At 42.2% G+C, this 115,343-nt stretch carries 89 protein-coding genes and 1 tRNA gene (2 of these 90 only partly in view); 50 read left to right on the top strand and 40 right to left on the bottom strand.

What is annotated here, in order from left to right; all coding sequences use genetic code 11:
* The 6 genes from treZ to ACNURT_RS17465 form a co-directional block, all read right to left on the bottom strand.
* Window positions 1-1,606, bottom strand: partial view of a malto-oligosyltrehalose trehalohydrolase gene (gene treZ, locus ACNURT_RS17440; RefSeq protein ID WP_419698797.1) — the 5' portion only. It extends 242 nt beyond the left edge of the window; 1,606 of the gene's 1,848 nt are visible here — the first part of the coding sequence; its start codon is at window positions 1,604-1,606; its stop codon lies off the left edge, out of view.
* Window positions 1,584-3,713, bottom strand: coding sequence for a glycogen debranching protein GlgX (gene glgX / locus ACNURT_RS17445; RefSeq protein WP_419698798.1), 2,130 nt, complete (start codon window positions 3,711-3,713; stop codon window positions 1,584-1,586). Before glgX ends, treZ begins: the two co-directional genes overlap by 23 nt.
* Window positions 3,714-4,202: 489 nt before the next feature.
* Window positions 4,203-5,276 (bottom strand): ATP-binding protein, encoded by a 1,074-nt coding sequence (locus ACNURT_RS17450; RefSeq protein ID WP_419698799.1) that lies wholly within the window; start codon window positions 5,274-5,276, stop codon window positions 4,203-4,205.
* Window positions 5,277-5,459: 183 nt separating this feature from the next.
* On the bottom strand, window positions 5,460-7,661 hold the full coding sequence (locus ACNURT_RS17455; protein WP_419698800.1) for a hypothetical protein: 2,202 nt from the start codon (window positions 7,659-7,661) through the stop codon (window positions 5,460-5,462).
* Between the two features lie 264 nt (window positions 7,662-7,925).
* A complete protein-coding gene (locus ACNURT_RS17460; protein ID WP_419698801.1) occupies window positions 7,926-8,123 on the bottom strand; it encodes a hypothetical protein in 198 nt (65 codons plus the stop codon).
* Window positions 8,124-8,214: 91 nt separating this feature from the next.
* Entirely contained in the window at window positions 8,215-8,808 is a 594-nt protein-coding gene (locus ACNURT_RS17465) for an RNA polymerase sigma factor (protein ID WP_419698802.1), read from the bottom strand.
* A gap of 154 nt (window positions 8,809-8,962) precedes the next feature.
* Here ACNURT_RS17465 and ACNURT_RS17470 point away from each other — a divergent pair, with 154 nt between their 5' ends.
* The 4 genes from ACNURT_RS17470 to ACNURT_RS17485 all read left to right on the top strand — a co-directional run bounded on the left by ACNURT_RS17470 (window position 8,963) and on the right by ACNURT_RS17485 (window position 18,141).
* Window positions 8,963-10,108 carry a FecR family protein gene (locus ACNURT_RS17470; protein WP_419698803.1) on the top strand — a complete coding sequence of 382 codons (1,146 nt, stop codon included), beginning with the start codon at window positions 8,963-8,965 and terminating at the stop codon, window positions 10,106-10,108.
* A gap of 213 nt (window positions 10,109-10,321) precedes the next feature.
* A complete protein-coding gene (locus tag ACNURT_RS17475; protein WP_419698804.1) occupies window positions 10,322-13,627 on the top strand; it encodes a TonB-dependent receptor in 3,306 nt (1,101 codons plus the stop codon).
* 27 nt (window positions 13,628-13,654) lie between these two features.
* Entirely contained in the window at window positions 13,655-15,172 is a 1,518-nt protein-coding gene (locus ACNURT_RS17480) for a RagB/SusD family nutrient uptake outer membrane protein (RefSeq protein WP_419698805.1), read from the top strand.
* Window positions 15,173-15,282: 110 nt separating this feature from the next.
* Window positions 15,283-18,141 (top strand): sugar-binding domain-containing protein, encoded by a 2,859-nt coding sequence (locus ACNURT_RS17485; protein ID WP_419698806.1) that lies wholly within the window; start codon window positions 15,283-15,285, stop codon window positions 18,139-18,141.
* Window positions 18,142-18,435: 294 nt separating this feature from the next.
* Here ACNURT_RS17485 and ACNURT_RS17490 read toward each other — a convergent pair whose 3' ends face one another.
* The 3 genes from ACNURT_RS17490 to ACNURT_RS17500 all read right to left on the bottom strand — a co-directional run bounded on the left by ACNURT_RS17490 (window position 18,436) and on the right by ACNURT_RS17500 (window position 20,030).
* A complete protein-coding gene (locus ACNURT_RS17490) occupies window positions 18,436-19,047 on the bottom strand; it encodes a hypothetical protein (RefSeq protein WP_419698807.1) in 612 nt (203 codons plus the stop codon).
* A gap of 243 nt (window positions 19,048-19,290) precedes the next feature.
* Window positions 19,291-19,364 (bottom strand) — tRNA-Pro (locus tag ACNURT_RS17495).
* Window positions 19,365-19,622: 258 nt separating this feature from the next.
* Window positions 19,623-20,030 carry a DUF4199 domain-containing protein gene (locus tag ACNURT_RS17500; RefSeq protein ID WP_419698808.1) on the bottom strand — a complete coding sequence of 136 codons (408 nt, stop codon included), beginning with the start codon at window positions 20,028-20,030 and terminating at the stop codon, window positions 19,623-19,625.
* 253 nt (window positions 20,031-20,283) lie between these two features.
* On the opposite strand from ACNURT_RS17500, the gene ACNURT_RS17505 reads away from it, so the two are divergent.
* The 8 genes from ACNURT_RS17505 to ACNURT_RS17540 all read left to right on the top strand — a co-directional run bounded on the left by ACNURT_RS17505 (window position 20,284) and on the right by ACNURT_RS17540 (window position 33,120).
* Window positions 20,284-21,261, top strand: a complete 978-nt coding sequence (locus ACNURT_RS17505) for a YeiH family protein (protein WP_419698809.1) — start codon at window positions 20,284-20,286, stop codon at window positions 21,259-21,261.
* Between the two features lie 94 nt (window positions 21,262-21,355).
* On the top strand, window positions 21,356-22,501 hold the full coding sequence (locus tag ACNURT_RS17510; protein ID WP_419698810.1) for a methionine aminotransferase: 1,146 nt from the start codon (window positions 21,356-21,358) through the stop codon (window positions 22,499-22,501).
* A gap of 100 nt (window positions 22,502-22,601) precedes the next feature.
* A complete protein-coding gene (locus tag ACNURT_RS17515) occupies window positions 22,602-23,387 on the top strand; it encodes an amidohydrolase (RefSeq protein WP_419698811.1) in 786 nt (261 codons plus the stop codon).
* 195 nt (window positions 23,388-23,582) lie between these two features.
* Window positions 23,583-24,857 (top strand): TolC family protein, encoded by a 1,275-nt coding sequence (locus ACNURT_RS17520; protein WP_419698812.1) that lies wholly within the window; start codon window positions 23,583-23,585, stop codon window positions 24,855-24,857.
* Window positions 24,858-24,879: 22 nt separating this feature from the next.
* Window positions 24,880-25,983, top strand: a complete 1,104-nt coding sequence (locus tag ACNURT_RS17525) for an efflux RND transporter periplasmic adaptor subunit (RefSeq protein ID WP_419698813.1) — start codon at window positions 24,880-24,882, stop codon at window positions 25,981-25,983.
* Window positions 25,984-26,081: 98 nt separating this feature from the next.
* Window positions 26,082-29,222 (top strand): efflux RND transporter permease subunit, encoded by a 3,141-nt coding sequence (locus ACNURT_RS17530; RefSeq protein ID WP_370995081.1) that lies wholly within the window; start codon window positions 26,082-26,084, stop codon window positions 29,220-29,222.
* Between the two features lie 630 nt (window positions 29,223-29,852).
* Window positions 29,853-32,456, top strand: coding sequence for a GH92 family glycosyl hydrolase (locus ACNURT_RS17535; protein ID WP_419698814.1), 2,604 nt, complete (start codon window positions 29,853-29,855; stop codon window positions 32,454-32,456).
* A 298-nt stretch (window positions 32,457-32,754) separates the two neighbouring features.
* Window positions 32,755-33,120, top strand: a complete 366-nt coding sequence (locus tag ACNURT_RS17540; RefSeq protein WP_370995079.1) for a hypothetical protein — start codon at window positions 32,755-32,757, stop codon at window positions 33,118-33,120.
* 275 nt (window positions 33,121-33,395) lie between these two features.
* Here the strand turns inward: ACNURT_RS17540 and ACNURT_RS17545 are convergent, their stop codons facing one another.
* Entirely contained in the window at window positions 33,396-34,274 is an 879-nt protein-coding gene (locus tag ACNURT_RS17545; protein ID WP_419698815.1) for a polyphosphate kinase 2 family protein, read from the bottom strand.
* A 280-nt stretch (window positions 34,275-34,554) separates the two neighbouring features.
* Between ACNURT_RS17545 and ACNURT_RS17550 the strand changes: the two genes are divergently transcribed.
* From ACNURT_RS17550 to msrB, 4 genes are all read left to right on the top strand, one after another.
* Entirely contained in the window at window positions 34,555-36,891 is a 2,337-nt protein-coding gene (locus ACNURT_RS17550; protein ID WP_419698816.1) for a penicillin-binding protein 1A, read from the top strand.
* A 152-nt stretch (window positions 36,892-37,043) separates the two neighbouring features.
* Window positions 37,044-40,259 (top strand): tolB protein precursor, encoded by a 3,216-nt coding sequence (locus ACNURT_RS17555; protein ID WP_419698817.1) that lies wholly within the window; start codon window positions 37,044-37,046, stop codon window positions 40,257-40,259.
* A gap of 118 nt (window positions 40,260-40,377) precedes the next feature.
* A complete protein-coding gene (locus ACNURT_RS17560; protein WP_419698818.1) occupies window positions 40,378-40,980 on the top strand; it encodes a fasciclin domain-containing protein in 603 nt (200 codons plus the stop codon).
* Between the two features lie 151 nt (window positions 40,981-41,131).
* Window positions 41,132-41,608 (top strand): peptide-methionine (R)-S-oxide reductase MsrB, encoded by a 477-nt coding sequence (msrB, locus tag ACNURT_RS17565; protein WP_419698819.1) that lies wholly within the window; start codon window positions 41,132-41,134, stop codon window positions 41,606-41,608.
* On the opposite strand, the gene ACNURT_RS17570 is transcribed toward msrB, so the two are convergent.
* Window positions 41,598-41,954: a nuclease gene (locus ACNURT_RS17570; protein WP_090471830.1), complete on the bottom strand. Its 357-nt coding sequence runs from the start codon at window positions 41,952-41,954 to the stop codon at window positions 41,598-41,600. The two genes, msrB and ACNURT_RS17570, sit on opposite strands and share 11 nt — an antisense overlap.
* Window positions 41,955-42,040: 86 nt before the next feature.
* Here ACNURT_RS17570 and ACNURT_RS17575 point away from each other — a divergent pair, with 86 nt between their 5' ends.
* From ACNURT_RS17575 to ACNURT_RS17600, 6 genes are all read left to right on the top strand, one after another.
* Entirely contained in the window at window positions 42,041-42,817 is a 777-nt protein-coding gene (locus tag ACNURT_RS17575; protein ID WP_419698820.1) for an XRE family transcriptional regulator, read from the top strand.
* 74 nt (window positions 42,818-42,891) lie between these two features.
* Entirely contained in the window at window positions 42,892-43,266 is a 375-nt protein-coding gene (locus ACNURT_RS17580) for a hypothetical protein (protein ID WP_419698821.1), read from the top strand.
* 57 nt (window positions 43,267-43,323) lie between these two features.
* A complete protein-coding gene (locus tag ACNURT_RS17585; protein ID WP_419698822.1) occupies window positions 43,324-44,454 on the top strand; it encodes an aminotransferase class I/II-fold pyridoxal phosphate-dependent enzyme in 1,131 nt (376 codons plus the stop codon).
* A complete protein-coding gene (gene bioD, locus ACNURT_RS17590) occupies window positions 44,444-45,061 on the top strand; it encodes a dethiobiotin synthase (RefSeq protein ID WP_419698823.1) in 618 nt (205 codons plus the stop codon). The genes ACNURT_RS17585 and bioD overlap by 11 nt, the downstream gene beginning before the upstream one ends.
* 69 nt (window positions 45,062-45,130) lie before the next feature.
* Window positions 45,131-46,036, top strand: coding sequence for a 3-hydroxyacyl-CoA dehydrogenase family protein (locus tag ACNURT_RS17595; RefSeq protein ID WP_419698824.1), 906 nt, complete (start codon window positions 45,131-45,133; stop codon window positions 46,034-46,036).
* Window positions 46,037-46,089: 53 nt separating this feature from the next.
* Window positions 46,090-46,380, top strand: a complete 291-nt coding sequence (locus ACNURT_RS17600; protein ID WP_370995067.1) for a hypothetical protein — start codon at window positions 46,090-46,092, stop codon at window positions 46,378-46,380.
* Between the two features lie 146 nt (window positions 46,381-46,526).
* Here ACNURT_RS17600 and argS read toward each other — a convergent pair whose 3' ends face one another.
* Window positions 46,527-48,293 carry an arginine--tRNA ligase gene (gene argS / locus ACNURT_RS17605; RefSeq protein WP_419698825.1) on the bottom strand — a complete coding sequence of 589 codons (1,767 nt, stop codon included), beginning with the start codon at window positions 48,291-48,293 and terminating at the stop codon, window positions 46,527-46,529.
* 86 nt (window positions 48,294-48,379) lie between these two features.
* Here argS and ACNURT_RS17610 point away from each other — a divergent pair, with 86 nt between their 5' ends.
* The 3 genes from ACNURT_RS17610 (at window position 48,380) to ACNURT_RS17620 (ending at window position 52,960) form a co-directional block, all read left to right on the top strand.
* Window positions 48,380-49,822: an arginine deiminase family protein gene (locus ACNURT_RS17610; protein ID WP_419698826.1), complete on the top strand. Its 1,443-nt coding sequence runs from the start codon at window positions 48,380-48,382 to the stop codon at window positions 49,820-49,822.
* A gap of 102 nt (window positions 49,823-49,924) precedes the next feature.
* Window positions 49,925-50,857, top strand: coding sequence for a citrulline utilization hydrolase CtlX (ctlX, locus tag ACNURT_RS17615; protein ID WP_419698827.1), 933 nt, complete (start codon window positions 49,925-49,927; stop codon window positions 50,855-50,857).
* A gap of 708 nt (window positions 50,858-51,565) precedes the next feature.
* Window positions 51,566-52,960 carry an arginine decarboxylase gene (locus ACNURT_RS17620; RefSeq protein WP_370995063.1) on the top strand — a complete coding sequence of 465 codons (1,395 nt, stop codon included), beginning with the start codon at window positions 51,566-51,568 and terminating at the stop codon, window positions 52,958-52,960.
* A gap of 305 nt (window positions 52,961-53,265) precedes the next feature.
* Here ACNURT_RS17620 and ACNURT_RS17625 read toward each other — a convergent pair whose 3' ends face one another.
* Window positions 53,266-53,799, bottom strand: a complete 534-nt coding sequence (locus ACNURT_RS17625) for a hypothetical protein (RefSeq protein ID WP_419698828.1) — start codon at window positions 53,797-53,799, stop codon at window positions 53,266-53,268.
* A gap of 299 nt (window positions 53,800-54,098) precedes the next feature.
* On the opposite strand from ACNURT_RS17625, the gene ACNURT_RS17630 reads away from it, so the two are divergent.
* The gene (locus tag ACNURT_RS17630; RefSeq protein WP_419698829.1) at window positions 54,099-55,598 is read left to right on the top strand and encodes a malate:quinone oxidoreductase; all 1,500 of its coding nucleotides are present in this window, start codon (window positions 54,099-54,101) and stop codon (window positions 55,596-55,598) included.
* Window positions 55,599-55,754: 156 nt separating this feature from the next.
* Here ACNURT_RS17630 and ACNURT_RS17635 read toward each other — a convergent pair whose 3' ends face one another.
* Window positions 55,755-58,358, bottom strand: coding sequence for a M1 family metallopeptidase (locus ACNURT_RS17635; protein WP_419698830.1), 2,604 nt, complete (start codon window positions 58,356-58,358; stop codon window positions 55,755-55,757).
* 235 nt (window positions 58,359-58,593) lie between these two features.
* Here ACNURT_RS17635 and ACNURT_RS17640 point away from each other — a divergent pair, with 235 nt between their 5' ends.
* The 7 genes from ACNURT_RS17640 to ACNURT_RS17670 all read left to right on the top strand — a co-directional run bounded on the left by ACNURT_RS17640 (window position 58,594) and on the right by ACNURT_RS17670 (window position 66,185).
* The gene (locus ACNURT_RS17640) at window positions 58,594-59,544 is read left to right on the top strand and encodes a glycosyltransferase family 2 protein (RefSeq protein ID WP_370995057.1); all 951 of its coding nucleotides are present in this window, start codon (window positions 58,594-58,596) and stop codon (window positions 59,542-59,544) included.
* Between the two features lie 90 nt (window positions 59,545-59,634).
* A complete protein-coding gene (locus tag ACNURT_RS17645) occupies window positions 59,635-60,603 on the top strand; it encodes a glycosyltransferase (RefSeq protein WP_419698831.1) in 969 nt (322 codons plus the stop codon).
* Window positions 60,604-60,609: 6 nt separating this feature from the next.
* On the top strand, window positions 60,610-61,386 hold the full coding sequence (locus ACNURT_RS17650; RefSeq protein WP_419698832.1) for a glycerophosphoryl diester phosphodiesterase membrane domain-containing protein: 777 nt from the start codon (window positions 60,610-60,612) through the stop codon (window positions 61,384-61,386).
* 3 nt (window positions 61,387-61,389) lie between these two features.
* The gene (locus ACNURT_RS17655) at window positions 61,390-62,889 is read left to right on the top strand and encodes a GH3 auxin-responsive promoter family protein (protein WP_419698833.1); all 1,500 of its coding nucleotides are present in this window, start codon (window positions 61,390-61,392) and stop codon (window positions 62,887-62,889) included.
* A 79-nt stretch (window positions 62,890-62,968) separates the two neighbouring features.
* Window positions 62,969-64,156 carry a 1-deoxy-D-xylulose-5-phosphate reductoisomerase gene (locus tag ACNURT_RS17660; protein ID WP_419698834.1) on the top strand — a complete coding sequence of 396 codons (1,188 nt, stop codon included), beginning with the start codon at window positions 62,969-62,971 and terminating at the stop codon, window positions 64,154-64,156.
* Window positions 64,157-64,174: 18 nt separating this feature from the next.
* The gene (gene rseP / locus ACNURT_RS17665; protein ID WP_419698835.1) at window positions 64,175-65,509 is read left to right on the top strand and encodes an RIP metalloprotease RseP; all 1,335 of its coding nucleotides are present in this window, start codon (window positions 64,175-64,177) and stop codon (window positions 65,507-65,509) included.
* 226 nt (window positions 65,510-65,735) lie between these two features.
* A complete protein-coding gene (locus ACNURT_RS17670; RefSeq protein ID WP_419698836.1) occupies window positions 65,736-66,185 on the top strand; it encodes a KTSC domain-containing protein in 450 nt (149 codons plus the stop codon).
* 311 nt (window positions 66,186-66,496) lie between these two features.
* Here the strand turns inward: ACNURT_RS17670 and ACNURT_RS17675 are convergent, their stop codons facing one another.
* On the bottom strand, window positions 66,497-67,054 hold the full coding sequence (locus tag ACNURT_RS17675; protein WP_419698837.1) for a DUF4199 domain-containing protein: 558 nt from the start codon (window positions 67,052-67,054) through the stop codon (window positions 66,497-66,499).
* Window positions 67,055-67,269: 215 nt separating this feature from the next.
* Entirely contained in the window at window positions 67,270-67,944 is a 675-nt protein-coding gene (locus ACNURT_RS17680) for an NAD(P)H-dependent oxidoreductase (protein WP_419698838.1), read from the bottom strand.
* Between the two features lie 105 nt (window positions 67,945-68,049).
* Here ACNURT_RS17680 and ACNURT_RS17685 point away from each other — a divergent pair, with 105 nt between their 5' ends.
* From ACNURT_RS17685 to ACNURT_RS17700, 4 genes are all read left to right on the top strand, one after another.
* Complete coding sequence (locus tag ACNURT_RS17685; protein ID WP_419698839.1) at window positions 68,050-68,424, top strand: winged helix-turn-helix transcriptional regulator; 375 nt, start codon at window positions 68,050-68,052, stop codon at window positions 68,422-68,424.
* 425 nt (window positions 68,425-68,849) lie between these two features.
* The gene (locus ACNURT_RS17690; protein ID WP_419698840.1) at window positions 68,850-69,314 is read left to right on the top strand and encodes a hypothetical protein; all 465 of its coding nucleotides are present in this window, start codon (window positions 68,850-68,852) and stop codon (window positions 69,312-69,314) included.
* Window positions 69,315-69,452: 138 nt separating this feature from the next.
* Window positions 69,453-70,424 (top strand): aldo/keto reductase, encoded by a 972-nt coding sequence (locus ACNURT_RS17695; RefSeq protein WP_419698841.1) that lies wholly within the window; start codon window positions 69,453-69,455, stop codon window positions 70,422-70,424.
* 47 nt (window positions 70,425-70,471) lie between these two features.
* A complete protein-coding gene (locus ACNURT_RS17700) occupies window positions 70,472-71,302 on the top strand; it encodes a helix-turn-helix domain-containing protein (protein ID WP_419698842.1) in 831 nt (276 codons plus the stop codon).
* A 268-nt stretch (window positions 71,303-71,570) separates the two neighbouring features.
* Here ACNURT_RS17700 and ACNURT_RS17705 read toward each other — a convergent pair whose 3' ends face one another.
* From ACNURT_RS17705 to ACNURT_RS17720, 4 genes are all read right to left on the bottom strand, one after another.
* On the bottom strand, window positions 71,571-72,152 hold the full coding sequence (locus ACNURT_RS17705; protein ID WP_419698843.1) for a DUF4199 domain-containing protein: 582 nt from the start codon (window positions 72,150-72,152) through the stop codon (window positions 71,571-71,573).
* A 5-nt stretch (window positions 72,153-72,157) separates the two neighbouring features.
* Window positions 72,158-72,826: a hypothetical protein gene (locus tag ACNURT_RS17710; protein WP_419698844.1), complete on the bottom strand. Its 669-nt coding sequence runs from the start codon at window positions 72,824-72,826 to the stop codon at window positions 72,158-72,160.
* 8 nt (window positions 72,827-72,834) lie between these two features.
* Window positions 72,835-74,085 carry a dihydroorotase gene (locus ACNURT_RS17715; protein ID WP_419698845.1) on the bottom strand — a complete coding sequence of 417 codons (1,251 nt, stop codon included), beginning with the start codon at window positions 74,083-74,085 and terminating at the stop codon, window positions 72,835-72,837.
* 171 nt (window positions 74,086-74,256) lie between these two features.
* Window positions 74,257-76,305, bottom strand: a complete 2,049-nt coding sequence (locus ACNURT_RS17720; RefSeq protein WP_419698846.1) for a BatA domain-containing protein — start codon at window positions 76,303-76,305, stop codon at window positions 74,257-74,259.
* A gap of 173 nt (window positions 76,306-76,478) precedes the next feature.
* On the opposite strand from ACNURT_RS17720, the gene ACNURT_RS17725 reads away from it, so the two are divergent.
* Both ACNURT_RS17725 and ACNURT_RS17730 read left to right on the top strand, forming a co-directional pair.
* Window positions 76,479-77,240, top strand: coding sequence for a DUF72 domain-containing protein (locus ACNURT_RS17725; RefSeq protein WP_419698847.1), 762 nt, complete (start codon window positions 76,479-76,481; stop codon window positions 77,238-77,240).
* A 60-nt stretch (window positions 77,241-77,300) separates the two neighbouring features.
* The gene (locus ACNURT_RS17730) at window positions 77,301-78,296 is read left to right on the top strand and encodes an aldo/keto reductase (protein WP_419698848.1); all 996 of its coding nucleotides are present in this window, start codon (window positions 77,301-77,303) and stop codon (window positions 78,294-78,296) included.
* Between the two features lie 139 nt (window positions 78,297-78,435).
* Here ACNURT_RS17730 and ACNURT_RS17735 read toward each other — a convergent pair whose 3' ends face one another.
* From ACNURT_RS17735 to ACNURT_RS17760, 6 genes are all read right to left on the bottom strand, one after another.
* On the bottom strand, window positions 78,436-79,206 hold the full coding sequence (locus ACNURT_RS17735; RefSeq protein WP_419698849.1) for a hypothetical protein: 771 nt from the start codon (window positions 79,204-79,206) through the stop codon (window positions 78,436-78,438).
* A 20-nt stretch (window positions 79,207-79,226) separates the two neighbouring features.
* Window positions 79,227-81,542 carry a family 20 glycosylhydrolase gene (locus ACNURT_RS17740; protein ID WP_419698850.1) on the bottom strand — a complete coding sequence of 772 codons (2,316 nt, stop codon included), beginning with the start codon at window positions 81,540-81,542 and terminating at the stop codon, window positions 79,227-79,229.
* 548 nt (window positions 81,543-82,090) lie between these two features.
* On the bottom strand, window positions 82,091-83,047 hold the full coding sequence (gene trxB / locus ACNURT_RS17745; protein WP_370999391.1) for a thioredoxin-disulfide reductase: 957 nt from the start codon (window positions 83,045-83,047) through the stop codon (window positions 82,091-82,093).
* 74 nt (window positions 83,048-83,121) lie between these two features.
* Window positions 83,122-84,294 carry a dipeptidase gene (locus tag ACNURT_RS17750; RefSeq protein ID WP_419698851.1) on the bottom strand — a complete coding sequence of 391 codons (1,173 nt, stop codon included), beginning with the start codon at window positions 84,292-84,294 and terminating at the stop codon, window positions 83,122-83,124.
* Between the two features lie 58 nt (window positions 84,295-84,352).
* Window positions 84,353-84,778, bottom strand: coding sequence for a DUF3592 domain-containing protein (locus ACNURT_RS17755; protein WP_419698852.1), 426 nt, complete (start codon window positions 84,776-84,778; stop codon window positions 84,353-84,355).
* Window positions 84,779-85,103: 325 nt separating this feature from the next.
* Window positions 85,104-86,732, bottom strand: a complete 1,629-nt coding sequence (locus ACNURT_RS17760; RefSeq protein WP_419698853.1) for an acyl-CoA carboxylase subunit beta — start codon at window positions 86,730-86,732, stop codon at window positions 85,104-85,106.
* A gap of 228 nt (window positions 86,733-86,960) precedes the next feature.
* Here ACNURT_RS17760 and ACNURT_RS17765 point away from each other — a divergent pair, with 228 nt between their 5' ends.
* The gene (locus ACNURT_RS17765) at window positions 86,961-87,731 is read left to right on the top strand and encodes a C1 family peptidase (protein WP_419698854.1); all 771 of its coding nucleotides are present in this window, start codon (window positions 86,961-86,963) and stop codon (window positions 87,729-87,731) included.
* Between the two features lie 266 nt (window positions 87,732-87,997).
* Here ACNURT_RS17765 and ACNURT_RS17770 read toward each other — a convergent pair whose 3' ends face one another.
* On the bottom strand, window positions 87,998-88,582 hold the full coding sequence (locus ACNURT_RS17770) for a TIGR00730 family Rossman fold protein (protein ID WP_419698855.1): 585 nt from the start codon (window positions 88,580-88,582) through the stop codon (window positions 87,998-88,000).
* A 116-nt stretch (window positions 88,583-88,698) separates the two neighbouring features.
* Here ACNURT_RS17770 and ACNURT_RS17775 point away from each other — a divergent pair, with 116 nt between their 5' ends.
* Window positions 88,699-89,478, top strand: coding sequence for a hypothetical protein (locus tag ACNURT_RS17775; protein WP_419698856.1), 780 nt, complete (start codon window positions 88,699-88,701; stop codon window positions 89,476-89,478).
* Window positions 89,479-89,537: 59 nt separating this feature from the next.
* Here the strand turns inward: ACNURT_RS17775 and guaB are convergent, their stop codons facing one another.
* The 3 genes from guaB to ACNURT_RS17790 all read right to left on the bottom strand — a co-directional run bounded on the left by guaB (window position 89,538) and on the right by ACNURT_RS17790 (window position 93,983).
* Complete coding sequence (gene guaB, locus ACNURT_RS17780) at window positions 89,538-91,010, bottom strand: IMP dehydrogenase (RefSeq protein WP_090465607.1); 1,473 nt, start codon at window positions 91,008-91,010, stop codon at window positions 89,538-89,540.
* A 318-nt stretch (window positions 91,011-91,328) separates the two neighbouring features.
* Window positions 91,329-92,606 (bottom strand): M16 family metallopeptidase, encoded by a 1,278-nt coding sequence (locus tag ACNURT_RS17785; RefSeq protein ID WP_419698857.1) that lies wholly within the window; start codon window positions 92,604-92,606, stop codon window positions 91,329-91,331.
* A 120-nt stretch (window positions 92,607-92,726) separates the two neighbouring features.
* Window positions 92,727-93,983: a M16 family metallopeptidase gene (locus ACNURT_RS17790; RefSeq protein WP_419698858.1), complete on the bottom strand. Its 1,257-nt coding sequence runs from the start codon at window positions 93,981-93,983 to the stop codon at window positions 92,727-92,729.
* 298 nt (window positions 93,984-94,281) lie between these two features.
* On the opposite strand from ACNURT_RS17790, the gene ACNURT_RS17795 reads away from it, so the two are divergent.
* Window positions 94,282-94,839 (top strand): hypothetical protein, encoded by a 558-nt coding sequence (locus ACNURT_RS17795; protein WP_419698859.1) that lies wholly within the window; start codon window positions 94,282-94,284, stop codon window positions 94,837-94,839.
* 85 nt (window positions 94,840-94,924) lie between these two features.
* On the opposite strand, the gene ACNURT_RS17800 is transcribed toward ACNURT_RS17795, so the two are convergent.
* Together ACNURT_RS17800 and ACNURT_RS17805 are read right to left on the bottom strand one after the other, a co-directional pair.
* Window positions 94,925-95,269, bottom strand: coding sequence for a phosphoribosylpyrophosphate synthetase (locus tag ACNURT_RS17800; protein ID WP_370999381.1), 345 nt, complete (start codon window positions 95,267-95,269; stop codon window positions 94,925-94,927).
* A gap of 180 nt (window positions 95,270-95,449) precedes the next feature.
* A complete protein-coding gene (locus tag ACNURT_RS17805) occupies window positions 95,450-97,060 on the bottom strand; it encodes a hypothetical protein (protein WP_419698860.1) in 1,611 nt (536 codons plus the stop codon).
* A gap of 188 nt (window positions 97,061-97,248) precedes the next feature.
* Between ACNURT_RS17805 and ACNURT_RS17810 the strand changes: the two genes are divergently transcribed.
* Together ACNURT_RS17810 and ACNURT_RS17815 are read left to right on the top strand one after the other, a co-directional pair.
* Window positions 97,249-97,638 (top strand): hypothetical protein, encoded by a 390-nt coding sequence (locus tag ACNURT_RS17810; protein WP_419698861.1) that lies wholly within the window; start codon window positions 97,249-97,251, stop codon window positions 97,636-97,638.
* 89 nt (window positions 97,639-97,727) lie between these two features.
* Window positions 97,728-97,916: a hypothetical protein gene (locus ACNURT_RS17815; protein ID WP_419698862.1), complete on the top strand. Its 189-nt coding sequence runs from the start codon at window positions 97,728-97,730 to the stop codon at window positions 97,914-97,916.
* Window positions 97,917-97,971: 55 nt separating this feature from the next.
* Here ACNURT_RS17815 and clpB read toward each other — a convergent pair whose 3' ends face one another.
* Complete coding sequence (gene clpB, locus ACNURT_RS17820; RefSeq protein ID WP_419698863.1) at window positions 97,972-100,593, bottom strand: ATP-dependent chaperone ClpB; 2,622 nt, start codon at window positions 100,591-100,593, stop codon at window positions 97,972-97,974.
* A gap of 154 nt (window positions 100,594-100,747) precedes the next feature.
* On the opposite strand from clpB, the gene ACNURT_RS17825 reads away from it, so the two are divergent.
* A complete protein-coding gene (locus ACNURT_RS17825; protein WP_419698864.1) occupies window positions 100,748-102,091 on the top strand; it encodes a sensor histidine kinase in 1,344 nt (447 codons plus the stop codon).
* A gap of 40 nt (window positions 102,092-102,131) precedes the next feature.
* On the opposite strand, the gene ACNURT_RS17830 is transcribed toward ACNURT_RS17825, so the two are convergent.
* From ACNURT_RS17830 to ACNURT_RS17840, 3 genes are read right to left on the bottom strand one after another with little or no spacing between them, the layout of a single operon-like run.
* Window positions 102,132-102,314, bottom strand: coding sequence for a hypothetical protein (locus tag ACNURT_RS17830; protein ID WP_370995303.1), 183 nt, complete (start codon window positions 102,312-102,314; stop codon window positions 102,132-102,134).
* A 60-nt stretch (window positions 102,315-102,374) separates the two neighbouring features.
* Window positions 102,375-103,646, bottom strand: coding sequence for a DUF1501 domain-containing protein (locus ACNURT_RS17835; protein WP_419698865.1), 1,272 nt, complete (start codon window positions 103,644-103,646; stop codon window positions 102,375-102,377).
* Window positions 103,647-103,665: 19 nt separating this feature from the next.
* Window positions 103,666-105,645, bottom strand: a complete 1,980-nt coding sequence (locus ACNURT_RS17840) for a DUF1800 domain-containing protein (RefSeq protein ID WP_419698866.1) — start codon at window positions 105,643-105,645, stop codon at window positions 103,666-103,668.
* Between the two features lie 178 nt (window positions 105,646-105,823).
* Between ACNURT_RS17840 and ACNURT_RS17845 the strand changes: the two genes are divergently transcribed.
* Window positions 105,824-106,216 carry a hypothetical protein gene (locus ACNURT_RS17845; RefSeq protein WP_419698867.1) on the top strand — a complete coding sequence of 131 codons (393 nt, stop codon included), beginning with the start codon at window positions 105,824-105,826 and terminating at the stop codon, window positions 106,214-106,216.
* Between the two features lie 572 nt (window positions 106,217-106,788).
* Window positions 106,789-107,112 carry a hypothetical protein gene (locus ACNURT_RS17850; protein WP_370995307.1) on the top strand — a complete coding sequence of 108 codons (324 nt, stop codon included), beginning with the start codon at window positions 106,789-106,791 and terminating at the stop codon, window positions 107,110-107,112.
* Here ACNURT_RS17850 and ACNURT_RS17855 read toward each other — a convergent pair.
* Window positions 107,109-108,008 carry an SMP-30/gluconolactonase/LRE family protein gene (locus ACNURT_RS17855; RefSeq protein WP_419698868.1) on the bottom strand — a complete coding sequence of 300 codons (900 nt, stop codon included), beginning with the start codon at window positions 108,006-108,008 and terminating at the stop codon, window positions 107,109-107,111. The genes ACNURT_RS17850 and ACNURT_RS17855 overlap by 4 nt on opposite strands.
* A gap of 671 nt (window positions 108,009-108,679) precedes the next feature.
* On the opposite strand from ACNURT_RS17855, the gene lysS reads away from it, so the two are divergent.
* From lysS to ACNURT_RS17870, 3 genes are all read left to right on the top strand, one after another.
* Window positions 108,680-110,401: a lysine--tRNA ligase gene (gene lysS / locus ACNURT_RS17860; protein ID WP_419698869.1), complete on the top strand. Its 1,722-nt coding sequence runs from the start codon at window positions 108,680-108,682 to the stop codon at window positions 110,399-110,401.
* Window positions 110,402-110,640: 239 nt separating this feature from the next.
* Window positions 110,641-112,149, top strand: a complete 1,509-nt coding sequence (locus tag ACNURT_RS17865) for an MAC/perforin domain-containing protein (protein ID WP_419698870.1) — start codon at window positions 110,641-110,643, stop codon at window positions 112,147-112,149.
* Window positions 112,150-112,938: 789 nt separating this feature from the next.
* Complete coding sequence (locus ACNURT_RS17870; protein WP_419698871.1) at window positions 112,939-114,033, top strand: MBL fold metallo-hydrolase; 1,095 nt, start codon at window positions 112,939-112,941, stop codon at window positions 114,031-114,033.
* Window positions 114,034-114,135: 102 nt separating this feature from the next.
* Here ACNURT_RS17870 and ACNURT_RS17875 read toward each other — a convergent pair whose 3' ends face one another.
* The 3 genes in view from ACNURT_RS17875 to ACNURT_RS17885 are tightly spaced (at most 54 nt apart) and all read right to left on the bottom strand, a layout consistent with a single transcriptional unit that may run on beyond the window.
* Complete coding sequence (locus ACNURT_RS17875; protein WP_419698872.1) at window positions 114,136-114,639, bottom strand: SRPBCC family protein; 504 nt, start codon at window positions 114,637-114,639, stop codon at window positions 114,136-114,138.
* Entirely contained in the window at window positions 114,639-114,956 is a 318-nt protein-coding gene (locus tag ACNURT_RS17880) for an ArsR/SmtB family transcription factor (RefSeq protein WP_370995320.1), read from the bottom strand. Before ACNURT_RS17880 ends, ACNURT_RS17875 begins: the two co-directional genes overlap by 1 nt.
* Before the next feature lie 54 nt (window positions 114,957-115,010).
* Window positions 115,011-115,343, bottom strand: partial view of a DoxX family membrane protein gene (locus tag ACNURT_RS17885; protein WP_419698873.1) — the 3' portion only. It continues 48 nt past the right edge of the window; 333 of the gene's 381 nt are visible here — the last part of the coding sequence; its start codon lies beyond the right edge, outside the window — the gene reads right to left on this strand; it ends in the stop codon at window positions 115,011-115,013.

Raw genomic sequence — 115,343 nt, forward strand, 5'->3', positions numbered from 1 at the left:
CGGCCTCAACCCGGCATCCATCGCGGTTAGTGGTACGCAATGCGGGATGGCTTTTTCGCAAAGTGATCAACGCCTTATAGTAGTTCAGCATACATTGATGCAGCGGCTGTGAAAGCACGTGCCAGCTTAATTTCGAGTCCCTAAAAGTTTTCTCGGCCTGCGGATCCGGCGCTTCACCTTTCGTTTGGAAAGCCGCAAATTCCTGCTTTCGTCCCTGTCTTACAAGTTCAATCAGTTCGGGATCAGTATGGCTAACAAAATAAAGAAATGGATTGGGCTCACTATACTCTTCGCCCATAAAAAGCATAGGTAAAAACGGGCTGACGAAAACTGTTGCCGCCATTAGTTTTTGCATTTCAAAACTAAACAGCTGGCTTGAACGCTCACCCAGCATCCGATTGCCTACCTGATCATGGTTTTGAGAAAACACTACAAATTGCTCCCCCGGGTTGTAAGTAGGGTCAGCACCAAATGATTTATCCCGCTGTGCAGAATATTGACCATGATAAACATACGCATGATTGAAAACCTCGGCCAGATCGCTAATCCCATTAAAATCGCTGTAATAGCCTTCTTTTTCACCTCCGGCAGTTACTCTCAGGGCATGGTGGAACTCATCGGTCCACTGAGCATTCATGCCATAGCCTCCTTTATCTGGCGGGTTAACAAAACGCGGATCATTGAGATCACACTCCACAATCAGGTAATATTTCTTGCCGCTATTCTGGCTTAATTGGTCAACGTATTCTTTTAACTCCGCCAGGATATGTTTCGTGCTGAAATCTTTAATTGCATGAACTGCATCCATGCGCAGTGCATCAATATGGAAATCGCGAAGCCACATTAAAGCATTTTCAATAAAGAACCGGCGGACACCATCACAACCGGCATCATCAAAATTCACAGCATTGCCCCAGGGTGTTTTGTATTTTTCGGTAAAAAAAGGGCCGTATTCAGCAAGATAATTCCCCTCCGGTCCAAGATGATTGTAGACTACATCTAATATCACGGCCAATCCTTTTTCATGGCAAGAGTTGACAAGCCGTTGTAAATCAAAAGGGCCACCATAACTTTCCTGAACGGCAAAGGGGAAAACGCCGTCATAACCCCAGTTCCGCTCCCCCGGAAATTGAGCCACCGGCATTAATTCAATAGCGGTTATGCCCAGTGATTGTAAATAATCCAGCTTTTCGGCAATGCCATCAAAGGTACCTTCCACACTAAAGGTTCCGGTGTGCAATTCATAAATGATGTACTCTTCCAATGGTATATTTTGCCAATACTGATCCTTCCATACAAACTCATTCAAATCAAAAGCTTTTGAAGCTCCATGAACCTCTGGCTGCCATAATGCCGTGATATCGGGCAATACATTTTCATCCAACACCATCTGATAGTTCATTCCCGGCTTTAAACAGTCCGTAATCAATTGCCAGTAACCATGATCTTGTTTTTCCAGTGTTAAATTTTCGTTTTCCCATATACGAATCAGCACATTTTTGGCCTTGGGCGCCCAAACCAATATTTGGGCTTTTCCATTTAGGTTAAAATTCACACCAATGCCTCGTCTATCTATCATCAGTTCATCCATGACGTTTGTTTTCATTTTGAATAAGCATAACAGACCTGCCTTCAACGTGAATCGTATCCCCCGGCTTGAATTCCTTTAACCCGGGATCTTCCGTTTTACTGGTATCCATCACAACTTTCCAGAGCAAACCGTATTTCTTATTAGGAATCTTATAATCCAAACCTTCGTGATGCGCATTAAAGATGAGGTAAAAATCATCGTCTATAACCGGGTTACCTTCCGAATCTACACTACGGATGCCCTCACCGCTGAGATATATGGCAACAGACTTTGCAGATCCGTCATGCCAATGGTGTTCTTCCATTTGAGTACCGTCTGGCAGGAACCAGGCGATATCTTCAATTTTTGTATCCTTTGCGGGTACGCCTTTAAACCAGTTTTTGCGGGAGAATACAGAATGGTCATTCCTCAAATGAATGAGCTTGCGGGTGAATTCCAGCAAATCGTGGTCAGCATTTTCCCAATTGAGCCACGAAATCTCATTGTCCTGGCAATATGCGTTATTATTACCTCCTTGTGTTCGGCCGATCTCATCTCCAGAAACCAGCATCGGTACGCCCTGTGACAAAAATAAAGTTGCCAAAAAATTCCTTTTTTGCCTTGATCGTAATGCATTGATAGCCTCATCATCGGTTGGGCCTTCAATTCCGCAGTTCCATGAGCGGTTATGGCTTTCTCCATCATTGTTATCTTCGCCGTTGGCTTCGTTATGCTTTTCATTGTACGAAACAAGATCATGAAGCGTAAAGCCATCGTGGGCGGTAACAAAGTTAATACTGGCGGTGGGGCGGCGATAGTCCTGATAAAGATCCGCACTCCCGGTAACGCGGTCGGCAAATTCTGAGATGATATTTTCAGATCCGTTCCAGTAATCACGGATACAATCCCTGTATTTTCCATTCCATTCTGCCCAACCCGGCGGAAACTTACCCACCTGGTAACCGCCTTCCCCCACATCCCAGGGTTCGGCGATCAGCTTCACCTGAGAAATAATCGGGTCCTGATGAATGACGTCAAAGAAAGCGCTAAGCCGGTTTACTTCATGCAATTCGCGGGCAAGCGTAGAGGCCAGATCAAAACGAAAACCGTCAACATGCATTTCGGTGATCCAATACCGCAAACTATCCATCATAAGCCGAAGTACATTGGGTAAATTGGCATTAAGCGTATTACCCGTACCTGTATAATCATTGTAATACCGTTTGTCATCGGTTAGCCGGTAATAAGAAGCATTGTCGATCCCTTTGAATGAAAGCGTTGGCCCCAGATGGTTACCTTCGGCGGTATGATTGTATACAACGTCAAGAATCACCTGGATTCCTGCCTTGTGCAATTGCTTAACCATTTCCTTGAACTCATTCACCTGTTGCCCACGGACTCCCCTGGATGAATACCGGGCGTCTGGTGCAAAAAAGCAGAGTGTGTTGTAACCCCAATAATTGCTTAAACCTTTTTCTTTAAGCGACCGATCTGAAACGAAATGATGAACCGGCATCAGTTCTATAGCTGATATACCGAGGTCTTTCAAATACTTAATCGTATTTGGATGGGCAATACCAGCATAAGTTCCGCGGATATTTTCAGGAATTTCCGGATTCAAATAAGTAAATCCTTTAACATGGGTTTCATAAATCACCGTGTTGTAATATTGCAGAGAAGGCGATTCGTCACCTTCCCAATCAAAATGCTGATCAATGACAACGGATTTAGGAACGAAAGGCGCACTGTCTTTTTCACTGAAACTTAAATCTTCATCTTCGCTGCCCACTTCATAACCAAACAAAGCATCATCCCATTGAATTGAACCTGCGATCGCCTTTGCATAGGGGTCTGACAGAAGCTTATTATAGTTAAAGCGATGGCCATTTCCAGGCTCATAAGGGCCGCTAACTCTATAGCCGTATAGTTGTCCCGGCTTAAGGTCTTTGACATAGATATGCCAGATAAAATCGGTCCTTTCGGTCAGACGGATCTTCGTTGATTCTATTTCTTCTTTCTCGGTATCAAAAAGGCAAAGATCTACAGCTGTAGCGTTTTCGGAATATAGGGCAAAGTTTACACCTTTCCCGTCAAATGTTGCGCCTAAGGGATATGGCTTTCCCGGTAACAATTTTGAATTCATGGAAATTAATTAATACTATTTAATGGCCTGGCAGGATACTTACCGGCTTTATATTAATTAAAATATTTCCAAAAGGTTTTTAATAAACTTAAATTTTATATTTATAATTAAAAATATTACTATATGATTAACCATTAAAAACTTTTGCTGTGGATTAGGTTGTTTACATGACAAGCACTGCTAACTGATGTTATCGTAGGGTCAGCTAAAAACAAAATTTATGTGGTTCAAAACGGCAAACAAAGAGTAATCATTACAAACATATCGCCGCAGTTAGAAAACGGCGCTTACCCTGCAAAAAGGTGCAGTAGGCATCGCTACTTCTTTGTCGTGATCTTTCTGGTTATTTAATCCGGAAAATTCCAGAAAGGAGCCGTTTGGCTATGATGGTTCCCGGTATAAACCGCTTGACCTCGAAACCGATTGAAATTCCAACCTTAAGCCATTTGACCCTGTTTTTGAACCCCAACATTATTTGTACCAGAGCTATTAATTGAGCGGAAGTTCCATGTAAAAGATTGATCCCTTACCCTCCTCACTTTCGAACCATATCTTTCCATTATGAAGTTCTACCAGGGCTTTTATAGTCGCCATCCCAAGGCCGGTAGTTTCTTCACCACGCAGGCCGTTTCTACGGGCTCTTGTAAATTTATCAAACAGGTACGGATGAAGATCATTGGGAATACCTATTCCGTCGTCCCTCACAGCGATCAACACTGAAGAATGCTGAGATTTGACAGTAATTTCTATCGTTCCATTATCCTTAGTAAATTTGATAGCATTTGATATCAGGTTATTAATAGCTTGCATGAGCTTTAGCCCGTCCACCTGCAGATACAGGTTTTTGTGCGGACTCTTCAGAATAAACTTTCTCGATAATACGTCTGCCGACTTCTTGTAAAGCTCAATAATATCATTAATGGCCCAGATAAGATCAATTCGTTCCTTTCTTAGTTTAACTTCTGGTGACTCAAGAAACTCCTGGTTTAGAAGGCTGTTAATAAGGTTTGTGTTTCGTACGCATAGGTCCTGGATTGTCTGCAGAGTTTGGGCAGTTTTATCATCAACATTTTTTTTAAGAGACGATGCCAGCATATTTATAATTCCCGTTGGGCCTTTAAGATCATGAGCCAGGATCACTAACGTAGAATTCTTTCTGGCATTTATCTTTTCGGCATAGTCAATGTTATTCTTCAAAGTACTTTCATCCTGTGCGATTCCGGCTATAAGGAACTTCTTGCTTTTTTGATGAAGTGTATATGTGGTTAAATAGATAGATCTCTCTTGTTTATCGTGGCGCAATATTCTAAACTCGAATTTTCGCTGACCGTTTGATTTAAAGAGGCTTTCATATAGACTGATTACATAAGCCCTGTCGTCCGGATGAATGGTTTCAACAAGTAAGGATGGGTCTGCAATTACCTGCTCAGACGGTAAACCCCATATTGTTGAAAATGCCACGCTGATATACAGAAATCGTTGATGACCTCCGTCATAAATAAAATACACATCATCGGATATTTGGCCGATTTGCCGAAAAATGTCAGTGTCTATGTTTGGCATGATAAAAACATCTCTCCCTATAACATTCTCAGAATGAAATTGATTTAATATGTTTTTACTATCGATTATCTTAACTAACGCTGGATCAGCAAAATCATTAATCCGGAATGCATTCGAAATTAATAAAGCGTGTTTTTTTCGATTTACAAATTCATATAAACCATTTTTAATTAATCGCGCCGCTTACTCCCAACTGATGGACACCTGCTGATTCCCATACAACTTATATTCAATACCTTCTTTCAACTGCTTGATATCATTAAGGTGTTTCTGATCGGCGGTATTACCAGCTTTAATTTTGATAGTCGGCAATCGTTTCTTTCCTTGTTTTATGATCCGCAGGCTACAGGTAAGGCGCTCATCTCCTTTGATGTCAAAGTGCAGGCTTTTACCACTAAGTTTCTGGTTTAATACCGGATAATCTACAAAGACCATAAAATCGTGACCGGGTATTCGGATATATTGGCGCGGCACAATACCGAAAGCCAGGCCGGCACCATATACTTCTTGGCCTACACCGCCGGATTGTTCCCAGCCGTCATGAATATCTTCCAGGGCAACCCACAGTTTCGGATCCAATTCGCCCGTTTTAGCTTCTTTTGCGAGCATTTCCTGTGGCAGCATAGGCGGGTAATAATAAATCATTCGGTGTACAGCATACCGTGCAAATTCGGCGATCAACAAATTTACTGCAGGCAACAGCTCAACGCCCTGGGCGTAGTTCAGAAATTCATGCACGCCGGCATAGGCTTCCTGTTCTTCGTACACGGCGGTATATGGGGCATCATTCAGTGGGAAAAGTTCAAAAAACGTTGGGAAATTTTTCCCAAATCCATAAGTACATTCCCATAAAGCCACGTTTTTAAATATGTTAGCCAGGAACAGATAGCTGAGGTCACGGTACAGCTCTTTTTTGGTTTCCTTATATAACAAGATCATTGCCTTGGCAGAAAACATAGTGTTGTTGGCCTGATAAAACACATTAAAACCATGCTGCGGCAAGCTTTGCGCTGCTTTTTCAGCCTCCTTAAAATACTTCTGTTCTTTGGTGATCTCCCAAACCTGGAGCATAACATGCGCATATAGACCAGCCACATCTTTTTCACCCCCCTCGCCCGGCTTGGTTTCAGCTTTTAAAACTTCCAGGGTATCCATTTGATAGAATACCGGCCAGCAGTAGTTAAAATGCTGTGCAACCTTGATGGCATAATCTACAGATTTAAGCAAAAGCTGCTTAGCCAGGTCATCGCCGGCTTGAGCCATCCTGGCCAAATTAAGCAAAGGGTGATGCAGGTACCATGCATCCATCACTTTAGGCGTCTTTTGTTCTTCGGACTTATCCAGCCGATGTTCTTCAGCTGGCAGCCAGCGCATTACGGTGCCTAATTGCTCATCATAAAAAGCCGAAAGACCGTCCGAGATTTCCTGCGCTATGGTACAAGTTTCGCCGCTCCAGCGCATATAATCCTGTAGAGGCAACAGCACAGCCAGTTGTACCATTATTTCCGGCGGAGTTTGGTAATCACACAGATAAGCATTTAGATAGGGATGGCCACTGCGATGTGACCAGCAGCCTTTATTGGTTTGCAGGTCATACAGCGCCTTAGGCAGGACACCCAGATAATCCTGGTAAGCCGTTTCAGGGCGGGGTAACAGCAGATACAGATTGGTCAACGCTTCAAGGAACCCTTTGGCTATTTCAAACTGATCAGTGGGGCTCTGCTTGCTAAAAGCGACAAAGACATCGGAGACTACATAGGTTTTTCCTTTTTGCAAAGGTTTATCTTTTGTTGGCGGTAAACTCAATCCCATTTCCGGCCATTGGCCCCCGACAATGCCGCCCGCTGATGTTTCCGTATCCATATTGTAAGCACTCAGCGCGGTCAGGTTTTGCAGGTAAAGGAAACACCCGGCTGCCGGTTCTTTAAAAGAACTATAAAGCAGCCCTGAACGCGTGCCGGTTTGCGCGATGTGAATTTCACCGGCAGGCTCATTTTTTCCGTAAGCGATAATATCTCTTGGCCAAAAAGGAATAAAGGAGTTGCAGGCTAAATTTAAAGAAGTAGTAAAGTGCAGAATTGGTTGCTCTTGTTGCGGCCAGTTAATGCTGACCTTGTAATCGCCAATTGCCGACACCAGGTTAATAGAGATAGCGTTAGTTTCATTATTATCAACCTCAATTTTGTTGAAACCATCCGGCGAGTAAGCAGCCCTAAATGCCATATAGTTGCGGCCATCAAAACTACCGGTAACCCAAAGGGAATCGCCCAATACTTTTACCTCGAAGGGTAAGCCGCCGGCCGAATGCCGGTGCAACGGTTCATCGGCGGAATCCGATAATTGTTTGATGGCACTTGTTGCCCATAAAGATGTTCCGGTAGTCATAGTTCAGTAGTTTTTAATGTTTCCATAATTCATTGTAAATACCCGATGGGAATAAAGCTGTTGTTATTTGGAAGCGAGGATAGCTGTTTTTAGCGCTTCATAAGCGTGCTCAATCGTAATCGTCAGCTGGTGATCCTTATCTTCTATTTGGATTTCATATTTTTTCATAAGCTGTTTACCACACAACACCAATTTTGTGCCGGAGATTGCCGGATCTTCAGAATGCGTATAATGCGCGCGGTCTTCGTGGTTTCCCCCTTTAAATTACGTAGTTATCCCAAAACACGGCGCTGTCCCTCCTACTGATGGCAGTGTTCCATTTTTACCCGAATGGCAAGCGATATTTGTGCCAGGCCAGGTAGCGCTGTTTCGTACCGGTGACCGGTTTTTGATATCGGCTGATGCTTTTGTCACAACCCGGCAGGAATTGGCGATCGCTACGGTGAGTGCCTTGCCAGTCATCAGCGGTCCGCTAAAACACTTTACCTGCGACTGGTGATTTCAGTGAAGCTGATCTAATACTGACAGTGGTGGTTCAAGCAAGAGTGTACAGCTAAAAAAACAGGAATTTGGTAATTAAAGGCATTATCATGGCTGTATGCTTTAAGAATGATCTAAGAAATTTCAATGCCTGTGTTATTTGATTTTCTACCGTGCGTTTTGATATCCCGAGTTGTTGGGCTATCTCATCATTAGTCAGGTTATCCATCCGGCTCAATATGAAAATTTCCCGGCAACGTTTAGGTAAATTATACAGTGATGTTTCAACAGAGTGTTCCAGCTCCAGGTAGGTAATATTTTCATCACCGTGATTAATACCCTGATGCGGGGTTGTAACATGATCATAATCTTCTATATATAAAATAGCCGATGATCTTTTTGCTTTTAATTGCTTATAAACATGATACCTTGCCGCACTGGTGAGATAGTTTTTAAAACTTGAGATTTCAAATTCATTTCTTTTCTGCCAGATATTTAAAAATATATCCTGAACAATTTCTGAACAAGCTTCCTTATCTTTTAAATATGAGAAAGCCGTGCCGTATATAACAGCCCAATAACGTTCAAAAAGCATTTGAAATGCCTTTGAATCGCCAAGAGTTATTGCCTCCCACAATTCAGAATCGGAGTATTTGTTTAAAAGCATATAATTGGTTAAATAAAATTAGGGAATTTTATTTATAATAAAATGTTAATCTAACAATTAATCCATCACTTACACATAAATAAAAAAATATTTTTATTTATGTGTGTGCACCGTTAAAAAAGTCTCTACTCCTAAACAACCATTATATTTTCCTATGACCCCGCAAGATTTTATCAACCTGTATGAGAAATTCACCTCGGGTAAGTGTACGCCGGAAGAAATTGAGTTGCTGGAAACCCATCGGGATAGTTTTCAACTAAAGGATTTACCATGGAGTACCGAAATGGGAAATAAACAACAAATTGAGGATGAAATATTAAATAAACTAAATAACCGGATTTCGTCTGCCGAAAAAAAAACTTTGAGTAAAATTCGTTGGTTTGCCGCAGCGGCTGCAATTGTTGTTTTCACATTTAGCTTAATAATCTACCATCAGGTTCAACCATCACCAGACAAAATCACTAAAAACCCATCATTAACCAATAAGAGCCCGGTAGTTCCTGGTTTTAACAAGGCAACATTAACACTTTCTGACGGCTCAAATATCGATCTTAACGACTCTAAAAAAGGGCTTCTCTCCAAACAGGGAGGTGCATCAGTTGGTAAACTATCCGATGGGAAGTTAGTTTACAATGCAAAAGATGCTGATGCAAAAAAAGCGGTAACACTATATAATACTATAACAACACCTCGTGGCGGACAGTACCAGGTGGTTTTATCTGACGGGACAAAAGTGTGGCTCAATGCAGCATCTTCCTTAAAATTTCCTGCTATTTTCACGGGCAGCGAAAGAAAAGTAGAACTAACAGGCGAAGCTTATTTTGAAGTTGCAAAAAATAAAAATAAGCCTTTTAAAATTGCCGTAAATAACATGGGTATCGAAGTTTTAGGTACCCATTTTAATGTAAACGCCTATAAGGATGAAGAAGCTATAAATACCACGCTTTTAGAAGGATCGGTAAAACTGGTTACCGCCAATCACGAAGCATACTTAAAACCCGGACAACAGGCCTCACTGGGACAGCAACAAACATTTGACGTGCACCGTGTTAATACGGAGGAAGCCGTTGCCTGGAAAAATGGATATTTTATGTTTAACAACGAAAACATACAGGGTATTATGCGGAAGATTTCGCGCTGGTATAATGTGGAGGTTGTTTATGAGGGAAAGATAGACGAAAAGGATTTTGGAGGTACCGTTTCGCGCTTTGACAGCGCAGCAGATGTATTAAAATCATTAGAATTAACAGGCACAGTTCATTTTAAAATGGAAGGAAGGAGGATCACCGTAATGCCATAAGCTTACTTATATTACCATATAATAAGTTACCGTAAAAACCAGGAGCGATTGCAGCGCCCCCGGTTAATATTTCTGCTTATTCAGCAGCTAAAAAGGTAACTACCAATTGCTAATACAACCAATTTTAATTAAACCTTTTTCCAAATGTATAAAGATAATATTGCATATCCATGCAGGAGGATCTCCTGTATGCCATTTAAAATTTTTAGGGTGATGAAACTTGTGTTAATTTTATTAATTACCACCATCATGCAGGTGAACGCCACCTCTAATGCCCAAACTGTGAGCTTAAATTTCAAGAACGCTTCGTTAAAAGAGGTTATTGAAGAATTAAGACAGCAAACGGGTTACCACTTTCTGTATAAAACAGAGGTGCTTAGTGAAACCAGGCAAGTTAATCTATCGGTAAACAACGAGCCTTTTTTACAGGTTCTTGAAAAATGTTTTGCCAATCAGCCTGTAACCTACACTATAAATCAACATACGGTTGTTTTGCGAAAAAAGGATGTAACAGACAATATCCCTAAGCAAGCCGTAAAAATAAGCGGTGTGGTAACTGACGAAAAAGGACAGCCCCTGCCTGGTGTAAGCGTAAAAATAAAAGGTACCAGTAATGGTGTAATTACCGATGGCAGCGGTAAGTATGCTTTAACCGTTGATAACGCCAACGGTGTACTGGAATTTACCTTTTTAGGCTTTACGAAGCAGGAAATTGCCATCAATGGCCGCACCGAAATAAATGTAAAGCTACAGGAGGCTCAAACCGCTTTAAATGAAGTAGTAGTAATTGGATACGGAACGGTTAGACGGTCGGATTTAACAGGCGCTACCGCATCGGTTAAAGGCTCTGATATAAAGGCTCAGGGTGTAAGTGACGTTACCAGGTCATTACAAGGCAAAATGCCCGGTGTTACCATAGAAGCAGCTGGTGGTGATCCGGGTGCCGGAACACGTATTATGATCAGGGGTGTTGGTACATTAGGAAACGGGGCTCCATTATATATTGTTGATGGTGTGCCAACGGCCAGTATTAACTACTTAAACCAGGTTGATATTGAATCAATTGATGTATTAAAAGACGCTTCAGCCGCGGCTATATACGGCTCGAGGGCTGCTAATGGTGTGGTACTGGTTACCACTAAAGCTGGTAAAAATGGCGCTCCTGTAGTACAGTTTACTGCAAACTATGGTCAGCAAAAAATAGCGCATGAAATTGATGTTTTGAATGCACAGGAATGGGCTACAGTAAGTAATACTGCCCATGATAATGCCAGCTTACCAAGACTTGATATTGCCAAAAACCCAGATCAGCTGGGTACCGGTACCGATTGGCAGGATGCCATATACAGAACAGCCCCTGTTCAACAATATAATATGCTTGTAAGCGGTGGCAGCGAATCAACCAAATACAGTGTGTCAGGCGGATATAACGATCAGCAAGGTATTGTAGATGTAACCGGATATAAACGTTATAACTTACGCGTTAAAACAGAAACCACCAAAGGTCGCCTGAAATTTGGAGAAACAGTATTATTGTCAAGAGAAAAATTTATCACTATGCCCGGTGGCTGGGGTGGCCAGGGTGGTAACCCGGTAGGATCTGCCGCAAAAATGATCCCTGTTTTTCAAATTTATGACCCAACAGCTTTAGGTGGTTTCGCCGGAGCTTATGGCCCTGTGGTTAACGTGGCTAATCCGGTAGCACAGTTAAACCTGGAAAACATTAACCGCGAGTTTACCAATATCATAACAAATGCTTACGCACAGGTAAATCTTTTACCTGGTTTAAACTACAAACTAAACCTGGGTTATACCAATGGCTTTACCAGCAATTACGATTATTATAAAAGATTTGTTGTAGGTTCCCTATTCTCACACCCTACCAATGACATCAACTTGAGCAAAGATCAAACGGTATTGGTTTTGTTAGAAAATACCCTGAACTATGATAAACATATTGGCAAACACAGTATACAGGCATTGGCTGGTTATGCTTACCAAAGCACTAAATATAATTATACCGCAGCAGGCAGAACAGATTTGCCGGATGGCATTGACCAGATAGATGCCGGCGCCGGGATATCTACCAGTGGTGGTAACAGGACTGAAAGCAATCTGGTATCAATATTTGGCCGGGCCATTTATTCGTATGATAATCGTTACCTTTTAACTGCCAGTTTCAGGCACGATGGCTCTTCAAGGTTTGGAAGTACTCACCGTTACGGCGATTATCCTTCTATTGCATTGGGATGGAATATTTCAAATGAAAGCTTTTTCGGGTCTTTAAAAAATACATTTTCAACTTTAAAATTAAGGACGAGTTATGGTGTACTGGGTAACCAGGAGATTCCGGATTATCAGTACAGTGCAGCCATCTCATCAAATATAAACTATGTTACAGGTGCCGATCAGCAAAAATGGTTCGGGGCTATTCAAACAGCCTTTGCTTCTCCCAACATTAAATGGGAAACTACCAAAACTTCAAACATAGGTTTGGATATAGGTTTTTTACAAGATAAACTGAATATAACCGCCGACTATTTCATAAAAAAGACCTCCGATCTTTTATTAAACGTCCCTATACCCGGTTCAGCAGGATCAATTTCAAATCCGGTAGTAAATGCGGGAGATCTGCGTAATAAAGGCATTGAGGTTGGTGTTAATTTTAATGATCATATAGGTAAATTAAACTATGGCTTTTTTGGTACAATAAGCGCGGTAAAAAATAAAGTCATATCGCTTGGTACAGGCACGCAGCAAATTTTTGGCGGGCAGCCTACCCACCACGGCGCTTCCAGTACGCTAACCGAAGCCGGCGGCTCAATAGGCTCTTTTTACCTGATAAAGGATATTGGTGTATTTAATTCACAGGCCGAAATTGATAGTTATACCAAAAATGGCAAGCCGATTCAACCCAACGCTGCTCCCGGCGATGTAAAATTCCAGGATACCAATGGCGATGGACAGATAAACGATAACGATAAAGTTAATGCGGGCAGCCCTTTTCCTAATTTTGAGTATGGTTTTGGCATCAATGCATCCATGTATGGTTTTGATATCAATATGTTTTTTCAGGGCACTCAGGGCAATAAGATATACAATGGCTTAAGGCAGGATCTGGAAAGCACCAACCTTGATTTTAATTACGCTAAATCAATGCTTAATGCCTGGACACCTACTAACCATTCTGACATTCCAAGAGCAGTTACCAGCGATCCAAACTTTAATAACCGGACATCAACCCGTTTTCTGGAAAGTGGCTCTTATTTAAGAATGAAAACCCTGCAAATTGGATACACTTTAAATAGTGCACTGGTAAAAAAAATGCGGATAACTTCTTTACGTGTTTATGCAAGCGCTGATAACCTTTTTACAATAACAAACTATACTGGTTTTAACCCTGATTTAGGCAGAGCAACGAGTGCACAACTGAGTATCCTTGACCGGGGTGTAGATTTTGGGCATGTGGCTTATCCGCTGGCCAGAACCATATCTCTGGGTATTCAATTATCATTGTAATTCATAAGCACTATTAAAATTTAAATTATGAAAAATTCAATAATCATATTTTGTATAGCTGCTATAGTTTGCAGCTGTAAGAAAAGCACATTAGAACTTCAAAATCCCAATAAAATAACTACCGAAACTTTCTGGAAGACCGAAACCGATGTGCAAAGCGCATTTGCAGCCACTTATGGGTTGCTAAGGGACGTAAATGGCGGTTTTTGGGGCGTAAGGGGCATTGAACTTGCTAATGGCCGCGGCGATGACTTTTTTATCAGAAATGATGTGGCCGACCTTTATAAGTTATCAACATTTACCAATACGCCAGACAATGGTCCTGCCAATGATTTGTGGAACATATCGTATAGGGCTATTTTCAGGGCTAACCAGATATTAGCAAACATTGATAAAGTACCGTTGGATGCTAATGTTAAAAAGGCATATGTTGCCGAGGCAAAGTTTCTGCGGGGATTAAATTATTTTATCCTGGCCATAAACTTTGGTGATGCCCCTTTGATCCTGACTGTTCCGGCAAATAAAGATGCTTATTTCACAGCTAAATCACCGGAAGCCGAAATTTGGAAGCAGGCTATTGCAGATTTTACCGCTGCGAGCGCCGATCTGCCTGTGTCATACTCATCACAATGGATAGGCAGGGCAACCAAGGGTGCTGCTTTGGCTTATCTGGGTAAGGCTTATGTGTATACTAAAGCCTGGGCTAATGCCGAAACTACGCTAAAACAGGTAACCAGCATGTCATATCAATTGATGCCTGATTATGGGGATAACTTTATTGCCACCAAAAAGAACAACCAGGAATCTGTATTTGAGATCCAACTGGCCGATGTTGGCGGTACCAACCCCTGGGCCGGCGAAAATGCACAACAAGCATTAGGCGTTACTACTGCACAGGAGTTTGCACCATCAGAGGTAAGCGGATGGTTTGAGGTGAGCCCTACTGATAAGCTTTTTAATGAGTTTCAAAAGGAAAAAACCACGGCCAATGATTTTGATCCCCGCATGTATGCTACGCTGATATGGGATTATCCGGGGGCCACTTTTTACCAAAAACCATTCAGCAGTTACAAGCTTGTATTTGGATATCATTCCATGTTTAAAAAGTATCAGAACTATAATCAGGTTAATGAGCTTGCCGGATCAAGCGGCGCTTCTGATTACACATCAAGTAATAATGAGCGGGCCTTGCGCTATGCTGATGTGCTGCTTTTACTGGCTGAATCATTGACTATGCAAGGAAAGGTACAGGATGCATACCCTTATATAAAACAAATAAGAGATAGGGCAAAACTTGCTAACTTACCAGCCGGTTATAGCCAGGATCAAATGATGACCGAAATTATGCACCAGCGTATGATTGAATTTGCCCGGGAGAATCAACGCTTTTACGATCTGAAACGCTGGGGTAAACTGGCTCAGGAGATCAGCAACAGTGATAAAGTTGGAAAGCAGTTTTTTGTTGCCGGTAAATATGATTACTTCCCGATTCCACAAAACGAGATCAACAGTAATCCACTGATAAAACAAAACCCCAACTGGTAGTAATCAATTGATTATTACTTAAGTCACCTTTTCACTTTTATGATCTGGTTGTTTTCATGTATGAAAGCAACCAGATCATTCTGTTAAATTTAAATACCAATTATAAACAGATGAGAAAACTAAGCTTGCTTTTGTTAATTGTTTTTTTGCAGTTAGCGCTTATAACCATTGTTAAAGGCCAGTCAAAAAATGGCTCATTAACAACAGATTACAGAATAGATCTTTCCGGTAGCTGGGCGTTTCAAATTGATTCGCTGGATGCAGGCATAACGCAACAATGGTATAAAAACACACTGAATGACAAAGTCACCCTTCCCGGTTCAATGACCACTAATGGGAAAGGGAACGATATTACAACCCATACCCCCTGGACAGGAAGTATCGAAGATTCCACCTGGTTCCATAGTCCGGATTATGCACAATACCGTGAGCCTGGCCATGTCAAGGTGCCATTCTGGCTGCAGCCGGTTAAATATTATAAGGGGGCAGCCTGGTATCAAAAAAAGGTAAGTATTTCTTCGTCATGGTATAAAAAGCATATTGAGCTATATATTGAAAGAAGTCATTGGGAAACCACCGTTTGGGTGGATAATAAACAGATCGGGATGCAAAACAGCCTTTCAACCGCCCAGATTTTTGATCTTTCCAATGCCTTATCGCCCGGTCAGCATCGAATAACCATCAGGGTTGATAACCGGGTAAAGGATTTTAACGTGGGGCAAAATTCGCACAGCATTTCTGATCATACCCAAACCAACTGGAATGGCATGATAGGGCAGCTGTTTTTGCAGGCCAAACCACTTGTGTATATAGATGATGTGCAACTGTATCCCGATATTAAGAACAAACAGGTTAAAGCCCGCATTCAGATCAAGAATACCACTGGTAAGGCCGCCAATGTTAATGTAAATCTGTTGGCTACGCCAAAACAGCCGCAAGCGTTAAAAGCACTTACCAAAAGGTTGACCATAGCAAAAAATACAGTTATTGAAATAACTTACCCGATGGGCGAACAACCCTTATTATGGAGCGAATTTACCCCTGATACCTATAAAATGACCATCAGCCTAACTACTGATAAAAGCGGAAAGGATGAACGGTCAGTTACATTTGGGATGCGTGAGTTTTCGGCCTGGGGCACACAATTTACCATTAATAACAGGCTTACATTTTTGAGAGGGACGCTGGAATGTGCTGCTTATCCTAAAACAGGCTTTCCGCCAACTGATGTTGCATCATGGGTGCGGATCTTAAATATTTGCAAATCATACGGATTAAATCATTTGCGTTTTCATTCCTGGTGCCCTCCTGAAGCTGCTTTTGAAGCCGGTGACCAGGTGGGCTTTTATTTTCAAATTGAATGCGCCTCATGGGCCAATCAGGGCGCCACTATTGGTGATGGGAAACCATTGGATCAGTATATTTATGATGAAAGCAACAGAATAGTGAAAGCATATGGTAACCATCCGTCTTTCTGCATGATGACCTATGGCAATGAGCCTGCCGGTAAAAACCTGGTTAAATATCTGACAGATTTTGTGGATTATTGGAAAAAGAAGGATCCCCGCAGGTTATACTCAACCGGCTCAGGCTGGCCAATTATTACCGGCAGCGATTATAATAGTACACCAGATCCACGTATCCAGGGATGGGGACAGGGTTTAAAAAGTATCATCAACAGCCAGACGCCTAAAACCGACTACGACTGGACCGATATTATTAAAAAGTGGCAACATCCAACGGTAAGCCATGAAATAGGTCAATGGTGTGTTTACCCTGATTTTAAAGAAATAGCTCAATATGACGGCGTGTTAAAAGCAAAGAATTTTGAAATTTTTGATGATGTGCTTAAAAAACATGGCATGGGCAATTTGGCTGCCGATTTTTTGTTTGCCTCGGGAAAATTGCAGGCTTTATGTTATAAGGCAGATATAGAGGCTGCTTTACGTACACCTGGCTTTGGTGGCTTTCAATTATTGGGTTTAAATGATTTTCCAGGACAAGGCACAGCTTTAGTAGGTGTACTTAATCCGTTTTGGGGCGATAAGGGATACATCACCGGGAAAGAATACAGCAAATTCTGCAATGCGGTTGTTCCCCTGGCCCGCTTTCCAAAAATGGTTTATCTTAATAACGAAGTGTTAACGGTTCCCATAGAAATAGCGCAATTTGGCCCGCAGGAATTAACAAACGTAATACCCAACTGGAATATCAAGAATAATGCAGGCGATGTTTTATTTAAGGGGGTATTAGAGCGTACTACGATACCTTTTGGCAACGGAATAAAACTGGGTGTAATTAATCAATCCTTTAACTCGATAACAAAGCCTGCTAAACTTACCTTAACCGTAGTTGTTGCCGGGTATGAAAATTCATGGGATTTTTTTGTTTACCCGGCTGCTTTGCCCCAAATTGGCCAGAATGTTATGGTTACCAACACCATTGATAACAAGGCAATTGAGTTGCTAAACAAAGGCGGAAAGGTGTTGCTAACGCTTGAAAAAGGTCAGCTTAAAAAAGATAAAGGCGGCGATATTGCCATCGGTTTTTCAAGCATATTCTGGAATACAGCCTGGACCAAAAGCCAACCTCCTGTTACGTTAGGTATTTTATGCGATCCCCGGCATCCTGCTTTAAAGGAATTTCCTACTCAAAGTTATAGTAACTGGCAGTGGTGGGATACCATGTCACACTCCAACGCTATTAAACTTGATTCGGTGGCCAATGGTTTACAGCCGATTGTACGGGTAGTAGATGACTGGGTTACAGCAAGACCACTCGGCTTAATTTTTGAATGCAAAGCGGGAAATGGCAAGCTGATTGTTTCAGGTATTGACCTCCAATCTGATCTGGATAAACGACCGGAAGCCCGGCAGTTATTATATAGCCTTAAAAGCTATATGACCGGCGATCAATTTTTGCCCGAACAAAAAATTGATATTCAAAAAATTGAATCATTATATAAATAATGTAATGAGGGCTGCCTCGGAAAAGTGAGGCAGCCCTTTCTTTTATAGGTAAGTTTTATTGAACATTTACTAATAGCTGTTACAGGCTAATCCATCTTCCAGATTCCTGTACCCATATAGTATTATGCCCGGCAGAGCCTAATCTTTGCCCGGCAATGCTCTTCGCTTTTCCCAGACGTCCATTACTTCCTTAACATTATTATAGCCACGACCAATATTTTCGCCTATATACATATCTGCAACAATCAGATTTAAAGCAGTCGGGGGGGGTGAAAAGCTCTTTAAGGAAAATTGCTAGTGCAGTATTTCATTTTTTACCCATCCCAATTGGTACAAATTTAATACACCAGGTTCAATTTTTAAATCGGATCTAAAGTATAATATGCCTGTTACGAAATGGGCGGTAAGCTGGTTACTGTTGGTGATAACAACGTCCGAATCAAAAACAGGGCATTTTCTCAGGGGCCTATCGGATTTAGAATCCAAAACATAAAAGTTTAGTATGAAAGGACCATCCTCTCCGAGCTCGCTCAAAAACACATCGTATTTTTCATTCTGCGGACGGATTTTCAAATCATCGTAATTTAATGTTTTAATCAGTTCTATGTCGTTGTAATAATTAATGCCATTTTTATCTACCGTTATTTTGGTAACATTACTTTTCGTTTTTTTTCGCATCGTTACTATCAGCCATCCGAAAAACCACACCAGCAGTAAGGACAGTACAAGCATTCCTATTTTTAAACTGATTGAAATATGTCTTGAATTAAAAACGAGTATCGTCATTCCTATCAAAGCAATGGGTACAAATACATACATCAGCCACCCAAATCCTTTGATGAACGAAGTGAGAGCGTGGGAATGCCTGGATGTTATTTCTGGGAAATTGTTTTTAGTAAATGTCATTTTTAAATGATGTACCTGTGCAATGTATAGTATTTGATTTTATATAAATTTAAAAAGATACAACTGATAACAGTCAGTTACATCACTTTTAAAAACCCACAAATTTAAAATTAAAAAAGTGGTAGTCGGATTGGTTAAAGACAGCTTGAGATATATTGGTATAATTTGGTATGGGGCTAAAACAAAAAAAACCTGTAAATCAAATGATTTACAGGTTTTTCATACTTATTGGTATCGCTTTAGTCGGGATGGCAGGATTCGAACCTGCGGCCTCCACATCCCAAATGTGGCGCGATACCGGGCTACGCTACATCCCGTTCCCGATTGGGTTTGCAAAAGTAGGATTTTAAATCAAGTTGCAAAACTTTTTTTAAAAGATTTTTAAAGTTAAATGCTAACCCATTCATTAGCACAGATTTGAACTTAAAAAAAGATTTACATTAATATTTTACATAGTAGAATTACCGCAATTTAAGATAACAGAGCCTGTTAAATAGCAGCGAAAAATTATACACGACATGATATTGGTAAGAAAAACGCCAACGCTGACACTTTCAGATTCAACAGATAATAACTTAATCCAGCTTGCCCGACCGGTTCATCAGCGCAAGTGAAACAGTTATGCAAATCAATACCCCTATCAGCGCCCCGCCCAGTAAACGACCGGAAAAACCAAGGAAGTTATTGCCCTGGTCAACATAATTAAGGTATACGAGCCCGGCCAAACAAGCAACGATACCACCAATGACTAATATTCTGAAACTTTGGAAAAGGGCCTCGAAAAAACTAAGCTTATTGTCCTTTTCGTTTTCCTTATAACTTTTTACCCCCATGTACACTCCTATCAATGGTATTAAAATAGATAAGTACTCAATAGGGTAAACATGATTACCTGAATTGCTGTAACCAAACGTGTGCATTACGAACAGCCAGGTTCCGCTAAAAATACCTACAACTAAACCACTAACAAATGCATTTTTCATGAGTCGTCAAAATTTGGCAGGACAGTTAAATTTACATATTAATAAAAGAAAAAGCAAGACTAATTGTTCAAACATATAAGTATTTTACCAGAACAATATTCCTTTACGCCCATAACATTTCAGACGGTTAATAACTCTTAGTAAAGCGTCATTTAAGATCAAAGCATAACTAAAAGTTATTACAGATGCCACTTTGTGATAAAAACCGTATACATTAATGCCTCACCTTTGTGATGTATTAAAGAAACATCACATGCACACTCAAAATCAATTCGCTAATAATACCCATAACTTAATATTCAATGTAAGCACAAATGCACGCATAGTTATATTCATCATCTGTACGGCACTTTGTTTAACATCATTGATAAGCCCGGCAGTAGCGCTGTTAATAGGGCTTATTATAGCTCAGTTCACCGGTCACCCCTATCTTCATTTAAATCATAAGGCTACCCATTTGTTGCTGCAAATATCAGTAGTAGGTTTAGGCTTTGGCATGAATGTTCATAGCGCGCTACAGGCCGGTAAAGAAGGTATTCTGTTTACCATCGCATCCATTACCTGTACCCTGATATTCGGGTATTTGACAGGCAAATGGTTTAAGATTGAAAAGAAAACCTCTTACCTCATCTCGTCAGGTACAGCCATATGCGGCGGAAGTGCCATAGCAGCAATCTCTCCGGTTATCAAAGCCGAAGAAAAACAAATATCAGTTGCACTAGGGTGTGTTTTCATACTCAATTCTATAGCGCTATTTATATTTCCGGTGATTGGGCATCATTTAAACCTATCGCAAAACCAGTTTGGTTTATGGTGTGCAATATCTATTCATGACACCAGTTCGGTGGTAGGTGCGGCCGGTAAATATGGAACACAAGCTTTGGAAGTTGCTACTACGGTTAAACTCGCCAGGGCTTTATGGATAATACCCATAGCTTTTGTGTCCTCATTTCTGTTTAAAAACGATTCGCGAAAAATTAAGATACCCTATTTTATAGGCCTGTTTATTTTGGCCATGATTATTAACACTTACCTACCTGCCGTATCCATTGTTAGTCCCTATATTATAAAAATTGCCAAAGCGGGGTTAACGCTTACCTTATTCTTTATCGGAGCAGGTTTGTCCCGTACGGTTTTATTATCAGTAGGTTTCAGGCCCCTGTTTCAGAGTATATTATTATGGATAGCTATATCTGCAAGTGCCTTATATGCAGTAACACATTGGACGTAATTAATTTTCATATAAGAATAAATAATTTCAACAAACAAAAAAAACGTGTTTTTCCGTATGGGTGGTTACCGTTTTTTGTTTATTTTTAGCCCCAATGATACCTGTTGTTTCAAAACTCCCCCAAACTGGCACAACCATATTCACCATCATGTCGGCCCTGGCCAACGAGGTTGGTGCAATAAATCTTTCGCAGGGTTTTCCTGATTACGATTGCTCTCCTGAACTTATTGAACTGGTAAATAAGGCGATGAAAAATGGCCATAATCAATACGCCCCAATGGCCGGAGTAATGAGCCTTCGCGAAAAAATTGCCGAGAAAACAGAAAAATTATACTGCGCGATTTATAATCCGGATACCGAGATCACTATAACCGCCGGTGGTACACAAGCTATTTTTACAGCCATCAGCGCGGTTATACATCCCAATGATGAAGTGATTATTTTTGAGCCTGCTTTTGATTGTTACGGCCCCGCAATTAAGCTAATGGGAGGCGTTGTAAAATCACTTGCGCTTGAACCACCAAACTATCGCATTGCCTGGGATATGGTAAAAAGACTGATCAATCATAAAACTAAAATGATCATCCTTAACTCGCCTCAAAACCCAACTTCAACTATTCTGCATAAGCAGGATATCGATGAACTTAGTGCGATCGTTAAAAATCAGGATATACTGATCCTGAGTGATGAGGTATATGAGCACCTGATATATGATGGCGAAACTCATCATAGTATGGCACGATATCCCGAGTTGCAGCAACGTAGTTTTATAGTTGCATCATTTGGCAAACCTTTTCATGCTACCGGTTGGAAAGTGGGATACTGTATGGCGCCAGAATACCTGATGAGTGAGTTCAGAAAGATCCACCAGTTTTTGGTGTTTGCGGTAAATACTCCCATCCAATACGCTATTGCCGAATACTTAAAAAATGAAGACACCTATTTGGGTTTAGGCGACTTTTTTCAGCAAAAAAGAGACTACTTCAGAAAAGGGCTTGAACAAACCCGTTTTGAATTATTGCCCTGTCATGGATCGTATTTTCAATCAGTGCGTTACAGCAAAATAACGGATGAAAAAGATGCGGACTTTGCTATACGTATGGCTAAGGAAAATGGTGTGGCATCTATACCTGTTTCGGCCTTCTATACCAAAGGAATTGACCATCATGTATTACGATTTTGTTTTGCCAAAAGGCAAGAAACCTTAGATAAAGCCGTTGATAGATTATTGAAGGTTTAATTTATGGTTAACATATTTGTTATAAACCATGGCTTTGGTTAATAACAGCAGATGGACAACAACCCATCGTTTATAACCATGAACTACTAAAATGCTGCTTATGGATAATCTTAAAATTACTGTTTTTCAAGGCTACCTTTTCTGGGAAAATACCGATAAAAATTTACAGAATATATCGCTAAGATTATCAAGTGGTATACGTGAAAAAACCGACCTTATTATATTACCCGAGATGTTCAGCACCGGTTTTACCATGGACGCAGAGAAATTAGCGGAGCCGATGGACGGTAAAACCATGAAGTGGATGTTAAAAACCGCTCAGCAATATGATTGCGTAATAACCGGCAGCATTATTATAAAGGAAGGCGATCAATTTTACAACCGCCTTATCTGGATGCGACCAGATGGCAGTTATGAGCATTATGATAAACGGCACCTTTTTGCATTAGGTAAAGAGCATAACACCTACACCGCAGGTACCGAAAAGCTTTTTGTAGAACTTAAAGGATGGGTAATTTGTCCGGTTATCTGTTACGATCTTCGTTTTCCGGTATGGTTACGTAATATTAACGAAAGCGCTTATGACCTGCTCATTGTAGTAGCCAATTGGCCCGAGCGCAGAGCATTACACTGGCGCACTTTGCTGCCCGCACGCGCCGTGGAGAATCAAAGCTATGTAATTGGCGTAAACCGCGTAGGCCATGACGGCAATGAGGTTTATCACTCCGGCGATTCAACTTGTATCGACCCGAATGGTAATGTAGTGTATTATAAACGCGACGAAGACGATGTATACACCTTCTCAATCATAGCCGATGAAGTTAAGAAAGCCCGCCGTGCTTTGCCTTTTTTAAAGGATGCGGATGGGTTTGAAATAGAAATTTAAGCATTGCTATTTCAACTAAATTATACTTGTCTCCATTTATTTTTAGCTACAATTAACCTTCGCGGCACCTCCTGATACATTATATTATATCGTTGATATTGTATTTTAAGTCCTTTTAATTTCTATCATTAACTCATCTTCATATAAAATTCATACCTATTGTGAATTTTTGTAGTGTTGAATAGACAAAGGACTATGTATAAAATAAAACCCCTGCTTTTTTTATCAGTCGTACTTTTTACTTTTAGTACTACCCGGGCCCAGTCCCAAACTGACACCGTTAAACTTACGTTTCAGGATGCTGAGAAACAATTTCTTGAAAACAACTTAAGCCTTTTAGCCCAAAAGTATAATGTAGAAGCGTCGAAGGCGCTCATACAACAGGCAAAACTTTGGGACAATCCCGTGCTTAGTACCGATCAAAATATTCATACCGGCGGCAGCAATAAATTCTTCGACCATAGTAAAGGTCAGGGACAGGTGTTTGTGCAATTGAACCAGGTATTTACCACCGCTGGCAAACGCGGCAAGCAGGTACAAATGGCCAAAGATGACGCCATGGTACAGGATGCTGCCTTCAATGACCTGATGCGTAACCTGCGGTATAATCTTCGGCTTGATTTTAGTCAGCTCGCTACACTTAATGCTCAGGAGAAAGTTTATCAGAACGAGATCACTTCGGCCACTAACCTGGTTAAGGCCATCCAAAAATCATACGATGCTGGTAATACCTCTATGAAAGACCTGATCAGACTTAAGGCTTTGCTTTTTGGCTTGCAGAATGACATGGTGGAAAACAGCCGCCAGATCAACGATCTGCAAACCGAACTAAAAACCCTGCTGCAAACTAAAGAGACTGCTTTTGTTGATCCTATCATTAATGATAAACCAACCGAGAATGTAGCGCTTGATATCCCTTCATTAATTGAGCAAGCCAAAACGAGCAGACCGGATTATCTGTCGAACCAGTACCAGTTAAACTCAGCCACACACAACCTGGCTTATCAGAGGGCGTTGGCTGTTCCAGACATTACCATTGGTGCTTCGTATGATAAAAACAGCAACTATGCTCCTAACTATTACGGCCTGGAAATTGGCTTACCCCTGCCCTTCTTTAACCGTAACCAGGGTAATATTAAATCGGCCAAGTATAACATCCAAAGCCAGGAAAGCACTTTAAAACAGAGTGAGCTACAACTTAAAAATGATGTGGTTGCCGCTGTAAATCAATATAAATTAAACCAACAGCTGTTTACTACGCAGCAAGTTGAATTTAATGAGCAATACGATAAATTATTTAACAGCATGCTCAAAAGCTTTCAGCAACGACAGATCAGCTTGATTGAGTTTGTTGACTTTTTTGATACATATAAAGATACAAAGCTTAAGATATTGCAGCAGCAGTATAATCTTCAAAAATCTATTGCCGATCTTAATTTTGCTGTTGGCATTCCTGTAATTAAATCCTGATAATTTTTATAAATATAAAATAATGATGAAAAGAGAAACGCTGTTATCCGGCATCTCCGCTTTACTATTACTTGCTGCCTGCAAAGGTAAACCACAACCCGTAGCAGAAAACCTGCCTGTTATCGTTAGCGACTCGATGGCGCGGATGATCACCATTGATACGGCTAAAACCACTGCCATGAAAGAAGAACTCAGTCTTTCAGGTGAGGTATCTTATGATGATAACAACGTGATCAAGGTATTCCCTTTCGCTGGTGGCCAAATACAAGAGGTTAAGGTTTCCCTGGGTGATAAGGTTACTAAAGGCCAAACACTGGCTGTAATGCGCAGTGCGGACATTGCTGGTAATTATACCGATCTGACAGCAACCCGGTCAGACCTGGCCATTGCTAAACGCCAGCTGGAGCAGGCAGAATATCTGTACAAAAACGGTATATCAAGCGAGCGCGACTATACAGAAGCCAAAGAAAACTACAATAAAGCGGCAGCAGCCAGCACCAAGGTGCAGCAGCAAATTGCCATTAATGGTGGTGGCAATACTTCTGCAAGTGGTTCTTTGATCATTAAAGCTCCCGAGAGCGGCTATATCGTCGAAAAAAATATTACAGCCGGAAGTTTTATACGTCCGGATAATAGCGGCAATATGTTCACCATCTCCAACATGAAAGATGTATGGATATGGGCCAACGTATTTGAATCTGATATCAGTAAGGTTAAACCTGGCTATATGGCAAAAGTAACCACCGTAGCTTATCCAGGTAAAGTATTTACGGGTAAGGTTGATGCCATCAGCTCCGTTCTTGACCCCGACAATAAAGTCATGAAAATAAAGATCGTTTTGCCTAACACGGATATGCTGCTGAAGCCTGAAATGTTTACCAACGTAGTAATCTCCAATAACGATAAGGCCCAATCTGTAGCGGTACCGGCCAAGGGGGTTATTTTTGATAACAGCAAATACTATGTGGTGGTATACAATAGCAAGAGCGATTTAAAAGTACGCGAAGTAAGCGTAATTAAAACGGTTGACGACGTTAGCTATATCTCATCTGGCTTAAATGCCGGTGATAAGATCATATCTAAAAACCAGCTGTTGTTTTATGACGCGCTAATGGGTGATAAATAGTATGGCGAGTGGTAAGTAGCCAGTGGTGAGTATTTACCCCTGCTCCCTACCCCTCCTAAACTAAAAACTGACCACTCAAAACTCAAGACTAAAAAGAAATGAATAAATTCATTAAAAATATAATCTACTTTTCATTAAGGCACCGCTACTTCGTGTTTTTCATGACGCTGGTACTGGTAGTGCTTGGTATATGGAGTTACCTTAATACCCCTATTGAAACGTTTCCAGATGTTACCAATACGCAGATCATCATTATAGCGCAATGGCCGGGCCGCAGCGCCGAGGAGGTTGAAAAAATGATCACCATACCCATGGAGACCGTTTTAAACTCTGTACAAAAAAAGGCTAACCTGCGTACTACTTCCTCATTTGGCTTATCTTACGTACGTATCATTTTTGACGATGATGTGGACGATGCTTTTGCCCGGCAACAGGTCTTGAGCCGCCTGGGCAATGCCGATCTGCCCGATGGTGTAAAACCCGAAGTAGAGCCGCCTTACGGCCCTACCGGCGAGATATACCGTTATACACTTAAAAGCCGTACCAAAACCATTCATGAACTTACCGCTATTCAGGATTGGATCCTGGATCGTCAGTTTAAATCGGTACCGGGTGTTGCCGACGTAAACAGCTTTGGCGGTGAAGAAAAAACCTACGAAGTAAGCGTTAACCCTGCCCTATTGCAGAAATACAGCCTTACCTCGCTTGATGTATACAACGCCATCAACCGCAGCAACATCAACGTAGGTGGCGATATCATTGAAAAGAATGACCAGGCCTACATTGTAAGGGGCATCGGTTTGATCAATAATATTGATGAGATTCAGAACATCATCATCAAAAACGTAAACAACGTACCTATACTGGCCAAAGATGTTGCCGAAATTAAGGAAAGCGGCCTACCCCGTTTAGGACAAGTTGGGCGCGACAAGCACAACGACGTTATTGAAGGCATCGTAGTAATGCGTAAAGGCGAAAATCCGGCCGAAGTTTTAAAACGGATCCGCGATAAAGTAGCTGATCTGAACAATAACGTACTGCCAAAAGATGTTAAGATCGATACTTTTTACGATCGTACCAACCTGATGGATTTTTGTACCGAAACGGTTATCCATAACTTGTGCGAGGGCATTATCCTGGTTACCGTTATCGTATTCCTGTTCATGGCTGATTGGCGTACTACGCTTATTGTGGCCATCATTATACCGCTTGCGCTATTATTTGCCTTTGTCTGTTTACGCTTAAAAGGCATGAGCGCCAATCTCCTCTCGATGGGTGCCGTCGATTTCGGTATCATCATAGATGGTGCCGTAGTGATGGTGGAAGGGATATTTGTGGCCCTCGACCACCGCGCCAAAGAAGTAGGCATGCAAAAATTTAACGGACTTGCAAAGCTGGGATTGTTTAAAAATGTGGGCTCCGAAATGGGTAAAGCCATATTCTTTTCCAAGCTCATCATTTTAACTTGCCTTGTACCCATTTTCGCTTTCCAAAAGGTTGAAGGCAAAATGTTCTCACCATTGGCCTACACCTTAGGTTTTGCTTTACTTGGGGCATTGATATTCACCCTTACTCTGGTACCTGCCCTGTCAAGCATATTGCTGAGCAAAAATGTTAAGGAAAAACATAACCCTATCGTTATATTCTTTGAGAATGGCATCCGCCGGATGTTTAATTATACTTACCGTAATCAAAAGTTAAGTTTAATTGTAGCGGTATCTTTCATGGCGGTAACCTTCTTTTCGGCTAAGTTTTTGGGTAGCGAGTTTTTACCGCAGCTTAACGAGGGTGCTTTGTGGGTAACCGCACAATTACCAATGAGCACATCGCTGGAAAGCTCCGTAAATGTGACCAACAAAATGCGCGATGTACTGGCAACCTTCCCCGAGGTAAAACAGACCCTATCGCAGGTTGGCCGTACCAATGACGGTACCGACCCTAAAGGTTTCTTTAACGTACAGATACAGGTCGACCTAAAACCTAAAGACCAATGGGAAAGCGGTCTGACACAGGAACAATTGATCGCCAATATTGATAAAAAGCTGAGTCAATTCCCTGGTATCATTTTCAACTATTCGCAGCCTATCATTGATAATGTGGCCGAAGCTGTTGCCGGTGTACCTGCCTCCATGGCCGTAAAAATATTCGGGCCCGATTTTGATGTACTTGACCATAAAGCCGACTCCGTAATGGATGTCCTGAAACATGTTCAAGGCGTTGAAGATCTTGGTATACTCCGCAACCTGGGCCAACCGGAGTTCAGGATTGAGCTGGATCAACGTAAAATGGCTCTTTATGGTGTATCGACTGCCGATGCCAATGCCGTGATCGAAATGGCCATAGGCGGTAAAGCGGCAACTACCCTTTACGAAGGCGAGCGCAAATTTGATATCCGGATCCGCTATCAAAAACCATTTAGGGATACACAGGATAAGATCGAAAACCTAATGGTACCTACTATGAACGGGGCAAAGATCGCCATTAAGGAAATATCTAACATCACTACTCAAACCGGGCCGGCCTTCATTTACCGCGACAACAACATGCGTTATATAGCGGTTAAATTCTCGGTGCGTGGTCGTGATTTGGGCAGCACCATTGCCGAAGCACAGCAAAAAGTAAACGCTGCTGTTAAGCTCGATCAAGGCTATTCCTTTACCTGGAACGGTGAGTTTGAAAACCAGATCCGTGCTTCCAATACATTGGCCCATGTAGTACCCATATGTTTACTGGTTATATTTCTGATCTTGTTTATCACCTTTGGCAATGCTAAAGATGCTGTACTGGTTATCATGAATGTACCGTTCGCGCTTATTGGCGGTATATTGGCCTTGCATATTACCAACACTAACTTTAGTATATCTGCGGGTATCGGCTTTATAGCCCTGTTTGGCGTTTGTATCCAGAACGGGGTGATATTGGTATCCGTTTTCCGGAAGAACCTTGAAGAGCGGATGCACCTTAACGAGGCCATACTGGAAGGCGTAATTTCAAGGGTACGGCCGGTAGTGATGACCGCCCTGATGGCAGCTATTGGTTTATTACCTGCGGCCGTATCAACCGGTATTGGTTCCGAGACCCAAAAGCCATTAGCCATTGTGGTGATTGGCGGTCTGGTGACCTCAACCATTTTGACGCTGTTGATATTGCCGATCATTTACGCCATTGTTTACCGCTTAATTCACCGCCGCGAAAACCGCAAGCTTTTGAAAAAAATGGGAGTAGTGCGTAATGCTTAAAACTTTTTAAACATTAAATTTTAACAATTTTTAGTATAAAACAGGGCAAAAGGCATTGCTTTTTACCCTGTTTTTGAAAGTTTCAACGCCATTTTAACACTTTTTAACAAATTTTCGAGAAGTTTTAAAAGGTTTAAAAAGTATTGATAAACTGACAATCAATAACTATATAAAATGGTCTACTTTTTGTCTCTTGCGGACCATAACTCAAGAGCCCCGGTTTCCATGAATAATGGAAACCGGGGCTCTTGATACATACAAAATACACGAAAAATAGGTGGAGTATTCCTTGCCAGTTTAGACGACTCACCCCGCCTGCGCTTCGCTGGGCGACCCTATCTTTGCCTGCGGCGAAAAGAGGGCAGGAAAAAATAGATTTGTCATGCTGAACGTAGTGAAGCATCTATTATACGATAGGCATATCGAAGAAGATCCTTCATTCCTCACGATGACAAACTTTTCAGAATTCCCTCTTTCCAGCGAAGCTGAAGAAAGGGGGGCCGAGCGTAGCGACGGTCGGGTGAGTCGTCTGCGACAATTTTGTTACGCTCTACCGGGACCAACTGATTTTTTACTAATTGTAACATTTAAGTTTTAATTTGCGCGATATAATAAACAGCATTTACCTGTATGCCCGCTATAAAATTTGTGTTCCGTAATGTTTTAGTATTTTCTTTGTTACTGACTACAGCGTCTATGGCCCTTGCCCAAAAGGCCGAAAAGAAAAAAGAGAAGGATTACGCCCAGTTGGTTGATCCTTTTATCGGCACCGGCGGACATGGACATACTTATCCCGGCGCTGTGTTGCCTTTTGGCATGGTACAGCTTAGTCCGGATACGCGTTTAACCGGTTGGGATGGCTGCTCAGGTTACCATTTTACAGATACGGTAGTTTATGGCTTTTCACATACGCATTTGAGCGGTACCGGCATTGCCGATTATTGCGACGTATTATTTATGCCTACCACCGGCGATCCACAGTTTAAAAACACCGATTACCGCTCGGGCTTTAAAAAGAAGAACGAGCTGGCCTCTCCCGGATATTATAAAACCCTGCTTGATAAATACAACATTGGTGTGGAGCTTACCGCCACTACCCGGGTCGGTGTACATCGTTATGATTACCCCAGCACCCCAAAAGCCAACATCATCATAGATCTGCAGCACCGCGACATCGTGATCAATTCCTGGATAGAGGTAGTGAATGATCATGAAGTGCGTGGTTATCGCGAATCCAGTTCCTGGGCAAAAGGTCAGCGGATTTATTTTTACGCCAAGTTCTCCAAACCCTTTAAAACTTATGGCATAGCCAGTAACGATCAATTACAGGAGGGCCAGAAAAAAGTAGAAGGCAAAAACATCAAAATGTACCTGCAGTTTGATAACCCCGGTGAGGTAATTTCCAAAGTAGGTATATCTGCGGTAAGCGCCGAAGGAGCCTTAAAAAATCTGGATGCCGAAGTGCCTGATTTCGACTTTAAAAAGATACAAAAAACGGCAAGAGCCACATGGAATACCGAACTGAACAAGATCCAGGTGGAGGGCGGCGCCCCTACCGTTGCCCAGGCCACACAAGCCGCCCAAACAGAACTTCGCGCAAATGGCGGCGGCAATGGTCGCGTACCTAAAGAAAAACGACCTGTTGTGCCCGATTATTCCCGCATCAAACAAACCATTTTCTATACCGCCTTATACCACGCCATGCTGGCGCCAAACATTTATAATGATGTAGACGGGCAATATCTCGGACTCGATCAAAAGATACATACCGCACAGGGCTTTAACTACTATACCGTATTTTCATTATGGGATACTTTCCGTGCCGAAAACCCTTTGCTAACGCTTATCGACAGAAAACGTACCCGTGATTTTATCAAAACCTTCCTGGCGATGTATGAGCAGGGTGGTTTATTACCCATATGGCCGCTGGCCAGTTCCGAAACCTATTGTATGATCGGCAATCATTCCATCCCGGTTATTGTGGACGCATACGCCAAAGGCATCCGCGATTTTGATGTGGCCGAAGCTTTTACGGCCATGAAAGCTGCCGTAAACCGCGACCAGTTTGGTTTGGATAACTACCGTAAAAATGGTGCTGTACAGGCCGATGCGCAAAAGGAATCTGTTTCGAAAACGCTGGAGTATGCTTATGACGACTGGTGCATTGCCCAGATGGCCAAAATGCTGGATAAACCACAGGATTATACCGAATACATACAACGTGCTCAATACTGGAAAAACGTATATAATAACCAAAACGGTTTTATGCAGGCCCGTGTTAACGGCGGCTGGTTTGCTCCTTTTAATCCTACCGAGATCAACCATAATTATACAGAAGGTAACTCCTGGCAATACTCATTTTTGGTGCCTCAGGATGTTGATGGATTGATAACGCGCATGGGTGGAAAACAGGCTTTTGAAGCCAAACTGGATGAGTTGTTTACCACTGATTCAAAACTGAGTGGTAATGCACCACCCGATGTGGCCGGTTTGATCGGTCAGTATGCGCATGGCAACGAGCCAAGCCATCACATGGCCTACTTATATAATTTTACCGATTCGCCCGATAAAACCCAGTTTTATATCGACCGGATCCTGCGCGAGGAATACAGCGAAAAACCAGATGGACTGGCAGGTAATGAAGATTGCGGACAGATGTCGGCCTGGTATGTGATGAGCTCCCTGGGCATTTATAATATAGCCCCGGGGCAAAATCAGTTCCTGGTGGGGATCCCGCAATTTGATAAGGCTACGGTTTACCTCGAGAACGGCAAAAAGTTCGTTATTGCCAATCCGGGTGCGGGCATAAGCCGGGCCAATACCTATTTGCAGGGCATGAGCCTCGCCAAAAAATCGTATAATAAACTGTACTTAAATTACAGCAACATAGCCGATGGCGGCGAATTTGAGGTATTTACCGGCAGACTGTCCAACAAACTGTTTTTGCAGGACCTGGAGAAACCCGTATCCTCCATTACCGATAATCTCATCGTCACTAATCCGTATATCATAGCGCCATCCAAAACATTCAAACAACCCTTCAGCATCCAGATCAAAAGCGCGGATACCGATTCCAAAATATATTATACGCTTGATGGATCCGCGCCTACTGCCAGCTCAATCTTGTATAATGCACCTGTTACTATCTCTGCCAATACAACAGTTAAGGCTGTAGCTATTGTAAATGGTAAAAGCAGTTTTATTGATGAGGCCAGTTTTGTAAAAACAGAATAATCTTTTTTAAGGATGTCATTTCGATAGAGCATAGTGGGGATGAGCGCTGTGCGAAAGAGAAATCTTTTACGATTGACCTATTCTGCGAAAAAGATTTCTCCTCGTTCGAAATGACATTCGATTCTTTCCCCATCGCAATACTCTCGCCAGCAATCGCAAAGTTGTTTGTAAGGACACGAACAACGGGATGCGGGTTCCACGACATCCCTAATAGCATGATTTACAAAAAATTAAAACATTGATGGCAAAATATGGTTAGCTTTAATTAATAATCAATAAATCTAAATCATTAATCACCATGAACGACTCACCATCAACAGACAACGGCAAAACAGCCGGAATTGTAAGTTATTTTTTTATCATCGGCTGGCTTATCGCTTATTTCGCTATGTATAAGGATAATAAAACCGCGCAGGCAAGCTATCAGTTAAGGCAAACGCTATTATTTCATATCGTTTCCATAGTTATTTACTGGGCGGCTTCGGCTATTTTCGCGGCTATCTTTTTCTCCGGCGGATATACTATGGGCTATTCACTTTTTTGGATAATCCGCGTTGGGTTATTTATTTTATGGGTGATAGGCTTTATAGGCGCCATTAACGGCGAAAGTAAACCAATACCGCTTATCGGCGAAAGGGCACAAACGATGTTCTCGAATATATAATATTGTCCTCTCGTAGAGGGGACTCACCCGGTCTATGCTTCGCTGCACCACCCACTCTCCGGCTTCGCCAGAAAGTGGGAATGGAAAATAACTATGTCATTGCGAGGTACGACGAAGCAATCTCGTAGCTATTCTAATCAATGAAAACGCGAGGAGATTGCCACGCTACGCTCGCAATGACATGATTTATTATTATAATTTCCCCACCCTCTTTACAGCGAAGCTGAAGAGAGGGTCAACGAGCGTAGCGACGTTGGGATGAGTCTCTTATACCATTACTCCTTTTTCAGTATCTTTTTACACTCTTCTAACCTGTCCTTTTCTTCTTTTGGAAGTACCGGGTATTTTAATTTCAGGTCTTTTAGGGTTTGCAGGATCACATTGGAGATAGCTATACGGGTAAACCATTTTTTGTCGGCAGGTATTACATACCAGGGGCAATCCTTGGTGGCGGTTTCCTGGATAGCTTTTTGATAAGCATCCATGTAGTCATCCCAATACCCACGCTCTTCAACATCAGATGCCGAAAATTTCCAGTTCTTCTTCGGGTCGTCTATTCGTTCCAGAAAACGTTCCTTTTGCTCCTTTTTTGAAACGTGCAGAAAAAACTTAATGATCACCGTTCCATTACCGGTAAGGTGCTCTTCAAAGGCCCGGATACTTTGATAACGCTTATCCCAAAATTTGGAGTCAATGTCTTTTACATTATTTATACCGGGTAAATTTTCTTTTAATATGAGTTCCGGGTGCACTTTGGTAATGAGCACATTTTCATAATGCGAGCGGTTATGGATACCGATTCGACCACGCTCGGGCAGGGTTTTGTAATGGCGCCATAAAAAATCGTGCTGGTAATCTTCGGCACTGGGTTGTTTAAAACTATATACCTGGCAGCCCTGAGGGTTTAAGCCCGAAAAGGTATGCTCAATGGCGCTATCCTTACCGGCCGCATCCATCGCCTGAAAGATGATGAGCAGCGCATATTTATTAGCAGCGTAAAGCTCTGTTTGCAGGTCGGTTGTTTCTTCTATCAGTGCAGTGAGCACTTCTTTGGCATCATCTTTTTCAAAACCATCTGCATAAGCGGCATCATGATCTTTAAGCGAAAAACCCTTACCATTATCGATCTTAAACTTGTTAATTATGTTACTCATATCAAAAAAATTGCCTTACAGTTTTGTCAACTTAAAATTTAGATGTTAAAATTGCGTTGATAACGGTACTGTTTGTTTAAATTTATAATTATCCGCATCCACAGTGATCAATTCAAAATTGACCGAACCTAAATTAATACGGTTTTAAGGTACTGAAAATTTAATGCCTTATGCGTGCAAACAGGTTGGTGCAGGGTATACTATAACTTTTATGTAAACTGTATATATTAATATTTGTTTGGTGCTATGATTTAGTGTCATTATTTTACATCTTTACCCAATGTTCCGACGTATACGAAACCGATTTCTAAGATATTTCGCCATATTTATTTACTTCGTCATCATCTTTTTTTGTTGTATCGAACTCAATTTCCTCTCGCTTTCAGGTTACTCACCTGATATGCAGGATATTAAAAACCCTGTAATGTCTGTTGGTTCTGAAGTATACACAGCAGATGGTAAGCTGATAGGCCAATACTATAAAGAGAACCGCTCCCCTGTGGAGCTCAAAAACATCTCGCCCAATCTCATAAACGCTCTTATATCAACCGAGGACGTACGTTTTTACAAACATAACGGTGTTGATTTCTACTCGTTTTTTACCAGTATGCTATCTACGGCCAAAGGCGAACGCCGCGGGGGCAGTACCATTACGCAACAGCTGGCCAAAAACCTGTTTGAAACCCGTAAACGCAAATCGCAGGGTTTTATTAAGCATATCCCGGTGATCCGCACCATCGTTTACAAGTGTAAGGAATGGCTTACCGCCTTTAAAATTGAACATGTTTATAACAAGGAGCAAATACTTACGCTGTATTTAAATACGGTGCCTTTTGGCAATAACTCTTTCGGTATTAAAACCGCTTCATTAAAATATTTTAACAAAACACCGGATAAGGTTAGTCCGGCAGAAGCAGCGTTGCTTATCGGTATGCTTAAAGCTACCTCAAGCTACAACCCTATTAAAAACCCTGAGCGTGCGTTGGAGCGCCGTAACATCGTGTTAGGGCAGATGCAGAAATATGGCTATCTGACCAAAATTGGTTACGATACCAGTTTTAAAGCGCCAATAAAACTTGATCTGAGCTATGTGGAAGAAGATTCGCATGGCGACTCGTACCTGCGCCGCGCGGTAGAAAAATGGCTGGATAAATGGTGTAAAGAGAATGGCTATAACCTATATGAGGATGGCCTAAAAATATATACCACCATTGATTCGCGCCTGCAGCGATATGCCGAAGAAGCCGTTGCCGAAAAAATGAAGATGCTGCAAAAGCGTTTTAATAACCTATGGGGTAATAAAAACCCGTGGCGCGACTCCAAGGGCGTGGAGATTAAGGATTTTATCCTGAAAAACGAACAGCGCCTGCCTATATTCAGTTTGCTGGAAAAGAAATATAAAGGCGATACTGTTCAAATTCAGCAATATTTTAAACAGAAGAAACGGATGACCGTTTTTACCTGGAACGGTGAAAAAGATACTACCTTCTCGACCATCGACTCGATCAAATATTACGCGAAGATCCTGAATACCGGTATGATGACCCTGGAGCCGTCAACAGGTAAAATAAAAGTATGGATAGGCGGTATCGATCATCGCTTTTTTAATTACGACCACGTAAACCAGGCACGCCGCCAGGCAGGTTCAACCTTTAAGCCATTTGCTTATTTAACCGCGCTGGATAATGGTTTTACTCCCTGCGATAAATTTACGGACAAACCCGTAACTATTAAATATAAAGACAACGGTAAGGATGAAGTTTGGCAGCCCAACAATGCCGACTTTAATTTCTCATACCGCGAAATGTCATTACGCTGGGCCATGGGTAAATCGGTAAACTCCATCACTGCGCAGCTGACCGAAAAAGTGGGCTGGGATAAAATTGTAGAATACGCCCATAAATGCGGTATCGAAAGTCCGCTTAAATCGGTACCATCGGTATCATTAGGCTCGAATGATGTTTCGGTTTTTGAAATGGTAAGGGCATACAGCACCTTCCTGAACAAAGGCCAGAAATTAGACCCCATACTGGTAACCAGAATTGAGGATCAGGACGGCAGCGTATTGAAAGAATTTACCTTAAAACAAGAGCAGGTGATCAGTCCGGAAACAGCCTGGCTGATGCTGTATATGTTCCGCGGTGGAATGGAAGAACCGGGCGGTACCTCACAGGCTTTATGGGAGTACCCGGGGCTATGGAAAAAAGACAATAACCAAATTGGCGGTAAAACAGGCACTTCGTCTGATTATGTCGACGGCTGGTATATGGGCATCACCAAAGACCTGGTAACCGGTATATGGGTTGGCGCTGATGACCGCAGTGTTCACTTCACCACCTCCGAAACCGGTGAAGGCTCGCACACGGCCCTGCCTATTTTTGGCCGCTTTATGGAAAAAGTTTATGCCGATCCAAAATCGGGATATACTTACGGACCGTTCCCGAAACCATGGGTAAAAATCACCAAGGAGTACAATTGTCCGTCGCCAAGAATAGTGACCGATACCGCGACGGTTGACAGCACAAGCAACCCTATTGATACAACGCACGTATTACCTACACCGGCAGCACCAACCACTACACCTGAAAATCAGGAAGGCACGCCACCGGGACAATAGCGGACAGATGTGCAGATATGCAGATTTTAGATGTGCAGATGATGAATGGATGATACATTTCACTTATTTATCATATGCATATTTGCACATCCGTATATCTGCACATCCACACATATTTTTCATTAAATTAGCGATATCTATTTAGTTAAGTTATGAATAAACACTACTCCTTATCAAATAGGGCCCAAAAACTTACCCTTATACTCCTTTGTTTTATAGGTTCCTTGTTGATAAGCACCGGTGCCTATGCTCAATATTTTGGGCAAAATAAAGTGCGTTATAAAAATCTCAAGTTTAAAGTTTATAAAACCCCGCATTTTGAAATTTACTATTACCTAAAAAATGATAGTATGGTAAAGCGCTTTGCCCAGGAAAGCGAGCTGTGGTATACATTACATCAACAGGTTTTTAAAGACACGTTTAAGACAGCCAACCCTATTATTTTATATGCCAACCACCCCGATTTTCAGCAAACTACCGCTATCGACGGCGAAATTGGCGTGGGCACAGGTGGTGTTACCGAAGGCCTGAAAAACCGGGTAGTAATGCCGGTGATGGAAACCAACCAAACCACCCGCCACGTTATCGGGCACGAGCTGGTGCACGCTTTTCAGTATCGGGCGCTGCAGGCTGGCGAAGGCGATAGTTTCGAGGAGATCAATAATATCCCGCTGTGGATGATCGAGGGTATGGCCGAATACCTGTCATTAGGCAAAAAGGATTCGTACACGGCCATGTGGATGCGTGATGCCTACCTGAACCATGATATTCCCACTGTACGCGACCTTACGGAAAGCAATAAGTATTTCCCCTATCGTTATGGCCAGGCTTTCTGGTCGTTCCTAGGCTCAACCTATGGCGACACGGTAATTGTACCCTTCTTTAAGAACACGGCACGCTATGGCCTTAATTATGGCATCAGGCGTACCTTTGGGTACGATGACAAGACCTTGTCGCGCTTATGGAAAACCTCCATCGAGAACACTTATAAACCCTTTTTAAAAGATACCATTCAAAAACCGGTAGGTCTTAAATTGATAGACAGCAAAACAGGCGGCGACCTGGTAGTGGCACCGGCTGTAAGCCCGGATGGAAACTATGTAGCCTTTTTATCGGCTAAAAGTTTGTTCTCCATTGATCTTTATCTCGCCGACGCGCATACGGGGCGCATATTACGAAAGCTCACGAGCAAAGTATCCAATACGCATATTGATGAGTTTAACTTTATAGAATCGGCAGGCACGTGGTCACCGGATGGTAAACGCTTTGCTTTCAGTGTATTCAGCAAAGGCCGAAACAGAATGATCGTGGTGGATGTTGCAAGCGGCAATACACTGGATGATGTCTCTATGGAAAAAGCCGAACAGTTCAGTAACCTTTCATGGTCGCCCAATGGTAAAGACATTGTTTTCCAGGGGTTATCCGAAGGGCAAGGCGATCTGTACTCTTATAATTTTGATACCAAAAAAGTTACCCAGCTAACCAACGATAAATATTCCGATTATCAACCCAGCTATTCCAGGGATGGTAAAAAGATCATCTTCTCGAGCGACAGAAGCACTTATGACCAGTCGTTAGAACAGGATATCCCATTTAACCTGGCGGAGCTTGACCTGGCCACAGGCAAAATAACCGACATCAAAATATTCAACGGTTCAAATAACCTGAACCCGCAATACTCTGCCGATGGTTCGCAGGTATACTTTTTATCCAACCGCGATGGTTTCCGCAATATGTACCGTTACACCCTCAGCAGCGGTAAAATTGAGCAAATGACCGATCTGTTTACAGGTATCTGTGGTATTACCGAATATTCGCCGGCGTTAAGTATCTCCAATCACGATGATGTGGTTTACTCCTATTATCGTGCTCAAAAGTACTCCCTGTACAATGCTAAGGCATCCGATTTTAAACCGGTTACTTTGCAGGCTACAGATGTTAACTTTAGTGCAGGCATACTGCCACCGGCCCGCGCTGTTGGTGTCGATCTGATCAACTCCAACTTAAATAACTACCTGGCTTATAAAAAGATTCCTGCCGATTCGGTTGTCGACATCGCTTACAAACCCAAGTTTAAACTTGATTATTTGGCTGGCAGTGGTATTGGCATTGGCGTAAGTAGTTTTTACGGTACAAGTCTTTCAAGCGGCATACAAGGGGTATTTAGTGATATCCTGGGACGTAACCAGATATTCGCGGCAGCCTCGGTTAACGGACAGATCTATGATTCCGGTGCGGCAATAACCTATGTAAATCAAACCGGCAGATGGAACCTCGGCTTTGGCATATCGCACATTCCCTATCAATTTGGTATTCAAACAAGAACATTCCCAACAAAAAGTGTGAGCGGTAAAAACGAGACTGTCCTTTCAGATAATATTGACATCATACGCAATTTTGAAGATGCGGCCAGGGTCTTCACCTCCTATCCTATTTCCAAAACAACGCGTTTTGAAGTCGGCGCCGGTGCATCCTACAACACCTACAGGGTTGATCGGTACAGCGATTACTATGCTTTAGATACCACTATCAATGCCGATAAAAGCAAAACCATTACCACAAATTATTTAACATCAGATAAGAAAAAGATCTCCAATGACGATGAAGGTAAACTGATCGGCACCAGCCTAAAATCATACTCGCTTTTTCAGGTATCAACCGCTTTAGTGGGCGATAATTCCTTTTTTGGTGTAACTGCCCCACTCAACGGTTTCAGGTATCGCCTGGAAGCTGAGTACAATTTCGGCACCTACCATTTCTTCGCGCCAACTATCGATCTCCGGAAGTATGTACGGGTTGAACCGGTTACTTTTGCTGCAAGGTTTTATGGCTATGGTCGTTTTGGCGGTGATGCCACCGGGCTTTATCCTTTATACGTAGGCTATCCGTTTTATATACGTGGTTATGAAGGCCAAACTTTTTACAACAATGGCAAAGCAGGCACTAATGGCTTTACCATTGATCAGCTATCTGGCAGCCGCATAGCGGTATTCAACTTCGAAGTGCGTTTACCGTTTACCGGACCCGAGAAACTGGCCCAGATCAAATCAAAGTTCCTATTTACCGATCTTAACTTATTTTTCGATGCGGGCTTAGCCTGGAATGCCGGCGACCATATTTATTTTCAAAAAAATCCGCCGGTAATAGGCGAAAAACCGGTACTTAATGACGATGGCACGCCTACTATAGCAAATGGGCAACCCGTTACTGAACCGGTGTATGGCAGGGTTCCGGCGTTAAGCGCGGGTATATCATTAAGGATTAACGTATTTGGGGCTTTTGTGCTGGAGCCTTACCTGGCTGTTCCATTCAATCGTACCGATGTTAAAAAGCCACTATTTGGTTTAGGGTTTACACCCGGATGGTAGCCAAACATCACATAAAAGTAATAAAAGCAAAAGCGGCAATAAAGTCGCTTTTTTTATTTAAAACCTAAACGGCTTAAAATAGTTATGAAATAATATCTGTTTATATTTGCAGCCTGATATGAAAAAAATACTGTTATTGAGTCTGGCTCTGATGATGTGTAGCTTCGCCGTACTTGCCCAGGCAGCTGATACCGACCCGGTTAATAACATTCCGGCATTAGGCCCGATGCATACTATTGCCGGCGACAGTATGCAACCCGCTAATGATATTGTACAAAATATAGCCTCAGACAAGGATCTGTCCATCTTTTATAATTTTGTTAGTTCGGCCAACTTAACCGAGACTTATAAAAGTAAAGGACCTATTACCATATTCGTGCCCGCTAATGATGCATTTGAAAGTTTATCTCCCGGTAAGCTCGATACGCTTTCAAAACCCTCGCATGTTTGGGAGTTAACCCACATCCTTGCTTATCACGCTGTTGCCGGGAAATTTAGCGCCAAGGAATTACATAAGCTGATCAATAAGCATAAAGGGGCAACTACTTTAACTACGCTTAGCGGAGGCAAACTGATCGCTAAAATTGATGGCAATAATAATATTGTATTAGAGGATGAAACCGGTGGTCAAAGTATCATTACCCGGTTTGATATTGCACAAAGCAACGGCGTAGTACATATCATCAACAAAGTGCTGTTGCCCAAACCCAAAGCCGTATAATAATACAGGCGAATGACAATCTGCCTAAAACAGTATTACGTATTTAAGATATAATATTTGTAAGGTTTTGTTGCTATTGGCGACTAAACAAACAAAAGCCCAATGAGTGTAATAACTCATTATTCTATTTATATTGATTAAATACTTAAAAATGAAAAGATCAATTTTAGTAATAGCGATATTATTTGTTGTGACTGCATTTGGCTGTCAGAACAGCAGTGGCCAGATTGCCAAAAAGAAGCTGAGCAAACCAGCAGAAGAGTGGAAAAAAACATTAACCCCCCACCAATACCATATTATGGTTGAAAGCGGTACAGAGCCACCTTATAAAAACGACTACTGGAACAATCACCAAAAGGGTGTTTACGTAAGCGCGGCTACCGGCGAAGTATTATTTAGCTCCGATGATAAATTTGACAGCGGTACAGGCTGGCCAAGTTTTGTAAAACCCGTCGACTCCAAAAAAGTTGCCATTGTACATGACGACAGTTACGGCATGAGCCGCGACGAAGTTATTGAAAAAAGCACTGGTTTACACCTGGGTCATGTTTTTGACGACGGCCCTGCAGACCGTGGCGGCAAAAGATACTGCATGAACTCGGGTGCATTAAAATTCATTAAAAAGTAACCGCCCGGCGATTAGCATTTACAGATGGGCGCAATTGCGGCCTTACCCGTAAACCACTTTCAAACTTTAAACCAATGGTCAGATCTATCCAGTCCGGATTAACAGGTCTGATCATTTTTTCTTTTTGCGGGCGGGTGTAAGTGCTTACTACTTTAAAACGTTCCATAGCCTGTTCTTCAGTATTGATCTCTTCAAAATAAACCAAACGATTAAGCTGCTGTGCGCTGTCGAAAAATAAAGTGGGCATATCGCTGTAGAATTGCAGTGTCTTTACCAGATCTGAGCATAAACCAACGTGAAGATTTTTCCTGTTCCTGTCGGTGATGATATATACAAAACGTTTCATTTTATGATAAAAATTTTGGTGAACCAATATTTATTACTAACTTTATGAGCATAAAATTACTAATAATTTTAGCAAATGCAAATTTTATGTCAATAATTTCACAAAATATTAAGTTTCTCCGCAAAAAGAAGGGTTTAACCCAGCAGCAATTTGCCGATCAGTTAGGTATAAAACGCTCATTAGTAGGTGCTTATGAAGAAGAAAGAGCCGAACCCAAATACGAACTACTAAAAATTTTAGCAATATTTTTTGACATTACTATTGATGATTTTATTAACGAAACCATCGATGAAAAATGGGCGCCAAAACCTAAAGGCAATCCGGCTAACCTGCGCATACTGAGCATCTCTGTTGATAAAGAGGATAATGAGAATATTGAAATGGTACCGCTAAAAGCAAGCGCGGGCTACCTAAATGGCTATGCCGATCCTGAATATGTATCTCAATTACCTAAATTTTATCTGCCTATGTTTAAACAAGGCACCTATCGTGCTTTTGAAATAAAAGGCGATTCAATGCTGCCTATAATATCAGGCGATATTATTATAGGTGAATACCTGGAGAACTGGGCCGACATAAAAAGCGGCGAAACTTATATTGTGATATCTAAAAACGATGGGGTTGTATATAAACGTATCGGTAATAAATTTAAAGAAAACAAAAAGCTCAAATTAATATCGGATAATCCTGTTTATGAGCCCTATGAAATAAACGGCGAGGATGTGCTGGAAATATGGAAGGCAAAAGGCTATATCTCCACACAATTACCGCAACCCACACCTGAGCCTACCATGGAAAGCCTCACCAGTATGATGGCCCAGATGCAGCGCTCCATATCCAATTTACAACAAAGCAACAATTAAGTTACATCAGCTTATTTAAACCTTTACGGCATATCTTTATCCTAAGATTATAAAACGTAAATAAATTAAAAGCTATGAAAAAATTGTTGTTAATGTGCTGTTTCCTTATCGGGATTTCAGCGGTAAGCCGTGCACAAGGTGGCGGTATGAGAAAAAGTCCGGAAGAAAGGGCTAAAGCTCTGCAAACACAGCTAAAGCTTTCTGACGATCAAACCACTAAAGTGACCGCCATATATAAAGAACAGGCTACCAAAATGGATAGCGTTAGAACAGCAGCAAATGGCGATAGGGATGCGATGAGAAGCGCTATGATGCCAATGATGAAAGCAACTAATGATAAGATCAAAGCCCTTTTAACACCAGAACAAGCTACTGCTTATGATGCCGCCATGAAAGAACGCATGGACAGAATGAGACAAGGTGGCGGCGGAGGCGGCTCACAAAATTAATTCATAATAGAAGCGGCTTAGCGCCGCTTTTTATATTTTTGCACAAATCATTTTCATTTGACGGCTGCAGAAATATATTTAAAAACCAGGCTTAACGAAAGGCAATCATCAGGAACGTACAGGACATTAAAACCCGAAAACGATCTTATTGATTTTTGCTCTAACGATTATCTTGGCTTTGCACGATCTGCCACCCTAAAGAGCAGCATTGAGCAGGAAGTACAAAATCACCCGCATAGCTTTAATGGCTCAACCGGGTCCCGGCTGTTATCTGGTAATTTACAATATGCCGAAGACCTGGAAAAAACCATTGCTGTTTATCATCAATACCAGGCTGGTCTCCTTTTTAATTCCGGGTATGATGCCAACCTGGGTTTGTTATCATCGTTAGCACAGCGTGGCGATACTATTATCCTGGATGAACTGATCCACGCCTCGGCAATTGATGGCGCCCGACTAAGCTATGCCAATCGTTACAGCTTCAAACATAATGATACCGAAAGCCTGGAAGCTAAATTAAAACTGGCTAAAGGAAATTGCTACGTAGTGATCGAAAGCGTTTATTCTATGGATGGGGATACTCCCCCGCTATTGGATATACTGCATATTACAGAAAAATACGGCGCTAACTTAATTGTTGATGAAGCTCATTCAGTAGGCTTGTACCGTACAGGACTGGTTAGCGAACTTGGCTTACAAAAACGGGTTTTCGCATCAATCGTTACATTTGGTAAAGCACTGGGTGGTCACGGGGCCATTGTATTGGGCAGCGAGATATTAAGACAATATCTGATCAACTTTGCCCGTCCTTTTATTTATACAACAGCTGCCTCCTTTCATCAGCTGGCATCTGTAAAAATGGCTTACCAATTGCTAAATAGTGCGGAACAGGAGATCATAGATCTCAAAAACAATATCAACCTGTTTAAAGAACAGATCACCCCGAAAGGCACATATCCATTATTAAATAGCGACAGCCCTATTCAATGCATCGTGCTTGGCAGTAATAATAAGGCTCGTGATATAGCCAACACTTTGCAAAACAAGGGGCTTGATGTAAGGGCCATACTTAGTCCAACAATTGCCGCCGGCACCGAAAGGATCCGTATCTGCCTGCACTCATTTAACACAAGCGATGACATTATAAAACTTACTGACACTATTAATCAATTTATAAATGCCCGATAAACAACCCATATTTATTACCGGTATAGGCACCGGGGTTGGCAAAACAATTATTTCGGCCATCGTAACAGAAAAACTAAAGGCCGACTATTGGAAACCCATACAGTCCGGCGATCTCGATAATAGCGATACGCTCAAGGTGCGGGACCTGGTATCGAACAAGACCACCCGCTTTTATCCCGAAGCTTATCGTCTGACCCAGCCATTTTCGCCGCATAAATCGGCCGCTATTGATAACGTAGTGATTGATATTCAAACTATTATTCTACCCAAAACCGACAATCAGCTGATCATAGAAGGAGCCGGTGGACTCATGGTACCGCTTAATGATAACGCGTTGATCATTGACCTGATCAAACAATTAAACGCTCAGGTGATACTGGTATCCCAAAATTATTTGGGAAGTATCAACCACACCCTGTTGTCGCTTAGTATGCTTAAACAATATGAAATACCTGTGCGCGGCATTGTATTTAACGGGGATAAGGATATCTACTCAAAAACATTTATCCTCAATTACTCTGGTGTAAAAGAACTGGGTCATGTACCTGTTTTAGATACCATAAACTCCAAAAAAATACGCGGAGCAGGGAGCTATATTACCTTATAGTAGCGCAATCATTTTGCTAAGCAAATAATTTACCTCAATTTAGCTTTTACCATTTTAGAAGCACATACTATGAAAAACATTACCGTAATAGGTTCAGGAACAATGGGAAATGGCATAGCGCATACCTTTGCGCAGCATGGCTTTATAGTATCATTGATTGATATTAACGCCGAAGCTTTAAACAAGGCCGTACAAACCATTGCCAACAACCTTGACCGGCAGGTAAAAAAAGGATCTATCGACGAGCAACTAAAAACCGATACACTAAGCCGTATCAAAACATATACGGATCTGTCATCCGGAGCAGAAAATGCTGACCTGGTAATAGAGGCTGCAACTGAGAACAGGGAGATCAAACTAAAGCTATTTAAACAGCTAAGTGATATTTGCAGTAACGAGGTGATCCTCGCTTCTAACACATCATCCATATCCATCACCCAGATTGCTGCTGTTACTAAAAATCCAGGCAACGTGATAGGCATGCACTTTATGAACCCGGTACCTGTAATGAAACTGGTAGAAGTGATCAGAGGTTATGCTACTACCGATAAAGTTACGCAAACCGTGATGCAATTGTCCAGAACTTTGGGTAAAGATCCGGTTGAGGTAAACGACTACCCAGGCTTTGTGGCCAACCGGATCCTGATGCCGATGATCAACGAAGCCGTTTATACCTTATATGAAGGGGTTGCCGGTGTTGAAGAGATTGACACCGTGATGAAATTAGGCATGGCACATCCCATGGGCCCCTTGCAACTGGCCGATTTTATTGGGCTTGATGTTTGCCTGGCCATTTTAAAGGTATTATATGATGGTTTTGGCAACCAAAAATACGCGCCATGCCCTTTACTGGTAAACATGGTAACAGCCGGTCACCTGGGTGCAAAAACAGGAAGCGGCTTTTATAAGTATACGCCGGGCAGTAAAGACCTGGTTGTGGCGACCAAATTCACCAAAAATTCATTAAACCAATAAATATTCCAACTGTCTATAAATCTGTAACTGCTTTAAATTAAAACATATTACAGATGAAAAAGATAGCAAAAATAGGATTATTACTGGCCTTAACCGGCACCTTATTCAGTTCATGTGCTGCTGATTATTATGTTGCCGAACGCCCTGCAGAACCCGTGTATGTACGTCCGGTAGCTCCCTATCCCGGCGCTTACTGGGTACCTGGTGAATGGGCATGGCGCGGCGGAAGATATGTTTATATAAATGGTTATTATGCACATCCACGTCCCGGTCGTACTTACGTACGAGGCTACTGGCACCCGGTTCGTCGGGGATATGCATGGCACAGAGGCTATTGGAGATAGCCCCCCAGCCCCCTGAAGGGGGAGTTTTTTTTTAAAATCTAATTTCAAACACTAAGGCCTGGTTCTTTTTAGAACCAGGCCTTAGTGTTATATCTGCACATCTGTAATCTGCACATTAAAAGCTCCCCCTTCAGGGGGTTGGGGGGTTACATCCGCTCGGGCACATCAATGCCCAACAGGTTCATAGCCCTGTTGATCACTTTGGCCGATGATGCCGATAACTGCAACCGGAATTGTTTGGATATCTCATCCTCAGCTTGCAGGATTGATTTTTCGTGATAGAACTTGTTATATACTTTAGCCAGTTCATAGGCATAATTGGCTATAACAGCCGGACTGTAATCATTTGCTGCTGTACGGATGATATCAGGAAATTGAGTTAACAATACGATCAGGTCGCGCTCTACATCAGCAAGTTCGGTGACTCCAACTGTAGTATTAACCTGGTAATTCGCTTTGCTCAGTACCGACTTGATACGGGCATGTGTATATTGTATAAATGGCCCGGTGTGCCCCTGGAAATCAACCGATTCATTAGGATCAAACAATAAACGTTTTTTAGGATCAACCTTGAGCAGAAAATATTTAAGCGCTCCCATACCTATAGTATGATATAATTGCTGCTTATCCTCCTCGCTAAAACCATCAACCTTACCCATAGCTTCGGTTTGTTCTTTGGCTGTAGCTTCCATTTCGGCCATCAGATCGTCAGCATCAACTACGGTACCCTCGCGCGATTTCATCTTACCCGATGGTAAATCAACCATTCCGTACGACAAATGGAACAATCCATCAGCTCCGGCCTTACCCAGTTTACGTAATATCAGGAACAGCACTTTAAAGTGATAATCTTGTTCGTTGCCAACCACATAGATAGACTTATCCATGTGAAAGTCATTATATTTTAATTGGGCGGTACCCAAATCCTGGGTAATGTAAACAGAGGTACCGTCTGAACGTAATACCAGTTTCTCATCAAGGCCATCAGGTGTCAAATCTATCCAAACAGAGCCATCCGGCTTTCTGAAGAAAACACCTTTTTCCAGACCTTCTTCAATAATATCCTTACCTAAAAGATAGGTGTTTGATTCGTAGTAATATTTGTCGAAACCGACACCCAGTTGCTTATAAGTTTCAGCGAAACCTGCATATACCCAGCCATTCATGGTTTTCCACAAATCGATCACTTCGGCATCGCCTGCTTCCCACTTTTGCAGCATTTGCTGGGCTTGTTTGATAACAGGCGCATTCTTTTTGGCCTCATCTTCACTTTGACCTTCGGCTTTCAACTCTTCTATTTGGGTTTTATAAGCCTTATCAAACAGTACATAATATTTACCTACCAAATGATCGCCTTTCATGCCTGAGGATTCAGGTGTTTCACCATTGCCAAACATTTGCCAGGCCAGCATGGATTTGCAGATGTGGATACCGCGATCGTTCACCAGATTGGTTTTTATAACCTCGTACCCGGCCGCACCCAATATCTGCGCTACCGAGTAGCCTAACAGGTTGTTACGGATATGCCCAAGGTGCAGTGGCTTGTTGGTGTTGGGCGATGAATATTCCACCATTACTTTGTGTCCGTTGGGCTTGGCTATGGCAAAATCATCCGATAGTATATGGTTATATAGTTGCCCTATCCAGTATTCGTCGCTTATGGAGATATTCAAAAAGCCTTTGATCACATTAAAGGCGGCAACCTCTTTCAGTTCATTTTTCAGATACTCCCCTATTTCGGCGCCGGTTTGCTCTGGCCCCTTGCGCGAAAATTTGGTAAAAGGAAAAGTGACTATGGTTATTTGCCCTTCAAATTCTTTCCGGGTTTCCTGTAAACTTATAGCAGCCGGGGCTACATCTGTTTGATATAGTTGTTTTATTGCTTTAACAGCTGCCTCAATAATAAAATCCATCCGGCAAAATTAATTAAATTGCCAATATCCTTGTTATAATAAAATGTTGATTATTCTGAATAGATTTGTTCTTCTTATATCCATTTATGACACTTAAAAACAACGATTTTAGAATAGATGTAACCTCCGAAATTGGAACGCTCCGCACTTTACTCATCCACAGCCCAGATAGTGGCCTGGGTAAAGTAGTACCGTCAAAAGCCCAGGACTGGTTGTTTGAAGACATTGTGCACCTGGATACCATGCGTAAAAACGAGTATGATTATTACGTAAAATTGTTGCTTTATTTTTTGGATCCAGATAAAATCAAAGGCAAGTTACAGCAAGTTGATCATGACCATCAACGTACATTTTTTAAGCCCGACAACCCAGGCTTTCACGCTTCGGGCAAAGTAATTGAGATACAAACCTTACTGGCCGATATTTTAAAGCAGGCCGATATCCGCGAAAAACTGGTAGCATCCGTTTGTGCTATTGAAAGCTGTAACTACCGCTTGCAGCAGCAACTGATAGATACCGATCCTGTTGAGCTGGCCAAAATATTCATATCGGGTTCATTAAGTACCGAAGAGATGATCTTCGCTCCTATACCCAACCTCATATTTTCGAGAGATATTGGCATTGCCATCAACAATCACATGTTGTTGAATAAACCCGCAAAAAAGGCACGTTTCCGCGAAACGCTGCTGGCACGGTATATATTCTTTAATCACCCCCTATTTGCGGAATACCGCAACAATATTCTCGAAATTCCCGAAACCGCCCAGCATTTTTTACGCCCGGGCGAAGACAATCTTGAGAAAACAACGCTGGAAGGCGGTGATGTGATGATGGTAAGTCCGCAACATTTGGTTATCGGCTGCAGCGAACGCACATCCATCAGCGGTGCCAATGAGGCTATTAAGCTTTTGTTTGATAACGATGTGGTAAAAAAGGTAACCATTGTAAAAATTCCGCACAAGCGCGATTACATGCATATTGATACGGTTTTCACACAGGTTAAGCGAGATACCTGGGTACTGTTGCGTTCCCTGGCAGTAGCAGAAGCCCCTATTGAAGAACAGGAACCCATCTCCTGGTTTGCCGATAAAAAACAAAAAGAACGAGCTGAAATTGTACAGTTTGAAAAAGGCGAGAAGCCCAGATTATTCGGCTGTATCGAAGATCTGCTGGCTGATATCAGTGAAAATGATCTGGAAAGCGGCCATAAAACAAAGTTCATTTATTCGGGTAATAATACCTTCCCATTTGATGCACGCGAGCAATGGACAGATTCATGCAACCTGCTGGCTATTAAAGAAGGTGTGGTTTTGGGATACGACCGTAACGATAAAACCGTGGAGGCATTTAAGCAAAATGGGTTTAATGTAATCAGGGTGACCGATTTGTTACAGAAATTTGAATCGGGCGAGCTTGATCCGCAAGAATTGACCAATACTTTAATTTTAATGCCATCAGCAGAACTTTCCAGGGCTCGTGGTGGTTTTCATTGCATGAGCATGCCGCTTTTAAGAGATAAAGTTGTCTGAATCAGAATTAAAGGATTGGCAGAATAATGAAATAACATTCAATTAATTTTCGAATTCTGTAAATTCTGATTCAGACAAAAAATAATCTAATGACTAAATAAAATGACCAATAATCAATCAACCAATAATATATTAATGATCAGGCCGGTCAATTTCGGCTTTAATGAACAAACAGCGGGGAGTAACGCTTTTCAGAACCGGGATGCCAATCAACTGGCCGTTCAGGATAAAGCCCTGAACGAATTTGATGGTTTTGTAAAAACGCTGAAAGAAAACGGAGTAAATGTTACCGTGGTTGATGATACCCCACAGCCATATACACCTGATTCTATCTTTCCGAATAATTGGGTATCGTTTCATGCCGATGGTCAGGTATTTTTGTATCCTATGCAGGCCGAAAACCGTAGGCTGGAACGCCGGGAAGATATCATCAGCAAACTGGAAGATCATTTTAAGGTAGATCATATAGTTGATTTAAGTCGTTTTGAAACTGAAAATAAATTTCTGGAAGGTACCGGTAGTATGGTGCTGGACCGGGAAAATAAAATAGCCTATGCCTGCCTTTCTCCCCGTACAGATAAAGAAGCACTGAGCGTCTTTTGCGAACAGGCAGGTTATCAGGCCGTCAGTTTTGACGCGGTAGACGAACATGAGAAAGCCATTTACCACACCAACGTGCTGATGTGTATTGGAAGTGGGTTTGCTGTGATTTGTACTGATAGTATCCCGAACCCACATGAAAAAGTAGAAGTTCTGGAATCGTTACGGTTAACCAAAAAGGAAATTATTGAAATATCATTTGAACAAATGAACCGATTCGCTGGTAATATGTTGGAGGTAAGGAATAAGGCCGGCGAAACCCTGGTGGTGATGTCTAAAAATGCGTACGAGGCTCTTCATGAAGATCAAAAAAGCACGCTCAAAAAATACGGTAAACTGGTTTACGCTGATATCAATACGATTGAAACTAATGGTGGCGGCAGTGCCAGGTGTATGATGGCTGAAGTGCATTTACCAGCTGTGTCTAATCATTAGTTTACCCTTCTATTATTTTGCACCAAAATGTATACAGCTTTCTGGCACTTTGCGCAAAAAAACTTCCTTACAGGCAAAAAGAATAAAATATTTTTAACAAACCAGTTTCTGTGCATTTGATAATGAAACTGTTTTTTGCAGGTAGAGCAGCAGCGCTTTTTTTTATTATTATCTTTTATCTCCATATTTAATTAAAAGAAATTAATTAACTATGGAGATAAAAATAAGAAAATGATTTACAAAATTTTACTATAAAGAATAAAATCTATGCAAACACTTATAACAAATGTATCTTTTAAATGGCAACCAAAATAAAAAAGTTTTGATTATTGTGCCTCTCGGAATCCTTTCAACCCGTTCTGCACCACATCTTGCGCAGGATAGTTGTTTCTTATTGAGATTACCTGAATGATCTGTTGTTATTGATTGTAGCGACATAAATTATTCTTTTATGCAAAAATAACTACAGGTGAACAAAATGAATGCCACATAGTAAATATTTTAACTATAGAATAAAAATATTACTTTATCAAGACAACTTTTTTGCTTTTTCCTATGTCTTTTTACATGACTATCAGACAAAACAGATACATACACACTGCGATTTATCCCTTGTTAAATAAATTACATTCAAACCATAAAAATTATCCCAACAATTAGCAGTTAATTCCGTTTAAAAATCACATTTTTGCCCCAAATTTTTTAAGGATGCAGAGTTACCAGGAATTTCTTGATTTGAGTGTAGGTTTTCCGCAGGATGGTTTTGAGATCATCGACGATGAACTATACTTTCAGGACCTTAATTTAATGGAGATGATCGAAACGTATGGTACGCCACTACGTTTTACTTATCTGCCTATGATAACCAAGAAAATACAGCAGGCCAAATTGTTGTTTCAGCAGGCTATCATTAAAAATAATTACCGTGGCAGCTACAAATACTGCTATTGTACCAAAAGTTCGCATTTCAGACACATTGTGGAAGAGGCGTTGAAAAACGAGATCCACCTGGAAACATCATCGGCCTTTGACATGCCCATGATTGATGCACTGGAGAAAAAAGGCGCGGTAAACAAAGACATTACGGTGATATGTAATGGTTTTAAAACCTTTCAGTATAAAACCTATATTATTGACATGCTGCATGATGGATTCAAAAACATCATACCGGTACTGGACAATAAGGAGGAATTTAACCTGTACGATGATGAGATTGAGATGGACACCCCTTGTAACCTGGGTATCCGTATAGCTGCCGAAGAGCAACCCGACTCTCAATTCTACACCTCGCGTTTAGGTGTACGTATGGAAGATGTGATTGATTTTTATCATAACAAAATTGAAGAAAACCCTAACTTCCAGGTAAAGTTATTACACTTTTTTATCAACTCAGGTATATCGGATACGCCATACTACTGGAATGAGTTAGAAAAATACGTAACACTTTATTGCAAGTTCAAAAAAGTAAACCCGGCTCTGGATACATTGGATATTGGTGGTGGTATGCCTTTCAAAGATTCGCTGGTATTTGATTTTGATTATGAGTATATGATCAACGAGATCGTAAGCCGTATTAAAGAGATCTGTGCTGATAATGACACCATCGAACCGGATATTATCACTGAGTTTGGTAAATACACCGTTGCCGAAGCTTCGGGCATTCTATATAAAGTATTAGGCCGTAAACAACAAAACGACCGTGAAAGATGGTTGATGCTCGACGGTTCATTCATTACCAATTTGCCGGATGTTTGGGCGCTGAACCAAAAATATATCCTGCTGCCCATTAATAACTGGGATTCGGAATATGAGCGTGTAAATTTGGGAGGCATTACCTGCGACGGACAGGATTATTACAACCAGGAAGCGCACATGAACAGTGTGTTTATGCCTAAAACCCGTAAGGTACAATACCTGGGCTTCTTTAACACGGGAGCTTACCAGGAAGTATTGAGCGGATACGGCGGTATACACCATTGTTTACTTCCTTCGCCCAAGCATGTGATCATTCGCCGCAATCGTGATGAAACATTCAATTTTGAGGTATTTGGTGAGGAGCAGAATAGTAAACAAGTGCTAAAAATTCTGGGCTACACTACATAAGCAGTTGGCAGTTTTGAGTTTGCCGTTGGCACAACTCTTATTATATTATTTTATAGCGATGAGTTTTATACTTATCGCTATTTTTTTGACCGTTGATTATTTTGATTTCGTTGATGGCGCTGATTTTCTGAACCTCGATTCAAAGATTAAGAGATTTCTTGATTTTTTATCTAATTTGTTTGCCATTTTCTTTTGCAAACTGCAAACTGCAAACTGCAAACTGCAAACTGCAAACTGCAAACTGCAAACTGCAAACTGCAAACTGCAAACTGCAAACTGCAAACTGCAAACTGCAAACTGCAAACTCACTTCCCCGAGGCCACTCCCCAGTAACAGCTGTTTCTGATTTTTTTTAATACTTCCGGGTTTATGCCCGATACAGGCTGCTGGTACTTACCTTCATTGTTAAGCAAATACATCGCTCCGCTTTGATTATTATATACATAAGAACACAGATCATGTTCTTCACCATCTTCATTTTTCTTTACATCTATCTTTAAACCATCCGTTACGCGTGATTTATCCGCCGGTTCAGCGGGTGCAGATGCCCTGATCCAATTAACCGTATAAGCTATATTCTGCGATGGCACCGATACGGTATTTTGTTTAAAGCTCTTACTGGCCTGTATTACCTGCAACAAGCATTTTACACAAGGCTCAGCCACGGTAGCAGTGCCGTAATTTTTTTGTGGGTTATTGATCACGCTATCCTTCTTGCCGGCTACCTGCACCGTTGTTTTAGTGATGTCTTTGGATACCGGCTTGGTTCTGACATGCTCACATGCAGTTAAGGCCATCACTATTACACAAAACCAAGTATTCAATCTTAATATCCTCATGTAAGGCAAGCTATTATTATTGTATATACAGTAATGAACGCTTTTTGTGTTAACCTGATGTAAACTATATTACCAAAATGGTAAAACCTTGCCATCTTAATTTAAGATGGTTATTTATTGCATTTAATGGACATGAACAGACCCGATTTTCTATAAAAATTTCTTAAAATTGTCTGATTTAATTTTCCCTTGCTGCTAAACATGCCTGCAGGACTTAATCATCACAACAATTTTCAAAAAACCGGGTTATACCTGGTATAATTTAACTTGAGCATACCTCTACAAGGTGTTATAAAAAGATGGCTAATAGCGATAAAGTTTCAGAATCAAAGGTTGACGTAGTTTTAATTGGCGCGGGTATCATGAGCGCTACATTGGGGGTAATGCTTAAAGAACTGCAACCCGATTTAACCATTGAAATTTTTGAACGACTTGATATTATAGCTGCCGAAAGTTCGGCACCGATGAATAATGCTGGTACCGGCCACTCTGCTTTTTGCGAATTGAATTATACCCCAGAGCTTCCTGACGGAACCGTTGAAATAAAAAAAGCCATTAAAATTGCTGAGCAATTTGAGATATCAAAGGAATTCTGGTCATACCTTATCGACCAAAAATATATTCAATCGCCACAAAGTTTTATCCGGAAAGTACCTCACATGAGTTTTGTTTGGGGCCCCGAGAATGTAAATTATCTTAAAAAACGCCAGGAAGCATTGACAAAACATCACTTTTTTAAAGGAATGCTATATTCTGAAGACAAAGCACAACTTCAGCAATGGATTCCGTTGGTGATGGAAGGACGTGATGAAAACGAAAAGGTTTCGGCTACATTTATGGGTTTAGGTACCGACGTAAATTTTGGCAGCTTAACCAGCAGCCTGCTTAATCAGCTTAAACAAAAAAGCGGGGTCGCGCTAAGTCTTAATCATGATGTGCGAAACATTAAACGCAATAAGGATAATAGTTGGCAGGTAACGGTAAAAGACAAAACAACCGGGCAAAAAAGAAAACTGACCGCCAATTTTGTTTTTGTTGGTGCTGGGGGTGGTGCTTTACCCCTGCTTCAGAAATCGGGTATTGCTGAAAGCAAAGGCTTTGGTGGTTTCCCGGTAAGCGGCCAATGGCTGGTTTGTAACAACCCCGATGTTGTTGCCCGCCATGAGGCTAAAGTATATGGAAAAGCATCGGTAGGATCTCCGCCAATGTCTGTACCGCACCTGGATACCCGGGTGATCAACGGTAAAAGAGAATTACTTTTTGGCCCGTACGCAGGATTTTCAACCCGTTTCTTAAAGAAAGGATCATTGCTTGATCTCTTTTGTTCTATCAAGCTAAATAACATATGGCCCCTGCTTGCCGTAGGGCGTGATAATTGGCCGTTAACCAAATACCTCATCAGCCAGGTATTACAATCGCCTGCCGATCGTTTAAAAGCCTTACAGGAGTACATGCCCACAGCCAAAGCCAGCGAATGGGATCTGGATGTAGCCGGACAGCGTGTCCAGGTGATTAAAAAGGATGCTAAACATGGAGGCGTACTTGAATTTGGAACTGAAGTGGTAACGTCTGCCGATGGCAGCATATCAGCCTTATTGGGGGCATCACCAGGTGCTTCAACATCGGTACCTATTATGATACAACTGATAGAACGTTGTTTTAAAACTCACATCAAAACCGATGCCTGGCAGCAAAAATTAAAAGAAATGATACCTTCATACGGACAGTCATTAGCTAATGATGAAGCCTTAAGTGAAGTTACCAGGGCCAGGACAAGTAAGGTGTTAGGATTAGTGTAGATACCCTAAACGGGTGGACCATTTTGTTAAAAAAGTGGTTTTACATGGGTTACACAATTCATGATTTACAATATATCACCTCATTGATAATCAAACATTACTAAAATCTCATCATCAAAAACCGGGTTTACATGTAAACCCGGTTTTTGTATAATTCTACTGAAAAACTCCGGCATTCATACCACTATTAACGGCCGTTTCTTTAACCTTAAATTCTGCTGATTGCCCCAGCAAAGTTGTTTTGAGCAGGAATGGTATCCTGATGCCACCGTTTATGCCTTCATAGTCACCAAATTCGGTTACCGAGTTTACGGAGCCTTCTATTACTTGCTTTATTTTGAGACCGGTTTTCTGATTATAAAAATTCCGTATCTGTGTTCCTTCGGCAAGGTTTATATCAATTTCATAGGCCAGGTCGCCATTAACAATCTTCAGGGTTGAGTCGAGTTGCATAGCGTATCCCCCTTTTTCATAATCGAGCTCGGGGAAAGGTTTGCTTTTGGCCTTTATCACTTTTTTACCGGCATCATCCAAAGGAACATCACGGTTTAACTGCTGTACACTGATGCGCTCGCCATTTACCAAAACATGGGCCACAATTAAATTATTATATGATGGCACGGTTATTTGCTGAAAAAACATATCGGGTGATCTATATCGGCTTACCATCTGTACTTCAGAACCTTGAACTGTACCTGTTGATGATATTTGCAGATCTTTAATATTTTTCAGTTTCTCGGCGCCGCCTATAGCATCAATATAGGTTTTTATAACACTGGCAGCTGTAGTACCAGCAGGTACAGGCAATCCGCTGAATGAATTATTTTCCGGATTGATGTCGGGCAAAAGATGATCCGGATCAACAATAGCCGAAACAATTTTCGAGGTTGATTTATAATGAAATGTCCAAAGCCCGCCACGCTGCCATATTTCAACCGGGAGTTTTACTGTAGCGGTTTTACCATTTTCTTCCTTGATCAGGATAGTTACCGGCAAGGCCATCTCCTCCAGGTTCTCCAGCGTAATTAACGAACCTTTGGAGGCATCGCCATCAGGGTAAGTGATATCTTTTATGCCCTGGTCAAGTTTCCAGGTGGTGAAGAACCATTCATTCCAAAACCAGCTCAGATCCTCTCCTGCAGCATTATCCATAGTATGGAAAAAATCCCAGGGCGTAGGGTGTTTAAATGCCCAGCGTTTGATATAAGTTTTGAATGCATAATCAAAGCGTTGTTCGCCTAAAACCTGTTCACGCAACATGGCAAGCCCAAGCGCCGGTTTTTCATAAGCGGCTGCACCCAAATAATCGGCCTGAATCACATCTGGTATCGTCATGATAGGTTCGGCTTCAGGAGCAAACAGTTGCAATGCTGCCTTTTGCTGATCAGGCTTTACATAGAACTCTCCATTGTTAAATACCTTGGTATCTACATTATTTAAAAATGTATTAAAACCTTCGTCCATCCAGGCATATTTACGTTCGTTCGATCCTACGATCATCGGGAACCAGTTGTGTCCAAACTCATGATTGGTTACCTCCCACAGGTCACCAGCCTTACTTTCCGATCCGCAAAAAACAATACCGGGGTATTCCATACCACCAACAGTGCCTGCCACATTGGTAGCTACGGGATAAGTATATTCAAACCATTGGTTGGAGTATAGTTCTATAGCACCTTTTACATATTCTGTAGAGCGGCTCCAGGATTGCTTGCCTTTACTTTCAACCGGGTAAACTGATTGTGCAAGGGCCTTCTTTCCACTGGGCAGATTAATGCGTGCCGCATCCCATATAAATGCTTTTGAAGCAGCCCAGGCTACATCGCGTGCATTTTTACATAAAAAGTGCCAGGTAAGGGTTGTTTTTTTTGGATAGTCATCTTTTCGCAAAACATCTATGGAATCTTTAATCATCACCGTTTTATCACTCTTCCGGGCTTCAGCCAAACGTTTTAGGGTGGTTGGGGAATACACCTCATTAGGGTTAAGCAATTCGCCCGATCCCGCCACAACCAGACTGGCCGGCGCAGTTATGGTATAGTCAAAATTGCCATATTCCAGGTAAAACTCCCCGGCTCCAAGGTATGGCAGGGTATTCCATCCAGTTACATCATCATAAACCTCCATACGGGGATACCACTGTGCAACTTCGTATATCCAACCATTTTTAGTAAGCAGGCGCCCCATCCGGTCGGTTCCATATTGAGGGATATCAAAGCCATACTCTATTCTGATCTGTAGCTTGCTCCCATCGGCGCGTAAAGAATCTTTCAACTTTATTTGCATACGGGTATCGGTCACAATGTAGTCTGCTTTTTCGGTTTTGCCGTTCTTCGTAACGAATATGGCTTTTATCTCATCACCTTTGGTATAGGAACGATTGTTAAACCGGCCGCCGGTTATCGGGCTGGTCGCTTCGGCCCTCGAATCTTCCCGGTAAATATTTTGTTCTACCTGCAGCCACAAAAACCCCAGCGCATCGGGGCTGTTATTGGTATAAGTGATCAGGGCAGTGCCATCAATCCGGTGTTTAAGGGTATCTAAAACAACATTCAGCTTATAATCGGCCCTATTTTGCCAGTATTTTGAACCGGGAGCGCCTCCGGCATTCCTGAACATATTACCTTTTTCGGGATAGAAATTAGGATTGAATACTTTATGCTGATCATATTTTACACCGGGCTGGTCGGTATTTTGTGCGTAACCTTTGAAGGCTATGGCGCATAGTAGTATACAAAGCGTTAGGTTATAAGGCTTCATGTAGGTGATTTATCATTTATGAACGCCAATATATCAAAATTATGATGATGCTGTTATGACAATTGAGCTGTTATAACATATTTTAACATATCATTACTGTTACACATAGGTCGCAACCTGCTTTTGTTTTCATAAGCTCTCTAAAAAACAGTGTGCAAACCATTATCTATTTTTTATATTTTTGCGGATGATTGTGAGCATGCAAAACCGCTGCCCCGAATCGCATTCCTAATAAATGGATATATCAGTAGTAGTACCGCTTTATGACGAAATAGAATCGTTACCCGAGTTAACCTCATGGATAAGCCGGGTAATGGACGAAAACCGTTTTACTTACGAGATTATCTTAATTGATGATGGCAGTAAGGACGGTTCATGGGAAATGATCAGAAAACTACAGCTGAACAACCCTTTTATCAAAGGCATTAAGTTCAGACGTAATTACGGTAAATCGGCAGCATTAAATACTGGTTTTGAAGCAGCCAACGGCAATGTTATCATCACCATGGATGCCGATCTGCAGGATAGCCCTGACGAGATCCCAGAACTATACCGCCGCATTACCGAAGAAAATTACGACCTGATATCCGGATGGAAAGCTAAACGATATGATCCATTGAGCAAAACCATACCTACTAAGCTATTTAATGCGGCAACCAGAAAAATGAGCGGCATAAACAACCTGCATGATTTTAATTGTGGTTTAAAAGCTTACCGTAAGGCTGTTGTTAAAAACATTGAGGTTTATGGCGAAATGCATCGTTACATACCTGTACTGGCCAAATGGGCCGGCTTTACTAGAATTGGCGAACAGGTTGTTGAACATCGCGCGCGCAAATACGGTAAAACGAAATTTGGCATGAGCCGCTTTGTAAATGGTTTTCTTGACCTGCTCTCGATATTTTTTGTAGGTAAATTTGGTAAACGCCCCATGCACTTTTTTGGCACCATGGGCACACTGAGCTTTTTTGCCGGTTTAATAATCGCCATATGGCTCATCAGCGAAAAACTATATAATCTGGCTCATAACATAACTGTACGCCAACCAACCGATAATCCCTGGTTTTATATAGCCATAGTGGCTATCATTTTAGGTTCGCAATTATTTTTAACAGGCTTTGTTGCTGAACTTGTTTCAAGAAGCTCAAACGAACGCAATAATTACCAAATAGAAGAGATTATTTAAAACAGATAGGAGATGTGAGATATGAGATATGAGACTTAGAAAAATGTCCTCCATCTCATATCTCATATCTCATATCTCACATCTAACCACATGTTTTTTTCCATCATCATTCCTTTATATAACCGCCCGCAGGAAATTAAAGAACTGCTGGAAACCCTTGTATTGCAAACATACAAGGCCTTTGAGGTTTTGGTAATTGAGGATGGTTCTGTAAATGATGCTGAAGCAATTGTAAACAGTTTTAGTGGTAAACTGGAGCTGCGTTATTTTAAAAAGCCTAATGAAGGACAAGGTTTTACCCGCAATTTTGGTTTTGAACGTGCCAAAGGCGATTATTTTATCATTTTTGATTCCGATTGCCTCATCCCGCCCAATTATCTTGAAATTGTAAATCAATCGCTCAGCACCAATTATCTTGACGCCTATGGCGGCCCCGATGGCGCCCACAGCTCATTTACACCTACGCAAAAGGCTATCAGCTATTCCATGACTTCCCCTTTTACTACTGGTGGTATACGCGGTAATAAAAAAGCTATCGGCCAATTTCATCCGCGTAGTTTTAATATGGGTATATCGCGCCAGGTATGGGAAAAAGCAGGTGGATTTATCATTACCCGTTTGGGTGAGGATATTGAATACAGCATTCGCATCCATTCACTGGGTTTTAAAATAGGCCTGATACCCGATGCTATAGTTTACCATAAACGACGTACTAACTTTTTACAGTTTTATAAGCAGCTTCACTTTTTTGGAAGGGCGCGTATCAACATCTATAAGTTTTTTCCAAAAGAGTTAAAGGCAGTACATTTTTTCCCGGCCGTATTTGCCATCGATGTCACACTAACCCTCATTTTTAACCTGTTAGGCTGGCAAATAGCTATATTGGCTAACATTATATTAGCAGTTTACATTTTGTTAATATTTTTTCATGCCTGGTGGAAAAATAAATCAGTAAAAATTGCATTTTTGAGCATTATAGCCGCCTTCACCCAACTTATCGCCTACGGGTTTGGATTTATGCAGGATTTTTGGAAGCGTGTAATTTTTAACAGATCATAAGAACTTATGTACCACCCATTTTCTGTTGCAGAAACCATTAAAACTGCATGGAATGTATTAAAGAAAAATTTTGTACCGCTGGTAGTGTACTCGGTTATTTCGTTATTTATCAATGAAGCCCTTGATTTTTTCAAGGAGTTTATATTACTCGACGATGATCTGACGACCAAACTTATTTTTATTTCTATACAGCTTATCATCCAATGCTACATCGGTCTTAGCTTTTACAAACTGATACTAACGCTTATGGATAAGGAATATTACGAATTTGAATTCAAGGATATCCTTCCTTCCTTCCGAATGACTCTTAACTTTGTGATCATTGGTTTGTTAACCGGGATATTGGTTCTGCTATTGGTGATCTTTTATGTATTTACACAGCGTAATATAGGTTACGATCACGTTTTTCAGACTATTGAATTGGTGTTCATTTTGTACATTGGTCTTCGCAGTATTTTTTGCATTTGCTTTATTGTAGATGACGATTCCTCGCCTATAGAGTCGTTAAAACAAAGCTTTGAGATCACTAAGGATAATTTTTTTAAAACATTAGGTGTATTCACCTTCATTATCCTGATCATGATTGCTGTACTTATCCCTATTGTAGTACTCCTGGGCTTATCCGGACTTGATCAGGAAAAGGACGGATTTATTTTTCGGCTTGCATTCTATTGTTGGTTTATACTTGCATTCCCATTTGTACAGGTTATTATCATGGTTACTTACCGTAAACTGGTTTACAGTCACCTGGATGTGGACGATGATATTGCCGAAACTAATTAGCATATGGGACTAAAATCTGCATTGAGCAAAATATTTGCCGCCGCAGTAAACCGGCAGCTAAACAAGCTACGCAAAAATGCTATAAAGCTGCAGCAAAACACCTTTTCTGACCTGATAGATGCGGCCAAAGACACCGCTTTTGGTCGTGAGTACCGCTTTGCGGAGATCAATAATTACAACGATTTTAAAAGGAACGTACCCATACATGATTATGAGGATCTTCGCCCGTACATTGATCGTGTTGTCAGTGGCGAAGAGAATGTTTTGTGGCCCGGAAAACCAGCTTATCTGGCCAAAACATCAGGTACTACATCAGGTGTAAAGTACATTCCCATATCAAAAGAAAGCATGCCCGAGCATATCAAAGCAGCTCGTAACGCGTTGCTTAGCTATATCCATGAAACAGGTAATGCTGACTTTGTAGATGGCAAGATGATCTTTTTACAGGGCAGTCCTATCCTTACCGTGAAAGCGGGTATAGCCACCGGCAGGCTTTCGGGCATTGTAGCCCATCATGTACCTGCCTACCTGCAAAAAAACAGGCTCCCAAGCTACGAAACCAATTGTATTGAAGACTGGGAGCAAAAGGTTGATGCCATTGTGGAGGAAACCTTTAACCAGGATATGCGCCTAATATCAGGTATCCCGCCCTGGTGCCAGATGTATTTTGACAGGCTCTCGGCCAAAGCCGGTGGTAAAAAGGTAAAGGATATATTCCCCAATTTTAAACTGTATGTGCATGGCGGCGTAAATTTTGAACCATATCGCACCCGCATGGAAGAAAGCATCGGCGCAAAAATAGACGCCATCGAAACCTATCCTGCGTCCGAAGGTTTTATCGCTTTCCAGGATTCGCAAAAAGAAAAAGGCCTGCTGCTGCTGGTCGACTCCGGTATATTTTATGAGTTTATCCCTTCAGAAGAGTATTTTAACGAAAACCCTACCCGCATTAACCTCAAGGATATTGAATTGGATAAGAATTATGCCCTTATCATGAATACCAGCGCGGGTTTATGGGGCTATAGTTTGGGCGATACCATTAAGTTTGTATCAAAAGATCCATACAAAATAGTGGTAACCGGTCGTATCAAACATTATATATCGGCTTTTGGCGAACATGTGATAGGCGAAGAAGTAGAACAAGCACTAATGAGCGTGGCGCAACAGGAAGGTGTTGATGTAATAGAATTCACCGTAGCACCGCAGGTTAATCCACCTGCAGGACAGTTGCCATACCATGAATGGTTTATTGAATTTGGCTCTGCCCCGGCTGATTTAAACGCTTTTGCGCTGAAAGTAGATAAAGCCTTGCAAAAGAAAAATATTTACTATTTTGACCTCATTGAGGGTAACATTTTGCAACCCTTGATCATCCAAGGCCTGCAAAAGTACGCGTTCATTAATTATATGCGTTCGCAGGGGAAACTTGGAGGACAAAATAAAGTACCGCGATTAGCCAACGACAGGAAGATTGCCGACTTATTGAAAGAATACGTTATATAATAGTAAATTTGGCCTTGTTTGGATAAACAGTTTAATAAAGCAACCGTTCGTCTGAATAATAATTGAAACAGATACATCATTGACTAATCATATAAAAAACATTGCCATTCTTGGCTCCACAGGTAGTATAGGTACGCAAACGCTGGAGGTGATCAGGAACAATAGCGGCTTGTTCAGGGCATTTTTACTGACCGCGCACTCCAATGCTGGTCTGTTGATCAGTCAGGCTATTGAATTTAAGCCGGAATACGCTATCATATGTGACCAAAGTAAATATCAGGAAGTTAAAACAGCCCTGGCACATTTACCGGTTAAAGTATTGGCAGGTCATCAGGCCATTGTTGATACCGTAACCCATCCGGATATTGCTATAGTATTAACCGCTATGGTTGGCTTTGCAGGTCTTGAACCCACCATTGCCGCTATCAAAGCAAATAAGGATATTGCACTGGCCAATAAAGAAACATTGGTAGTTGCAGGCGGACTGATAACCGGATTGGCCAAACAACACAACGTAAAAATTTTACCTGTCGATTCGGAACATTCGGCCATATTTCAATGCCTTGCCGGCGAAGAGCATAACCCGGTCGAGAAATTGATCCTTACTGCTTCAGGCGGGCCCTTCCGCGGGCGCGATCTTGATTTTTTAGCCAATGTAACCTCACAGGATGCACTTAAGCATCCCAACTGGGTAATGGGTGCCAAGATCACCATTGATTCAGCCTCGTTGATGAATAAGGGCTTAGAAGTGATAGAAGCCCGGTGGCTGTTTGATGTAGAGGCCGATCAGATCGATGTGATCATTCATCCCCAGTCAATCATCCACTCTATGGTGCAGTTTAAAGATGGTTCCATCAAGGCCCAAATGGGTTTGCCTGATATGAAACTGCCTATCCAGTACGCCTTAACCTATCCAAACAGGGTAACAAACGATTTTAAACGGTTTAACTTTACGGATTACCCTACCCTCACATTCGAAAAACCGGATCTGGATACTTTTCGTAATCTTAGTTTAGCCTATACAGCCTTAAAACAAGGCGGCAACATGCCATGCATTATCAATGCGGCAAATGAGGTAGTTGTTGCCAGCTTTTTAGGTCAGTCTGTCAGCTTTTTGGCTATGAGCACAATTATTGAAGCGTGTATGCAGAAGATAAATTTCATAAAGCAACCAACCTTAACCGACTATTTGAATACTGATAAAGAAACACGCATCTTTGCGCAAAATTTAATAGAAAAAACGCCGGTAAAGGCAATACAATTTTAATATACATAAAAGTAGATAATGAGTATAGTGATCATGGTGGGCCAGCTGATACTGGGCCTTTCAATTTTAATAATCCTGCATGAGCTGGGACATTTTTTAGCGGCGCGTGCTTTTGGCATCAGGGTCGAGAAATTTTACCTGTTTTTTGATGCCTGGAACATAAGTCTTTTTAAATTTACCTACAAAGGCGTTGAATACGGCATTGGCTGGTTACCCCTCGGTGGCTATGTTAAAATTGCCGGTATGATAGATGAATCAATGGATACCGACCAGCTTGCGGGCCCGCCGCAGCCCTGGGAATTCCGTTCAAAACCGGCCTGGCAGCGCTTAATTGTGATGCTTGGCGGTGTTACCGTAAACATTATACTGGGTATACTGATATTTTGGATATTGACCATGCGTTTTGGCGATAGTTATATTCCTAACTCAAGCGCCAAATACGGCATTGTTCCCGGCGAGATCGGTAAAAAAATAGGCCTTGTAGCCGGCGACAGAATTGTAAAGATCAACGGTAAAGCCGTGGAACGCTTTGACGACCTGACCAGCCCAAAAGTATTACTTGAAAACACCGTTTTTACTATACAACGCGGAACCGAAACAGTTAGTGTTACTATACCACGCACCATACTAAACGATCTGTCTGACCACGGTATTGAAGAATTTATAAGCAGAATTCCCCGCAGCAAATTTATAGTTGACTCCATTGTACCAAAAAGCAATGCGCAAAAAGCGGGTTTGGCTAAAGGTGACAGCATTGTGGCCATCAACAATCAGCCTATTGCATTTTATGATGAGTTGAAAACCGAACTAGCAAAAGATAAAGGCAAAGCAGTGGATCTGGGTGTAAAACGTAACAATCAGGTTATCACTTTAAAAGCACAGGTAACGCCTGATGGTACTCTTGGCTTTGCACAGTCAAAAAACGATCTGCCTAAGGTAAAAACCATTTACTATGGTTTCTTTGGCTCATTACCGATTGGGGCTTCAAGGGCCTGGGCAACTTTTACCGACAATGCCAAAGGCTTAGGTAAAATTTTTAAAGGCGATGTTAAGTTCAGCAAGGCTGTAAGCGGCCCGGTTGCTATTGCCAATCTGTTTGGCAGCCATGTTGACTGGGTGCATTTCTGGAGCCTCGTAGGCTTTTTATCCATGGTGCTGGCCCTGATGAACCTTTTACCTATTCCGGCACTTGATGGTGGCCATGCATTGTTCCTCATCATCGAGATGATTAAAGGTAAACCACTGAGTGATAAATTCCTTGAACGCGCCCAAATTGTCGGTTTTGTAATATTGGTTACCCTGATGGTTTTTGTTTTTGGTAACGATATTGTAAAACAGGTAATGAAAAAGTAAGTTTCATAACATCGATATATAGCCCCTGGACCTACTCCAGGGGCTTTTTTGTTATCATAGCCTGCCCCTTTGCATTATTTGGTAAACCATCCTTTACGCTAACTTTACTTTACGCGGATTTTTATAAGCTTTAAAAGCGTACCTTTGCGGAATTATTTTCCTGAAAAGCGCTTAGCTCAATTTGCTTAGCTCTTCAACGACAATAAATTACATAGAAATCAATACAATGAAAAAAATTGTCGACTACCGCAAACTTTTAGGCGTAAATGAAGCTACTGAACTACAGGAACTTAAAACAACATACCGTAGCCTGATGAAGGCCTGGCATCCGGATAAATTTCAGGATAACCCGGAAAGCAAGCTGGAAGCCGAAGAAAAAAGTAAGACCATTATTGAAGCCTACCACTTTTTGGTAAGTATAGCCCCCGAAACCCGCGAGCAATCATTTGCCGAATATACCATAACCACAACTACCTCAAGCATAGCTGATTTTGAATACAAATCGCAGGTATTGAAGATCAGTTTTACCGATGGTAATACCTACGAGTATTTTGATGTGCCCAAGGCAGTTTATATCAAACTGATCAACGCCGACTCACCCGGCCGTTTTGCCCGCCGGCATATCTATAATGATTATGTTTATCGCAGCATCAGCAGGTTGGTGGCAACGGCTTAGTTTTTAACAAAAAACTTTTTAAAGCCTTTATTTTAACACTTTTTCATTCAAAAAGAGGATAAAAACGAGGCAGAAACTGTCGAAAATCGCCTCAAAACCATCGATTTTAACACTTTTTAACAAATTTCAGCACGGTTTTGAAAGTTTAAAAAGTTTTACTTTACTGGTCTGTAAATTACTATTATATCAAACGGTCGGTTTTGGTTACCTTTTTTGCTTAACGCAACAGCCCGGTTTCTCTGGTGAGAAAACCGGGCTGTTGCGTTTTATAGATGTACGAAAAAAATCTGCAGTCAATAACTGTGATAGTCTTAAACTGTTGGTTCAATTGTATCCCCATCGTTATCGGATATCATAACCGGGGGGCGATCCTTTTTATAGATGGCCGCGCCAATAAGCGCTATAATAGCTCCCATTACTGCTGCTGAGATCAGTGCGCTGATAGTAATACCTGCCGGACTAAGTAGTTTTTTGGTAAAGGACATTGCCTGGTCTACCTGCTCTTGCGAGAGGCCCTTCGACGCCATTTTAGCCTCGGTAGAGGCTATTATTTTGTCTAACATTTCAGGGCTCAATACCGCGAAGTACAGGTAAGTAAATACAGCCAGTACAATACCCGATAGTATGGCAAACAAAAATCCTGCTTTAAATCCTTCGCCAAAAGTTAAATAACCGCCATTAACGTCCCTGTATTCCTTTTGTGTTAGGAACATAAAGCCTATAAACAGTAATGTACTTAGCCATTTAATCGGTGAATCGGGATCCACATTCATGAACTGGATAATATAAGTAACTACAATAGAAGCTATTACATATATCGCTCCCCATTTAATAATTACCGGCATTGGACTTGCTTTTTGTATTTCCATGATATTGCATTGGTTTATGATTTATTAAAAGTAATTATTATTCCTACCTATTCAAAAAATCAGCAGTAGAATATATTGAGAAGGGCGGTGATCATTTCGGAAGTAGGATGTTCGATTTCGGATTTGTAACCTTCTAATCTGACAGTGATAGGTATTAAAATAAAAGCGGCTTCCTTTTTAGAGAAAGCCGCTTAACAGTAATTTGTGTTTATCGCCTATCCTTGTTCGATATTAATGGCCATGATGGGCTCTTCGTTAAAAATATCCTTTAACCGGGCTTTCCATGTCTCTGCTTCAAGGGCAAGTTCCTCCGTTGATTGTTTTTCCGTTCCATAAATTACGTGAGGTTGCAGAACAGAAAAACCGGTGAATTCCAAAATGCCTCTTTGCAAAGGGTGCAGTATCGCTTCAAGAGTGCCGTACCGCTCTTTGATGTAGTTGGCTTCTGGTCCACCTCTAGTAAGAGAAAGTAATGCTCTTTTGCCACGAAAAATACCCTTCTCATAAATGCGCCCGTTTTTATAAAACCGCCCCATGGCAAACACACGGTCTACCCAACCTTTCAAAATAGCGGGGACACTGAACCACCACAACGGGAATTGCCAGATCATCAGGTCGCACCATTCTACTTTTTGTTGTTCATCTTCAATAAAATCCGCGAAACCATTCATCTGGCTTGCGTATACTTCTTCTGTTTGTTGTTTAAAGAAGCTCGGGTTATTTACTGTAGTAAAGTTGGTTCTATCCGAAACGGGATTAAACCGCATAGCATACAGATCGGATACTTTTACTTCATGCCCCGCATTTGTAAGCGTGTTTACCGCGCTGCTTAACATGGTACCATTCATACTTTGTGGTTCGGGATGGGCATATACAATAAGAACTTTCATGATAACTATATTGGTGTTTTTAATAAACCGGAAGCAAAATTATTGCTTAATCAGTAAGTTTGCGGATGTGCAGCTAATTGTATGAGGCACACAAAATTGTAAGTGATGAGCACAAGAAAAATTACATCTACCAACTCCATCAACCGGGAAAAACTTATTGACTTTTGCGGAATGATGTACGCTGTTGACCTGCTGGGCGGGAGGTGGAAATTGATAATCCTGTACAAACTGGGGAAGGGGCCGCTCCGTTTCAGCGAACTGAAAAGAATTATTCCCGGTATTACAGATCGTATGCTGACACTGCACCTGAAAGAGCTGGAGCAAAACGACCTGATCAACCGGACTGTTTATGCGGAAGTACCCCCACGGGTTGATTACCGCCTCAGCAGCAGCGCCGAATTATTGATACCTGTTTGGCAACAATTGGAACAATGGGGCCTTACGCACAAGCAAAGCCAGGCAGAAAAGAAAAAATTATAACCGCCAGGCAGACGCAAAATCCGCTGTGCATGGTACGGCAATAACACCACAAGTGTTCGGAAGATCAAAGGATAAATGACCTATTGCATTTATTGTTGATATGCTCCGTTAGGAGCTCCCTGTTTGTAGAAATACAAGACAAAATATCTTTTTGCTCCGTAGGTGCAACCCTAAATGAGCAGGTAAATTGTATAAAGGTAGCCTCTACGAGGCATAAAAGAGGGGGATGCGGTGCTATAAACAGGTAGCTCCTAACGGAGCAAGCTTGTTTTAGATATTTTATAAAGTGTGATGTCGCAATTTATTCTTCGAACACTTGTGATGATAACACCGACCATAGGCAAAATTGAGCCACACATCGCCGCACCACTATTTGCATTTGTTTTATATGAGCTTTATCATTTAATGCTTAATATTGACACCATATGTACACCCCACTATTAGCACTACATTCATTAACCAGGTGGCTTATATTAATTAGCTTACTTTTTACCATTTACCGGGCATACAGGGGTTGGTTGCTCAATAAACCTTTTTCTAAGCTCGATAACACAGTTAGATATGTAACTGTAACCATAGCACATATTCAACTCATCTTCGGACTTTGGTTATATTTTATCAGCCCTATCGTTCATTATTTCCTCTATAATTTCAACACAGCTGTTCATGAAAGGCAGATCCGTTTTTTTGGGATGGAACATATTACGGTAATGCTGATCGGTATCGTTTTAATTACCATTGGTTCAGCTAAAGCAAAAAGAAAAGCCACTGATAAAGAAAAATTCAGAACAATAGCCATCTGGTTCAGTATCGCTTTGTTACTTATTTTATCGTCTATCCCCTGGGCCTTTTCACCGCTTATAAGCAGGCCTTATTTCAGGCCCTTTTAGTAATTAACATAACGATAACACCAGTCAGGATCAAAATCAATTACTGAGCCACACAGACAAGTAAATTGAGCCATGTGAGACATCTGTCATTAAGTCTAATGCTGATATTTGTATCGTTAACTTATAAAAAAAACAGCAATGTCAAACATAACAAAAATAGCACTCGGCAAAAATGGCCCGCTTGTTTCTAAACTCGGATTGGGCTGTATGCGCATGTCGCCCGTTTGGGGAAACCAGGCGAATAACGAAAGTGAAAGTATCGCCACCATTCAGTCGGCTTTAGACAGCGGCATTAATTTCCTGAATACCGGCGATTTCTACGGCGCCGGCCACAACGAACTATTAGTGGGTAAAGCCATTAAAGGCAGACGGGACGACGCTTTCATCAGCGTAAAGTTTGGTGCCATCTTCTATGGCGGTCAATGGCTTGGATTAGACTTACGCCCAATTGCCATTAAAAACTTTATCAATTATTCGTTAGTACGCCTGGGGATTGATACCATCGACCTCTACCAGCCGTGCAGGCTTGATAATAGCGTTCCGGTTGAGGATGTGATAGGAACTGTCGCCGATCTGATCAAAGAAGGCAAGGTACGTTATCTTGGTGTTTCTGAAATTAAGGCCGACCAACTGCGCAAAGCTCACAGCATACACCCGGTGACTGCATTGGAAATAGGCTATTCATTGGCCGACCGACAGATAGAAAGCGACCTGCTCCCTGCTGCGAAAGAATTGGGTATTGGGGTAGTGGCCTTTGCCAATACGGCCGAAGGGTTACTTACGGGTGAGATGAAGGCCCCATTGGCTGCTGATGATTACCATAATCACTTCTCCCGATTTCAGGGAGATAACCTGATAAAGAACCTGGAGAAGGTTGAGGTGTTAAAACAAATGGCAGCAGAAAAGGGATATACGCCAACACAACTGGCTATAGCCTGGGTGAATGCCCAGGGAGATCATATGATGCCATTGGTGAGCATGAGCCGGAGGTCAAGGTTACCGGAAAACATACAAGCTATGGAGATAGTTTTTACTCCGGAAGAAATGAATGCCCTTAATGATCATTTTTCTCCAGGCTCGATACTTGGCGGCACATACCTACAGCGTTAGCCGGGTAGGGCTGTATATAAGCCCCGCCCATTTTATATCTTTACGTAATGATAAATCCGACTGAAATAATTCCGGGAGTTATATTTTATTCGTATCATGCTTCTGTGCGAAAGGATAAAGTAGCATTTTTAGAACATAATACCCTGGTATTGCAGGTTTCAGGCCGTTTTACATTGGAAACAGCCAGCGAGAAGCTTTCGATGGAGCAAGGTGAGATGTTGCTCATTCGAAGAAATCAATTGGGCGAACTCACTAAAACTCCCTTAAATGGTGAGGATTACCAAACTATAGTCATTTGTTTGAAAGAACCCCTGCTCAGACAGATCGCGCTGGAAGAGCAAATAGAACAGGAAAAAAAATATACAGGCGCCCCAAACATTCTTATTCCCGAAAACGATTTTCTTAAAGCTTTTTTTCAATCGGTAATTCCCTATGTGCGTCATTCAGAAGAAAAGATTACCCATGCGGTAGGCATGCTTAAGGTAAAAGAAGCTGTGCTGTTGCTTTTGCATATCATGCCCGAGCTCAAAGATTTCCTGTTCGATTTTTCCGAACCCTATAAGATCGATATTGAAAAATTCATGCTTAACAACTTTCATTTCAATATACCTATTGAAAAATTCGCGCAACTTACAGGCAGAAGCCTCGCGGGTTTCAAGCGCGACTTCCAAAAAACATTCGGCATGGCACCACGACATTGGCTACAGGAAAAACGCCTGTCGGAAGCCCGGTATCTGATAGAAACAAAGAATAAAAAACCATCTGCGATCTATCTTGATTTAGGATTCGAAACCCTTTCTCATTTCTCTCATTCGTTTAAGAAAAAGTTTGGCAGGACACCTACCGAGGGGGCTGTGATAACACCGACCATAGGCTGAATTGCAATCGCCATGTGTGGTAAAACCCTTGGGCGGTATTATCATCATAGCTATCCGGAAAAATGAAAAGCATGTCATTTCGAACGAGGCACGAGGAGAAATCTTTTGCGATTAGTAACGAAGACTTAGCAATATGCAGAAGATTTCTCTTTCGCGCAACGCTCATGCCTACCCTTGCTCTATCGAAATGACAAACTTTTTTTAGAGATAAACAAAAGCGGCCTTCCTTACAGGAAAGCTGCTTTTGTTGTGTATAATCTTTTACCTATCAGGCCTGTGGATTATTAACCTGCAGCTCTTTTTTAAAGAAAGCGGCAAAGATGATGGCCAGTACAAACATAAAGATGATAGAGATACCTACCCCCTGTATTTGGCGACCAATTGTAACATCTTTTTGAGCGTTAAATTCGCCCTGGATCTCATCCAGTTTCTTTTTGATAATATCAGGACTGGTTTTGCTTTCTTTGAGAAATTTGCTTACCGAACTGGTCATGGCCGCTTGAGTTTTTTCGATCATATGCGGCTCTATTACTTTGGCAAATAACTGATCGCGCAGGGCAAACTGTATTACAAAAGCCGTAAAAAACATCAGGAATATACCTGTTGCTGCTTCCCGCAAGGTCCAGAAACCACCAACTTTTTTCCTGAAATTAAAACACAATACTACCACCAGTAAAATAGGGAGCAGTACCGAGAATATAAAAGGCGCGGAGGAGATAACCACCACCGATGTTGTAGATAATATGATATAGAACGAGATGATACTCAGTACGGTTAATACTACGCCCAGCAACAAGCCAAAAGTTATACCGGTAATTCTTAACCGCTTTTTGTCAACTTCAAAAGCCATTGATATTATTGAAAATTAATTAATATATCTAAAACGGCCATATCAAATTCTTTATCCAAGGCGTATTCGGCTATCTCTTCTTTGACTTCGTCGGTTGGATCGATTGTTTGGAAGAAGCAGATCATCGGGTAAAACAATTCCTTTAATTCCGAATCCTGCGGCAGGCTTTGAGCTACTTTACTCACTTCCGAAACCGGGCTCTCAATCAGGATCTGGTTGGCTATCACAGGCTCATAAATGCGGTACTCGTCCTGAAACTCGTCCTCATCAACCAGTAAAAACTCTTTCAGGTAATCTTCCAATTCGGGCTCAATATCCTCATCCTCGCACTCGTTCAGGTACAGCAGCAGGTTCAGCAGCTCGGTACCGCGGTCAAGCGTTTGCTCTTCAATATCTTCCCACTCAGGCGAGTCAAGGTAGTCCTCTTCCAATTTTTTAACATCGGCGCTAAAAAAGTTCACCAGCAGGAGGTCAAAAAACACCTCGCGTAATGATTCAATAGCCGGGTTATTGTCAAATACTTCATCCAAAGCGTCAACCTTGGTCAAAAAGTCCTCGTCAAGCGCGAAAACTTCGTCAAAGCTATTGCTCAGGAGGGTAGCATCAAAGCTGCTGTATTTTGAAAAAGCCTCCAGAGCGGCTTCAAAAGCGGTTTGTATTTTTGGATCGATCATGATTCTCGTTATTTAAGTATTTGTTTGTTATTATAGGTTAGCTGTACTTTTCCTTTTAACTGTTGCCCAAAGAACGGTGAATTAACCGATTTGGAGCGATTATTTTTATTACCGTATTCCCACTCCGTTTCGGTGTCAAAAAGCACCAGGTTGGCCCGCTCTCCTTCAGCAATAACCGGTATGGTTACACCCAGTATCTCGCGCGGGTTAATAGCCAGCTTTTCAACCAGCAGCTCCACCGGTAAACCTGATAGCAGGGCCAGCGGCAACGCGGTCTGGAAGCCGGTTATGCCATATTCCGCTACTTCAAATTCCACATCTTTAAATTCCACTTCGTGCGGGGTATGCTGACTTACAATGGCATCAATCGTGCCATCTTTAAGCCCTTTTATCAACGCCAAAACATCATCTTTGGTACGCAGCGGTGGTTTTACCTTGTACATGCTATCGAAACCCATCAGCGCCTCGTCTGTAAGTACCAGGTGGTGCGCGGCTACGTCGCAGGTAACTTCCAGGCCTTTACGTTTGGCTTCGCGAATGAGCTCAACCGAACGGGCGGTTGATATGGTGCTGAAGTGGATTTTTGATACGGTATATTCGGCCAGGTAAAGGTCGCGCGCTATCATCAGCTCTTCGGCCAGCGATGGGATACCTTTCATGCCCAGCAAAGTACTTACTTCGCCTTCATTCACTTTGGCTTTACCCGCTATGGCGGTATCCTCGGGGTACGAGAATACCAGGGCATCAAAGCCCTGGGCATACAATAAGGCACGTTCCATCAAACCGGCATCCTGTACAGGGCGATTGCCATCGGTAAAGGCACGGGCACCGCTCAGGTACATATCATATAGTTCGGCCAGGTCTTTCCCTTCGCGTTTGTGCGATATAGTTCCTAAAGGATACACGTCAACCAGGTTATTTTTGGCGCGGTTTAGCAGGTATTCTATCTCGGCTTTGGAATGTACCGGCGGGGTGGTGTTGGGCATCAGCGCTATACCGGTAAAGCCACCGGCAGCGGCGGCGCGTGTGCCCGAGTGCATATCTTCTTTGGTTTCCAGTCCCAATTCGCCTATATTACAGTTCAGGTCGAAAAAACCGGGCGATACATATTTACCCTCGCCATCTACCACTTCGGCATCGGCCTCTATATCTTCGGCAATGCGGGTGATCACCCCATTTTCAATTAAAATATCGGTAACTTGTTGATGAAAGGCTGATCCGGGATCAAGAATGGTGGCAGATTTGATAAGCAAATTCATGAGCAAGCTTTAAGGATTTGTATGGAATTATTTTAGTATCAAGTAGCGAGTATCAGGTATCAAGATTTTTTTCCGGGAGTTTATTTCTTTCAGTATCAGGTTGTAAGTAACCAAATAGCTTCTTGCTTTTTTCTTGATTCTTGACTCTATCATCTTGATTCTTGATTTAGATCAAACAGGCTGCTTTACGGCTTGTTTACCCGGGTTAAAGTACCTGATCAACAAAATTTCGGCGGCCAGAAAAATCAATGCCAAAATTATACAAAGTTTCCATAATTGTGTGCCAAAATTTGTTTCGGTTACAATACCTTTTAGTGAAGCCTTACCACCTGTTAATAAGGTGGTTGAAGCAGGCATCAGCTGTTTAAGGTCGGCCTGGCTCAAATAACTCATGTCAGATTCGCTGCGGTTATCGTTAAAGGCCAGCGTAGCCAGCGTGCTATCCTGCTTTTTCAGCGTATAGATCCCGGTTTCGCGCAACTGGTCAGACAGGTATAGCATCGTACTCCCCTCCTGCTGTCGCACATCCGGAATGGAGCTTTGGTCGCCTTTCACCAATTTAAGTAATTGTTTTTCGGTAAGCTGCACTGGCGGGATTTCCAGCGTTTCTTCCTGACCCAGGGTGTAAAACAAAGGCAGATCGTGCCCGCTTAGCAGAGCTATGCGGAATAGCGCAGGCACAAAAAGGGCATGCCGGGGTAAGTTGCTGTATGCTTCATCAAGCGGTACAGCGGCTACATAAACTTTACCATGCCCAAAGTTATTTCCAGCCCAAAAGGTTTGTCCGCCGCTTAGTTTCATCAGGTTATCTGCCCCTCCAGCGGAGTTACTTAACTGGTAATATTTTTTAATCACCGGCAGATCGGGATTTTCAGGAAAATTCTCGAATACATTTTTAAACACCGGGCTTTGTCTGTTCAGGGTTGATACTTTGGTGGCTTCTGTCAGTAGCTTTTCGGGCCAGGCAGCATTCATCGGCTGCAAAAACGCACGGTAATTAGCCAGATCGGCATCAGCGGCAGGGAAAACAACCAGCGTACCGCCTTTGACAACATAGGTTTTTAATTGCTGCGCCAAACCCGTTGATACGGCTTTTACATCACTGATCACCACAATGGGCAAGCTATTGAGCCCCGCGTAATTCACATTTCCATCGGGCACGCGCTGGGCGGCAAAAAATGGATCCGAAGCAAAAACAGCTTTTAAATAGGGATTGGGTATACCGCCATCAATCAGCAGTACCGGCATTTGCGCGCTTACATTAAAGCTGAAGTAGAACTTATTATCAAACGTAACGGGATTATCCTGTAATTCAACAAGGCCTTGCTGCCAGCCGGCTTGCAGCCCCATAAAGGCCAATGTATCAGTTTGTACCGCGCGTGCCGGGAGGGTATAGCTCCCCAGAGCCTTTTGTACACCATTGATGGTGACTTTCAGCGGGACTTTATCAGCTTTTTCGCCGGCGTAATTATGCAGGCGAACCACCAGTTTTTCGTTTTCGCCTGGACGGTGTACGGCGCTTAACAACCAGACAGAATCAACCGCCACATTTGGCAGGTTACTGGATTTAAGCTGTATAAGACTGGTGGTTATACCGCTATCTGTTTTTAAGGGCTTGCCGGCCATATTTTTTTGAAGATCGGAGATGATATAAGCCGATTTGATAGCGCCCGGCTGTTCAAGCAACAGGTTTTGCTGCCGACTGATAATCTGCTGCAGGGTACGGCTTTGCGCGCTGATCTTTACCTGGTCAACCGCGTCATTAAATTCATCGCGACTGAGCAGGCGCTGGTGTTTGCCCTCAAAATCCTGCGTAAGCAGCTGAAAACGATCATTGATATTGTAGGCCGAAGCGATCTCCTTGGCTTTTTGTTTGGCATCATCCAGCAGCGAGCCTTCGCGGTTAAGGGTTTCCATGCTGTAGGAGTTATCTACAAAAATACTTACCGCGTTTTGACGGCCGGTGTTGTTTGAATTTTGCCCTGGCAAATATGGCCTGGCAAAGGCCAGCACCAAAAAAAACAGGGCCAGTAAGCGTGCAGCGAGTATCAGCCTTTCCCTTAAATTACGGCGCGATGCCTGCTGCTCCCGGATCTCCTTTAAAAATTGCACATTGCTAAAATTCACCTTCTGAAACTTACGGAAGTTGAACAAGTGGATGATGACCGGGATAGCTAACGTGAGCAATGCAAATAAAAAAGCCGGATATATAAAGCGCATATTTTATAAGTGCAATAGGCAGATATACAAATGTGCGAATAAATGTGCATATTTCAGATGTGCGGGTGTGCAGATGATGGTCTTTTCCTGTTTTTTAGACGTACTGGTGGTGGATAGATTATAGCCAGGCTATCGACTTTTGCTCAGCGTCATCAGTTAAGTTTTAAAACAAAATGCCATTCGCATTCTTTTATTATGAAAAGCATTTTGAAAAAATGGAATGGCATATCGGTTGTTCGGGATTTCATTATAAAGATTGGAAGGGACGTTTTTATCCCAATGATCTGCCGCAGCGTAAATGGTTCGATTATTATTGCGAACATTTTAAAACGTTGGAGCTTAATGTAACCTTTTATCGTTTTCCGCAGCTTTCGTTTCTCCAAAACTGGTACGCTAAAAGCCCTGCTGATTTCCGTTTTGCGGTAAAGGCCCCCCGCGCCATTACCCATTACAAAAAATTCAATGATACAACAGAACTGATCACCAGTTTTTATGACACCATTAATCAGGGATTACAGGAGAAACTGGGGCCCGTTCTGTTTCAACTGCCGCCCAGCTTTACTTACGATGACGAAAAGCTTGATCGCATTATCAACAGCTTAAATCCTACTTTTAAAAATGTACTGGAGCTGCGCCATGTAAGCTGGTGGAATGATTCCGTTTACCAAAAACTGGCTAAACATAACATCACCTTTTGCGGCATGAGTCACCCGAGTTTACCGGATGATGTGATCCAAAATACGCCTGTAATTTATTACAGGTTTCATGGTGTGCCGATATTGTACCGCTCGCCTTATTCTAAAGATTTCCTTAAAAAGATCATTGATATTGTAAAACAAAACCCTAACACACAAGAGGGCTGGTTTTATTTTAATAACGACTTTGATGCCACCGGTGTCGATAACGCAAATGATATGATCTCTTTGTCTAAATAATTTTTTAATCTCAACAATTAAATACATTTTGCTGCCGGATTTTAAACTACTTATTTATCTATGGAATTTAGACGATTAGGAGAAACTAAACTTGCCGTTTCTGTGATAACATTTGGCGCCTGGGCCGCCGGTGGCTGGATGTGGGGCGGCAATGACGATAAAGAAGCCATTGAAGCTATGCGCGTATCCTACGATATGGGCATCACCTCTATTGACACGGCCCCTATTTATGGGCAGGGCAAAAGTGAAGAACTGGTTGGTCAGGCTATAAAAGGTTTGCCGCGCGACAAAGTGCAGATCCTCACCAAATACGGCATGCGCTGGGACCTGGCCAAGGGTACATTTGGATTTAAAAGCCAGGACAACAGCGGCAAGGATATAGATATTTACAAATATGCCGGTAAGGAAAGTATCATATTGGAGTGCGAAAACAGCCTCAAACGTTTAGGTACCGATTATATAGACCTGTATCAGATCCATTGGCCGGACGCCTCTACGCCTATCGAAGAGACCATGGAGGCTATATTACGATTGAAAGAACAAGGCAAAATACGTGAGGCTGGTGTAAGCAATTATGATATACAGCAAATGGCCACCGCCGAAAAAACTATCAAGCTGGCATCAAACCAGGTACCTTTTAGTATGGTGAACCGGGATATTGAAGACGAACTGATCCCCTATTGCATCGAAAATAAAAAATCGATCCTGGCTTATAGTCCGCTGGAGCGTGGCTTGCTAACAGGTAAAATAAAACCAGGACATCAATTTGATGCTGGTGACCACCGTGCGGGCGTAAAATATTTCCGGGAAGAAAATATCAAACGGACCAATGAATTCCTGGCCAAAATAAAACCCCTGGCCGACGAAAAAGGCGCCACCCTGGGTCAGTTAGTAATCCGCTGGACCATCAACCATCCGGGCATCACCATAGCCCTTGTAGGTGCCCGTAATGCTGCACAAGCTAAACAAAATGCCAAAGCCATCGAGATACATATTAATGGCGAGGAAATGGAATTTATCAACAACCAATTGAGCGATCTGGAGATTGCGGGATAAAGCTTACTGTCATGCTGAGCATAGCGAAGCATCTGTTATACGACTGGCATATTGAAGAAGATCCTTCGTTCCTCAGGATGACAAAATATAATTATGAATAAACCAAAAAGAGCGGTACCAAATGGGCCGCTCTTTTTGGTTATTCATCGCGATGTCTTCTGTGTTTCTTCTTTTTCTTTGATTTTGACGAAGAAGACTTGCTTTTCTTTTCAGATTTCTTAGTAGTAGTTTTCTTTTCCGTGTTCTGCTTAACAGGCGTAGCTGCAACCGTCACTTTCTTATCGGCCACATCCGTCGAATCTTTGCTCAGCTGTTTTACGGTGAACTCATTGCCGCGTAAGCCATATTCCAACTGGCGTTTAGCACCTGTGGGTTTAGCTTCTTTTCCGCTACCACTGTAAATCGGAAATTCGCGCATGAGCTTACCATCACGGATATAAAAATTATCACTCCCCCGGTAACCTTTACGTTGTGAGCTGTTCAACCTTGGGAAATCGAGCTTATTGGCTTTATTGTTACTGAACTCAAAAGCGTAAATACTGGCATAATTAGTAGTATCTTTTGATTTGGCCTGAATCAGGATCTCGGGATTACCATCCAAGTCCATATCGGCATTGTACACATCAACTATGGCCCCATCCAGATCACCGGTGGTTGTGGTGTATTTTATGGCCGATGAATCGGAATGCAGGATCATGAACGAACCCGCGTCCTGCGAACCACGCCCCCAGCTCAGTATATCATAACTTTGGCCCGGTGATACTTCTATCAGCTTATGAAACCTGAAAGGCGGCATCAACTCCAGTTTTTTAGCAAGCGGCGTGGTTGTGGCAGGCTTCTGTTGGTTACCACCGCAACCTGCTATTACCGCCCCTGTTAATAACGCGAAAAGATAAAATCTGTTGGTCATTTTATTTGCAGGATATGATCTTAATTATATAATGTATCGGCAGTCAGCTCGGCTTTTTGTTTGCCTGGTGCATTGATGAATACTTTTAAAGTATTTGGGCCACCTGCATCAACATATTTTAAGGTAACCTTATGATAACCTTTTAACAATGGCACAGCGCCTTCCTGTTCGGTAACGGCATGCTTACCATCATTATCAACCACCGGCTGGTCATCGATCAATAATACCGATCCATTACCCGAAAGGGTGGAAAACCCGTAATTGCCATCAGCATCAATATTTAAATAACCCGAATAAATAACGCCGTATTTACCTTTGCTTTTCCGGAAATCAATAGTGCTGAAAGTTTTAACAGCGCCGCTATCGGCAGCCGGTAAATTGGTTAACTGGCTGGTAGCCGTATAGCTACCCGGAAATAGCTGGTATTTTACACCCCGTGCCGATCCCGTATAATTAACGGCCGCCATAGGCGCTTTATTATACACTACCGTACGGGTTACCACGCTCCGTTTACCCGATGGGGTGATCACTATGGTTTGCAGCTCGCGATACTGATTGAGCGGAACAGAAAGGTTTACCGGGATGGTATAGATCAGATCGGTTTCGCGCGGCGTATAGCCGTCAATGGTATAGTATATTTTTGCCCCTTCTACCGATGGTTTTAAGGTAGCATTCAGTTGCGAACCTATCATTACCGTATCTTTAGCGCCAATAGCTACCGGCACACGGTAATTGATATTATTTTTATCTAACCAGGCTAAATGACCGGGCAAACGGGTTTCTGAAAAATCCTTAAAATTCTTGTTGGCCAAAGGCGACCACGCCACTTCCGACAGCGCCATCAACCGCGGCAGCAGCATATACTCTACCTTGGCATCGGTTGGTATATATTCTGTCCATAAGTTGGCTTGTACCCCTTCTATATATTTTTGCTCTGCGGCGGTCAAAACGGCCGGTGTTGGATTATAACTGTATATTTTTGATAAAGGTTCGTTACCACCAATGCTCAATGGCTCCTGGCTTGGTTTACCCTGTCCATGATCAATATATAAACCGCCGCTTCCTGGGGTCATGATCACGTTATGTTTTTGCTGGGCAGCGGCAATACCACCTTCTTCACCTCTCCAGCTCATTACGGTAGCATTTGGCGCAAGGCCGCCTTCCAGTATCTCGTCCCAACCGATGATGCTTCGCCCTTTGGAGTTCAGGAATTTCTCTATCCTTTGGATAAAATAGCTTTGCAGACCGTGCTCATCCTTCAGTTTTAATTTTTTGATAAGGTCCTGGCAAAAGGCCGATTTTTTCCAGGCATCCTTCGGGGCTTCGTCGCCGCCAATGTGGATATATTTACTTGGGAAAAGTTCCATTACTTCGGTTAACACATCCTCAAGAAAAGCAAACGTTTTATCAGACGGACAATAGATATCCGGGAATACACCCCAGGTTTCAGCTACTTTAACCGGTGTACCAGGATCGCAGCCCAACTCCGGATAAGCTGCCAACGCGGCTGATGAGTGGCCCGGCATTTCAATTTCGGGAACAACATTGATATATCTGTCCGAAGCGTATTTGACCACATCGCGGATCTGATCCTGGGTATAAAAACCACCATAAGGCGTACCATCAAATTGCTGCGGGGTACGGTCGCGGTAACCGCCAATTAAGGTTTGCGCACGCATACTGCTGATCTGGGTAAGCTTTGGATATTTTTTTATTTCGATGCGCCAACCCTGATCTTCGGTCAGGTGCCAGTGGAAAGTATTTAGTTTATAGGCAGCCAACAGGTCGATGTACTTTTTAACCAGCTCGACCGAGAAAAAATGACGACCAACATCCAGCATCGCCCCACGATAACCAAAACGAGGATAATCTTCTATCTCCACACATGGAAGCTTAGCCGTAGCGCTTCTTTCCAGGGGCATCAATTGTAACAGCGTTTGCACCCCGTAAAAAAGACCGGAGCCTTTGCCGGCAACAGTTATTTGCTGTGGTGTGACAGTGAGGCGGTAACCTTCGGCAGGTAAATTATCTGTACCGGTGGCTGTTAGCTTAATGAAGTTTGCGTTCGGATGGTTTTTCATCATCGCCTTTACCACAACCGACTTACGATAGCGCATATTGTTTGCCAGGTAATCTTTAAAAAATAAAACCGCTTTGTTTGATGGTGAGTCGGCCTGGATAATGGTTTCCTCACTTAACACAAACTGACCGGAGGCTTTTTTTAGTGATACAGGAGCCGGGATGATACCCAGATTTGGGTCGGAATCCTGAGCGTTGACAACAGATGTACATACTGCAAGCAAGGCAAACAGCATTAGGGATGCTTTTTTATACATATTTATTAATCAGGTTGATACTGAATGGTGAATATAGAAGTTTTTAAAAAAATACAAGAAGTTTGGCGTGTAAAAAATCTATGCTAAAACGAATTTATAGTGATCACTACATTTTTATGGGGTCGCTTTAAGAAACCCCTACCTGCCACCATGCTGGCTATCGCACGCATCCCGTGAGGAGGGACCGTGTGAATACATCTTTTTCGATGAATTAACAATTAAAAAAAACTGCTCCGGAGGAGCAAAATGTCGGTAGCAATAATAAAAGTTAACCTCTTTTAGTGCCATAGGTACTACACTAACCGACTTGGGGTTTATTAATTCACTATTATTTGCCCCACGAAGTTAAAAAGTGACGTACCTACGGCACGTAAAAATTTCTTTTGATCCTACTTCTACCGACATTGAGCCCCTACAGGGCACATTAAAAGATATGTCCACACAGTAGCCCGTGGGGAGGGAACTAAAACGAAAAAAGCCAACTGTTTCCAGTTGGCTTTTTATATCTTTCTTAAAACCTTTTTCTTCTGTGAAGGGATGGAGTGGGATTAAGCAGTTACTACATGTTCTTTTGCGGCCAGATAGCGCTCGGCATCAATGGCGGCCATACAGCCGGTACCTGCGGCAGTTACTGCCTGACGGTAGATATGATCCTGGGCATCGCCACAGCAAAACACACCTTCCACATTGGTTTCTGTTGATCCCGGACGGGTAAGGATATAGCCGGTCTCGTCCATATTTAACCAGCCTTTAAAAATATCGGTATTAGGGTGGTGACCTATGGCTACAAAGAAGCCGGTAACATCCAGATCGGTTTCTACATTAGTTTGGTTATTGATCACCCTTACACCGGTTACACTTTGTCCATCACCCAGGATCTCTTTGGTTTCGGTATTGTAAAGGATCTCGATATTAGGTGTATTCAACACGCGATGTACCATGGCTTTTGAGGCACGGAACTCATCACGGCGAACAATCATATAAACCTTACGGGTCAATTTAGCCAGGTAAGTGGCTTCTTCGGCAGCGGTATCACCGGCACCAACAATGGCCACATCCTGCCCTTTAAAAAAGAACCCATCACAAACGGCACAGGCAGAAACGCCGAAACCACTGTATTTTTGTTCAGACTCCAAACCCAGCCATTTGGCTGATGCGCCGGTAGCAATGATCACGGTATCGGCAGTAATAGTTTTGGTATCGTCAATAACCACTTTATGCGGCAGGCTCGAAAAATCAACAGAGCTGGCATAGCCAAAGCGAATCTCGGTACCCAGGCGTTCAGCCTGTTTACGCAGGTCTTCCATCATTTCGGGGCCCATGATACCTTCCGGATATCCGGGAAAGTTCTCAACCTCGGTAGTTTGGGTAAGCTGCCCGCCGGCCAGTAAGCCAGTGTACATAACGGGTTTCAGATCGGCCCTTGAAGCATATATAGCCGCGGTATAACCAGCCGGCCCTGAGCCTATGATAAGGCATTTGATGTGTTCAGTTTCTTGAGACATTGTTATAAAAAATGTATGCGAATTTACGGTTTATCTGTCTATCAGACAAGGGCTGAATAGTCAATACTGTGCCATCATTTACCCGCATTGGCTTTCAGCACCCGCATTACGTTGCCACCCAATATTTTATCGATATCCTTTTCGCTATAGTTGAGTTTAAGCAAAGCCGCGGTTACTTTGGGATAGTCGGCAACGCTATCCATCCCCAGCGGGAATGATTCGGAGCCATCAAAATCTGAGCCTATACCCACATGATCAACACCGATCAATTTTACGATGTAATCAATATGCTGAATCAACAGACTTAAAGGTGGCCGTAGTTTATCTGCTTCGGCCTGATGCAAAGAACTTGCCTTAATAAACCCCAGATCGGCATCATGATATACTTTGCCAAGCGAATCGATCTCGGCTTTATACTTCGAATAAAAAACAGCCATCTTGGGGTTATAGGCGCTATCCACAAAACCACTGTAAAAATTCACACATACTACTCCCCCGTTTTTTGCCAGGGCTTTAAGTTGTTCATCTTTGAGGTTACGCCGGTTGGGGTCGATATTGTAAACGCAGCTATGCGAAGCGATAACCGGCTTATGAGTTGTAGCCAGCACATCATAAAAGGTACGCTCGCCTACGTGCGATATATCCACCATTACGCCCAGCTCATTTAAATGATGCACGATCTGTTTACCATAATCCGTCAGGCCTAAATGCGGCAGACTATCTTTTTTGGTCACCTCATCACGAGCCGAAGTAGCCCAGGACGTACTGTTATTCCAGGTAAGGGTTAAATACCGCATTCCGCGTTTAGCCAGACTGTCGATATAATCCATCCGGTCTTCGATCATATGCCCGCCTTCTACGCCTATCAATGCGGCCAGCTTTTTTTGATCAACCGCCTTTTTGAGCTCGGCGCTGTTATGCACCAGTGTTATTTTATTTGGATTCCGTTTGATGAGCGCATATAGCGAGTCTATTTCCTGATTGGCCTGTGCAAAAGCTGTTCCTTTACCATAATTTTCACCACACCAGATCGAGAATATCTGTGCATCAAGTCCACCCTCTTTTGCCCGCACGAGGTCGAAATTTCCAGTACTTTGCCGTTTAGCCAGATCATTTTTGGTAATCAGTTGGGTTGATAATATATCATTATGCGTATCGATCAGGATAGCTCGTTGATGTATTTGTTGCGCATTTTGGGCAGATAGTTTTAAGGAGATAAATAGTAAAGGAAACAGCAGTTTTTTCATGCTTTTAAGATAAGGTTTTAACCGTTGATTTTTTTGATTTCGCTGAATGATGATCTGTTTATCCTGGTTGATATTGATTTAAAATGTAATAAGCCCCTACACCAAGCATCAGCAAAATTCCGAGAATGATGAATACAGGGCCGAGCAATTTAGTGGTTATATTATCAATAATATAGTGTTCGATATCTGCCAGATCATAGATTACGGTAACATGATCCCCTTCGTTATAAGCCGGCGGATAAGTACCAACTTCATATCGTTTGGTCACCCATTCTTTTTCGATGGTTACATATCTTATTACCGGGTAATACAATCTCGAGCGACGCGTTCCTACCCCCCATTCTTCTTCCACGCTAAAAACCACACCATCAACCTTCGCGCCGGTTTTAAGCAGTTTACGACGTTCATTTAGCTTACCTATACCCAATACAACTAAAAAAGCGCCGCTGGCAAGCAACAAAAGTTCATCAATACTTACATTCATGACCGCTGATTTAAGTTGATTTTTGTGATTTCACTGATTGTTGCCTGCACCGGGATTAACATGATTAAAATATTTACAGGATGACAAATGCGGCAATTGTTTAAACCTTGATTTGTAGAATTAAGAGATCCGCAAGATTTTTTCTTTACCTTGTTTGCCTATTTTTACTCACCACTCACCACTCACCACTCACCACTCACCACTCACCACTCACCACTCACCACTCACCACTCACCACTCACCACTCACCACTCACCACTCACCACTCACCACTCACCACTCACCACTCACCACTCACCACTCACCACTCACCACTCACCACTCACTAAGTCTGTATCACTCCAACATTAAATGCTTTTTCAATAGGCGCGTGATTGGCGGCCTCGATACCTATGGATATCACCTTACGGGTTTCCAGCGGATCGATAATACCATCAACCCAAAGCCTTGCGGCGGCGTAATATGGCGTTGTTTGACTATTGTACCTATCGGTTATTTGTTTCAGTAGCTCGGCCTCCTTTACTTCATCAACTACTTCGCCCCGGGCTTTTAAGCCTGCGGCCTGTATCTGTAACAAGGTTTTGGCCGCTTGTCCGCCTCCCATTACCGCTATTTTAGCCGATGGCCAGGCGTATATCAATCTGGGGTCATAAGCTTTACCGCACATGGCATAATTACCCGCACCGTAGGAGTTGCCAATCACAATAGTAAACTTGGGCACTACCGAATTGGCTACAGCATTTACCATTTTGGCGCCATCTTTTATGATGCCTCCTTGTTCTGAGCGGCTGCCCACCATAAAGCCGGTAACATCCTGTAGGAACACAAGCGGAATCTTTTTTTGATTACAGTTCATGATAAAACGAGTGGCTTTATCCGCTGAGTCGGAATAAATAACGCCGCCAAACTGCATTTCTCCTTTTTTTGATTTGATCACCTTGCGCTGGTTGGCTACTATGCCTACCGCCCATCCGTCGATACGGCCCAAACCACAAATAATGGACTGACCATAGCCTTCCTTATACTCCTCAAAAGCCGAATCATCCAGCAAGCGCAAAATGATCTCTTTCATATCATAGGCTTTTTCCCGGTTATCCGGCAGGATGCCATAAATATCTTTTTCGTTGAGTTTGGGTGCGGCAGGCTTTATACGATCGAATCCGGCTTTGTTATAGTCGCCCACCATGCTCATGATGTTTCGGATAGAATCGAGGCAAGCCTGATCATTGGGTTGTTTATAGTCTGTAACTCCTGATATTTCGCAGTGGGTTGTCGCGCCACCCAGGGTTTCATTATCCACATCCTCGCCAATGGCCGATTTTACCAGGTACGATCCTGCTAAAAAAACTGATCCCGTACCCTCCACGATCATGGCCTCATCGCTCATGATGGGTAAATAGGCGCCACCAGCCACACAGGAACCCATAATGGCCGAGATTTGGATAATGCCCATGCTGCTCATGATGGCATTATTGCGGAAGATGCGCCCAAAATGTTCTTTATCCGGAAATATCTCATCTTGCAGGGGCAAATAAACCCCGGCCGAATCAACCAGGTAAATAATAGGCAGGCGGTTTTCCATAGCTATTTCCTGCGCCCGCAGGTTTTTCTTTGCAGTTATCGGGAACCAGGCACCGGCTTTCACCGTAGCATCATTAGCTACCACTACACACTGCCTGCCCGATACATAGCCAATACCGCACACTACCCCGCCCGATGGACAGCCGCCATGCTCGGCATACATGCCGTCGGCGGTAAAAGCGCCCATTTCCAGCCAGGGCTTGTCTTTGTCTATGAGATAAGCCACACGTTCACGGGCCAGCATTTTTCCTTTTTCTTTTTGTTTGGCCGCGGCCTTTTCGCCACCGCCTTCATATACTTTTTTGAGCCTGGTATTCAGCTCATAAACAAGCTGTTTGTTTATATCTTCATTAATATTGAATGCGATATCCATAATTGGTTTATAATAGGAAAATGTAAATTAGGAAAAATTAAAGGATCAAAAGCTAAAGAATTGCTGTTTTGTTTTGCACAGTATAGAGTAACAAATCTTTTGACATTGCTAATCAACTATTTATCTTGTTCAAATATTCAAGTAGCAACACGCATCAGATAACGTAAAAACACGCATCTGAATGATTAGCAAACACTATACCTTTATTGTATAAATATTGATCCCTATATGATCCAAAAAACCAAACACTATGGCTGGTTACCCGACCTGCCCGATCACCGCGACTTTCAGTATGCAGTTGTTCGCCATGAGGCTTTAGCTCAACCAACTCCTCCAATGGTCGATCTCCGTGCGCAATGCCCACCGGTTTATGACCAGGGAGACTTGGGATCATGCACAGCCAATGCCATAGCCGGTGCATTTCAGTTTGAACTTATGAAACAAAAATTGCCCGTATTTAATCCATCACGGTTATTTATTTATTATAATGAGCGGGTTTTAGAGGGTCATGTGAAAGATGATAGCGGCGCTCAACTCCGTGATGGCGTAAAATCTGTTGCCACCTCAGGCGTTTGTGACGAAACCCTTTGGCCTTACAACGTCGGCAAATTTGCCAAAAAGCCTACCAAAGCATTATATACAAAAGCTTTAAAAAACAAGGCATTGCAATACACCCGTTTAAATAATACGGCTATTAATGAATTAAAAACGTGCCTTGCCGGCGGCAATCCATTTGTGTTTGGGTTTACCGCTTATCAAAGCTTTGAGGGGGATGTTGTAGCCAAAAGCGGTGTTTTACCTATGCCTTCCAAAACTGAAAGCGTAATAGGCGGGCACGCGGTAATGGCTGTAGGCTATGACGATCAAAAGAAAGCCTTTATTGTACGTAACAGCTGGGGTGATGGCTGGGGATTGATGGGCTATTTTTATATGCCTTATGACTACATTACCAATACCGACCTCGCCGACGATTTTTGGACCATTAGCCAGGTAGCATAGGTTTGTTCGTATTATGTTATGAGTTATATGTTTTTATAAGCATAATATTACGTACAGACTTCCTATAAAAATTCAACACTAATAATCCAAACCTAATACGTAAAACGTACAACATCCTGAAGATGAAATCATCGATCATTAAAGCATTACAGCATCTAAGCAAAGATATGCGGATGTGCAAATATGCAGATGTGCAGATGATGAATGAGTATTAATATATTTCTATTTGCACATCTGAAATCCGCACATCTGCACATCTAATTAATCTACGTAAGGTTGCTGTCTTTAAACCAAACTTCGTCTGTTGTAACTTTAAAACCATCCATGAGGTTAATTAACTCAATGGGATCGCCTGAGGTGATCACTAACTCGCGGTTGGTTGGTTTCATGAATTTTTGTTCAACCATTACATCCAGCTGTTTCAGTAAGGAATCATAATAGCCGTTTACATTCAATAAACCTATCGGATGGTTATGCAGGCCTAATTGCAACCAGGTGAGTACCTCAAAGAACTCCTCAAGTGTACCTATTCCACCGGGCAAAGTAATGATGGCATCGCAAAGGTCATTCATCATTTGTTTCCGCTGGTGCATATTTTCAACAATATGTAACTCGGTTAAACCGGTGTGCCCAACTTCTTTATCCATCAGGAATTGTGGGATAATGCCGATGGCCTTGCCCCCGCGCTGCAAAACATTATCAGCCAGTAAGCCCATTATACCTACTTTACCACCGCCATATACCAGGGTAATGTTGCGGGTTACCATGAGTTCGGCCAATTGTTCAATCGCTTGTTTCAATGCCAGGTCTCCATTAAAGTTGGCACCACAGAATACGCAGATAGCTTTCATACCACAAATATATCAGGCCATTTTATATTGAAGCTTACGGAATGATTAATTATTACTTGTTTTTTATTTAAGGCTTATTTTTATATTTATAAAAACTATATCCTAAATTATTCACAATGAGAAAATTTTTCGCCTTAACAGGCCTGCTGTTGATAATAGGCTTTACCTCGTTTGCACAAACTATTGAAAACCCGGTGGTGGGAATTCCTGAAGACTTGAGCGCAAGGATCACCAAAATTGAAACTAATACTCAATTTACTGCTGTCAGCTTTGAGTATACAGCCAGCGGCGATAATGCATGGGTACAGCTTAACAAGGAAATATTTATTCAAACAGATGTAAACAATGAGCACTACAATTATGTAAAATCCGACAAAATAGCCATAGCTCCAGCCAAACATTTCTTTGCCAAAGCCGGCGATAAACTGGTCTTTAAGGTTTATTTTAAAAAGATACCTGCCAGCGCCAAAACTATCGATGTTGTAGAAAGACCCGGATTTAGGACCGATGGTATCACGTTTTTTAACTACTATAATATAAGTCTAACGCAATCATTACCTGCCGGAGCTGTTCAGAAAGTAAAAGTGACGAACGTGGTATTGATGCCCCCTCCTCCTGTTGAAAACTTAACCGATGCAGATCAAACCTTAGCCGGCCAAAATGTAATGGCCAATGCCATGAATATGATGGGTCCAATGTATGCTACAATGGCAAAATCCTTGATGGACTCACAACTTGATTATTATAAACAGCCGGGCAAAATAGAGGAATTAGCCAAAGTGAACAAACAATACTTTGATGCCCTAAAAAAGGAAGGTTTTACAGAAGATCAGGCGCTAAGAGTAATCACTACCGGGGGTATACTATCAAGCATTACCGGGGGAAGCGGCAAATAATTCATAACAAGAAAGGGTTACCAATGGTAACCCTTTCTTGTTATGAATTAGAATATTATTTATCTGCTGGTATAATTAGGAGCTTCTTTAGTGATAGTAATATCATGCGGATGGCTTTCGCGCATACCAGCTGCGGTAATACGTACAAATTTGGCTCTTTGCAGATCTTCGATATTAGCAGCACCACAGTAGTGCATACCTGCACGTAAACCACCAATATATTGGAATATCACTTCGGCCATGTTACCTTTAAATGGTACACGACCTACAATGCCTTCGGGAACCAGTTTGGTCACCACATCGGTTTCATCCTGGAAATAACGGTCTTTTGAACCTTTAGCCATCGCTTCCACAGAACCCATGCCACGGTATGATTTGAATTTACGACCTTCGTAGATGATGGTTTCGCCTGGTGATTCTTCTACCCCGGCAAACAGTGAGCCCGCCATGATAGAGCTTGCACCAGCCGCAATAGCCTTAACAATATCACCCGTTTGTTTGATACCGCCATCGGCAATTACCGGTATGCCACGGCCTTCTAATGCTTTGGCGCACTCATAAACCGCGTAAAGCTGTGGTACACCCACACCGGCAATAATACGGGTGGTACATATAGAACCCGGACCAATACCAACTTTTACCGCGTCGGCACCAGCATCAGCAAGTGCAAGGGCAGCATCACCGGTTGCTATGTTTCCTGCAATAACCTGTAAATTAGGATATAATTTTTTAACCGCCTTAACCATTTCAATAACTCCCTTTGAATGACCGTGGGCGGTATCAACTGTAACCACATCTACACCGGCATTTACCAGCGCGGTTACACGATCAATGTTATCCGCAGCAACTCCAACAGCGGCACCCACACGTAAACGACCAAATTCGTCTTTACAGGCATTAGGGAAATTTTTTACTTTTTGTATGTCTTTATAAGTGATCAACCCTACCAGCTTGCCATCTTTATTTATCACAGGCAGTTTTTCAATTTTATTACCTTGTAAAATAGCTGCGGCTTCGGTTAGTGTAGTGCCTTCCGGAGCAATGATCAAACCTGTTTTGGTCATCACCTCACTTACCGGAACCGACATATCTTTTTGGAACCGCAGATCGCGGTTGGTGATAATGCCTTTTAGTTTGTGATCCGCATCAATTACCGGGATACCGCCAATACTAAACTCTTTCATAATCTGGAAAGCATCTGCGAGCAGGGCATCTTCCAGCAGCGTTACAGGATCTTGTATCATTCCGCTTTCAGAACGCTTAACTTTACGTACCTCGTCGGCCTGAGCCTGTATGGTCATATTCTTGTGCAATATGCCTATACCACCTGCCTGGGCTATGGCAATAGCCAAACCAGATTCGGTAACGGTGTCCATAGCTGCTGAGATAATGGGAATATTTAACCGGATGTTTTTTGTTAAAAAAGTACTGGTGTTAACTTCGCGCGGTAAAACTTCTGAATAAGCCGGGAGTAGTAAAACGTCGTCGTAAGTTAATCCTTCGGCAACAAATTTTGATGGGTCTAACTGCATAGCAAATAATTATTTTGGAGTTATTATTTGCCGGGCAAAGGTAACAAATATTTCGGATTTCTGATATTGGATTTCGGATTTATTTAAAAGCGGGGAGAAAATTGCCTTTGTATGATAAATCTGATTTTTGATTTGGGAATGCAGAATTATAAAAACGCGTCATTGCGAACGTAGTGTGGCAATCCCTTACTTACAGAGTGACCCTGCTTATTGGGGATTGCTTCGTTCCTCGCAATGACGCGGGGCAAAAATAGTTCGAATGGCTTGTGGATTAAATAAATCCGAAATCGAACATCTGAAATCCGAAATTCAAAAATCCTAATATTTCCCTACGATCACCTTGTAAAACTGATCAAAGTTCAGATATTTATTAGCCAGGGCACGTAATTCAAGCGCGGTTGTTGTTTTTACTGTTGATGCATACCTATCATAATAATCATAATCTAAACCTGCAAAATAGATGCTTTTGAATTTATCGGCATGTGAAAACACATTCTCCAGACTACCCAGTAATGATCCCAGCATAAAGTTGCGCACCAGGGATAATTCTTCTTCGGGTATCAATTCGGTTTTGAGCAATTCAATCTCTTTTTCAATTTCGGCCATAGTAGCTTTACACACATCGGCACCAACTTCTGTCGCGATAAAGAAAGCTCCGCCTTGTTTAAAAGAGTTAAGACCAGAGCCAATGCCATAAGTATAACCCTTATCTTCACGGATATTGGCCATCAACCGTGAACCAAAATAACCGCCTAAAACCGTATTTAGTACTTGTAAAGGTTGAAAATCGGGATGATTACGGTTAATTACCGGTAGCCCTATCCTGATGGCTGATTGCAGGGCATCCGGTTTTTCGGTAAAATAAAACAGCTTATCAGCCGGCTTAAGCTCCGGTTGTGACGTGTTTGCAGCAACAGGGCCGTTTGTCCAACTTTTATCAAAAGTTTCTTTGATCAGCGTAAAAGTTTCCGGCTCAATTTTACCTGCAATTATTAAAGTACAATTTGCCGGTTGGTACATTTGTTTAAAGTGTGCCAGCAGATCTTCACGCTGCAAACTTTTATAGTTATCAAAACTTGCTCCCAGCCCATAAATAGTTTCACCATAAATAGCCTTATTAAAATCGCGGCGGGCAACCACATCATTTTTCTGGAGGCTTACCTGTAATTTTTGCTGCTGGTTACGCTTAAATGTTTCCAGTTCTTTTTCCGGGAAATCGGAGTTTGTAAGAATATCCAGAATAACCGGCAGCGTATGGTGTAAATGTTTATTTAAGCTGTACAGCGTAACCAATGAATTCTCGTACCCGTAATCAACTTGTAAAAAGGCGCCGTAGAAATCAACCTTATCGGCAATTTCAGAAGCCGAAAGTGTTGTTGTTCCTTCCGTAAGCATGGTATTTACAGCCATGTTGAGCAAAGGCTTAGCCTGGTCAAAACGCAGGTTGTTAAATATCCATTCTATCCGTACCAACTCCTGGTCGCCCGAGTTAAAACAATAAACATTGCAGCCGTTTTCCAGCTTTTTATGCTCAGGTTTGATGAGGTTTATATTTTCGATAGCCTTAAAATCCGGGGCTAATTTTCTGTCGATCATGTTTTTTATTTTTTGTCTGAACCTGAATTTATCGAATTAATGAATTTTTGAATTCTCTTTGCTTCCAAATAATTCTGCTAATTCCTGAATTCGATAAATTTCGGTTCAGACAGTTTTTATTTAAGCTAATGCTGATTCAGTTTTCTCAGCCAGGTAAACAAGCGTTGATGAATTATCCTTCCTGAATATCTTAACGGCTGTATCTTTTATCTGAGCAGCTGTTACTGCCAGGTATTTAGATGTTTCCTGGTTAAGCATTTCGGCATCGCCCAGCAATTCAAATGAAGCCAAGTTCATGGCCTTGTCAAGCAGCGACATTTCTGAGAAAACCATGGTCGATTCCGTCTTGTTCTGTACTTTGGTCAGTTCATCTGCCGGGATCTCCTCCGTTTTAACTTTTTCCAGTTCTTCCCATATGGCTGCTTCTGCCTGTTCAATGCTGATATGTTCAAGTGGTTTACCCTCCAGTATAAACATTCCCTTATCCAGACTGCTGGTAATGTAAGCATGTACTTCGCTGAATATCTGCCTGTCCTGCACCAAACTCCGGTATAAACGTGAAGAGTTACCTCGCGAAAGCACATCAGATAATAGTTCTGTTGCGTAAAAATCATCATCCAGCCTGCTGCCCATCTGAAAACTGATGTAAACATCATTCAATGGAACTTTGGCCGTAACTGTTTCGCGGCGTTCCTCATGCTGGTCTGGTTCCTGTGGCAAGTTGCGGTGATATTTTTCACCTGCCGGTATCGGTGCAAACCATTTTTCGGCCAGTTGTTTTACCTGTTCAGTTGTTACATCGCCGCCAACCACCATAATGGCATTTTGCGGGTTGTAATGTTTTTTAAAGAAAGCCTTTACATCTTCCATGCGGGCATCTTCGATATGTTTAATGGTTTTACCGATGGTAGCCCAGCGATATGGGTGATGTTTATAAACCAGGGGACGCAATTTTAACCAAACATCCCCATAGGGCTGATTCAGATAGCGTTGCTTAAACTCCTCTATCACCACGTTGCGCTGCACTTCCAGGCTTTTTTCGCTAAAGGCCAGGCTTAGCATCCGGTCACTCTCCAGCCAAAAAGCGGTCTCGATATTAGCAGAAGGCAGCGTGATATAATAGTTGGTAATATCGTTGCTGGTAAAAGCGTTGTTTTCGCCGCCTACTCTTTGCAGGGGCTCATCGTAGCTGGGTATATTTACCGATCCGCCAAACATCAGGTGTTCAAACAAATGTGCAAAACCGGTTTGTTCGGGGTTTTCGTCGCGGGCGCCTACATCATACAGAATGTTAAGCACCGCCATTGGCGTAGTATTATCTTCGTGAACAATAACCCGAAGACCATTATCCAGTGTGAAACGGTTGAATTTAACCATGTAGTTATTTTAATTTAAAAACGGGTAAAGGTATAAATTTTTATAGAAGTAGCGGGATTGCTGGAGCGAGTCGCGGGGATCATGTTGCCGGGGTTACAATTGTGCTGCTTAATAACCCGAATTGCGCTCCCCCGGATAGGTGCAATAGCTGTCTGGACAAAAAAGTGAGTTGAAAGCAGCAAACAAATAGGCAATGACAGGTATGGTTTCATGATACCTGTTTTAGTTTTGAAAAACAGCAATTCCAGGCTATTAAACTATTTTCCTTCATCATAAAAAGCCTTAAATTTGATACCACATGCTTACCAGTCAACAACTTGCCGACGAATTATCACATACGCTGGGTAAAACCAAAGTGTTGAAATTAACTCGTATTTTAGAAGAGCAGCATTTTGCTTTGCGCGATCTGATCGATATCACTTTTCATCAGGATAAGGTGATCGGCTTTCGTGCGGTATGGATATTGGAGAATATGTTTTTGAAAGACCCGGAGCAGTATCTTAATGATCTGGAATATTTTGCATCCCGTTTCAAAGAGGTGAAAAATCCCAGTTGCATGCGGCATTATACCAAGCTGATCCTGCACATGACTGATGGTTCATCACCAGCCACCGTAAGGCAAAAACTTCAAACTATTGACCTGGAGCCGGTAGTTGAGCAACTTTTTGACTGGATGATAGATCCAAAAGTTAAGGTAGCTGTAAAAGCTTTTGCCGGTAAAGCGCTTTTTAATTTGAAGGACCGCTTTGATTGGATTGCCGAAGAATTGGAAGGTCAGCTTAAGATATTCCTGTGCGACAAGAGCGCCGGTATGCGGTCGGCCGCGAAAAACACGTTGAAATTAATTCAAAATTAAAAAGTCAAATTCAAAATGCGTTATAACTGTAGTCCAGACAAACGCACATGATTTTGACTTTTAAGTTTCGAATTTTGACTTATAATCAGGCTGTCGGCCTATCCTCACCATGCAGATTATTACTTACCTGGTGATGGTGCAGTTTTGCGGCAATAGCCGATTCACTATTATCTGCATAGGTGCCGTAAGCATTGATCAGTACCCCTTTAAGATTATATTTAGGTGATGATACCGCGTAAATGATGGACATATCATCGGGATTGCTGGCTCCTTCAAACCGATAAAATTCATCAATTTCAAAGTCATCAGCATTCATATGGATGTCCTGAGCCTTATCATCTATGGTATCACCTTCAAGGCTCAGGTTAGCGGTATATCCTCTTTTTAACAAATCGTTAGTGGCATCCACTAAGGTTTCATAATTTTTCATGGTGGTGATGTTTTGTTTAGTGTTACAGGATGCAGTGTTTAGCTGCCTATGTATACAACCACCAAACGCGTACCTTGTTTGAATAAGGTGGGCCTAAAACAAAAAAACTTACGAAGTTTTAAAAACTTCGTAAGTTTCATGACGCTTTTTAATTCTCCCCTTCAGGGAGGTTAGAAGGGCTTATATAGCCTTAGCTAACCATAATGAGGCGTTAAGGTGCAAGGCCGGATGGGAGGTAAAACCCGAAGGCGAATCACCAGACCAACCATTAAACAGGCTATCGCCGGTATCGCCGGTGCCATCATCGGCAGGAGAACTATCACCGATCCAAACTATACGGCCAGTGCCATATGTGGCCAATAAAGCCATTACATTACTGTTACCGCCGTTTGTAGCTGAATTACGCCAGAACAAACCTTGTACGCTCGAATTATTCGTTGGGGTCAACGTTGCCGTTGAACCATTATAGAAAGCCAGTTTTGAAGCTGTACCGGTTGCACCATTCAATACTTTTTGTGCATTAGCATTGGCGCCGGTATAAACATTGGTTGACGGGCCTTCGCTGATATCTACATAATTGATGTTAAAACCAAAAGGATTATTATTGTTGATACCGTTATTAGTCATCAGGTCATTCCAAACACGCGGCGAATCGTAACCATCGCCATCCCTATCAGATGGATTGTAACCATTGGCATCGGTTCCGGCAGTTGTTGCAGCGGTATGGTCGGCAATCATAAATAAACCGCCGCCGTTTGAAACAAAGTTCATCAAAGCTGTTTTTTCGGCAGCAGTGAATAAACGGTTTGGCTCAACTACAACAAATACATCATAATTACTTAAATCCTGTGGGTTTGATGAATTACCATAAGTAATGGCTGTGCCAACTGGTAAAGTTTCAACCAGTTCGCCTAATTTCACCAGGGAAACAGCCCATGATGATATACCACCTTTCCAGTAAGTTTCCGGAGTGCTGGCAGTGATACCTGTATATGATGGTGTTGGAATGCGTTGAGCTTTGGTTTCAACTGTTGTGCCGCCAGTATAAATTGGCACATTTTCGGTACCATCGGCATCAATCTGCCAATCGGCACTACCCGCGTTTTCCAGGTGACTGGCATCAAACAGGTATTTTTTACCTGTAACCACCACCGGCGGAGGGGTTGTACCACCACCGTTATCATTAACAGTGATGTCATCGATATTAATACGGTTAGTACCGCCGGTTAATTTGCGGATTTCTAAGCGGGCATTACCGGTTACATTAATGGTAAACGTTTGTAGAGCCAGTGATGCACCGGTTGTTATGTTTGAACCCGATTGAGCCCAGGTGGTGCCACCATCAACAGAATAAAACAAGCCCCATTGGCTTGCGGTATCACCACTATAAGTTGCAGATTTAATGGTAACAGTGCTTATCCCGCCGGTTATATCAAACAACATGGTAATTTTACCTGTATTGCGTATGCGGGCGCTCCATGAACCTGCTTTCTGATCTGCAGCCAGGTTGCCTATCAACGCGTCAAACATATTCCATGAATTGCCAGACAGGGTTACATTATCGCCGCTGCTTGACCCGGTGGGCGCTACGTCATAAGCAGTTTTGGGGCTGGTTGATCCAACTTCAAAACCTTGGGTAAGCGATACCGCTTGTGTTTTGATGGTGTTGTTGATTGCGGCTCCATCAGGAGTTTGACTCTTTGGGGCATTGTTTTTCTGGCAACCCATTACCAGCATTCCGGTAAGGGCAGAGGCTACGAATAATAGCCCGGGTTGGGTAAATTTAAGCATAGTGATTTTCGGTAAGTTTGTATGTGTGTCGGTACTAATAATTGTGCAGTAAACTTCTATAAAAGTTTATACTCAAACATTTACACAATATTAACATATTATTAAATATTATCAATACCAATAACTACAAGTCGAGTGGATAGAAAAACGACTTATTCGTAAACCGGTCTATTTAGCTACATTTACGTGTGATTAATAAAACCCTCAAAGCTTCTTTTAAAAAATATCTGCTGGCTTTTGGCTTTCTGGTTAGTTTTTTTGCGCTTTCGGGTTACATAGGCCATAGTATTACCGGCAGCAACAGGGCTTCGATTACAGAACAGTTTACTGATAAGATTTTTGTTTTAAAAGGCGGGATAAGTTATAAAAGGGCAGCATTAGTTTTACGTACAGTATCTTACTCCGCAAATAGACAATATGTTATTCAAAGCGTCAACTCCAAAAAGCTCACGTTAATCCGTTACCTGTATTTAAAGACCCTGTTTTTATCATCCAGGCACTACTTCACATACACTATTGATCACTTATATCATACTGCCGATCAACATAGTAATACTCCATTCTTCAGAATAGGCTAATCTGCCTGTTTATTAATAATCCATATCTATAAATTTCATCAAACGGTTTAGCTGTGCCTAAAGCAGGCTGGGCTCACATTGTTATCGGCATGAAAAAGCTAAAGAAAATCATCAGGCTTTTTAGCCTGGTGCTATTTTTATTATTGGCCGTAACCGGTATAGCCATTACCGGGGCAGCACCAACCCAATCAAAAAACAGGGATAGAATTATCGACAATGAAACCTTAATTGAAATGGTTGACGAAAAGGGCAAGGAAGAAGATGAGAAAAAGCCTTAATACGCCAGGAGCCACCCAATTGGGTGGCTCCTGGCTATATGATGGATTTATTATTTTATTGTTTTACCGGTTCATCGGTAGTTCTTGGAGTATTTAAAAACACAAAGTTGTTGTCAAACATATCCACTTTAATGGTACTGTCCTTATCAACTGTGCCGGCCAGGATCTGTTTTGATAATTCGTTCAGAATCTTTTTCTGGATGACACGTTTCAGCGGACGGGCACCAAACTGCGGATCGTAGCCCAATTGAGCCAGCCAATCCAGTGCTTCGTCGGTAGCTTCCATCGTGATGCCCATTTCGGCCAGGGTTTGTTTTACCTGGTTAAACTGTAGTTTCACAATATCATGTATCTCATCACGGCTCAATGGAGTAAACATGATGATCTCATCAATACGGTTCAAAAACTCGGGACGAATGGTAGCACGCAACAGCATAAACAGTTCGTTCTTGGTTTTGGCTATCAGTTCCTCACGGTTATTATCCTCCAGTGTCTGGAAGTTTTCCTGTATGATGTTTGAGCCAATGTTAGAGGTCATGATGATGATGGTATTCTTAAAATTTACCACACGACCCTTATTATCAGTCAAACGGCCATCATCCAATACCTGTAACAGAATGTTAAACACATCCGGATGGGCTTTTTCAATTTCATCCAGTAATACTACACTATAAGGTTTACGACGCACAGCCTCCGTAAGCTGACCACCTTCATCATAACCTACGTAACCCGGAGGCGCTCCTATGAGCCTTGACACTGCATGGCGTTCTTGGTATTCGCTCATATCAATACGCACCAATGCACCTTCGTCATTAAACAGATACTCTGCCAAAGCCTTCGCCAACTCTGTTTTACCAACACCGGTTGTACCTAAAAATATAAACGAACCGATGGGCCTGCGCTTGTCCTGCAAACCGGCACGGCTGCGGCGTATGGCATCGCTGATAGCTTCAATGGCTTCCTCCTGGCCTGCTACACGTTTGTGCAGTTCTTCTTCCAGGTGCAGTAGTTTTTCGCGTTCACTCTGTATCATTTTGGAAACAGGTATGCCTGTCCAACGGGATACCACGCCGGCAATATCATCGGCAGTAACCTCCTCTTTCAGCATGCGGCTATCACTTTGGTTCTCCAGCAGTGCGGCCTTTAGTTTTTCCACTTCGGCCTGGGCCTGTACAATGGTTCCGTAGCGTAATTCAGCCACTTTGCCATAATCACCGGCGCGTTCGGCCTGTTCGGCTTCCAGCTTATAGTTTTCTATCAGCTCCACCTTTTGGTTAATGCCATCAACCAGGTCTTTTTCACCTTGCCATTTGGCGCGTAAGGAATCGCGCTGGGCAGATAGATTTGCGATCTCTTCGCTTAGCTCAGCTACTTTACGGTCGTCTTTTTCGCGCTTGATAGCTTCGCGCTCAATCTCCAGCTGCATAATGCGGCGTTCCAATTCGTCAACCACCTCGGGTACCGAGTCCATTTCCAAACGTAGTTTAGAAGCAGCCTCATCCATCAGGTCAATCGCTTTATCGGGTAAAAACCGGTCAGAAATATACCGTTGCGACATTTCAACCGCCGCAATAATGGCTTCGTCTTTGATCCGTACCTTGTGGTGGGTTTCGTAACGTTCTTTCAAACCACGTAAAATAGATATGGCATCGGCGGCATCAGGCTCTTCTACCATAACTTTCTGGAAACGCCGTTCCAGCGCTTTATCTTTTTCCAGGTATTTCTGGTACTCGTTAAGCGTGGTAGCACCAATTGACCGTAATTCGCCGCGGGCTAATGCAGGTTTTAATATATTGGCCGCATCCATGGCGCCTTCACCACCACCAGCACCAACCAGCGTATGGATCTCATCAATAAACAGGATGATCTCGCCATCGCTTTGGGTAACTTCCTTGATCACCGCTTTTAAACGCTCTTCAAACTCACCCTTGTATTTGGCGCCAGCTATCAGGGCGCCCATATCCAACGAATAAACCACCTTGGTTTTCAAGCTCTCAGGTACATCGCCTTTAATAATCCGGAAAGCAATACCTTCGGCAATGGCTGTTTTACCCACACCGGGCTCACCCACCAGTATCGGGTTGTTTTTGGTACGGCGTGACAGGATCTGAATTACACGGCGGATCTCTTCATCCCTGCCGATAACGGGATCGAGTTTACCTGAACCGGCATACTCATTCAGATTACGGGCATATTTATTTAAGGCATTATAGGTAGCCTCAGCATTCTGATCAGTTACCTTACTGTCGCCACGTAAACTTACAATGGCTTTTTTAAGATCTTTTTCATTTACACCGAGGTCTTTTAACAGCGAGCTGATAGTACCACCAGCTGCCAATATGCCTAATAGTATGTGTTCAACCGATACAAATTCATCCTTAAATTCCTTTAAGTAACCCTGCGCTTTTTGCAGCGCCGAATTGGTATCTGATGACAGATAAATATTACTTCCGCTTACCTTGGGGTATGAGCTGATCTGCGCATCGAGCGTTTCATTCAACCGGTTAAGGTTTACGTTCAATTTTTTTAATAAATAGGTTATAACATTTTCATCAACCAGCAACAAGCCTTTTAACAGGTGTGCGGGTTCTATTGCCTGCTGTTGATTACCAGTGGCAATTTCCGAAGCCTTTTGTACGGCTTCCTGGGCTTTTATTGTAAAGTTGTTAAAGTTCATATCAATGAGTATTAATCAAAACGCCTGCCACTTAATGTCAAGTGAAAAAAAGTCAGATAAATATAAACTGAAACGACATTTTGACTTGTTATTATTTGAAAAATTTATTATTAAATTTTGATATTTTTGCCCGACAACCTTATATGCGATACAATTGAAAAGTCATTTCTTTTTTAATAGCCTGCCGGTAAAATACCGGGCATCATACAGGGATTATTATACCTATCAAAACCTGGTTGCTATAAGGGCCGGAAGTATCATATTCCTTGTGCTGAATGTTATTATAAGGATACTATACTTTGTTTTTCCGGTGAGCCTTACACGCGCTCAAAATTTTCCTGAATTTAGCCTAAGTAATTGGGTATTTATTATTTTAACTCCTATTTTTCTGATTCTGAGTAACCTGCTCATCGCCAATTTTAAAAGCCACAAAAAATCAACTGCCGCAATGGCATTACTGGTATTTCTATTTTCGGTTTATATTATATCCTGTGGCATGTATTCAAGTTTCATTGCCACATCCGACCCCAGCAACGCATTAACATTATATCTTATCGCCTTAAGTTTGATAAGTGCTATATACGTGTTTGAATATTATGAGACCATTATATTAATAATAACTATTGAGATATTGTTTACCGGCCTGTTGTTTTATAGCCAAACCAGCTCAACCCAAATGGTGTATAACCAGCTGATATCGGCTATTCTGCTTTCTGCTTTTTACCTCACTTCCAGGTACTTTTTCTCTTATAAAGTTAACTATTATCAGCAGGTGATCGAGATCAGAGAAAAAAATGTAGAAATAGAAAAAGCGGGCGAATTTAAGAATCAGGTATTAGGTATGGTGGCACACGACCTCCGTAACCCTATCGCAGCGGTGGAGTCGCTGGCCATGATCATGGAAATGGACCATGACCTAAACGATGAAATGCAGGAAAACCTGAATATGATGAAAGCCTCGTGTGTTAAGGCCCGAACTATTATTGACGATCTGCTGGAAGCTGCCCGCAACGATACCGGCGACGTTTTCGACATGGAAAGAACAGAGCTGAACCAATTGTTAAAAGGCATTGTGAATGATTGGGAGATACAACAAGATCTCAAAACAGATGTAATATTTACCAGCAACATTAACCCTGCCTATGCCAAAGTGAATAAGGAAAAATTGCATCGTGCAGTAGATAACCTGATTAGCAACGCCATCAAATTTTCAAAAGATAATAGCCGGGTAGATGTACGGCTGAATAAAAAGAACGAAGAACTGATTATTGAGGTACAAGACTATGGCCTGGGTATTCCTGCCGACATGCTTCCGGATATATTTAACCGTTTTTCAAAAGCACGGAGGACCGGTGTCCGAGGTGAAGAATCAACCGGCCTTGGCCTGAGTATTGTGCGCCAGATAATCGAAAAACATAATGGTGTGATTGACGTAGAAAGCATTGTAGGCCGCGGTACCGTTTTTTATATAAAACTGCCTGTTGCCTGGTTGGGGTAACATAAAAGGCCCCCAATGATCATTGAGGACCTTTTTAAATTTAACTCTTTTTATTTTCTTGTTTACGATTGCTATCGCGATTTGATGTTTGGTCAGATCGTTGTCCGCCGCCATTACTGATACCGGCACGTTTTTGAGCTGCCTTTTGATCATAAAATGCTCTGTCTGATGTTGAACTACCCTGCATGTTTCCACCGTTTTTAAGATCCTGTTGAGTTTTCATAATATTAAAATTAAGTGTACAATAACAGGAATAAAACAATAACTATGCCGATGGGAAACACTATCCCCGCATTACCCCTATCCGGTTGCCCTTCCAACCCGGGAACAGGATATGATCATTATTAATACTCAGGTGTTTATCTGCTACTTCGCTAAATACACTTCTGAAATCGGTAGTAACAGCCAGATCTCGCCCGTCTTCCAGATTTTCGATAGCTAATGGCTGCATATTACCATGTACCAGCCCACCATTGATATCATTACCTAAAATAAAGTTACATGAAGCCCGGCCATGATCGGTACCGCCAGTACCGTTCTGGTGTACGGTGCGCCCAAATTCGGTCATAGTCATCACCGTAACATCATCCTGATAAGCTTCCAGATCGCACCATAAGGCACTGATGCTGTCACTTAAGTCGGCCACATTACGGGCAAATATGCCGTTTTCAGTCCCCTGGTTAAAGTGTGTGTCCCAGCCGTTTGATTCGGCAAAGGCTACCTCCAATCCCACATCCATTTTAACCAATTGGGCAATTTGCTTTAACGAATTACCCAGTGCCGAATTTGGATATACCGCGTTGTTGGCCGGTGTATAGTTTTTAATATTTGTTTTTTGCAGCATTTTAACCGCCTCAAAGCTTTCTTTACCAGTTTGTTTTAGCAGGCTGGATGAAGTTTGATCATACAGATCTTCAAAGCTTTTGGCGGCCATATTGGCGCCCATGGGATTACCGCGCATCTGGATGGCGAAATCCTGGAGATTGCTGATGGATACGGAAGGATTATCACCATAAAAAGACCGCGGCATAGCCGATGTCATGCTCACCGCGGTAAATGGCGTCATGGCATCATGTCCCAGTAAGCCAACCGCCCGGTTGAGCCAGCCGCTTGAGGTACCTTTATTGAAAGGCGTACCCGATTCCATATAATCCTGTGCGTCAAAATGCGAACGGGTATTGTTTGGCGACCCAATGCCCTGCACTATGCCCAATCGTTTTTCGCGAAACAAAGGTTCAAAAGCTTTCATGGAAGGGTGCAAGCCAAACCTGCCGTCCAGATCAATAAGCGGGGAGCTATTACCCGTTTTCGCTGCCGACATAAACAATGTTGGCCGGGCGTCTTTTAAATATTGGTCGGTAAACGGTGTCACCGCCATCAGGCCATCCATCGCCCCTCTTTGGAATATGCAGATCAGCGTTTTACGTTTTTTATAGGGCGATATGATCTTTTCGCTCGCGGCGGCTTCGGCCAAAAAGCCGGGAATGCCACCCATTAAACCTACACCCAATAAGGCTAAGCCGCCCGATTTTAAAAATCCTCTTCTTGATACCATGATCGTATGCTTTTATAAATTAACGTCGTTGATATTCTGGTGAACCGATGATCACACCCACTACCTGCCCCAGCATGGAATTGTTGCCTCCCGGTTTTTGCATAGCTATTACATTATTTGGCCGCTTACCTTGAGCAGCCAATTTATTATCGGCCATCATCTTCACGGGAGCGGTCATGGTCATGCTGGCAGGCTGCCCTTCTTTTACATAAAGCTTGTTGGAGCTTGCTTCGTCAACCCGTTGTGCCAGGTTAGGGTCGGTAAGCAATGGTGTAAGCCGTTTGATGGTTTCGTCGAGTTTACGTTCCGGCATGATCAGTTTGCTGTAGATTTCCAATGCGGCTTGTGCGCTTTCGGGCTCATGATGGTTGTTTAGCGCGGCCAGATCTATCTTTACACCTGGTATACGCCCGGCTGCCAGCGCCAGGCCAAAATTCATGCGGTTAAGTAAAGCACCCGTATTGATCCAATACTGTCCCTTATCCGGAAAACCGGTTGGGGCCTGGTAATAATACACCTTCTCGCCCATTTTATTGATCCAATTGTATAACTGATAAGGCTGTGCAATGCTGGCGTGCAAACTGCGTACTGAGCCGATAGCGAGCTCAAACGGCGATTTTGTCTTTTCGCGCAAGGCCGATGAATTCCAGAATTCGGGCGCGCTTACCATGGTAATGAGCACCTGTTTGATATCGCCATCCTTATCCATGAATGTTTTGGCCATCTTATTGATCAGGCTCTGTGGTGGGTTGTCGCTTACAAAACGCACTGCTATTTTACGACTGATAAACTTTGCCGTAGCCGGACTATGCGCCAGCATGGACAATAACTGTACCCCTTCCTGATATCCATCATCCGGACCAAAATGTTTACCTAAAACCACCTTCTCCGTTTTATCATGCCGGTTATCGTTGAACAGGAAATCGCTATCCCGAACAAAGCCCCGCTTTTCCAAACGATCGGCCCCTATTTTATCCATGATGTTTTTACCCAGCTTACCGTATTGGCCCATTGGATATATTGTCCAGCCGGTTAATACTTTGGCCGCCTGGGTTACATCCTGTTGGGTATACCCTCCATCAACACCAAGCGTATGCAATTCCATTACCTCACGGGCATAATTTTCATTTAACCCTTGTGTACTTTTTGCCTTTTGTAATTTATTAACCAAAGCAACACGCCTTCCGCTATCCACCATTTGGCCAGACATATTTTGCAGTTGCGCGGCGCGGATGAGTCTTTTTGCAGCCGGCTTATCCATGTTAGCAGCCGAACTGGTAAAATTATCGAGGTAATACAGCATGGCCGGTGATTTGGCCGTAGCCAGCAAAATATCATTGAATTTACCCAGGGCATTAGGACGGATCACATCCCGCTCATAGGCTGGTATAAATTGCGCGCAATCGTTTTTGGTGATAGATACATTAAAATGGTTAAACCAAAAGCTCGTCATTACCTCCTGTAATTGGTTATTGGTGTAAGCGGCACGTAATATCTTTTGGTTGATAAACTGCCGAAAAAGCTCCTGCTCTGGCTTCATCCCATTTTGCTGCATATAATTTTGCAGCACATCTTTGTAGGCTTTTTGGTCAGTTTTTACCGAATCCTTATTTACTACCCCGGCATTTATAGCCATTCGGAGTACCTGCGCGTTTTTTGGAAACTCAGTAACTACTTGCGTATTACTCAATTTAAGGGCATCATACGGCGCTAACAGGCGGTTAAGAGAATCATCCGGAAGATCGGCATCCATTTGCTGCTTAAACCAGTTTTCCAGACCTGATTTTACTAATTCGTCAATTTCGCCGGGGGTAGCTCCATAGGTAAACCTGCTCAGTAAATGGGCTGCCGCCTGCCGCTCTGTTAAACCCTGTTGCCGGTACGGAAACCGCCACTTGAAGGGCAAATAAGGGTTGCGCACAATAAAAAATGAGGAAAGCACTACTGTCCCCAAAATCAGTAACGTAATGCAACAAAGGTACTTTATGGTCTTTTTCATAGATGATCAGTTGCGCAGGATCATGAATTACAGATGTTTTGACTTTAATATGACGTTTTGGTTTAACTATAAATTTGAGTTTTTTGTGTTAACTTTCTGTTAATTACATTCATTTTATGTTTATTAAACCAAATGAGCCCTCGTTTGTCATATCAAGCAAACCATCAATAAAAAGATAATGAAAAAATTAATTATAATCATAACATTGGTAACCGGCTTAAACGTATTGGCCAATGCCCAGCAACAAACCGCTAAAACACCTGCCCAAAAGGCTGCGCATAAAACAGAAAACCTGCAAAAGAAACTAAAACTTACTGCCAGTCAAACCAAGCAGGTGAATGCCTTATTTTTAACCGAGGCCACACGCGTAGATAGTTTAAAAGCACATAAGACTAATAAAAAAGCAAACAAAGCCGCTCACAAAGCGATACAGGCCCAAACAGATCAAAAATTGAATACCATTTTAACCGCCGATCAACAAAAGGCATTCGCCGATCTAAAAGTTGCCAAAAAAGCAAAACATGATCAGAAAAAAGCTGCCGATGCGGCTAATGCTGCTCCAAAGCAATAATTAATACGATCAAATAAAAGTTCAGAAGGCTGTTCCTATTTGGGACAGCTTTTTGTATCTGCCTGAAGTGTCCCGGCGTACGGCCTTTGCAAAGAAATGTTTCGGTTTTTTGATCTTTTTTGTCAGCGAAAAGCAATTTAATTTGCAAGCCTGACAGTAAATACCCTCATAATTTACAAATTCTCATCATTTCAGGAGTAATTATTAACATATGTTACATGATAAATCTAATTGATATTCAATACTTAACTGTAAAAACCACACTTAATTATATTATTAATATCATATCCTAAGTGTTGTATGATTAACAAATTGTTAACACCTAAATATTATCATTGAAACTATTGCAATATTAAACAGACTTTGTATATTTGTGCCATAGTTATTTGTAAGGAGCTGACAGGCAGCAAACGATGGTTCGACTCCTCCCTTGCAACTCTTCTCATAATTTAGGTTTATAATTGGTTAGAACGCGCCCCTGCCCATCAGGGGCGCTTCTTGTTTCTATACATTTTTGCTCCGGGCAAACAAACGCTACAAGCTGCTGTATTTATTAACAAATAACCTGTCCTATGAAAAATCCGGCTACCCTCATTTTAAAACATGCAGACGGCAGTTCAAGAAACATTATTATTGAACCTATACTACGGCCCGATCTTACAAACACCGGCACTTACAAGATCTATAAAACTACTATCGATAACGAATCGACCTTGTTTACCGAGAACCTGGAGATAGATGAAGGCGCGCCTGCCCTACCCGATGAGGCTAATCCTGATTACCTGGGCAGTATGGTAATAGAGCCCATGCCTCAACAATGGAAATATACCGGCGACCTGCTTACATCTGATGAGCAGCAACAGATCGCCGATTTTATAGAACAACAAGCATTTTAATCAAACCCTTTTACTTTCATCTGCATGGTATACACTGCTTTTGAAGCGGTAATAAACAGGATATCCCTGTTTTTGCCGCCGAAGCATACATTGGCCGACCATGGTTCATCAATATCAATATGCCCTATTTTTTCGCCCTGGGGGTTTACAATGGTAACTCCTTTACCGCATAAGTAAATGTTTCCGCGCTCGTCGATAGCCATACCATCGGATCCCTGGGCAAAAAACAGGGTACGATTGCTTAGAGAGCCATCTTTATTGATGTCATACTTATAGATCTTATTATCGCCGATATCAGCTACATACAATATTTTGCCATCAGGTGTACCTACAATACCATTTGGGCGCACAAATTTATCGTCCACAATAACAGCTTTATGTTTGCCTTTAGCCAGGTAATATAATTTCTGACCGTCCAGATCGGGCTTTTTGCGGGTCCAGTAATCACGCTGATAATACGGGTCCGTGATATAAATACCGCCATTAGGATGGATCCAGACATCATTAGGACCATTAAACAGATGCCCTTCATAATCCTTTAGCAACACTGTAACTTTACCTTTGGGACTGATGGACCATAGCTCATCCTTAGCATCGGCACAGCTGATGAGGTTGCCTTTTTTATCAAAATACATCCCGTTGGAACGACCTGCACTATCCAGAAAAACCGACAGCTTACCGTCGGTATCATACTTCCAGATCTTGTTATTGGGTTGATCGGTAAAGAATATATTGCCCTGTTTATCTACAGCAGGCCCTTCGGTAAAGGAAAATTGTTTGGATACCAGCTGCGGTTTGGTACCCGGATCATACAGATCGGTAGCACCCTGGCTAAACGCCCTGCCCGCCGCTATTGTCAAAAACAGGAATACCGAAGTTAATTTTCTCATCATCATTTGTATTAGGTTTCAAAATGTTAAAGTACGAAGTTCAAAAACTTTTTAAAGCAATAATTTTAACACTTTTCTCATCGAAAACAGGCCAGAATCAGCTTAAAAATCGTTCATAACCATCGATTTTAACACTTTTTAACAAATTCCAACGCGATTTTGAGCAGTTTTTAAAACTTTAAAAAGTGTTAAACAATTTATTTACAATACATAAAATATAAATCGATCGGTTTTTGGTCTTGTTTTTCTCTTAACCAAACAGCCCGGTACTCTGATAAAAGAGAACCGGGCTGCTGTATATACGAAGATACGAAAATAAGTCCGAAGTTTTAAGTCTCAAGTCCTGATTGCTGAATTTAAACTATCGCGCGGTGCCGACTCCCCCAGGGCATGGCTACGCTCGCCGCGCCTCTCCATGCGTCATTGCGTAGCGTGGCAATCCCCCACTCACAGAGACACTCTGCATATCGGGGATTGCCACGTCGTTCCTCCCCCAATGACGCGCCGGGGAAAATGCGCAAATTCACTCCTCTTTCCGCCGCAGGCGAAGAGAGTGATCCAGCGAAGCGCAGATCGGGTGAGTTAATTTCTCTCCCTTCCACCCCTTCTAAAAAAACTCACGCCCAAACTCATTAAAAACGCTATTTTTGCAAATTATTTAAAATACCGTTTATAGCATGAGTATTGCACTATCCGAACAGGAAATTATACGCCGCCAATCTTTACAACAATTAAGGGAATTGGGTATTAACCCATACCCTGCCGAAGCTTTTGATGTTAACGCCTGGGCACAGGACATTACCGATAACTTTAAGGACAAACCCGAGGCCTACCAAAATGTAGTAATTGCCGGTCGTATCATGACCCGCCGTATTATGGGTAGCGCGTCATTTGCCGAGGTCCAGGATTCAACCGGTCGCGTACAGATCTATATTAAGCGCGATGATATTTGTCCGGATGAGGATAAAACCCTTTACAATACCGTATTCAAAAAACTGCTGGACATTGGCGATTACGTAGGTGTTAAAGGTTATGTATTTTTAACCCAGACCGGCGAAATATCGGTTCACGTTCGTGAGCTGATCGTGCTTTCTAAATCATTAAAACCACTGCCGGTTGTAAAACGCGAAGATGACGGCACCATCCATGATGGTTTTACCGATCCGGAGCTGCGTTACCGCCAGCGCTATGTGGATTTAACCGTTAACCCCGAATACAAAAATATTTTTATTAATCGCTCCAAAGTGATCAGCGCTATGCGCGGTTATTTTAATACCCAGGGCTGGATGGAAGTGGAAACCCCTATCCTGCAGCCTGTGCATGGCGGTGCGGCGGCGAGGCCGTTTGCTACGCACCATAACACGCTGGATATGCCCCTGTTTTTGCGTATCGCCAACGAACTGTACCTGAAACGTTTGATCGTAGCCGGTTTTGATGGTGTGTATGAGTTTGGTAAAATGTTCCGTAACGAGGGCATGGACCGCACCCACAACCCGGAGTTTACCGCCATGGAGATCTATGTAGCCTATAAAGACTATATATGGATGATGAAAATGGTTGAAGAATGCCTGGAAACAGTTGCCAAAGCGGTGCATGGTATCCCGGTGGTACAGGTGGGCAATAATGAGATCAACTTTGCAGGCCCGTATGAAAAACTGTCGATGTATGATTCTATCCTGAAATATACGGGTATCGATGTATCGGCTATGGACGAAGCCGCTTTGCGCCAAACCTGCGCCGAGCTCAAAATAGAAGTTAACCCAACCATGGGTAAAGGAAAACTGATCGACGAGATCTTCAGCGCTAAAGTGGAGGCCAACCTGATCCAGCCAACCTATATTACCGACTACCCTATCGAAATGACCCCACTGGCAAAAAAACACCGCAGCAAGGATGGCCTTGTGGAGCGTTTTGAGCTATTTGTGAACGGCAAGGAGATAGCGAATGCCTACTCGGAATTAAACGACCCTATCGATCAGCGTGAACGTTTGGAGGAGCAATTGATACTGGCAGGTAGAGGCGACGACGAAGCAATGGCCATGGACGACGACTTTTTACGCGCCCTGGAATATGGTATGCCGCCAACATCGGGCCTGGGTATCGGTATCGACCGTTTGGTGATGCTGATGACCAACCAAAGCACCATACAGGAAGTATTGTTCTTCCCGCAGATGCGCCCCGAGAAAAAGGCCAAAGTAGCCACAGCCGAAGATTTTGTAAATATAGGTGTACCCGCCGAATGGGTACCCGTACTGAATAAAATGGGCTTCAACACCGTTGAAGAGCTCAAAGCGGGCAACCCCAACAAAGTTTTCAACGACCTGGGCGGTATGCGCAAAAAACTAAAACTGGATATTACCATGCCGACCAAAGAAGTGGTAATGGCCTGGTTTGAATAATTCTGAACCTTGATTTAAGGATTTCAGGATCAACTTGATCTTTTTGAAGAGACGCATGTAATGCGTCTCTTTTTTTTGACCCTAAGCACAGATGAAGATTAAAACACCATCATGAATTATTATCAATAATATTTTTCCTTCACAAATAAGTCAAAATAATTATAAACCCTATAAAATACATCACAAATAAGATTATTATGTACTTTCGCGGAATATTATTCATTAACATTATTTATCACATGAAAAAAACAGTATTTTTTCTCTTTATTATTACTACGCTTTGGTCATGCAAACGCGATGACCTTGTACCTTCAAACAGCAATACAACTGTTAATGGAGGAAAACTTAAACCATTATCTCAAGGAGACGGCAAGTGGGATGTATTAGGCTATGGAATAGATATTACCGATAATATGCTTGATGTTTCCAGCATATCTGATGCACCAATTTTTGACATGACAAGGTTTGAGAAAGATTATCTTAATAGAATTAACGTAAGCACGGCAACAGAAGGTTCAGAAAATTATTACAGCGGAGTTACAGCGTATGATTATTTGAAAGATGTTACTAAAAAAACATCATTTGATCTTGATGCAAACAGCAACCCAAAACCAGGTCCTGCTAAAATTGAAGGAGCTTCGCCAACAGAGGAGAAGCAACCATTTTTTAGTGGTAGTTTGAGCAAAAACAGCTCTGATGAAAACAAAACCACCTATTCAAACAGATATTCATATGCAACTTTTGAAGAAGTTCAAAGGGTAAAAAAAATAGCATTTACCGGTGATGTAACTATGGATCTGCTGATGCAATATTTAACACCTGAATTTGTAAACAATGTAGCCAGCATGAGTGCGGATGACTTAGTAAAAAGATATGGCACACATGTATTATTAGATATAAGCATAGGAGGGCGTTTAAGGTTTAATTATAGCGGTACTATAATAACCGAAAGTGATTATACAAAAAAAACATCAGATGTTAAAGCAGGGTTGGGTTTTAGTTTAGCTAAAGTTATTGGTATTAATATAAATGCTGATAAAAGTACTGAAGAAGTAACTCAAATTACAACAGAAACGCGCGATAAACAATACACTGCTAAGTATTATGGGGGAACGAATTCGGGCAGAAGCGTATCAATTGACAAAGACGGAAATTCAAGCGAAACCATCAATCTTGCAAGCTGGCAGCAGAGCGTTAACGCCACTAATGCCGCGTTGATTGGTATAGGAAAAGCGCTTTTTCTTTATAATTTTATAGCTGATCCTGCTAAGAAGGCACTGGTTAAGGCCGCTGTTGAAAAACATATAGCAGATAGTCAAATAACTATAGTTAATGATCCCGTTGATGCTATATGGTATCCTAATACAACCATGTTATCACGAGGAGAAACTATTCTGTCCAAGAACGGGCAATACGCGTTGGTTCTGGCAGGTGGAGACGGCAATTTGGTATTAATTAAGCGTTCAACCGGAGAAGCATTGTGGGCCACTAATAAATATGGTCCAGACGGAGGAACCAAAGTAATCATGGCAGCTGATGGGAATATGCTTGTTTTTTCATATAACCGCATGGTATGGGCTGCTAATTTTTATTGGCAAGGCATGGATCTTACCGGCTCTAAGTCTATATATTACATCCTTCAGGATGATGGCAACTTAGTTTTGATGAACAGTGGCAAAGCTGTAGCAACAACAGAAACCTATGGCGGACGTAAGAGTACCCATTTTGGATCTTTAAAGAAAATGTAGAGAGACACATATTCTCTGTTCAGTAACAAACAAAAAAAGAGACGCATTACTTGCGTTTCTTTTTTGTTTGTACCCTATCCCCGCTATCGTAAAACCCTTGTTAACAATTCGCTGCTAATTCTTTGTATTTTTTAGTTTAACATGAGCAAAATCTTCTTCCTGCTACCACAAGCATCCTGCTTACTGTGCAGAGGAACTAATTGACTCCATTACCTTAGGCTATTCGGCACGTAGTCTTGCTATTGGATTTTCTTTAGCAGCCTGAAAAACTTTAGTCCCATATTAAAATACTCGTTTGCAATATGAAAACATAACATGTTCGCCTCCAAGGGGACGAAACATGTTATGGGTGCCGGGATTGCTCATTTAAACAAGCGATGTCAAAAAATACTATATTAGCCCGGTATTGTGTTAAAAAAATCATCACATCGCATTAATCAAAATTATGATGTCAACTATCGGTTTCTTGATTGTCGCCGCGCTTCTTTTATATGGCATCTACAAAACTTAATTGCTCTTTTTAATGTGTTTCCTGATTCTGCCTTTCGAACATTCCTGCTATCACCATCCGGTAAGGTAATAATTGGCTTCATATCCCCCATAATTCTTTAAATACTATTTGTATACTTTATGATAAATTTTTCAGGGATTCACTGCTAAATTAAAGATAATTTTCCCTTCACTTACGCAAATATCCGACTTGCGATGGCCGGGCTAATACCACTATCGCTATACCTGATTCCATCACTGACGAAACAATAGGCAAACCTTAACCGTTATTTTCAGGGTATGAAACACTGGTGTTTGCGGATGGGACTGGCTGTGCTGCTGCTTATAGAAGCAACAGGCTGTGGTATGGTAAGGTCACTGGGGAAAGATCCGAAGGGCGAAGCGCTTGCCCGGTTGGATACTGTGTCGAATTACAAAAATGGCAGTTTCGAAAATCTGGCCGAACGTTCCGACTCTACAGTCAAGCGCAGCCGGCTACGTATGATGCTACACCGTCGCCCTAAAACCATCAGACCCTCTCATGCACTGCCATGGGTTAAAACTGATTTAAAGGCACTGCCTGCTCCTGCACCTACTATCGTTTGGTTCGGGCATTCCTCTTTACTCATCAAAACCAGGCAGAATAACATACTTATCGATCCTATTTTCAGTAATCATGCCGGACCGGTACCTGGATTGATCACGGCATTTCCGGGCACCAAACATTATCATGCAGAGGATATGCCGCCGATTGATGTGCTGATCATTTCGCATGACCACTATGATCACCTGGATTATCGCACCATAAAAAAACTAAAAGGCCATATTAAACTGGCGGTAGTGCCGCTGGGTGTTGGTTCCGATCTGATATACTGGGGATTTGATCCTAAAAAGATCATCGAACTGAATTGGAACCAGTCGGCCATTCTGCCTGGTGACCTCCGGATCACTGCTACCCCGGCACAGCACCGCAGCAACCGTTCGTATAGCAAAGAAAATAAAACACTTTGGGCATCGTACGTGATACAGGCAGGTAGTTACCGGCTGTTTTACAGTGGCGATAGTGGCTATGGACCACACTTTAAACAAATAGGTCAGCAATACGGTCCATTTGACCTTGCGCTGCTGGAATGCGGACAATACAGTCCAAACTGGCCTTGGACGCATCTGTGGCTCGGGCAAGCTGCCCAGGCTGCTGTCGACCTGAATGCCCATTTGCTACAACCTATCCACTGGGCCAAGTTTGTGGAGGCAGATCATCCCTGGAACGAACCTATAGAAAAGCTTCTGCCCGCTGCCAAAAAGCTGGGCATCCAGGTAAATGTTCCGCGTATCGGGGAGCCTTATACTTTAGGAGACCCGCCTAAAACATTAGTCTGGTGGAACTTTAAATAAATCAGGGGCTTTTGTGAAAAGTCTTGAGTAGACAAAAGTCTTTAAATTACTATCTGCAAATACACACGTGACACATGTATACTTGCAGACGACTCAATTCTTTTATTTTTTTAAAACCAATAATAATTCGTCCAGTTTTTCCAGTGTCGCTATCATGCCTTGTTCCATACCCATTTGGATAACCTGCTCCAAATCTGAAAGTGATTTATAGGTAACGATAGTTTCTACTAAAGCGTTTTCTTCTTTGTCGGTAAAAGTTACCAGCCATTCTGCACGCGGCAAGTCTTTGTTTATTTCACCTTCTGCATTACTGAAAGCATCTAAAGATGTATAGTAGTCAATCGGCTTTATTTTTACATATTCTGTATAACCCCAGTATTCTGTGCCGTTTGGTTCTACCATAGCATAGTGCCAATGTCCTCCTTCACGAAAATCCATTGATTTTGTCCTGGTGGTTAATGGTTTGGGGGCAAACCAGCGGTCAAGCAATTCGCTCTTGGTGTAACAGTCCCAAATCAATTGCCGGTCGGCTAAAAATTCACGCCTGATTGTTAATGTATTTTTTACCTTGTCTGCAATAAAGTCGAAGTACAAATTATGATTCATTATTTTTTATTTTTAATAGTTGATAAAAGTTCGTCGAGCTGATGAAAACGGGTTTCCCAAATCTGCCGGAATTGTTCCAGCCATTTGTCCACCTCTTTCATTTTGTCAATCTCTAATTGATAATAAATTTCCCGGCCCTGGTGCTCTTGTTTCACCAGTTCGCATTCAGTTAAAACTCTTAGATGTTTTGAAATTGCCTGCCGTGTAGTATCAAAATGCTCGGCAATAGCATTAGGTGTCATTGCCTGTATGGCTATTAAAGCGATGATCGCCCTGCGTGTCGGATCGGCTATGGCTTGAAAAATATCTCGTCTCATTGAAGTGTTTTTTATACTGGCTCGAATTATAATGATTAAGCCCTGTAACCAAAATTATTTCCTGATCATGGGCAGGTACTTTTCCCGGTTGTCAATAATTACCCAAAGAATAATGGCGATCAACGCAAATACCATAGGCAAACCAGATGGAGCCATACTGATGTTGGCCAGCATAATGCCAGTTAAAACAGGTACAAGAACTATAGCGCCAAGAGGCCTGGTTCTGGGGATTATCAACAACAAACCGCCAAGGATCTCCATGGCACCCACAAGTGGCATAAGCCAGCCAATTTCCATAAATGCCTTTCCTGCCTTTACCATTTTCTCGGGCATTTCCTTTGGCATCGGTATGTAGTGAAAAAATTTATCCAGGCCAGCGTTAATAAA

This window comes from Mucilaginibacter sp. NFX135 (assembly GCF_048565145.1).
In the GTDB taxonomy this organism is placed as follows: domain Bacteria; phylum Bacteroidota; class Bacteroidia; order Sphingobacteriales; family Sphingobacteriaceae; genus Mucilaginibacter.

What these genes read in the sequence shown, in the direction of transcription:
- ACNURT_RS17800 (WP_370999381.1), bottom strand. Translation starts at nt 95,269, where the DNA reads ATGAAAAATTATGAAACCTTAGTGGATGCCACTAACGATTTGTTAAAA.
- ACNURT_RS17750 (WP_419698851.1), bottom strand. Translation starts at nt 84,294, where the DNA reads ATGAAAAAACTGCTGTTTCCTTTACTATTTATCTCCTTAAAACTATCT.
- ACNURT_RS17630 (WP_419698829.1), top strand. Translation starts at nt 54,099, where the DNA reads ATGGCTAATAGCGATAAAGTTTCAGAATCAAAGGTTGACGTAGTTTTA.
- ACNURT_RS17625 (WP_419698828.1), bottom strand. Translation starts at nt 53,799, where the DNA reads ATGAGGATATTAAGATTGAATACTTGGTTTTGTGTAATAGTGATGGCC.
- ACNURT_RS17515 (WP_419698811.1), top strand. Translation starts at nt 22,602, where the DNA reads ATGGATAATCTTAAAATTACTGTTTTTCAAGGCTACCTTTTCTGGGAA.
- ACNURT_RS17700 (WP_419698842.1), top strand. Translation starts at nt 70,472, where the DNA reads ATGATAAATCCGACTGAAATAATTCCGGGAGTTATATTTTATTCGTAT.
- ACNURT_RS17595 (WP_419698824.1), top strand. Translation starts at nt 45,131, where the DNA reads ATGAAAAACATTACCGTAATAGGTTCAGGAACAATGGGAAATGGCATA.
- ACNURT_RS17720 (WP_419698846.1), bottom strand. Translation starts at nt 76,305, where the DNA reads ATGCGCTTTATATATCCGGCTTTTTTATTTGCATTGCTCACGTTAGCT.
- ACNURT_RS17650 (WP_419698832.1), top strand. Translation starts at nt 60,610, where the DNA reads ATGTACCACCCATTTTCTGTTGCAGAAACCATTAAAACTGCATGGAAT.
- ACNURT_RS17815 (WP_419698862.1), top strand. Translation starts at nt 97,728, where the DNA reads ATGAAAAAGCTAAAGAAAATCATCAGGCTTTTTAGCCTGGTGCTATTT.
- ACNURT_RS17470 (WP_419698803.1), top strand. Translation starts at nt 8,963, where the DNA reads ATGACCCCGCAAGATTTTATCAACCTGTATGAGAAATTCACCTCGGGT.
- msrB (WP_419698819.1), top strand. Translation starts at nt 41,132, where the DNA reads ATGAAAAGATCAATTTTAGTAATAGCGATATTATTTGTTGTGACTGCA.
- lysS (WP_419698869.1), top strand. Translation starts at nt 108,680, where the DNA reads ATGAGTATTGCACTATCCGAACAGGAAATTATACGCCGCCAATCTTTA.
- ACNURT_RS17835 (WP_419698865.1), bottom strand. Translation starts at nt 103,646, where the DNA reads ATGGTATCAAGAAGAGGATTTTTAAAATCGGGCGGCTTAGCCTTATTG.
- ACNURT_RS17575 (WP_419698820.1), top strand. Translation starts at nt 42,041, where the DNA reads ATGTCAATAATTTCACAAAATATTAAGTTTCTCCGCAAAAAGAAGGGT.
- ACNURT_RS17675 (WP_419698837.1), bottom strand. Translation starts at nt 67,054, where the DNA reads ATGGAAATACAAAAAGCAAGTCCAATGCCGGTAATTATTAAATGGGGA.
- ACNURT_RS17760 (WP_419698853.1), bottom strand. Translation starts at nt 86,732, where the DNA reads ATGGATATCGCATTCAATATTAATGAAGATATAAACAAACAGCTTGTT.
- ACNURT_RS17525 (WP_419698813.1), top strand. Translation starts at nt 24,880, where the DNA reads ATGATGAAAAGAGAAACGCTGTTATCCGGCATCTCCGCTTTACTATTA.
- ACNURT_RS17865 (WP_419698870.1), top strand. Translation starts at nt 110,641, where the DNA reads ATGAAAAAAACAGTATTTTTTCTCTTTATTATTACTACGCTTTGGTCA.
- ACNURT_RS17560 (WP_419698818.1), top strand. Translation starts at nt 40,378, where the DNA reads ATGAAAAAAATACTGTTATTGAGTCTGGCTCTGATGATGTGTAGCTTC.
- ACNURT_RS17620 (WP_370995063.1), top strand. Translation starts at nt 51,566, where the DNA reads ATGCAGAGTTACCAGGAATTTCTTGATTTGAGTGTAGGTTTTCCGCAG.
- ACNURT_RS17520 (WP_419698812.1), top strand. Translation starts at nt 23,583, where the DNA reads ATGTATAAAATAAAACCCCTGCTTTTTTTATCAGTCGTACTTTTTACT.
- ACNURT_RS17610 (WP_419698826.1), top strand. Translation starts at nt 48,380, where the DNA reads ATGACACTTAAAAACAACGATTTTAGAATAGATGTAACCTCCGAAATT.
- ACNURT_RS17765 (WP_419698854.1), top strand. Translation starts at nt 86,961, where the DNA reads ATGATCCAAAAAACCAAACACTATGGCTGGTTACCCGACCTGCCCGAT.
- bioD (WP_419698823.1), top strand. Translation starts at nt 44,444, where the DNA reads ATGCCCGATAAACAACCCATATTTATTACCGGTATAGGCACCGGGGTT.
- ACNURT_RS17690 (WP_419698840.1), top strand. Translation starts at nt 68,850, where the DNA reads ATGTACACCCCACTATTAGCACTACATTCATTAACCAGGTGGCTTATA.
- ACNURT_RS17735 (WP_419698849.1), bottom strand. Translation starts at nt 79,206, where the DNA reads ATGACCAACAGATTTTATCTTTTCGCGTTATTAACAGGGGCGGTAATA.
- ACNURT_RS17715 (WP_419698845.1), bottom strand. Translation starts at nt 74,085, where the DNA reads ATGAATTTGCTTATCAAATCTGCCACCATTCTTGATCCCGGATCAGCC.
- ACNURT_RS17465 (WP_419698802.1), bottom strand. Translation starts at nt 8,808, where the DNA reads ATGCTTTTAAACAAATACTCCGATTCTGAATTGTGGGAGGCAATAACT.
- ACNURT_RS17855 (WP_419698868.1), bottom strand. Translation starts at nt 108,008, where the DNA reads ATGATGATGAGAAAATTAACTTCGGTATTCCTGTTTTTGACAATAGCG.
- ACNURT_RS17645 (WP_419698831.1), top strand. Translation starts at nt 59,635, where the DNA reads ATGTTTTTTTCCATCATCATTCCTTTATATAACCGCCCGCAGGAAATT.
- ACNURT_RS17840 (WP_419698866.1), bottom strand. Translation starts at nt 105,645, where the DNA reads ATGAAAAAGACCATAAAGTACCTTTGTTGCATTACGTTACTGATTTTG.
- ACNURT_RS17490 (WP_419698807.1), bottom strand. Translation starts at nt 19,047, where the DNA reads ATGACATTTACTAAAAACAATTTCCCAGAAATAACATCCAGGCATTCC.
- ACNURT_RS17635 (WP_419698830.1), bottom strand. Translation starts at nt 58,358, where the DNA reads ATGAAGCCTTATAACCTAACGCTTTGTATACTACTATGCGCCATAGCC.
- ACNURT_RS17570 (WP_090471830.1), bottom strand. Translation starts at nt 41,954, where the DNA reads ATGAAACGTTTTGTATATATCATCACCGACAGGAACAGGAAAAATCTT.
- ACNURT_RS17870 (WP_419698871.1), top strand. Translation starts at nt 112,939, where the DNA reads ATGAAACACTGGTGTTTGCGGATGGGACTGGCTGTGCTGCTGCTTATA.
- ACNURT_RS17555 (WP_419698817.1), top strand. Translation starts at nt 37,044, where the DNA reads ATGAATAAACACTACTCCTTATCAAATAGGGCCCAAAAACTTACCCTT.
- ACNURT_RS17455 (WP_419698800.1), bottom strand. Translation starts at nt 7,661, where the DNA reads ATGACTACCGGAACATCTTTATGGGCAACAAGTGCCATCAAACAATTA.
- ACNURT_RS17685 (WP_419698839.1), top strand. Translation starts at nt 68,050, where the DNA reads ATGAGCACAAGAAAAATTACATCTACCAACTCCATCAACCGGGAAAAA.
- ACNURT_RS17805 (WP_419698860.1), bottom strand. Translation starts at nt 97,060, where the DNA reads ATGCTTAAATTTACCCAACCCGGGCTATTATTCGTAGCCTCTGCCCTT.
- argS (WP_419698825.1), bottom strand. Translation starts at nt 48,293, where the DNA reads ATGGATTTTATTATTGAGGCAGCTGTTAAAGCAATAAAACAACTATAT.
- trxB (WP_370999391.1), bottom strand. Translation starts at nt 83,047, where the DNA reads ATGTCTCAAGAAACTGAACACATCAAATGCCTTATCATAGGCTCAGGG.
- ctlX (WP_419698827.1), top strand. Translation starts at nt 49,925, where the DNA reads ATGACCAATAATCAATCAACCAATAATATATTAATGATCAGGCCGGTC.
- ACNURT_RS17485 (WP_419698806.1), top strand. Translation starts at nt 15,283, where the DNA reads ATGAGAAAACTAAGCTTGCTTTTGTTAATTGTTTTTTTGCAGTTAGCG.
- ACNURT_RS17500 (WP_419698808.1), bottom strand. Translation starts at nt 20,030, where the DNA reads ATGAAAAATGCATTTGTTAGTGGTTTAGTTGTAGGTATTTTTAGCGGA.
- rseP (WP_419698835.1), top strand. Translation starts at nt 64,175, where the DNA reads ATGAGTATAGTGATCATGGTGGGCCAGCTGATACTGGGCCTTTCAATT.
- ACNURT_RS17545 (WP_419698815.1), bottom strand. Translation starts at nt 34,274, where the DNA reads ATGAGTAACATAATTAACAAGTTTAAGATCGATAATGGTAAGGGTTTT.
- ACNURT_RS17705 (WP_419698843.1), bottom strand. Translation starts at nt 72,152, where the DNA reads ATGGCTTTTGAAGTTGACAAAAAGCGGTTAAGAATTACCGGTATAACT.
- ACNURT_RS17655 (WP_419698833.1), top strand. Translation starts at nt 61,390, where the DNA reads ATGGGACTAAAATCTGCATTGAGCAAAATATTTGCCGCCGCAGTAAAC.
- ACNURT_RS17640 (WP_370995057.1), top strand. Translation starts at nt 58,594, where the DNA reads ATGGATATATCAGTAGTAGTACCGCTTTATGACGAAATAGAATCGTTA.
- ACNURT_RS17775 (WP_419698856.1), top strand. Translation starts at nt 88,699, where the DNA reads ATGAGAAAATTTTTCGCCTTAACAGGCCTGCTGTTGATAATAGGCTTT.
- ACNURT_RS17480 (WP_419698805.1), top strand. Translation starts at nt 13,655, where the DNA reads ATGAAAAATTCAATAATCATATTTTGTATAGCTGCTATAGTTTGCAGC.
- ACNURT_RS17730 (WP_419698848.1), top strand. Translation starts at nt 77,301, where the DNA reads ATGGAATTTAGACGATTAGGAGAAACTAAACTTGCCGTTTCTGTGATA.
- ACNURT_RS17795 (WP_419698859.1), top strand. Translation starts at nt 94,282, where the DNA reads ATGCTTACCAGTCAACAACTTGCCGACGAATTATCACATACGCTGGGT.
- ACNURT_RS17680 (WP_419698838.1), bottom strand. Translation starts at nt 67,944, where the DNA reads ATGAAAGTTCTTATTGTATATGCCCATCCCGAACCACAAAGTATGAAT.
- ACNURT_RS17535 (WP_419698814.1), top strand. Translation starts at nt 29,853, where the DNA reads ATGCCCGCTATAAAATTTGTGTTCCGTAATGTTTTAGTATTTTCTTTG.
- clpB (WP_419698863.1), bottom strand. Translation starts at nt 100,593, where the DNA reads ATGAACTTTAACAACTTTACAATAAAAGCCCAGGAAGCCGTACAAAAG.
- ACNURT_RS17875 (WP_419698872.1), bottom strand. Translation starts at nt 114,639, where the DNA reads ATGAATCATAATTTGTACTTCGACTTTATTGCAGACAAGGTAAAAAAT.
- ACNURT_RS17710 (WP_419698844.1), bottom strand. Translation starts at nt 72,826, where the DNA reads ATGATCGATCCAAAAATACAAACCGCTTTTGAAGCCGCTCTGGAGGCT.
- ACNURT_RS17830 (WP_370995303.1), bottom strand. Translation starts at nt 102,314, where the DNA reads ATGAAAACTCAACAGGATCTTAAAAACGGTGGAAACATGCAGGGTAGT.
- ACNURT_RS17580 (WP_419698821.1), top strand. Translation starts at nt 42,892, where the DNA reads ATGAAAAAATTGTTGTTAATGTGCTGTTTCCTTATCGGGATTTCAGCG.
- ACNURT_RS17540 (WP_370995079.1), top strand. Translation starts at nt 32,755, where the DNA reads ATGAACGACTCACCATCAACAGACAACGGCAAAACAGCCGGAATTGTA.
- ACNURT_RS17600 (WP_370995067.1), top strand. Translation starts at nt 46,090, where the DNA reads ATGAAAAAGATAGCAAAAATAGGATTATTACTGGCCTTAACCGGCACC.
- ACNURT_RS17790 (WP_419698858.1), bottom strand. Translation starts at nt 93,983, where the DNA reads ATGGTTAAATTCAACCGTTTCACACTGGATAATGGTCTTCGGGTTATT.
- ACNURT_RS17450 (WP_419698799.1), bottom strand. Translation starts at nt 5,276, where the DNA reads ATGCCAAACATAGACACTGACATTTTTCGGCAAATCGGCCAAATATCC.
- ACNURT_RS17530 (WP_370995081.1), top strand. Translation starts at nt 26,082, where the DNA reads ATGAATAAATTCATTAAAAATATAATCTACTTTTCATTAAGGCACCGC.
- ACNURT_RS17845 (WP_419698867.1), top strand. Translation starts at nt 105,824, where the DNA reads ATGAAAAAATTAATTATAATCATAACATTGGTAACCGGCTTAAACGTA.
- ACNURT_RS17880 (WP_370995320.1), bottom strand. Translation starts at nt 114,956, where the DNA reads ATGAGACGAGATATTTTTCAAGCCATAGCCGATCCGACACGCAGGGCG.
- glgX (WP_419698798.1), bottom strand. Translation starts at nt 3,713, where the DNA reads ATGAATTCAAAATTGTTACCGGGAAAGCCATATCCCTTAGGCGCAACA.
- ACNURT_RS17475 (WP_419698804.1), top strand. Translation starts at nt 10,322, where the DNA reads ATGAAACTTGTGTTAATTTTATTAATTACCACCATCATGCAGGTGAAC.
- guaB (WP_090465607.1), bottom strand. Translation starts at nt 91,010, where the DNA reads ATGCAGTTAGACCCATCAAAATTTGTTGCCGAAGGATTAACTTACGAC.
- ACNURT_RS17505 (WP_419698809.1), top strand. Translation starts at nt 20,284, where the DNA reads ATGCACACTCAAAATCAATTCGCTAATAATACCCATAACTTAATATTC.
- ACNURT_RS17740 (WP_419698850.1), bottom strand. Translation starts at nt 81,542, where the DNA reads ATGTATAAAAAAGCATCCCTAATGCTGTTTGCCTTGCTTGCAGTATGT.
- ACNURT_RS17785 (WP_419698857.1), bottom strand. Translation starts at nt 92,606, where the DNA reads ATGATCGACAGAAAATTAGCCCCGGATTTTAAGGCTATCGAAAATATA.
- ACNURT_RS17510 (WP_419698810.1), top strand. Translation starts at nt 21,356, where the DNA reads ATGATACCTGTTGTTTCAAAACTCCCCCAAACTGGCACAACCATATTC.
- ACNURT_RS17755 (WP_419698852.1), bottom strand. Translation starts at nt 84,778, where the DNA reads ATGAATGTAAGTATTGATGAACTTTTGTTGCTTGCCAGCGGCGCTTTT.
- ACNURT_RS17850 (WP_370995307.1), top strand. Translation starts at nt 106,789, where the DNA reads ATGAAAAATCCGGCTACCCTCATTTTAAAACATGCAGACGGCAGTTCA.
- ACNURT_RS17670 (WP_419698836.1), top strand. Translation starts at nt 65,736, where the DNA reads ATGAAAAAAATTGTCGACTACCGCAAACTTTTAGGCGTAAATGAAGCT.
- ACNURT_RS17550 (WP_419698816.1), top strand. Translation starts at nt 34,555, where the DNA reads ATGTTCCGACGTATACGAAACCGATTTCTAAGATATTTCGCCATATTT.
- ACNURT_RS17770 (WP_419698855.1), bottom strand. Translation starts at nt 88,582, where the DNA reads ATGAAAGCTATCTGCGTATTCTGTGGTGCCAACTTTAATGGAGACCTG.
- ACNURT_RS17460 (WP_419698801.1), bottom strand. Translation starts at nt 8,123, where the DNA reads ATGACTGGCAAGGCACTCACCGTAGCGATCGCCAATTCCTGCCGGGTT.
- ACNURT_RS17695 (WP_419698841.1), top strand. Translation starts at nt 69,453, where the DNA reads ATGTCAAACATAACAAAAATAGCACTCGGCAAAAATGGCCCGCTTGTT.
- ACNURT_RS17725 (WP_419698847.1), top strand. Translation starts at nt 76,479, where the DNA reads ATGCCATTCGCATTCTTTTATTATGAAAAGCATTTTGAAAAAATGGAA.